Below are 114,260 nucleotides of genomic sequence, written 5' to 3'. Positions count from 1 at the left end.
GGTGCGATCGGGGATGTCCGCAGTGGTCGGGTCGGCGTACGTCGAGGCCTACGATCTGACCAGTCATCATCTCGACGTCGACCTCGGCGACGGACCGACATTCCACTACCAGGTGTATCCCACCCGGCATCCCACCCCGGTGTTCGGCCGGACCCCGGAAAGTCGCGACAAGTTCTTCCGGCTCGAGGTGTTCACCGCTCAGGGCAGCGAGGGCTTCGACGTGTACGGCCTGACCAAGGCCCAGATCAGTTCGAACGTGCTCGATCACTACGAACGACACCACCACTACATCGAAGGCGTTAACAGCGCGTCGGCGACGGTCTCCAACGAACAGACAGTCGACTGGTCGGCCGACTTCACCGAAGAGATGCTCGAGCCGGAACAGACCGAACTCGGCGAACCGGACCGACAATCAGCAAGCGGACAGACCAAGGAGGTCAAGTGAACGCACAGACCCTGTTCATCGACGGTCGGTGGGAGGCCGCGGCCGATGGCGAGACTCGCGAGATCCGCTGTCCGGCGGACGGATCGCTGGTCGGAACGGTCAGCGAAGCCGGGTCGGCGGAGACGATCAGGGCGATCGAGGCCGCCCGGCGGTCATTCGACGATCGACGGTGGGCCTCGGTGTCGGCCGGAGAGCGCGGTAAGCTGCTCGCCCGCCTGGCCGCCGGGATCCGGGAGCGACGGGAGGAGTTCGCACGCGCGGAGTCGTTGGACACCGGCAAGCGGATCGTCGAATCCCGGATCGACATGGACGACATCGCGAACTGCTTCGACTACTTCGCAGAACTCGCGTCGAAGGACGCCGGACGGCTCGTCGACGCCGGATCGGAGAGTGTGGTCAGTCGGATCCAGTACGAACCGGTGGGTGTGTGCGGGCTGATCACTCCGTGGAACTACCCGCTGCTGCAGGCCGCGTGGAAGATCGGGCCCGCATTGGCCGCCGGGTGTTCGTTCGTCCTCAAACCCGCGGAACTGACACCGCACACGGCGATCCTGACGATGCGTCTGCTCGACGAGCTGGGACTGCCCGCAGGCGTGGCGAACCTGGTGACGGGTGCAGGCGCGACGGCGGGTCCACCCCTGTCCGGTCACCCCGACGTCGACCTCGTGTCGTTCACCGGCGGCCTCGTGACCGGTCGGGTGATCGCGGCGTCGGCGGCCGCGACGGTCAAGAAGGTGGCGCTCGAACTCGGCGGCAAGAACCCCAACGTCGTATTCGCCGACGCCGACTTCGACGCGGCCGTCGACAACGCTCTCAACGCCGCATTCGTCCACTCCGGGCAGGTCTGCTCGGCGGGCGCGCGCCTCGTCGTCGAGGAGTCGATCGCCGAGAGGTTCGTCGACGCGTTGGTCGAGCGTGCAGGTCAGATCACACTCGGCGGACCGTTCGACGACGCCGCGGAAACCGGTCCGCTCATCTCCTCGGCGCACCGAGAGAAGGTGCACGCCTATGTTCAGGCGGGCGTCGCCGAAGGGGCTCGTGTCCGGTGCGGCGGTGACTACGCGACGGGAACCTCGGGGACGAGCGACCTCGACGCGGGCTTCTACTACCGGATGACGGTGCTCGACCAGTGCACGCGGGGCATGTCGGTGGTGACCGACGAAGCGTTCGGCCCCGTCGTCACCGTGGAGACGTTCACCGACGAGGACGACGCCGTCGCCATCGCCAACGACACGGTCTACGGCCTTGCCGGCGCCGTGTGGACACAGGATGCGGGTAAGGCGCAGCGCATCGCGAACCGCCTTCGGCACGGAACCATCTGGATCAACGACTTCCACCCGTACCTGCCGCAAGCAGAGTGGGGCGGGTTCGGGCAGTCCGGCGTCGGGCGAGAACTCGGCCCCACCGGGCTGGACGAGTACCGCGAGGCCAAACACGTGTACCAGAACATCGCACCCGAGGTCACCGGCTGGTTCGCTGACCGACGACACGAGGAGGACTGATGAGCGCGGATTCATTCGACTACGTCGTGGTCGGCGGCGGCTCCGCCGGCTGCGCGGCCGCTGCACGACTGTCTGACGACCCGTCGGTGCGAGTCGCACTGATCGAGGCTGGCCCCGACGATCGAGGTGTCGACGAGGTGCTTCGGCTGAACCGATGGATGGAACTGCTCGAATCCGGCTACGACTGGGACTACCCGGTCGAACCGCAGGCGTCGGGCAACTCGTTCCTGCGCCACGCGCGCGCCAAGGTGCTCGGCGGCTGCTCGTCGCACAACTCGTGCATCGCGTTCTGGCCACCGCGTGAGGACCTGGACGAGTGGGCGACGACGTTCGGCGCCACGGGGTGGAACGCCGACGCCATGTGGCCGATCCTCGCGCGCCTCGAGACCAATGAGGACGCGGGGCCGGACGCTCCGCACCACGGCGACAGCGGTCCAGTCCACCTGATGAACGTGCCGCCGAACGATCCGTGCGGGGTCGCGCTGCTCGAAGCGGCGGCGCAGGCAGGGATCCCGACCACCCGCTTCAACACGGGAACCACCGTCACCCGCGGTGCGAACTTCTTCCAGATCAACCGGCGCGCCGACGGCACCCGCTCGTCGTCGTCGGTGTCGTACATCCATCCGATCGCGGACCGGCCGAACTTCACCCTTCTGACCGGGCTGCGGGCCACGCGTCTGATGTTCGACGGCACCCGGTGCGTCGGGGTTCAAGTGGTCGACAACCAATTCGGGCGTGCTCGAACGATCACCGCAGAGCGGGAGCTCATCCTGTCGGCCGGTGCCATCGACACCCCGAAGCTGCTCATGCTTTCCGGCATCGGACCTGCGGCGCACGTGGCCGAGCACGGGATCGACGTCCTCGTCGACTCACCCGGGGTCGGGCTGAACCTGCAGGACCATCCCGAGGGAGTCATCTCCTGGGTCGCGAAGCAGCCGATGCCCGTCGACTCCACCCAGTGGTGGGAGATCGGCGTGTTCGACATGGTCGACGACGGCCTGGATCGGCCGGATCTGATGATGCACTACGGCAGCGTGCCGTTCGACATGCACACGGTCCGGCAGGGCTACCCGACCGCCGACAACGTGTTCTGTCTGACGCCGAACGTGACGCACGCTCGATCGCGTGGGACCGTCCGACTTCGGTCGTGCGACTTCCGCGACAAGCCGCTCGTCGATCCGCGCTACTTCAGCGACCCGGAGGGATACGACATCCGAATCATGACCGCGGGCATCCGTCGGGCTCGCGAGATCGTCGCCCAACCGGCGATGGCGAAGTGGGTGGGCGACGAACTGTTCCCCGGTCCGGGTGTGGTCGACGACGCCGATCTCGCAACGTACATCCGCGCCACCCACAACACCGTCTATCACCCGGTCGGGACGGCGGCGATGGGATCCGCGGACGAGGCGCCCGTCGATGCCCGACTACGGGTCAAGGGCGTCGACGGGCTCCGCGTCGCGGACGCGTCGGTGTTCCCCGAGCACACGTCGGTGAACCCGAACATCACGGTGATGATGATCGGTGAACACTGCGCCGATCTCGTCGCGGCGGACCGCTGACGGCGGTGCGGCTACTGCGCCAGCAGCTTGTTCACTCCGCGGTTGAGGACGTTCGGGATGAACTTGGCCGCGTTGCCGAGGAGTGTGGTCTGCACTCCCACGGAGTAGCTGGTGCGTGACAGGAGACGGTCGACGGTCGACGGATGCACCGACTCCCACACCTTCGCGGCGACGTCCTCGGCGGTCAGCCGGACACCGAGGGTGCGGGTGCTCTTCGCATCCGTGTCCTCGGCGAGCGCGGTCTGCGCCCAGAGCGGCCAGATGGAGACCACCCGGATGTCGTCCTGCTGCCATTCGAGTTCGAGGGCTTCGGTGAGGCCCGCGACGAAGAACTTCGTCGCGCTGTACGTCGCGATGCCCGGCTGTCCGTAGATGGCCGAGGCCGACGCGATGTTGACCAGGTGGCTGTCCGGCGTCGCCTTGAGATACTTGTGCGCTGCGCGGGCGCCGAGTGTGACGCCGAGGGCGTCGATGTCGATCTGCGCTTTGATCGCCTCCGGGCTGATGTCGGCGAGATTGCCCGACAGCAGAATGCCCGCGTTGTTGTCGAGGACGTCGAGCTGTCCGTCGGTGTGCGAGGTGAAGTCGGCGAGGGCTGCGTCCCACTGGTCGGGGTCGCGGACGTCGAGGACTCCGGTGATCAACTCGGGGTCGTCGGCGGCGGCCGCTGCGAGTGCGGTCTTGTCCACGTCGTAGATGCCGACAGTCCAGCCGTGAGAGCGGAACAGTTTGGCGGTGGCGAGACCGATTCCGGCGGCTCCACCGGTGATGACGATCGACGGCATGACGTTCTCCCTCTGTGTGCTGACCTGCATCTCTGTCCCATGAACCCTACTTACTCGCGGGTAGGGAAACTAGGGGTCTATGAAGCTCATCACACGCGTGTTATCGTGACAACAAATATTGTCACATCGATTGATGGGAGTTCGAGATGACCATTCTCGAGAACGCCTCGATGAGCACACCTGACCGTGGGGTGGACGAAGTGTCGCAGCGACTGGTGGAGTCCGCCGCGCGACTCTCGCGAAACGCGATGACGGAGATCGACTGGTCCGAACCGATGGACCCGGCGCACTACGGCTGCAGCCCGGAGTGGTCCACGCTGTACGGGACCGACTACTGGAACGAGCTGACCGTCGAGCAGCAGGTGACACTGACTCGGCATGAGTTCGCGTCGATCATGAACGTCGGCATCTGGTTCGAGATGATCCTGCAGGAATTGGTGCTGCGCGATCAGTACCTCGGCCGATACCACGAGCCGGAGTTTCAGTTCGCGCTCACCGAGATCGCCGACGAATGCCGCCACTCGATCATGTTCGCGAAGGCGTCGTCGAAGATGGTCGGTACGTCGTATCACCCGCCGCGTCGCATCGGTCGTCTCGGAAAGATCTTCCAGCACACGGCACGCGGAGCGGTCTCGTACGCCGGCATTCTGGTCGCCGAAGAGATCCTCGACGTGTTCCAGCGCGGCTGCATGCGCGACGAACGAGTGCTCCCGTTCATCCGCACGATCAACGAGATCCATGTGCTCGAAGAGTCTCGGCACATGAAGTTCGCCCGCGAGCAGGTCCGCGAGTCGATGGCAGGCATGAGTCCGCTCAAGCGGCGATTCTGTGCGCTCTACACCTCCCTCGGTGCGCTGTACATCGTGTCGAACCTGGTCCAGCCGCAGGTGTACGCGAACGCTGGACTCGACGTGGACCGTGCGCTCGCCGAACGTCGCACCAACAAGCACTTCCACGCGATGGTCCGCAGCAACTGCACGCATCTGATGGAGTTCCTCGACGACGTGGGGCTGCTGACGCGGGCCGCGCGGCGCAACTACCGCCGCGTCCACATGATCTGATGGCCCACGTCATCACGCAGTCGTGCTGCAGCGACGCCGCGTGCGTCTCCGTGTGCCCGGTGAACTGCATTCACCCGACTCCGGAGGAACGAGGATTCGGGTCGTCGGACATCCTCCACATCGATCCGGTCGCGTGCATCGACTGCGGGGCGTGCGCAGACGCGTGCCCGGTCGACGCGATCTACCCGGCCGATCGCCTCGGCGAGCGGGACAAGGTGTTCATCGAGGTCAACGCCGCCTTCTACCGCGACAACCCGGACATCTCATCGGGATGGTCGGACATCGTGTACCCGGTGATCCCTCGTCTGCCGGACGGACTCCGAGTGGCAGTGGTCGGCACCGGCCCGTCGGGCGGGTACGCCGTCCGCACGTTGATCGGACGTACCGACGCCGATGTCACGGTGATCGACAGGCTGCCGACGCCCGGAGGTCTCGTCCGCGCAGGCGTCGCACCCGATCACCCTGGCACCAAAGGCGTCCTCCGGACCTTCGACCTGCTTTATCGCGACCGGCGTGTCCATCTGCTCGGCGGTGTCGAGATCGGCGACGGCCCATCCGCCGTCACCCCGGCGGAACTGGCCGACCACTTCGACGCCGTCTTCTACGCGGTCGGCGCACCCGACTCCAGAGCGCTCGGAGTGCCGGGTGAAGACCTGCCCGGTTCGACGGCCGCCACCGATCTGGTCGCCTGGTACAACGCATATCCAGGTGCGGAAGGGCCGCCGATTCCCGAAGACGGAGTGGGACGCGCCGTGATCGTGGGAACCGGCAACGTGGCTCTCGACGTCGCGCGAATCCTGGTGTCGTCGCCGGACGCGCTGGCCGCCACCGACATCGCCGACCGGGCACTGGCCCTCCTGGAGAGACAGGACATCCGGGAAGTCGTGCTGCTCGGTCGACGAGGTCAGGCCGACGCCGCGTACACGGCAGCCGAGTTCCGGGCACTGCAAGAACTTCCGGGGGTCGACGTGATCGTCGCCGACAACCCCGACGGGCTGGGACTCGACGGTCCGCCCGTGCCCGAACGGCGACGAATCGTCCTGCTGTTCCACAGCGCCGTCGAACAGATCTCCGCGGGTGATCGAGGACAGGTCAGAGCCGTCAGTGTGACGACAGGCGACCTGACACACGACATCACCACCGACGTCGTCGTCCGTTCCATCGGGTACCGCGGGGTGCGCCTCGACGGTCTGCCCTTCGACGACGCACGCGGCGTCATCCCCAACGCCGACGGCAGAGTGATCAGCGAGACAGGCGAAGCGATCCCCGGCGTGTACGCCCTCGGGTGGGCGGCGCGCGGGGCCGTCGGAGGGATCGGTGCCAACAAGGCGCACGCGATCGCCACCGTGGACGCATTCATCGACGACGCCGCGGCAGGGCGTCTGCCCAGGACTGCGCACGGTCCGGACGACTTCCGCACGCTCGTGCAGAACAGGTCGCCCAACCTCGTCCGATACCGCGGCGTGCGGTCCATCGATCGCGCCGAGCGGGCGAGGGGACAGGCTGTCGGACGCCCGCGGATCAAGTTCACCGACGTGTCGGACATGCTCGCGGTGGCCCGCAGGCGACGGTGACCCGCGTGTTTCTCAGCAGGATCTGAAGTAGAGACGATAAGACTGTAGGCATGCGCATACTCGTGGTCGACGACGATCGGGCCGTCCGAGAGTCCCTTCGTCGGTCCCTGTCCTTCAACGGCTACACCGTCGACACGGCGGGCGACGGCCTCGAAGCACTCGAGAAGGTGATCGCCGATCGCCCCGACATGCTGGTGCTCGATGTGATGATGCCGCGCCTGGACGGTCTGGAGGTGTGCCGCCGACTCCGGTCCGCGGGCGACGACCTGCCGATCCTGGTGCTCACCGCACGCGACTCGGTGTCCGAGAGGGTGGCCGGACTCGACGCGGGCGCCGACGACTACCTGCCCAAGCCGTTCGCCTTGGAAGAACTCCTCGCTCGAGTCCGGTCGCTGCTGCGGCGCACGGCGCGGGAGGACGAGGAGGGATCGGAAGCGGTCAGCTTCACCGACCTCACCCTCGACCCGGTGACTCGTGAGGTGACACGAGGCGAACGTCAGATCAGCCTGACACGAACCGAGTTCGCGCTCATGGAGATGCTGATGGCGAACCCCAAGCGGGTCTTGACGCGCAGTCGGATCCTGGAAGAGGTGTGGGGCTACGATTTCCCGACCTCGGGCAACGCTCTCGAGGTGTACATCGGCTACCTGCGGCGCAAGACCGAGGCAGACGGCGAACCGCGACTCATCCACACGGTGCGCGGCGTCGGCTACGTGCTCCGTGAGAGCTCCGCACCCTAGATGAGTTTCCTGACGAGCCGAGCACATCGACCGATGCGTGCGCCGAACGCACTGACCCGATCGGTGTCGCTCCGGAACCGCGTCGCGCTGCTCGCCGCCGCGGTCGTCCTCCTGTCGGCGACCCTCATGGCGGGCGCGGCGTACTTCGTCGTCTCCCGATCGCTGTACCGCGACGTCGACACGCAGCTGATCACCCGCGCCGACGGGATGACCGTGCTGTCGAAGCTGGGGCGCCTCAGCAACGGTCCGGAGGATCTCCTTGCCGGAACAGTGTTCTCGACGTCGATCTCGATCGCGCTCGTCGAACCGACAGGGCACACGCTGATGCTGGGCGAAGTGCCGTACGGCGACACCGAACGACAGATCATCGGATCGGTGAACCCGCCCGGAAAGCTGAACCAGAGTCTGCGGACCACGTCGAACCACCGGGTGCTCGCCCGCAAACTGTCGAACGGCAGCACCCTGATGCTCGCCGAGTCGCTCGACCGCACCGACGCCATCCTGAAACGGCTCGCATCTGTGCTGTTCGTCGCGGGCGGCGTGGGAGTGGCGTTCGCGGCCCTCGCCGGAACAGCGGTGGCGCGGGGCGGTCTGCGTCCGGTGGGTCGCCTTACCGAAGCCGTCGAGCGCGTCGCGAAGACCCAGGACCTGAGACCGATACCGGTGACCGGGACCGATGAGTTGGCCCGCCTCACCGAGAGCTTCAACACGATGCTCGGCGCGCTCGCCGAATCCCGTGACCAGCAGGCGCGGCTCGTCGCCGACGCAGGTCACGAGTTGAAGACGCCGCTCACGTCCCTGCGGACCAACTTGGAACTGCTCATCGCCTCGTCAGCGCCCGGTGCGCCACCGATCCCCGCCTCAGACATGGTGGAACTGCGGTCGGATGTGATGGCCCAGATAGAGGAACTGTCGACTCTGGTCGGCGACCTCGTCGACCTCGCTCGCGACGACTCACTCGACACCGTCCACGAAGAGGTCGCACTCGAGTCGGTCATCGACGATGCGCTGCTCCGGGTCCGACGCCGTCGTGCCGACATCGAGTTCGATGTCCAGACGGCGCCGTGGTTCGTCTTCGGTGAGGAACACGGCCTGGCACGTGCCGTGCTCAACGTGCTCGACAACGCCGCCAAGTGGAGCCCGCCGGGACGCACTGTCCATGTGCGTCTTCATCAAGTGGGGCTGCAGACGGCTGAACTGTCCGTCGCGGACGCCGGGCCGGGTATCCCGCCGGAAGACCGTGAGCGCGTGTTCGAGCGCTTCTACCGTGCCGACGCCACTCGGTCGATGCCCGGATCGGGTCTCGGGCTTGCGATCGTCCGGCAGGTGGTGGTGCGCCTCGGCGGTTCCGTCGTCGCGGAATCTTCGTCGGAAGGCGGCGCCCTGATCCGCATGCGCCTGCCGGGGTCGGCGCTGCACACCGAACCCGACCCTGTTGTCGTCCGTCGATGAAAAGCAGGCGGCGTCGGTCATGGGACGGATTCCCAGGATCCTTTGACCGACTTCACAGTCTCCTGGCCTAGGCTGACAATCATGACTGACGGCGGATACCGCGACCCCTCGGATCGACAAGACGACTTCACGGCGCAGAACAATCCCGCGCCGACTCCGTACTCGAAGCTCCCGCCGCTTCCTGGGAGTGATGCCGGTGCCGCTTCGAGCCCGTTCGACGCCCCGACCGGCGTCACCTCGACCGGTGGATTCGCCGCCCAACAGCCGACGACCGTGACCCCCGCGTATCAGGCGCCCCAATATCAGGCGCCTCAGCATCAGTCCGGGGCTTACGGGGCCGCAGCTCCGACGGCACCGTACGGCGCGCCGTCCACCACGCCCTACCAGCAGCCGTACGGCACCGGTCAGTTCGCCGCCGCGTCGCCGAGCGGACCGCCGACGGGATCGCTTCCGCCGATCGGCTCGGATCCGGCTCCGGGTGGCGGCTCGGGTCGCGGCGGGTCGGGTAAGAAGCTCCTCGTGGGCGCCGCCGTCGTCGCGGTGCTCGCGGGCGGCGTCGGCGGCGGAGTCGGGTACCTGGTCTCCGACCGCAACGGCACGTCGTCGAACGCCGACACCTCGATCGCGACCGGCCCGACGCAGACCGCGCAGCCGCCCGCCGCTCCCGGATCGGTCCAGGAGACTGCGGCGCGTGTGCTGCCGTCCGTGGTGTCGATCACCGTCTCGAACGGACGTGAGGTCGGCTCCGGCTCAGGTGTCGTGCTGTCGGACGACGGCACCATCCTGACCAACAACCATGTGGTCGGCGGACCGAACATGCAGGTCCTGGTCAGCTTCAGCGACGGGTCGCGTGCCAGGGCTCGTGTGCTCGGCGCCGATCCGGTGTCGGACGTCGCCGTGATCAAGGCGGACAAGATCGGCCTCACTCCCATCACGATCGGCAAGTCCGACAACCTGACCGTCGGTCAGAACGTGATCGCGATCGGTTCGCCGCTCGGCCTGGAGGGCACTGTCACCACAGGAATCATCTCCGCACTGAATCGTCCGGTGTCGACGTCCGGCGCGGACGGCCAGGACTCGGTGATCGATGCGATCCAGACCGATGCGGCGATCAATCCCGGCAACTCAGGTGGCGCGCTGATCAACTCGGCGGGGGCCCTCATCGGCATCAACACGGCGATCGCCACGCTCGGCGCGAGCACGGGTTCGGAGTCGGGCAGCATCGGTCTCGGGTTCGCGATCCCCGTCGACCAGGCGATGCGAGTCGCCAACCAGTTGCGCACCTCCGGCAAGGCGACCCAGGCGAACATCGGTGTGTCTGTGCGACCGGCTGCGGATCTGGAGAAGCCCGGAGCAGTCGTCGCGAACGTCGTCCGCGGCGGACCCGCGGAACGCGCTGGGATCCCGGTCGGTGCACTCATCACCGCCGTCAACGACCGTCACATCACGTCGGCGGATTCTCTCGTCGCCGCCGTACGTTCCAACGCTCCGGCGGATACGGTGAAGGTGACGTACACGGTGAACGGAGACAGCAAGACCGTCGACGTCACCCTCGGCACGCTATGACATCCAGAGAGGCAGACATGACTGACATCCTCGACGACCCCGATGCGCAGGCCGCGGACGCGGCCGCCCGGTCGACAAGCCCGGGACTCGCAGCCACTGCGCCCGGAGATGGATTCGCTCGCTCCCTGGTGGTGGTCGTCGACGATCGAGTCGCGCACGGCGAGGGCCCCAGTTCACTCGGTCCGCTCGTGGGCGAACTGCTCGAAGAGGCTGGATTCCACGTCGACGCCACCGTCACCGTTCCCGGCGACGAGATCGAGATCCGGAACACCCTGAACACCGCGGTCATCGGTGGTGTCGACCTCGTGGTGTCGGTCGGCGGCGTCGGCGTCGCAGCTCGCGACGTGACCCCGGAAGCCACCGAACCTCTCCTCGACCGTCGTCTGCAGGGTGTCGAGGAGGCCATTCGCAGTTCCGGCCTGTCCGCGGGCGCCACCGACGGTGGACTCTCACGTGGCCTCGCCGGCATCTCCGGCCAGACAGTGGTGGTCAACATCGCCGACTCGCGCGCCGCCGTCCGCGACGGCATGGCGACACTGTTGCCGCTGGCCCGGCACGTGATCGGGCACATCAGTGACATCTGACGAAGCCGACTGGGAACGCCGACGCCGCCTTGACGCGGTGTTCGGCGACGACCTGCCGGAGCAGATCACGGAGCCTGGTGAGCGTCGGCACAGCGGCCGCGGCCGCGAGTGGTACGACGAGAACCGTCCACCACATCACGGATGAAACACTCAAAGGACGGCCTCTCGGATTCGAGACGCCGTCCTTTGAGTGTGGCCGGATTCAGCTCGGGAACAGCTGGCTGAGTTCGGCGAACAGTGCCTGGTTGAGACGGAAAGCGACCTTGACCTCGTCGACGAGACGGGCGCGTTCGTCCGCGGTCAGCGTCTCGCCGATCTCGTCGAGCTGATCGCGGTAGGCGTCCTTGTACGGTTTGACCTTGCCGACCTCGTCGAACGCGTAGAACGCGATGCCCGCGCCGTCGAGTTCGAAATTGCGGTCGAGGATGCGGCCGATCGCCTGTCCGCCCGACAGATCGCCGAGGTACCGGGTGTAGTGGTGCGCGACAAAAGCGCCGGGCCATTCTGCGGAGGCGTTGACACGGGCCGTGTATTCAGCGGCGGCAGGCGAATCGAGGACGTCGTCGGTGCTCTCCGGCGCCCAGTGGGCGAGGTCGGCGTCGATGGTGGCGAGCCGGTTCAATGCGGGATCGACGACTTTGGATGCGATCGGATCGTCCGCGAGTGCAGCCGCTGTCGACTCCAGCGCAGCGTAGATCGGGCGGAGTCGCCGCAGGTAAGCGACGTACCCGGCGGCAGGCATGCGTCCGTCGAGGAGCGCCGACATGAACGTCGATCCTTCGGCCTGCTCGTGCTCGACGGCAGAGCCCTTTTTCATCGCTGCGGACAACGTGTCCTCAGTAGCGACGATCGTGGGTGCGTCGACGGTCATGCGGGGCCTCCATGGATAAGGACGGTCAATCGTGGAGGTAAACCTAACATCGGTGGGACGAGAACACGAAGAAGGCTCCGTTCCGGCACAAAACGGAGCCTTCTTCGATGTCGATCCCGGTGTCAGCGCGAGTGGCGCGGCCCATCGTTCGGGAACTGTCCCTGCGGGAACTGGCCACCCTCGGGCGGCGGCGGGTACTGGCCCGGCGCGTACTGACCCGGAGGAAGGTTTCCGGGCGGCGGGTACTGGCCCGGTGCCGGATTGGGTGTCGGGAAGCCTCCGCTGGGCGGACCCGCTGGAGCCTGCGGCTGGCCGTACGGCTGTTGGGCCTGCGGGGGAGCGGTGAACTGCTGTGTGACGCCGGGCTGGCCGTAGTTGGGCTGCTGCGGCTGCTCCGGGAACGGGGAGCTGGGCTGTTCGGCGGAGTCGAAACGTGCCGCGTCCTCGCGGGCGCGCAGCTCGTCGCGCAACCGTGTCTCCTCGGCTTCGGCGGCAGCCTTCGCGGCGGCGGTCTCTGCGGCCTTGCGCTCCTTGGCGGTCGGGTCGAGCAGGTCGCGGATCTCGGTGAGCAGCGAGACCTCGTCCTCCTCGACCTCGGCGTCGCCGAGCTTACGAAGCTCGGACAGCTTGTTGTAGGGCATGACGATCAGGAAGTAGACGACCGCGGCGACGATCACGAAGTTGATCAGTGCGGTGATCACCGCGCCGAAATCGACGAAGGTCTCGGGCATGCCGTCGCGCAGGCGGATACCGAGGCCGGCGTAGTCGGTGCTGATCGGAATCGATGCGATCAGCGGGTTGACGATCTTCTCGGTGAATGCGGTGACGATGGCGGTGAATGCTGCGCCGATGATGACCGCGGTGGCCAATTCGACGACGTTCCCCCGCATCAGGAAGTCTTTGAATCCTTTGAGCACGAGGCTCCCCCTAAAGTTATTCGTTGTGCCGTGACGTCGCTGAGTCTAATGCAGCATCGCTGTCATTTCGCGGCAACATTCGGCGCGTTATCGAATTTCAATGCAATACAAAAGTGATCTGTTCACGAAGTCCGGCCGATGCGACCCGGTGAGCAGCCGCCGCGGGCAGCGCGACGAGAACCGGCCCGGGGCGGCCCGAACCGTCGGACTGTGGGGAGAGCGCGACCGTCGCATCGCGTGCGAGAACGTCACCGTTCTCGGTGAGGAGATCGACGGTGTCGCCCGGCCGGATGAAGGCCGTCGACGACTCGTCCGCGGGCCGCACCGGTACGAGCCGGGCCTGGTCGTCGCCGGTCATCTCGGCGGGCAGACGGGGATCCAGAAGGCGATGACGTGTGATGATCTCCCCCGCGTGGATGGGTCCGGTGACGTGACGGCCGGCTATCGCATTGACGTCGGGAGGGTCGTCGGGCATCAAATCGTGAGGCACCGGTGCCGCCCGGACGTCGTCCGCGGTGACGATTTCGCCCGGCTTCAAGTCTCGCGCGGCGACGAGGGCGGTCGGAGAGGTCGGGGTTCGGTTGTCGATGACCGTCTGGACTCCGGCGCCGACCAAGAGGAGCGCCGCGACACAACGACGGAATGCGACGGACCTCACCCAGGTGGGGGCGGTGAGTTCTCGGACTCGGTCGATCGGCGTCGGATTGAGGGTGTGTGCACGGCGGTCATCACTCATGTCGGAAATGTACGTCGGGGCGGTATTGTCGAACGGCCCGAGAATCGAGTTGTGGACGAGTGTGTCGAGTTGTTGCCGTCATCCACAGGGGCGGCGTCTGAGAAGGTGGACGTATGGAACAGACGCCTGCGAAAACTGGATCGATTGATCGTTTGAGGGCGTGGGTAGGTGCGGACACCACGGGCGGGGCCCTGTTGATGGCCGCCGCTGTACTAGCTCTCGTGTGGGCCAATTCGCCGTGGCGCGACGCTTATCACGACCTCCTCGCCGTGACAGTCGGACCCGAATCGATTCACCTCGATCTGACGCTTGCCCAGTGGGCCTCGGACGGTCTGCTCGCGATCTTCTTCTTCGTCGTCGGCGTCGAACTGAAGCAGGAGTTCGTCGCGGGCAGTCTGCGCAATCCGCGGAGTGCGGGGGTGCCGATCGCGGCCGCAGTGGGCGGGATGATCGCCCCGGTTCTGGTCTACGTGGCGATCGTCGGGTCGTTCGAACCGGAGGCGCTGCGCGGCTGGGCGACGCCGACAGCCACCGATATCGCATTTGCGCTCGCGGTCCTCGCTGTCTTCGGCCGAGGCCTTCCGGTCGCCCTGCGGGTGTTCCTGATGACGCTCGCCGTCGTCGACGATCTCCTCGGGATCGCGGTGATCGCCACGGTGTACACCGACTCGATCGATTTTGTGATGCTGGCGGCGGGCCTCGCCTGCGTCGTCGTGTTCGGAGTCGCCGCGAGAATGGCACGGATCCGCGTCTGGGTTCTGATCCCGCTCGCGATCGCCGCCTGGGGCTTCGTGCATTCGTCCGGTGTTCACGCGACCGTGGCGGGCGTGCTGCTGGGCTTCACCGTGCCGGCGATCGCCAGGGAGGGGGAGGGTCATCCGCGGACCGAGTCGATCGGCGAGCGGGTGACCCCATACTCCACCGCGATAGCCCTGCCGCTGTTCGCATTCGCATCTGCGGGCGTGACCGTTGTCGGGCTCGGACACATCGTGCAACCGGTGAGTGTGGGCATCTTCGCCGGCCTCGTCGTCGGAAAGGTGATCGGTGTGATGGCGACGGTCGCGATCGTCACCCGGATCACGCCGCTCCGTCTGCCGGACGCCATCGGCCTCCGTGATCTCCTGCCTGTCGGGCTGCTCACCGGCATCGGCTTCACGGTTGCGCTGCTCATCGCTGAGCTGTCGTTCTCCCCGGAGTCGGGCCTGTCTGCCGACCATCAGCCTGCAGCGAAGGTCGGCATTCTCCTCGGGTCGCTCGTCGCCGCGGTTCTCGGTGCGATCCTCCTGCGCTGGGATGCCTCACGGGCACGCTCCGACGACGAGAACCGCGACGGAGTGCCCGACATCGACAAACGAGTCATCTGACTCTTCCGGAAACGCTGTCTCTCACCGTTGGCGGCGTTTTCCGGTCCCACGACGGGAATCTCCGCCAATTCTGCAGGGCAGACAACGGCAGCCCCTCGACCGGTGTCGAGAGGCTGCCGTCAGAGGAACCGGGGGAGTGAGGTCAGACGTCGACCTTCTCCTTCTTCAAAGTCGGCGGAACGTAGGTCTCCCAGAAGGTCGCACCGATGATGCCGAGCTTCTGCGGGTCGAAGACCGGGTCGGCCCCCATCTTCTTCTGCTGTTCGTAGTCGCGGAGCGCCTTGTACGCCGGAGCCTGCAGGATCAGGATGCCGATGATGTTGAGCCACGCCATCGTGCCGACGCCGATGTCGCCCAGCGCCCAGGCGTCCTCCGCGGATGCGATCGCACCCGCCAGAACCGACAGGCAGATCACGAGTTGCAGCAGGCGAGTGACGTTTCCGCCGACGGTGTCGGCGAGGAAGCGGAACGGCTTCGTCGCGGCGTTGCCCAGCATGTACCGGAGGTTGGTCTCGGCCATGTAGTAATAGGCGACGATAGTGGTGAAGCAGAAGAACGCCAACGAGATCGCGACGAACGACGCGCCCGCGCCGTCCCACAGGGTGTCCATGCCCGCCTGCACATACGACGCGCCGGGGCCGTCGCCTGCCACGACGCCGGACTGGTCCAGCACTGCCGACGGGCGCATGATGTCGCCGTCGGCGGACTCGCCCGAGTAGACGCGGTAGGCGCCGGTCGACAAGATCAGGAAGCCGGTGGCCGAGCAGACGAAGAGCGTGTCGATGTAGACGGCGAAAGCCTGGACGAGTCCCTGCTTGGCGGGATGGCTGACCTCGGCTGCCGCCGCCGAGTGCGGTCCGGTGCCCTGGCCCGCCTCGTTCGAGTAGATGCCGCGCTTGACGCCCCACATGATCGCCGAGCCGAGGATCGCACCGAACGCCGCGTCGGCGCCGAAGGCGCTGGAGAAGATCAGGCGCAGGACTTCGGGGATCTCAGAGGCGTTGGCGATGACGACGATGATCGCGATGAGGATGTAGACGATGGCCATGAACGGGACGACGATGCCCGCGAACGTTGCGATGCGCTTCACGCCGCCGATGACGACGAAGGCCAGCAGCAGCATCGTGATGGCGCCTACCAGCCACTTCTCGGTGCCCCAGGCGTTGGCCGCGCCCTCGGCGATGGAGTTCGACTGGATGTTCGGCATCAGGACACCACACGCGATGATCGTGACCGCGGCGAACACCATGCCGTAGATCTTGAACGGCGTCGATGCCTTGGTGTGGGCCAGTGCGCGGCTCAGGTAGTAGGCGGGACCGCCTCGGTACTCGCCGGTCAGCGGATCCTTGACCTTGTAGATCTGGCCGAGGGTGCATTCGACGAACGAGGTCGATGCACCGAGGAAGGCGACAGCCCACATCCAGAACAGCGCGCCCGGTCCGCCGAACGCGATCGCCGTTGCGACGCCGACGATGTTGCCTGCGCCGACACGTCCGGCCAGCGACATCGCGAGGGCCTGGAACGACGAGACGCCCGACTCCGACTTCTCGCCGACGAACATCAGCTTGATCATGTGGCCGAAGTGCCTGACCTGCAGGAAGCGGCTGCGGATCGAGAAGTAGACGCCTGCGCCGAGACACAGGAAGATCAGGCCTCTACTCCATATCCATTCGTTTGCGGTGGCGAGCAGTTCGCTCATCAAGGCTCCATGTTCGGTGGTGTTCGTAGGTGTGGACGACCACCAGAATGGCATGACGTGGGTCACAATTCCCAAATCTCCGGGATACTGCCGCCTGTCGGGCTGGCACTCGGAATGACGGAGTGCCAGGACCGGTTACACTGAGTGTTCTGACCGACCGGAGGTTTCCCGTGCCCACCTACAGCTATGCGTGCACCGTGTGCGACAACAAATTCGACATCGTGCAGTCGTTCTCGGACGATTCGCTGACAGTCTGCCCCGAATGCGGTGGCAAACTGCGGAAGCTGTTCAACTCGGTCGGCGTCGTCTTCAAGGGAAGCGGTTTCTACCGCACCGACTCCCGCTCGGGATCGGGCTCGCTGCCCGCCGCGTCGTCGACGTCGGACTCGAGCAGCAGCTCCACATCCTCCGACTCCGGCGCCGCGAGCGCCTGACTCAGCTCACGGGTGCGGCGTGCGGAGGAACCCGCCGCCCGGCGTGAGGACCCAGTCGACGGGGACGTCGTTCGGTTCCTGCGGGATCGAGTCGAGCAGTTCGTCGTCGTACACGACGGCGATGATCGGCGCGTGCGTCGCGGCCAGCGTCCTGTCGTAGTAGCCCGCACCGCGCCCGAGTCGCCCTCCCGCACGGTCTGCACCGATCGCCGGTACCAGGATCGCCCGCGCATCGGCCACCGCCTCGACTCCGAGAGCGTCGGCGGGTTCGAGGAGATCCCACCGTCCGCGGACGAGAGCATCCTCGCCGCGGAACTCACCCCAGTGCAGCGCGGTCGGCTCGCCGCGTGGGACAACGGGGAGCAGTACACGCAGGCCGCGGTCGACGAGTGCCTCGAGCATCGCGGTCCCGCCGGGTTCGTCACCGACTGCGACGTAGGCGGCGACGGTGTCGCCCGGGGCCACCGGGACCGGCAGCGCGTACATCCACTCCGCCAATTCGGCGTTCACTTGCGCGATCACGAACGGGGACATCCGTCCGCGTGCGGCGAGCAGGTCGGCCCTTCGGTCCTTCTTCATCGCAGTCACGATGTCGGTGCCCTCTCAGCGAACGTCCAGTGGTGCGTGGCCGATCCTGCCAGAACCAGCCTTTAGAATCGGAACCATGTCCAATCCCGTCTCGTCCTCGTCCGGTGCGATCGGTCAACCTCGCATCCCGCACACCGCAGTGGTGCCCGCGGCCGGCCTTGGGACCCGATTCCTGCCCGCCACCAAGACGGTTCCCAAAGAACTGCTTCCCGTGGTCGACACTCCCGGCATCGAACTCGTCGCCGAGGAGGCCAAGTCGGCAGGCGCCGAACGGCTCCTCGTGGTGACCTCACCCGGCAAGGACGGCGTCGTCGCGCACTTCGTCGAAGACCTCGTTCTCGAGCACACGCTGGCCTCGCGCGGCAAGGAAGCGATGCTCGCCAAGGTGCGGAACGCGCCGTCCCTGCTCGAAGTGGCGTCTGTGATCCAAGACCAGCCGCTCGGCCTGGGACACGCAGTCGGCTGCGTGGAACCTCAGCTCGCCGACGACGAGGACGCCGTCGCCGTGCTCCTTCCCGACGACCTCGTCCTGCCCGGGGGCGTGCTCGGCCGCATGGCGCAGACACGAGCGCGCTACGGCGGCAGCGTGTTGTGCGCGATCGAGGTTCCCGACGAGAAGATCAGTGCATACGGCGTCTTCGACGTCGAGGACGCCGATCCAGTGTCGCCCGACGTCAAGCGGGTTCGCGGAATGGTCGAGAAGCCACCGGCAGACCAGGCACCGTCGAATCTCGCAGCCGCAGGCCGCTACATTCTCGACCGCAAGATCTTCGACGCGCTGCGCGAAATCACGCCGGGTGCCGGCGGCGAACTGCAGCTCACGGACGCCATCGCTCTGCTCATCGAGAAGGGCGAGCCGGTTCACGTGGTGGTGCACCGCGGCACCCGTCACGACCTCGGCAATCCCGGCGGGTACTTGAAGGCTGCCGTCGACTTCGCGCTAGACCGCGACGACTACGGTCCGGAACTGCGTGCGTGGCTGCAGGACCGGCTCGCCCAGGGCTGAACTCCGCGCGCCTGCACCGGTCCCACGGTTGTGGGCATTACCCTGGCGGGGCCAGGACACGACAGGAGAGACGATGCGATCGGTCGAGGACCATTTGAGCCTCGTGACTGCGTCAGTGGTGGCACCGCGGCCGATCCAGGTCGCGATCTCCGAAGCGCAGGGACTGCTGTGCGCGGAGGAAGTGGTCACCACTGATCCGCTGCCGGGGTTCGACCAGGCCGCCATCGACGGTTACGCGGTGCGTGCGGTCGACGTGGCGTTGGCAGGCGCCGATGAACCCGACGACACCGCTGACCTCGACGACGAACCCGTCGATGTCAGTGTGCTCGAGGGATCGGGTCGACTCGTGGTCCGTCTGCCGGTCGTCGGCGACGTCGAACCCGGGTCGCGCACGCCCACCAGGCTGCAGCCTGGCCAGGCGGTTCGGGTGGAGACAGGCGCTCCGTTGCCGACTCTCGCCGACGCCGTGGTGCCGCACCGATGGACCGACGGCGATGATGATCGGGTGATGATCGGCCACTCCGTGGAGAGCGGCGACTACGTGCGGCGTGTCGGTGACGACGTTCAGCCAGGAGACGTCGCGGTCCGGACCGGTACGGTCATCGGGGCTGCTCAAGTCGGCCTGCTCGCAGCTGTCGGCCGCGCACGGGTGCTTGTCCATCCGCGTCCGCGAGTGGCGGTCATCGCGGTCGGCAGTGAACTCGTCGACATCGACCGTGATCCGGGTCCCGGTCAGGTGTTCGACGTCAACAGTTATGCACTCGCCGCGGCCGCCCGTGATGCGGGTGCAGAGGTTCATCGTGTCGGGATCGCCGACCGCGATCCGGACCGACTCCGCGAAGTGGTGGAGGCGCAGACCATCCGCGCCGAGATCGTGGTGATCTGCGGTGCCGTCGGCGGCGCCGCGTCGCGCATGGTGACCGAGACGCTCGCCGGGCTCGGTGATCTCGAAGTGGGTCGTGTGGGCATGCATCCCGGCTCTGTTCAGGGGTTCGGGCGCCTCGGCCGTGACGAGATCCCGACCTTCCTCCTGCCGTCGAACCCGGTGAGCGCGCTCGTCACGTTCGAGGTGATGGTCCGACCGCTGATCCGCATCGCGCTCGGCAAGAGGCAACCGATGCGTCGGACGGTCACCGCACGCTCGATCGGACCGATCGCGTCCGTCGAAGGCCGACGCGGCTTCCTGCGAGGTCAGCTGATGCGCGACGAGCGGTCCGGCGAATACCTGGTCCAGGTGATCGGGGAGTCGGAGTCGGGCACGTCGCATCTGCTCGCCGAGTTGGCCGAGGCGAACTGCCTGATCGTGATCCCGGAGGACGTCGAAGACGTGAACACCGGTGACCGTGTCGAGGTGTCGTTCCTGGCCGAGCGCGGCTGACCGCGAACCCGGACGAATAGACTCACAGACGTGTTCTCTTGGCTGGTCGACTCTGCGAAGCATCCCGGCTGGCCGTCAACGCTCGGGCCGGTGCGCCTGCACGCGGGTCTGCTGACCCTCCGGCCGGTGAGGATGCGCGACGGCAACACCTGGAGTCGACTCCGCATCAGCAATCAGAACGAACTCCTCCCATGGGAGCCGACCGGCGTCGGCCAGTGGGAGCGTCGCCATCAGGCATCCGCGTGGGCGCCCCTTCATTCCGTCCTCAAGAGCGAAGCGCGACGCGGAGTGATGCTTCCGTACGTCATCGAACTGGACGGTCGGTACGTCGGCCAGCTCACCGTCGGCAACATTCAACGGGGTGCGGTCCTGAGCGCGTGGATCGGCTACTGGGTGGATCGAGAACACACCGGACGCGGAATCGCGCAAGCGGCCGTCGCGCTCGGCGTCGACCACTGCTTCGGGCCGGTCGGACTGCATCGCCTCGACGCGACGGTCCAGCCGGACAACGTCGCATCGCAGGCGGTGCTGAAAGCGATCGGCTTCCGTGAAGAGGGTCTGCTGAAGCGGTACATGGACGTGAATTCACGTTGGCGCGACCACCTGCTGTTCGCGATGACGTCGGACGAGGTGGTCGGCAGTGCCGTCGACGGTCTCGTCCGATCGGGGCGCGCGCTGGGTCGAGTCTGACCTCACCGCACCCGTTGTGGCTGATGTGACTACTGTGAATCCAGTGATTTCACTGGTGTTGCGGCGCGCCGCCGGGACTGAAAGCCCAAGCGTCCCTAGGGTGTCCAGTGGAGACTCGTCACTCGACTCGAAGAAGGAGGTCGCCCGACATGCCTAACTCCTCCGTGCTGTGGGTGTTCCTGATCGTGGTCTGGCTGTTCGTGCTGGTGCCGATGGTGCTGCGCGGCAGGCCGGAGGCTCGCAAATCGACTGCTACGGCCGCGCAGACCCGTGTGGTGCACCGTGGCGGCAGTCGTGGGGCCGCCGCGCGTCGTCGCGCCACGCAGGCGCGATCGACTCGCGCCGAGGGCGCAGCGAAGCGCCTGGCCGAACGGAAAGCGGCCGCCGAAGCCGCGTCCGAGTCGACTGACGACGCCGTCGACGAGACCCTTGACGACCTCGTGACAGACGCCGACGCCGAAGTGCTGGACGCCGAGATCGTTGATGGCGAGACCGTTGACGACGCGACCGACGCGGAGGCCGACGTCGATTCCGACGTACTCGATGCCGAGATCGACGAGACGGGGACCGACGACGCGGCGGTCGACGAGACCGATCTCGACGAAGCCGCCGACGCGAAGCCCGTCACCCTGCGCGCCGAAGCCGAGAGTCCGCTCGAGGTGACCGACGTGTTCGAGCCGGTGGACGTCGACGTGGTCGACATCGACCGGGCCCAGGCTGCACGTGCCGACGTGGTGACACCGCACGACGAGGACGATGATCTCGACGACTCCGATGCCGCGTTCGACATCCTCGACGACGAGGAGGACGTCGAATCGGCGGAGGCGGAGGCCGACGACAACGATCATGTCGCTCCCACGCCGCGCGCGATGCGGGGCACCGGCGGCTACGGACCGGGACGAGCGCAGGACTATGACGAGGCCTCGTACCGCGAGCGGCGCCGAGTGCTGGCGACGTTGACCGTGCTGACGACCGCTGCCATCGTGTCGGCGTTCTTCATCCAGCCGCTCGGCTACGTCGCGGCGGGTGTGATGGTCGCAGTCTTCGCCATGTATCTCGTGTTCCTCCGTCGCGCTGTTCGGGCCGACCAGATCCGTCATGCGCAGCGCATGGCGCGGCAGCGTCGTCGGCGAGCCGAGGACGAGCGTGTAGAGCGTGTCCACGCCGAACCGGGTTACGTCGCGCCGCCTGCCCGCTTGCGTCGTCCCGGCGGGGCGATCGTCCTCGAGATCGACGACGGGGATCCGGCGTTCGAGCACCTCCCGACGTACGACTTCGCCTACCGCGAGGACTACGACACCGACTACGACGACGTCGCTCACCGCACTGCCGTCTGACCCTGCTCGACGGGCGCGTGACAAGCGCGCACACGGGCTCGGTGCTCTACGCTGGACGCATGGCTGAGGACACGCAGTGGTACTACCAGATCTCGACTGGCGCGGTCACCCAGGGCAAGGTCGGAGACGTCTTCGATCGCATGGGGCCGTACCCCGACGAGGCGTCGGCGCGTCGTGCGCTCGAGATCGCAGCGGCGCGTAACGCGGCTGCCGACGCACAGGACTCGGACGACGACTGATGGCGTTGACTGACGCCCGACTGGTTGCTGTTCTCGACCGGACGGTTGCGTCGATCGATCAGATCCTCGACGTCCTGGCGACCGCTGACGTCTTCGACTTGAAGCGGCGATCCTGCGTCCTCTCGGCCGTCGATTGGCCCGGCACCAGGGGCTGGAACGAGCTCTCTATGAACGAGCGCGCGGACTGGTGGGTCACTAGAGTCGGTGCGGTGACCACGACGGCGGTGGCGTTTCCCGGCATGTTCGGTGTCTGGGCTCGCTGGCTGCCGATCGGCGGGTATCTCGGCGTCGCAGGCCAAGCGTTGGTGCTGAGGGCGGTGTCGCGCGAGTACGGCGTCGACACGCGTGAGGCGGGCGTGGTGATGCTCGGTGAGATCCTCTTCAAGCGCGACCTCTCGCCGGTGGTCGCCGGGCTCGATGACGGGGGCGATCCGATCGTCGCCCCGGATGCGGACAGCGTGGTCGAGGTGACGGTCGGTATCGGCCGGACCCTCTACGATCTGTCATCGGCGTTGGGAGCGCGACCGGGGCCTCCCGCTGTGGCTCGTTGGGCATCGATGGTGCCGCTGATTGGCGGTCCGATCACGTACATCGGCGAGCGGATTGCTCTTCGGCACGCTGTTGACGCGGGCCGGAGATGGATCGTCGAGCATCCGACGACGGTGAAGGCGCCTGCGGTCGGTCACTGACCATCGGGAGCGAGGCTGTCGAAGCGACGTTCTACGACGCGGTACTGCCCCGACTCGTTCCGTTGATAGGCGATCCGACCTGTGCTGGTGGTGTGGCTGGAGACGGTGGTCCAGATGGTTTCCGTGGTCATGCCAACCACGATGATGAAATGAGTCAGATCAGATCAACCATTACACCTTCAGGCGTGCCCTGGATCGGTGGCGGCTGACGGCGTCGGTGTTGCCGCATCGTGCACTGCAGTATGTGCGCCTGCCGTTTCGGCTGGTGTCCACGAAGACCCGATCGCAGTCCGAGCGCGCGCAGGCGCCGAGTCGTCGTCCGCCTGCCTCGACGGTGAAGACGGCGAGTCCGCCGGAGGTCACGGCCATCACGCGGCTCACCACGTCGCTGTCGTCGGGCGCGAAATGCAGGTGGGGGCCGAAATGCCCGTGGGTGGTCAGGTACACCTGACCGGCGCCGTCGACGAGCAAGGCATTGATCGCGTCGCAGGTGGCGTCCTCGTCGACCGCTTCGAACACGGTACGCAGGCGCACGGCCCATCGTCGTAGTTCGGCGAGCCCGCCGTCGTCGAAGTCCGGCCGTCGGATCGTGTGTTCGGCGAAGACCGCTCCGACACTCTGGGCCGACCACCCTTCGCCGATGAGGTTGACCAAGTCCGCCGATAGCAGCGGACCGGTCATGTTGTCATGGTCGAAGCTCACTGGACCATTTCACCATGCCGCAGGGTCGACGGCGGTCAGCCTCGGCGCAGGCTGCGAGTGAGCCACGCGGACAGCGGCGGTTCGAGATGCCGGAGATCGGTGACGTCGGGGTCGTCGAGGGCGTCGGATGCGAGCTGGCGGAGCGCGTAGACCATCGCGAGGAACACGCTGGTCGGAAGATCCGGGTCGAGCGACGGATCGAGTTCGGCGAGGCGGCGATGCTCGTCTCGTAGAACGGTGGCGATGAACCCGAGTGCGTCGCGTCGTCGTCGACGGGATGCCGGCCCCGCGGCGTCGAATTCGAGTTGGAAGGTGCGGGCGACGACGAGGTCGAACTGGAGCGCTTCGAGGTACGACAGGATGACCGTCGGAACCTCGTGGCTCACGTCGGTCGCGCGGAGTCGTTCGGTCATCGTGCTGACGAGCACGGTGATGAACCGCTGGTAGGCGGCGTCCGCGCAATCGTCGAGATTGTCGAAGCACTCGTAGAAGGCGGTGCGCGACATGCTGCTGCGTGCGACCACGTCGCGGACCCCGACTGCGTGATACCCCCGGGCCGCCACCAACTCCGTGTACGCGATCATGAGCCGCTCGCGTTGGATGGTCTGCACTTCGTCTCGTGTCAGCCCGTGGGGGCCGCGGGGCAGCCGTTGGGGCGTGGTGAAGAAGGCCCCCTCGGTGATCCGCGGGATGTCGGGATTTTGTGGACTGGCACTCATCTGAAAGGCTCCGTGTATAAAGTAACGCTGCGTACTTTACTCGTTGGTCGTCATAGGGAAGGGGAACGTCGGTGTTCTCAAAGGTAGTCGGGCGGGGCAAGACTCTCGCCGCGATGGTCACCGTTGTCGCGGTGGTCGGAGGGGGAGTCCTCGCACCGGAGGCGTCGGCGTCGCCCACAGCGCCGCTCACCGCGACATCGATGATGTCGACGGTACGCGACCTCGTGGACATGGGGCCGCGTACAACGGGGTCGCCCGCGGGGCGTCGTGCGTCCGACTACGTCGCGCAGCGGTTTCGCGACGCAGGACTGACCGACGTGCATTTCGAGGAGGTCACGTCGTACGACTGGAAGCCCTCGAACGCAGGTCTGCGTGTCGGCGCCACTGCGGTCGACGCCTTCCCCGTATCGCACTCCTTCATTCCCGCCGACGCCGGACCGGGCGTTCGGTCGACCGGAGCGAACGGACTCACCGCACCGGTGGTCGACATCGGCCGCGGCAAGATCGACGGCCGAGACGTACGCGGCAAGATCGTGATGTTCGACCTCGCGTTCATGCTGCCGACCGCGGGACTGCTTCCGTTGGCCGAGTACATCAACGACCCGGACGGCACCACGTTCGACCCGGACGTCATGCTGAGCGCGAACCCGTACCTCACGTCCCTCGAGTCGACCATTCGTGCCGCCCAGAACGGTGGCGCCGTCGGCTTCGTCGGTGTCCTCAGCGACTACTTCAACTCGAACCGCTATCACAACGAGTACTACCGCAAACTGGCCATGCGGATCCCCGGCATGTGGGTCACGCGATCGGCGGGTGCACGGATGCGCGGTCTGCTCGCAAAGAACCGGAACCGAGCACGGATCGATCTGACCGTCACCCGCAGCGCCGTCACCGGTAGGACGGTCATCGGCATGCTGCCAGGCGCCACGAGGGACACGGTGATGGTGCAGTCGCACCACGACTCCGTGACAGCGGGTGCTGTCGAGGACGCCACCGGCACCGCCGAGGTGATCGCCCTCGCCGAACACTACGGCCGCCTCGCACGCACTCCGGGCAAGCGCCCGCGGCGCAAGAGCATGATGTTCGCGACGTTCGACACGCATTTCACCGGGTACCAGTCGCATCAGGCGTTCGTCGACAAGTACATCGTGCGTAAGCAGTCCAAGTGGAACATCGTCGCCAACACCACGATCGAGCATGTGGGGCGCCGCGCCAAGCGCGCGTCGAACGGGCGGCTCGTCACCACTGATCAGCCGGAGACCAAGGGGCTGTTCGAGAACGTCAACCTCGCGCTCAAGGCCGACCTCGCGTCGTCGTTGACGCGGAACAACGTGCGGTCGACGACGATGCTGAACGCCGCTCCTTTCCAGCTCATCCAGATGGGCATCCCGACCGATGCGTCGTTCCTGCTGGTCGCCGGGGTGCCGGTGGTGAGCTTCATCTCAGGCCCGCTGTACATGTACGACGACGCCGACACCATCGACAAGGTCGACGTCGGGCAGATGGCGCCCGTCGCGCGCTTCTTCCGCGACACCCTCGACCGTCTCGATCGCGAGCCGGGCGGTGCCATCGGATTGATTCCGGGTTCACGATGATCCGCGCAGCGGCGGGCGTGCTGACGGCGGCCCTTGTGGTGTCTCTTGTCGGGACCGGACCGGCGGATGCATCACCGGCCGTCCTCTCCACGAGAGTTGTGACCGATCCCGTCGTCGCGTTGCCTGCCGCTGCGTCGACCACTGTGATCCGATACCGATCGACATCGGTGCGAGGGCGTCCGACCACGATGTCGGCCACCCTCCTGCTGCCGCGCTCGAAGCCTCCGACAGCGGGGTGGCCGCTGGCGGTGTGGAGTCACATGACTGTCGGTGGCGCCGACAGATGTGCACCGTCGGTCGCGCGGCGGGGTGATCCGGAGCTGCCGCACATGACGTCGGGCGACCAGATCGTCGGAAGACTGCTGCGTGCAGGCTTCGCCGTGGTCAGGCCCGACTTCGAGGGCATCGGAAGCCCCGGTCCGCATCCGTATCTGATCGGGTCGTCGTTGGCCACATCGGTGATCGACGCTGCGGCGGCGGTTGTCGCATTCGATCGGCGGATCGGGCACGAGGTTGTTGTCGCAGGCCATTCCGAGGGAGCGGTGGCGTCCCTGTTCGCGGCGGCACAACCGGCGTCGCGGTGGGGGAGTCTGCGGCTCAAGGCGGTTGCTGCGGTGACCCCGCCGACTCAGATGGGGGCGATCGTCGACTCCGTTGCCCAGTCGCCGGTCGGCGGCGGTCTCATCGCCGACCTGACCGGGCTCGCTGCGCTGCTGGTGTCGGGGGCGTCGGCTGCCGACCCCGCTTTTGAGCAGTTGGCGCGCGACGGTGGGCTGAGTAGGCGTGCGCTCACGCTGATGCGCCACATCGACGACCGGTGTTACGGCGGACTGACGGCGGACGACTCGTTCGGCGGCATGGCGCCGTCGGCGATGCTCGGTCCGCGAGGTGCACGCCTGAAGTCTGAACTCGTCCGCATAGTCGAGGCCAACGACGTGGCAGGGCTGCGGCTTCCGGTTGGCCTGCCTGTCCGGATCGATGCAGGCTACGTCGACGGAGTAGCGCCGTACCCGCTTGTCGCGGGGCTGGTCGACACCTACCGCTCACGTGGATCGCAGGTCGCGTTCGTCGGCCATCCGGCAGGGCACACGCCCGTTCCGACCTCACAAGGGGCTGCGGAATCGATTGCGGCGTGGTTGGTTCGGCGCGGTCGATGACCTGGCGGACTCTGCCCGCCAAGGCATCGTGGGCCTTCTCGCGGATCTGGGGATAGTCGAACTCTCGACCTACGTGCGGGCGTTCTTTGAACTCCGCAAACACGCCGCGGCGGCAGACCATGCGACCGCTCAACTGGAAGGCGTCAGGTGATTGGAGCACTACTTCATTGAAACATTGGTGGCTGGCGGCTGCCCATTGCAAATGGGTGATTTCATTTGCTTGGCCTTCCAAGTTTCAAAGCTTGGTGACGTGATCTTATCATTAGTCTTTGTTCCGTCGACTGCGTACACATATGCCTGAACTGGCTCGCAAAAGAATACCGCTGCCACAATAAAGGAGTTGCTGACAGCTTCTTCGCCTAGCTCGGAGGATTTCTCGAGCACGATGTCTGTCACAGAGTTCGTGGAGAACGATGTTACTTTCACGCCGTGGTCGAATCCCCAGAAGTTGCGTTCGAGTTCACCGACGGACTTGCCTTCCAGAGATGAACCTTTGAGAACGTTCTGTGTTGATGGCGGCGGCGTGTCCGGAGGTGTTTGCTGTGTGTCGGAACACCCGCTGATTAGAGTGGCGCTGATGGTCAGTGCGGCGGATATAGATGAGATCTTTCTCACTTGGAAACTCCGTTTGTTTGGCGCAGGGCACGTTGACCCTGAGCAAGGACTGAACAGTCCTGGTCCGGTCGAAGATCTTGATTAGGCCACCTCGGGTGTCGAGGCGAGGTCCTGACGGTAATGCTTCTCGTGCTCGGTCGGCGAGGTGTACCCGATCGACGATCTCCGCAGTCGGCGGTCGACCTCCGCCGCTGCGAAAAACGCTGACGCCGTCCTCAAAATCTCGTTGGCTCTTCGCAATTCAGCATTCTCCCTCCGGAGAGCCTCCAGCTCCGCCGAGACATTCGAGCCCGATTCTGCATCGCCTGGGACGCCGGCTGCTTCCCAGCCGATGGGCCTCATCCTGGTCGACCGGTCGACGATGCCGGTGTTCCTGTCACTCGCCTCGTCGACATCGTGGATTGGTGTCGGTCTCTGGTTGGCCTGACCCCAGCACGACAACACCCCCCGGCTTCCGTATCACGCGGAAGTCGGGGGCTCTTGTCGTCACCGAAGCAGCCAGCGCCAACTGGAGATGCTCAGGTTCGAAACGATCGATGCAGGTCCCAAATTCCGGGCTCTACGATCATTTCAGCATCGGTCCCTATCGGGAAGGTGTTGACGAGACAATTGCTGGCCGCTCAGTTCTCTGAACCAGCTCCAAGGATCTTTCCCGCGGTATCCCACAGTTCATCCTGGTCGATTGACCCCCGCGGATACCCGATCTGGATGAATGCTCGATCTGAGTCGAGTGACCAGACTTCAGTTTCGTCGTCCTTACGAGTGGTGAATGCGAACTCGCCTAGCCTTTCGCGATCCCGTTCCGGCACTCGAGCCACAGTAAACATCGGTGCTCGATAGATCTCATTCTGATTGTTGAAGTCCGCAGCGGTGACTGGGCGCGTCCGCTGAACTGCCCGAATCCAGGCGGACTGTCCCGACAGCTCGCCAGCCCCGTGCATATTGACGCATATTAGAGTTGTCGAGTCTATGTCCTCTTCTTTGCACTGGCGAAGATATGGTGAGAGACGTTCGATGCCCGCAGGGACTACCGTCCTTACTTCTTCGTTTGTCCATGGAGTGCCTGAGCTTGCACGTACTGAGGACATCGATGCTCCATTCTCGGGTTTCTGGTGTTCGTCCGACGTTGACGAACAGGACGATGCAGCCACCGCGACGGTAGAAACTGTTGCGACTATTGCAAGACTACGTTTCATGATTATCATTCTAACCTTTGCAATGCGGAGCGCCGCTTGAGGGGAATGCGGTAATGATGTCGCCATTCCGGTCCGAGACGAGAACATTTGACCAGAACGAGTACCCCGTGAGCTCGCCAGTGCGCTTGTCGTAGAGGTGGATTCGACGCGAATAGCAAAGTGTCGCGCTGTGACCCTCCTTCTTTGGATCCTGCCTTTCGGTCACTTCGGGATTGAGGAGGGTCTCCCTGATGGACATATGCATCAAGTCCATCCACTTGTCCCCGGACATGTTCGCCATCGCCTCCCAGTCGCCCATGTGTCGACCCTTGATATGCTCGAATGAGTAGCCGCTGTTTCCGCAGCGCATGAATGCCCTGCCGCCGCCCTTGACTTCGTAGTCTTGTATCTCCTTTCTTTCGTCGGAAGAGCCGCATGCCGCGAAAGGCGGAAGCCCTGAGCTTGGGGCCCAATCCCTCGCCAGAATTCGGCCAGGAACCTGAAGGTCCTTCCTCTGACTAGTGCCGGTTCGGGTCGGTTTGGGATGTCCGGTCTGGGCTTCACCGATTGGCCTCTGGCCCAATCCCGGGTGCTCGATCTCGCGGCGCGTGGTGGGTGCGTTCAGCGCCGGTCTCGGACCGTCGCTTGGCGCAGTGGTTTCCGGCACCTCCGTCTTCGTAGACTCCTCCGGCGCGGTGGTCGTTGGCTGCACCGTGGGTGGTGGTCCGTCGTTGTTGCCGCCGCACTTGTATGGCACGGGTGGTTTAGGTGCATCGCTGGGTTTCTTTCCTGGGTGTGAGGCGGCCCAGGAGTTCTTCCATGCGTTGTTGTAGGCGGTGGTCTCGCGTTTGCAGCGCTCGGCTGGGGTTTCGGCGGAGGCCGGTGCGGGTGAGATCGCGAGCAGGACTGCTGCTGCGAGTGCAGTGAGCGCGATCAGCCCGGCTAGGAGTGTTCCCCAGTCGTGCCGCCGGCGGCTGCGGGGGTGAGTTGTTGTCACGGTGTGTCGTCTTCCGGGTCAGATGCGGCTGGTGGGGCCGTGGTCGTAGTAGACGTAGACGCCGGTGTCGGTGGTGACGCTGATTTTGGCGTAGGGGCGGACGCTGATGGGTCCGAGGGCGTTGGTGATGTTGAGTTCGATGCCGGACAGGACGATGTCGGCGGTCGGTTGGGTCAGTGCGATCTCGGCGAGGGTGACGGTGGTGATCTTGCCGGCGCCGACTTCGAATTCGAGGTCTGCAGACGGGATCACGGTCGCTTCAGCGCCGAGTTCAGCGCCGAGTTCGGCGCCGATCTCGCCGATGGAGCCTCCGCCGCCGCTGCCGGAGATGGTGACGTTGGGGGCGAGTTTGGCGTTGAGGCCGCCGGTCAGTTTCAGTTCGGGGGTGTGGGCGGTGACTTTCACGCCGTTCGGCGCGACGGAGACGGGGTACCCGATCTGGTAGCCCACCTCCACCGTGGCCCGAACGGTCTTGTCGTCGATGTTGCGGACGGCCGCGTGCACGTCCGAGGAGAGCAGTGCTTCGCCGGAGAACGGTGAGGAGTCCAGCGCGGGGATTTTCTTCGCACGGAGCTTGGATGCGGTGAGGGTGATGTCGACACCTTCACGCGTGTGATGTGTCCGGGCATCAGCGGGCCCGGCAAGCAAACTTGAGGCCAACGCGAATGTGGCGATGACGGCAAGGGCGAGTGGTGTCGCGATACGACGCAACATAGGTGACCCCCAAAGTCAGAACAGGCCAATCAGCCTGTGTAACAACCGCTCCCGAATCTGCGATACTCACTACAGATCCGGTGTGCGGTGGAAGCGTTGTGCTCCCGCAGGTGATTCCACGCCTCAGGCAACCCGCTGGCAAACTCCGGCCGGAAATGCTCGGCAAACGGCCAGTTCAGGCAGTGTTTCGATTTGTCCGGTCCGGACACGGACTGCGGTCCGTTTGGTTCATGGCGGTCTATTTCCGACATTCAGACGGGACGTTGTGTCGTAATGCGTAACGCGTGCGCCTGGCGGGGAATGCCGTCACCGCATGGCCACTGACCCTGACGACGACTGGACCTACACCCACGACGCGCTCGCCGAGACTGGACACGAGGACGACCCGAAAGCGTGGGCCGCGATCGAGCGCGTGCGGGCAGACCTCGCTGAGTACGGGCGACAGCTCGGGGTGCGGAAAGCCTGACTACCCGAGCACCTTGCCGATCGCCGCCGCCGCATCGTCGTAACTCGACCGGTCCAGATGCCCGTACACGTTCGACGTCGTCCCGATGTCCTCGTGGCCCAGGTGTCGCGACACCACCACTAGCGGCACGCCGGCACCGATCATCCAGGACGCACACGTGTGCCGCAGGTCGTGCACTCTCGGCGCCCGCGGCGCGAGCACCTTCCGTGCCTCCAGCCAGGCCCGGTTGTAGAACTCCTGCGTCGTCGCCGCCGTCCCCGCGGAGTTGCAGAAGAGGACCTCGTCGACAGTCGGGTCCGCGATACGCCGCTTCACAACCTCCACCGCCTGCGTCGGCAGGCTGATCGTCCTCACCGACCGCTTCGACTTCGGCGGCCCGATCGTCCGCTTCCGGCCCGTGTCGTGCTTCCATGCGCGCGTGATCCGGCACTCCGCACGGTCCAGATCAATGTCTTCGGCCCGCAATGCCGTCGCCTCCCCGAACCGCATGCCGGTCGACACCAGCCACAGAGCGAGGTCTGCCCACCGCTCCTGCGTGATCCGGCCGTGCACCTTGTCGAACTCGGCCCGCGACAGGAACACCATCTCCTGCCGCAGCGTCTTCGGCAGGCGTCGTCCCTCGCATGGGTTTCTGTCGATCTTCCCCTCGCGCACCGCCGCCTTCAGCACGCCGGACAGGAAAGCGTGCTTGTCCTGGATCGTCTTGCCGGACGACTCCGCAGCCTCTTGTCGCTGCACCCACCCGCCGATCGCGGCCTCGGTGACGGCGGCCAGGGGGAGGTCGCGTAGCTCAGGGAAGGCCTTCTCTGCGAACCGCTCGTATTTGTCGCGGGTCGCGCCCTGGAGACCCGTGCGGCCTGCGACGTGATCGTCCATCCACTGGCCGAGGGTGAGCGCCGGCGCGTCAGAGTCGACGATGTCGAGGATTGCGAGAGCTTCGCGGGGGCCATGGGCTTCGACGTTGCGCTTGAAGCGCATCGCGGATTGGAGGTCAACGAAGGTAAGGGAGCGTTGCTTGCCGTCCTGTCGCCACATCACGCGGTGAGTGGTCGCGCCGTCGGAGGTCCGGGTGCGAGTGGAGATCGACGCCAAGATGTTGCCTTCCCGGAGTGGGGGCAATACGCGCTGACCTGCGGGGCGTCCGGCGAGTGTTGCCTAGGGATGTTGCCCAAGCGTCATTCTCGCACACTTACCGCTGTGACCAGCGGTTATCGGTGGAGCTAGGGAGAATCGAACTCCCGACCTACTCGATGCGAACGAGTCGCGCTACCAACTGCGCCATAGCCCCGGGTGTCACCTGAGTGAACCGAAGCCCACTATAACAGTGACGTCGACGGCAGACGGCATCCAGGTTCCCTGGAGGAGGAGGCCTGGATGCCGTCGGCCGTCGAGGCGACGACTACTTGCCGAAGCCGAAGGTGAACGAGAGCGACAGCAGGTCGCCGCCGAAGATGGTGAGGTCGTTGAAGAACTGGGTCAGTGCCGGGAAGGTCACGATGATTCCTTTCGTGGGGGATGCGATCGTTTGTCGCACCGGAATCGTTACACGGAATGGCCCGTTCGGCACGCTTGCAAACGTGAATCACACCACGTGCCTTGTGTGGTGTGCATCTCTCTCGAATCCGACAGGTCTCTGACCTGCACTTAGGTTACCCTAAGTGGGTTCTCGGGTAGTGGATTCGCGATGACAGATCGAAGGATCGTGGCGATTTCAGGTCGGCCGCCGCGGACGAAATCTCAAGGGGCACTTGAGGTCAGCAGGATGCGAGGACTCGACGCATCGCGTCGCGTTCAGCGGATGTCACCCACAAGCGGTAGCGAGCTTTCACTTCGATCTGACGGGTGACGTACGTGCACCGGTAGGCCTTGTTCGGTGGCAACCAGCTCGCGGCGTCGGACGCGCTCTTCTTCTGATTCGTCGGCCCGTCGACGGCCTGGAGGTTCAGCGGGTCGTTGGCGAGATCGGTGCGCTCCTCCGAGGTGAGTTGCTGCGCGCCTTTCTGCCACGCGTCGGCGAGCGCGACCACATGATCGATCTGCACCTTCGATGACGTGCTCTGGCCGCGGGTGAAGGCGATGGTGGTTCGCGTGTACGGGTCGTTCAGGGTGCCGGTGAGCACCACGCAGTCTCGGGTGCGGGGTTTGAACGTGATGTCGGTCAGGTCGCGGCTCAGGATGTCGTTGCGGGTGTCGCAGCCATTGTGTCCGCCGTCGACGTTCACATCGTCCGACCACGACTGCCCGAACAGATCGCGGGCGTAGCCGGTCTTCGGCGCGCGGCCTTTCACCGGAAGAGAGTCGAGGGTCGCCAGAGCGCTCGACGTCGACGGCGCTGCCGGTGTGCTGCTCGTCGAGACGGGGGCTTCTGGGGAGTCCTCGGCGTATGTGGACTCCTGCGTTGTCGTCGATGTCCACTGAACGTCCGTGCGGTCCGCGGTCACGGGTGCGCACCCGGCAGTTCCGACGGTCACCGCGCCGAGCAGAACGACGGCGAGGGCACGGGTGACGGGGGAGAGCTCCATGCCGACCATTGTGCCGAGACCCTCTGACATTTCCGTCATCCGACCAGACGGAGAACACCGCCGATCGTGTCTTTGAGCCCGTCGACGACACCGTCGAACACCTCATCGGCGATGATGATCGGCGCGAGTTCAGGCCTCTCCAGGATGCGTGGCATGTCGGGGGCGCGTTCGACGTACGGGGCCGGCTCCTGTCCGGCGATCACTTTCGCAAGTGCGTTGAACGCATCCGAGTCGAAGTCGTTGAGATAGTCGGTGTGCGACGACGTTCCCTGGAGCAGACGGCGACCTCCGCTGTCGTCAGGGGACAGGTACCCGGAGTCGAGGCGGGTGACGCCCGGCGCGACATCCGGATCGCCGCCGTGCAGAGGTGCACCGAACTTCTGCGCGAGGTGGATCGGGTCGCCCGGCGGCGTGATCGAGTACCGCTTGACGTCCGATTCGGGGTTGCTCCATCCGCGGTCCGGGTCGACGCCGGTGCCTGCCGCCGAGGCGTACACCACGCGGTCGGCGCGCATGCCCAACTGCTCGGCCGTACCGACAATCGATCCGCCGTACGAGTGCCCGATGACAGTCGTCTTCGCATCGGGCGCGACGGCACCCAGCTCGGCGTCCAACGCTCGCGTGAACTCGACGAGCCTGGGGGCGTTCACTGCGGCAAGCGTGGGATCGACAGCCATTTCAATGGACTTCGTCGTCCTCGGATCGGCGACGATGTGCTGCGGGAAGGGGCCGTCGGCCCACACGATGACGGGTGCATTCGACTTCTCACTCAGCTTCAACGCCTTCTTCCGGAGCGAGTCGATGTCGTCGAGTCCTGTGCCGGTGCCGGGGACGAAGACGCCGACGTTGGTGGTCGTCGGAGTCAGCTCACCGACGATCTCGATGAACTCACCCGTGTCCGGGTCGAAAGCCAAGAAGGTCCGATCGTCGGCGAGCATCGACCTCAACCGGTCCGCACGATCGGCGTCGACATTGCCCGTCCACCCGCCGCCGAGCGCTTCGCGGAGCTCGGCTCGGATCGTCACCTCGTTCGCCACGGCGCGGTCGGCGAACGGAATCCCGTCCAGGTTGCCGATCACGGTGGACTTGTCCTTGATGATCTCGTTTCGTTCGGACTCGGAGAACGACGCCCATGCTCGACGACGCATCTCGGGATCGGTCATCGCAGAGAGCAGGCCTGCCGCACGTGCCGGCGTGACGACCGCTCCGGACGGCATGACGACGGCGTTCGGGTCGGACCCCGTCAGTTGGGCTGCGAACGAGTCGAGTGCGGCGCTGTGTGTTCGATCCAGGCGTGTGGCTTGCCCGAGCAGAGCCTGGATCTGCTCGGTGGCATCCAACGCGGCGGCACGATGCTCCGCGTCCGGATGTGTCACGGTCCCGTCGGCGGCCACCAGGTATCGGTCGGCGCGCAGCGTGTCCACGGCGCTGCGCAGTACAGTCTGGAGGTCGGCGAGCTCGGAGTGCGCGGTCCGCACGGATTCGGCCGCGTCGTCGACGGTGTGAGCGGTTCGGATGAGCGACGCGGTGACGGTGCCGATGCGGGTGCGCGCGGCGACTTCGGTGACGCCCTGCCACGCCCGATCTTTCAACGCGCTGCGCTCGCATGTGCGCCCGGTGTCGATGAGCCGGCCGGTGAGAGTGGTCAGTGACGATGCGGCCGCCGGCAGTCCACTCAAGTCCCAGCCGAGCACATCGTCGACAGCGACGGTCATCGTGGGCCGCCGCGAGACGCCGTGTCGAGGGCCGCTGCGGACGCGCGGTCGGACTCCTCGGTGAGCGCATCGAACCGCGCCAAGGCGTCGCCGAGAGCTGTCAGGCGGTGTGCATCGGCTGTTGTCGTCTTCGACGCCGCCGAACAGAACTCCGCACATGCGGCGACGAGGCGGCTGGTGCCCGATCCAGTGGGAGGCACCAGCCGTTCCTCTGACAGCGTTTCGCCACCGACGCGCCAATCGGCCGCGATCTGAGCGATCTGGCCGGGTGTGATCCCGAACTTCGACATGCCGTTCCCCGTCCCGAGCCCCGCGCCGGGTCTCTACTACTTAGACGCACGGGACGGCAGGAATGGTTCTGTCGAATTCCACAGCCTCTCGGAGTCGAGAGGAAGGTGTCGAGAAGAAGGTCAGGCGTGGACGCCTGCCTCGATGTCGGCGAGGAGATTGGCGACGGTCTCGCCGGAGTCGGTCTTGTTGGTGCCGATGAATCCGGACGGGCCACGTTTGATCCAGCCGGTCACATACACGCCCGGCGTGTCCACGACGCGACCGGCGACGTTGGCGACGGTGCCGGTCGCGTCGTCGAACGGGAGGCCGGGGACCGGGACACCGCGGTAGCCGATCGAGGTGAGGACCAGCCCGGCGTCCACCACAGTCTCGGTGTCGCTTCCGGTCTGCGTGAAGCGGACTCGCGTGGCCCGGGAATCGCCCTCGATCGCGACAGGCGTCTGTCCGAACGCGAGCCGGATGAACGGCTCCGAAGGCCTCTCGTTCTGCGAAAGCTCCTGCAGGAGGGACACCTTCGCGGCGATCGTCGGATCGTCGATGCCGTCGACGGATGCACCGTCGATGTCGGCCGGGTCGACCCACACACGTGCCTTGCCGTCGGCCAAGCCGATCAGCTCGGGCAGGGTGAACGCTGCGTGCTCGGGGCCACGTCGTGCTGCGACGACCACTTCCCTGACCTGCGACTTCCGCAGGACGGCGAGTGCCGCAGGCGAGATGTCGGTCGCCGCGAGATCCTCGACGTCCGCGGTCAGGATGCGGGCGACGTCGAGAGCCACGTTGCCGTTGCCGATCACCACGACATGCTCGGTCGACAGGTCGGGTACGGCGGAAGCGAAATCAGGATGACCGTTGTACCACCCGACCAGCGCAGTCGCGCTCTGAACGCCGGGCAGATCGGCGCCGGGCACGGGCAGCGGCTTGTCGGTCGGCGCTCCGCCAGCCCACAACACCGCGTGGTGCTTGGACCGCAGTTCGTCGAGCGTCACATCGCGTCCCACTTCGGTGTTCAGCAGGATCGTGATGTTCGGATGGCGAGCGACCTCGTCGAAGAGGTCCATCACCAGACGAGTCGACTTGTGGTCGGGTGCGACGCCGAACCGGGACAGGCCGAACGGCAGATTCAGTCGCTCGTACACGGTGACACGCACACGCGGCTGTTTGAGCAGTTCATCGGCGGCGTACATCGCCGACGGCCCGGATCCGACGATCGCGACGTCGACGACGGCGGGTCCGCCGCGAAGAGCCTTCGGCTTCTCGATCGGTGCGAGCGGCAGGCGCCAGTCCTGCTGAACCGGGAAACGGACCGAATCCTGCTGCGTGTAGCCGTAGTGCGCGGCGTTCACGTCGACGAATCGGGCGGCCTTCTCCTCAAGACGATGGCCGGGGACGATCGCGCCGACCGGGCATGCGGACACGCATGCGCCGCAGTCGACGCATGTCGACGGATCGATGTACAGCATCTCGGCGATGCCGAAATCCGGCTCGTCGGGAGTGGGATGGATGCAGTTGACTGGGCATGCGTAGACGCACGAAGCGTCGCCGCAGCACGCCTGGGTTACAACGTGGGGCACCGGCGGGTCAGCTCGCGTTGTAGGCGGGTTCGCTGCGGAATCGCGACTCGCGGCCGTCGATCTTCATCGCGCGCCACACCTGGCGGGAGACCGGGTTCATCAGGCCGCACTGCTCTGACAGCATGCGGACGTCGCCGAAGACGCCGGAGAGGAACACGCGCGACTTCTCGGACTCCCAGAAGATGTCCTTCATCACCTCGCGCGGGACGTTGAACTCCTTGCGGAACTCGCTCGGCGGGATGACGATCGCGTCGCACAAGATGCGCATGACGATCGGCATGAACACCGACAGTGCGAACTTGGTGAGGCGGCCCTTGCCGGGGATGGTCGCACGCAGGTGATTGTGCGCGAACGAGATGTGACGCGCTTCTTCGGCGACGTGCAGTTCCATGACCGCCGACATCGCGGGGTGCATGTTCGACTTCGGGCTGCGCAGGAAGTCCTTCTGGATGTGGTCGATGGGCTCTTCGCCCGCGAGCACGCCGAAGTAGAAGATCGTCGGTGTGATCGTCGAGAACAGCGGGATGATCGGCGAGATCGCGCGCAGCCAGGTGCGCATGCCCGGAGTCTTCATGCCGATGCGGTTCACCAGCTCCTGGAACATGAGGGTGTGGTTGCACTCCTCCTTGGCCTCATGAGTGGTGTAGCGGAATCGCTTGTCGCCGTTGGGGAGACGGTCCGCGTACTGCATCAGACCGCGGATGAGGATCGACTCGAACTGGAGGCCGACCTTCGCGACGTTCGCCTGGCGCCACATGCCGATGCGGATCTGCTCAGACTCGGGGAGGGCCTGGTACCACGGGTGGCGGCCGATCGGGTCGACCTCGTAGTTGAGGATCCACCGCGGATCGTTCTCGAAGATCTCGAGCTCGGGTGAGTCCCACGCGATGTCGAGGTAAGGGTCGAAGTTTCGGTGCACCGACGCCGACGACAGGTCGTCGAGGACCTGCTCGTAGTTCAGTTCGGCTGCCTGCTTGGCCGGCGGCTGGTACGCGGTGGGCCGGGGCTGCGTCGACGTCATTGTCGTGTCCTCTCGCTGTCTCGACGGGATGTCCGTCGTAGCAACTTCTCACTGACTACCGTGACACTCTTCATTGATCTTGTCAATGGGCAATGGCACGATCCCCGGCGATGAATGATTGGTGACCCGCGTCACCTGGAGGTGGAGGAACGGCACCGCCTGATGCGGGAGGATATGCGTATGGAAGCAGTGCTGATAGTCGTTCTCTGCGTGCTTGCGATCGCGGCCGCGAACCAGCTCGCGCCGCGTCTGCGGCTGGCCGCCCCGCTGTTGCTTGTGCTGGCGGGAGTTGTCGTCAGCTACCTTCCGAACGTTCCCGAGATCGACGTCGACCCCGAGATCATCCTGATCGGCGTGCTGCCTCCGCTCCTGTACGCGGCCGCCGTCGCGATGCCGACGATGGAGTTCAAGCGGGACCTCCGAGCCATCAGCGGTCTTGCCGTGGTGCTGGTTGTGATCAGCTCACTCGGGCTCGGGCTCGTGTTCATGTGGATCCTGCCCGACGCGGACTTCGCGACCGGCGTCGCGCTCGGCGCCATCCTCAGTCCGACCGATGCCGTCGCGACGACGACGGTCAAACGTGTCGGCGCACCCAACCGGCTCATCACGGTGTTGTCGGGGGAGAGCCTGTTCAACGACGCCAGTGCTCTTGTGCTGCTGCGGGCGGCGATCGCCGCGATGGCGGCCAGCGTCTCGCTGTGGGGTGTCGCAGTGTCGTTCCTGTGGGCCGTGGTCGCGGCGGTCGGTGTCGGCGCGGCAGTCGGGTGGATCGTCGTTCGCGTTCGCGCGATGATCTCGAACACCGCTGTCGCGACCGCCGTCTCGTTCGTCACGCCGTACCTGGCATACGTTCCGGCCGAGCTCCTCGAAGGCTCGGGTCTTGTCGCTGCGGTGGCAGCCGGACTGGTGACCGGTCGTGTCGGCGTCCGACGGCTGACCGCCGCCCATCGCCTGTCCGACGTTCAGAACTGGCGGATGATCGAGCTGCTGCTTGAAGGCGGTGTGTTCCTGTTGATGGGGCTGGAGCTCAAAGCGCTGGTCTCCGAGGTGAGCGAATCGAACGAATCGGTGTGGCATGCGGCCTGGCCCGCGGCGCTCGCGTTTGTCCTCCTCATCGTGTTCCGGTTCATCGTCGTGATGCCGCTCGTCGCGTGGATCGAGCGTCGAGCGCAACGAGTGATCTCCCATGAGGACAAACTGGCCCGGATTCAGGAGACGTTGGCGGGTCCCGACTTGCCGGAGCGTTTCACCGAGCGGCGCACCGAGATGGTGCGCACTCGCATCGACCGCCGGCTCGCCGACATCGCCTACTACCGTGCGGAGTCGATCGGCGCTCGGGAGGGATTCGTCCTGGTGTGGGCGGGCATGCGGGGAGTCGTCACGCTTGCCGCCGCCCAGACGCTGCCGACCGACACGCCATACCGAGCCATGCTCGTCCTCCTGGCGTTCTTCGTCGCAGTCGGATCACTGGTGATTCAGGGGACCACGCTCGGGGCGTTCGTCCGGTGGATGAAGCTCCCCGATCACGGCGCTCAGGTGGAGTCGGAACGAAGGGAGCTCGGCCGGGAGATGGCGGCGTTGACGGCGCAAGTGATGTCCGACCCGAAGGTCGGCGGCGCCGATCCCGAGATCGCGCTGCGGATCAGGACGCTTCGTGAGCTGGAGGCCACGGCAAGCGATGCCGACCTCGGTGAAGACGCCGACACAGCGCCCGACGTCCTTGATCGCCGGATCGCCACAGCCGACCGAATGCGTGTGATCCGCCGCCACGTCATCGATGAACAACGACGGCATCTCCTTGACCTGAGCCAGCGTGCCGCCTACAGCTCCGAAGTCCTCACCGCTGTCCTCGACAAGCTCGACGCCGAAGAGATCAGCCTCGACGCGCAGACGCCGGCTGTCGACGACCGTCCTTGAACGAAAATTGCAGAATGCCAGAAATATCACGCCCTGGCCGCGGGTGAACGCGGGCAGGGCGTGACTTCTGCGGCTAGGCGTGCGGACAGGCGTCAGGAGACGAGGGCGGGAACCGCGCCGAAGACCCAGACGACGGTGGTGGCGAGGAGGAGGATCGACGCGCCCTGCCAGATCTGCCATCCGCTGTTCGCACGCCACGCGAGAAGCGTCCGACCCATGGCGGCGACGGCGCCGAGCCCGACGGCGACCGGGCCGGCGATGATGAATGCGGTGTGGACGCCTCCGCTCGTGTTGAGCGCTATGACAAGCAACACGAAGCCGATCGCGTACGTCGCGCAGACGTGCAGGGCCGCGCTCTTGCGCTGGTCAGTGCTCACCGGGGGTTCCGCCTTTCAAGGCTCTGGAGAATATGCGGCTTTCGCCTCCATCGTACCGAGGGACGTTCGGCCCACCGGTGTCGATGCATTTCGAGAGTGATTGGGACAGAATGAAAGTGAGGCGCAAGACGAGGACCGAACTGCGGTCCCCGAGCCGGTCCGTGAAGGAGTGCATGAGCGATGAGCTTGATTCTGGTCGGTGTGGACGGATCCGAGGCGTCGACGGACGCGGTGAAGTGGGCGGCCCGGACCGCACAGGCCGAACACTTGCCGCTGAAGATCGTCGCGGCGTACACATCCACCACCAGCGACTACGCGCCCGGACTCGTGATCCCGCAGGACGTGATCGACGCGATCCGCAGTGAAGCGACCAAGGCTGTCCAGTCGGCCGCCGACACCGCCCGCGACGAGGTCCCCGGCATCGAGCTGAGCGGATCGATCGTCGAAGGCGACGCGGCACGCGTGATGCTCGAGCTCGGCGCACAGGCACAGACCATCGTCCTCGGGACGCGTGGGCTCGGCAGTGTGAAGGGTCTGTTCCTCGGATCCGTCAGCACCAACGTCGCGGCGCATGCGAAGGGCCGAGTCGTCATCGTTCCCCACGGCGCCCTCGGCGGCGACGGGCCGGTTGTGGTCGGCGTCGACGACTCCGCCATCAGTGATCCCGCTGTCGCCGAGGCCTACCGTCAGGCCGATCTGCGGTCTCGTCCGCTCGTCGCCGTCCACACATGGACGCCGCTCGACGCGGACGCGCTGCACGGGTTCGGGCTCGACGAGACCGAGATCGATGAGATGTCGAAGCAGGCAGTCGAGGCAGTCGCAGAGCGGATGGCGGGCTACTCGCAGGACTACCCGGACGTCGACGTGCAGCGTGTCGTGATCCCCGAGGAGCCTGCGAAGGCGATTCTCGACGCAGCAGGCGACTCGGCGTCGCTCATCGTGATGGGAAGCCGCGGGCGCGGCGGATTCACCGGACTGCTCCTCGGGTCACGTAGCCAGAAGGTTCTGCACCACGCCAAAGTGCCGGTGATGATCGTCCGTAAGTGACCTCTCGACCCCTCGACGCGCAAGGCGGCAGCGCAGGGTTGCCTCGTGGACTGTGGGTGTTGTTGGCGGCGAACGTCGTCATCGCACTCGGTTTTGGACTGATCGCTCCTGCGCTGCCGATCTTCGCAAGTGAGTTCGGCGTCGGGGTGACTGCCGCGACGGCAGTCGTCTCGGCGTTCGCGGTGATGAGGTTGGCGTTCGCGCCGACCACCGGGCGGCTGGTCACCAGACTCGGCGAACGCCGCATCTACCTGACCGGACTGCTGATCGTCGCGTTGTCGACGTTGGCATGCGCATTCGCGCAGGACTACTGGCAGCTCCTGGCCTTCCGCGCGGCCGGTGGCATCGGGTCCACGATGTTCTCCGTGTCCGCGATGGCCCTGCTCATCCGACTGGCGCCGCCGGAGATGCGCGGACGTTCGTCGGGATACTTCTCGGCGGGCTTCCTCATCGGCAGTCTCGCTGGGCCGCTGATCGGCGCCGCGCTCGTCGACTTCGGGCTGCGTCTGCCGTTCATCGTCTATGCGATCGCACTGCTCATCGCCGCGGCCGTGGTCGCGGCGAACATGCCCGCGGCACCGCTTGCGGCGAGTTCGGCCGATACGGACAGCACCAAGGCTCCCGCCGCGGGATTCCTCGAGGCGCTTCGGTGGCCCGAGTACCGTGCGATCCTGGCGTCGAACTTCGCGCAGGGCTGGGCGTCGATGGGCGTGCGCATAGCGGTGGTCCCACTGTTCGTCGGTCAAGGTCTCGGAAGATCTGCAGGCTGGGCGGGCGTGGTGCTCGCGTGTTATGCGGCAGGCAACATCATCGCGATCCTGGCGTCCGGGCGGCTCTCCGACAAGTTCGGCCGACGGCCGGTGATGATCCCGGGATTGATGATCGCGGCGGCGTCGACCGCGGTACTCGGCTTCTCGCCGAACATCGGCACGCTCCTGGTGCTGACGGCGATCGGCGGGATCGGGTCGGGGCTGTTCGCGCCGACTCATCAGGCGGCACTCGGCGATCTCCTCGCCGACCGTCAGCGCGGGGGATCGGCGCTCGCCGCGTACGGGATGTCGTCCGACTTCGGTGCGGTGAGCGGGCCGTTGATCGCGGGTGTGATCGCGGACCGGTGGGGCTACGGACCCGCGTTTGTGGTTACCGGCGGAGTGGTCGCCATCGCGCTGCTGCTCTGGCTCGTCGCCGGAGATCCCGCACGCCGATCCGGCACTACGACCAACTCGGAAGCCACATCTGTCGACCCCACTCCACATCCGAGATCGGAGCTCCAGTGAGGATCGGCCACAGCCAGACGAAGTTGGCGATCACCAGCGCCGCATAGAAGGCGACGACGAGCACCGAGATCGTCTGGCGGTCCGATCGTCGTCGTTGCGCTCCGGCCGACAGGATGTCGCCGCAGACCAGCGCCAGGCCCATCACGAGGAACGGCGCCATCGGGGTGGCGTAGAAGAAGTACATCTGACGGTCGAGCTGGGTGAACCACGGCAGGATCGCGGCGCCGTACGCGACCAGGACTGCGGCGTATCGCCAGTCGCGACGCGATGCGATGCGCCACAGCGCCCATGCGATCATCGGGAACGCCAGCCACCACAGTGCCGGAGTGCCGATCAACATCTGACCGCGGACACAGTCCGAACCGCCGCACTGGTCGGGGCCGTAGTCGATGGCGTACAGCATCGGACGGAGACTCATCGGCCACGTCCACGGCTTCGACTCCCACGGGTGATGATTGCCCGCCGAATTCGTGAGACCCGAATGGAACTCCAGTATCCCCGACTCGTAGTACCAGAGCGACCGAAGCGCCGCGGGCACCCACGAGAAGGCTCCCCCGGTTCCGACTTCGGTGCCCACCACGTAGCGGTACACCGACGTCTCCGACGAGAACCACGCGGCGAACGTGCCGAGGTAGATCGCCACGGGCATCGCGGCGAGAGAGAATCCGGACGGGACGACGTCGCGTCGAAGGACACCCATCCACGGTCGTTGGACGTGGTACGCGCGGCGCGCGGCGACGTCGAAGGCGAGGGACAGCAGGGTGAAGAACACCACGAAGTAGAGGCCCGACCATTTGGTGCCGCACGCCAGACCGAGCATGACGCCCGCGGTGAACCGGTACCAACGGAAGCCCAGACGCGGCCCGAACGGCGAGTCGTCGATGCGTCCCTCGACGAACACCTGGTGCAGGCGGGCCCGCATCTGATCGCGGTCGGAGATCAGTGCTGCGAACGCCAACACCACGAACAGCACCTGGAAGATGTCGAGCATGCCCATCCGCGACTGGACGAACAGCACGCCGTCGCAGATGGCGAACAGCGCGGCCAGTGCGCCTACCAGCGTCGACCGCGCCATCCGTCGCGCTGTCAGGTACACGGCGAGCACAATGATCACGCCCGACACCGCCGACATGAAACGCCAGCCCATCGGCCCGTACCCGAACAGGGCTTCGCCGAACGCGAGCATCCACTTGCCGACCGGCGGATGCACGACCAGCCCGTAGGCCGGATTGTCCTCGATCCAATTGCCGCCGGTCAGGAGCTGCCAGCCCTGCGGGACGTAGTGCTTCTCGTCGAAGACGGGCGTGCCGTCGTCGGTCGGGTGAGTGAGGTCCCAGAACCTGGTGACCACCGCGAGCAACGTGACGACGACGCCGACGATGAGTCCCCGTCGGCGGTCGACGGCGCCGAACACCGGGTCGGGGATCACCGGCCCGGGCCGGGAGCCGAGATCCTCGGTCTGCGGTCGCGGCGCGTACCGCACGCGGTCGTCAGTCGGGGCGTCAGGGGTCACCCGACCAACTGTAGTGCCACCCTCGCCACGGCGGCTCCACCGTCGACCGCGATTGCCCCATGATGTCGGAGGTGAGCGGACAATCACGGGTCCTGTGCCAGAAACAAGGCGCGTTGTTGATATTTGCGGGGTGTGGTGACTACCGTCACGGTTGAGTCGATCGACCGATCGTCCTGGTGCGGAACGAGGTTCACCTGATGGCACGGCTGTCCCTGGAGCAGCGACGGCAAGCGGCGATCACCGCGACACTGCGCGTGATCGGCACCGATGGTGTGGAGGCCGCGACGACGCGTCGTATCGCAGCCGAAGCGAAGATGGGTCAATCGAGCATCTTCTACGCTTTTGCATCCCGAGACGAGTTGCTTGCGGCGGTCGTCGAGTACGGCATCGCCGAGGAACTGGCGGCGATGGACGGATGGCTGCAGTTGCTTGCCGAGTTCCCCGCGAACGATGCGCCGATCGAGGACCTCATGCGGGGCGCGTTGCAGTCGTTCGCCGAGAATGCGATCAACGACTCCGCCCGTCAACACGCACTCATCGGTCTGGCGCTGTACGCCCGCCGGACCGAAGGACTCGAGTACCTCGCGGAACGTCTGTACGACGGCTACTACGCGGTCGCCGAGCGCCTGCTCGACGAGGCCGCCCGCATCTCGGGTGTCCGCTTCGCCAAGTCGACGCACGAACTCGCGCCGTCCGTCATCGCGATCACCGACGGGCTCACCCTGTGCTGGCTGGGCACCGCGTCGCGCGAGCAGGTGGACCGTGTCATCGAGACCGGCGTCTCCCTGTTCATCGGTTTTGTCGACACGTCCGACGAGTGACGGTCTGACCAGGTGAAGTGCCTGCGGGCCGCGTGGTCGTAGGCTGAGTGGCGTGACTGGGACCCTCATTCTGGCCGGAACTCCGATGGGACAGCCGGGCGACGCGTCGACCCGGCTCCGTGAGGCGTTGGCGACCGCGGATGTGGTCGCCGCGGAGGACACCCGTCGGACGAAGTCCCTCGCGGCGTCGTTGAACGTCGAGATCACCGGCCGAATCGTCTCCTACTACGACCAGGTGGAGGCGGCGCGCGCCCCGAAACTGGTGGAAGCGGTCGCGTCCGGGGAGACGGTGCTTCTGGTGACTGATGCGGGGATGCCGTCGGTCAGCGATCCCGGATACCGCCTGGTCGTGGCCTGTGCGGATGCAGGGTTGCCGATCACCTGTCTGCCGGGGCCGTCGGCGGTCACCACGGCTCTCGCATTGTCGGCCATGCCGTCGGAGCGGTTCGCGTTCGACGGTTTTGCTCCGCGGAAGTCCGGTGCCAGGAACGACTGGTTGACCAGCCTGGTGCACGAGCAGCGGACCGTGGTGTTCTTCGAGTCTCCGCACCGTCTCGCTCAGACGCTCTCCGACGCCGCCGACGTACTGGGCGCGGATCGTCGTGCGGCCGTCTGTCGGGAGCTGACCAAGACGTATGAAGAGGTCAAGCGCGGCGACCTCGGAGACCTTGCCGCCTGGGCCGCGGACGGCGTGAAAGGCGAGATCACCGTCGTGATCGCGGGTGCGGCCAAGATCGACGTGTCGGTGACTCTCGACGACCTCGTCGAACAGGTGCATGAGCTCGCCGAGTCGGGAGTCCGGCTGAAGGACGCGTCTGCTCAGGTCGTCGCAGGCACGAAGTTCTCCCGGCGCGACGTGTACGAGGCGGTCCTCGCCGCGCGCGACGCCGACTGAGTCGAGCGGAGCCGCGGTCAGCGGGAGACGATCGAGGAGGCCTTGTCGAGGCACTCCTGCCATTCCGCGTCTGGGTCGGAGTCGATGGTGATGCCGCCCCCGACGCCGAGCGTGAGCTCACCTGACGTGGTGACGGCGACGGTGCGGATCGCGACCGACAGGTCGAGAAGGCCGTTCGGTCCGGCGATCCCGATCGCCCCGCAGTAGACGCCGCGTTCGGCGTGCTCCCAGTCGGCGAGCAACTCTGCGGCCCGGATCTTCGGAGTGCCGGTGACCGACGCGGGCGGAAACGTCGCGGTGAGCAGCTCCGTGTTTCCGATCTCGGGGCGCAATGTCGCCTGGACCGTCGACACGAGATGCCACACACCGGGTGCGGGCGCCACAGACAGCAGATCCGGGACCGTCACCGATCCCGTTCGGGCGACACGACCGAGATCGTTGCGCACCAGATCGACGATCATCACGTTCTCGGCGACGTCCTTCGTCGACGACGTCAGCGAGGCCGGGTCGGCGTGTGCGGGGACCGTGCCTTTGATCGGCGACGACGTCACCGTGTCTGCCCGCCGGTTCAGGAACGATTCGGGGCTGAAGCTGGCGATCGAGCCGAACACGCCGGTCAGCCATGCGGCTTTCGCCGGGCGGGTGGCGGCGGCGACGTCACAGAAGAAGTCGAGCGCAGATCCCTCGAGCGTTCCGGTGAATCGGGTGCAGACGCACGCCTGGTACACCTCTCCCGCGGCGATCGCGTCGAGGCACTGATCGATCGCGCGAACGTGTGGCGCCTTGTCGGGCGGCGTCCACTGCGTCTCCCACTCGCCCCGTTCGGCGTGCTGAAGGGGATGAAGGCACTCGTGAACCCATGCGGGGCAGGGTGATCCGTCAACAGAGCGCCATTCCCACGCACCGTCGCGCAGTAGGAGGACACCGTCGGTGAAGCCGCCCACCACTCGTCCCGGCGTTCCAGGCCGACTGAAATCGAGTGCTCCCAACCAGTAGCGGTCGGGACGATCGGGTACCTCGACACCGTCCCGGATGGTGATGGACGGTGCGATCACCGCGTCGGCGTCGGCCCAATCGCCGACCAGCGCGGCAGGTGGCGGAAGGCCGTCGCGAACAGTCCGCGCGGTCAGCGTTCGGACGACGTCCAGTGCAGTCGCGCCGCCCGCGGCGCTCATGCCTCGTGGCGGGGGAACACCGGCTTGGGAGTCGGGAGCACGGTGCCGGGGACGATCCTGGTTGTCACGTCCGCGAACGTCCGGGCGTCAGGGGCCACGGACAGCAGGTCGAGCAGCGTCGAGGTCGACGACGGCATCACCGGCTGAGCCAGCAGCGTGACGATGCGGACCACTTCGGCGCACACGAACAGAACGGTGCCTGTTCGTTTCAGGTCGGTCTTGGCGAGCTTCCACGGTTCTTGCGCCGAGATGTATCGGTTGGCGTCGGCCAGCACAGTCCACAGCGCTTCCAGGCCGAGGTGGATGGCTTGGACGTCGAAGTGTCCGCGGACCCGTTCGAGCAGGGCGTCGGCCGAGTCGAGGAGTGCGCGGTCGTCGTCGGTGAGGTCGCCGGGTGTGGGGACGACGGAGTCGAAGTACTTCCCGATCATCGACAGGCTGCGCTGCGCGAGGTTGCCGTATTCGTTGGCGAGATCGGAGTTCTTGCGGGAGACGATCGCCTCGGCCGAGTACGACCCGTCCTGCCCGTACGACACCTCGCGGAGGAAGAAGTAGCGGACCGGGTCGAGGCCGAACTCGGAGATGAGGTCGTCCGGGTCGACGACGTTGCCGACCGACTTGCTCATCTTCTCGCCCTTGTTGAACAGGAACCCGTGTGCGAACACGCGCTTGGGCGTCGGGATCCCGGCGGACATTAGGAACGCAGGCCAGTACACGCAGTGGAAGCGGATGATGTCCTTGCCGATGACATGCAGATCGGCAGGCCAGTACCGTTCGAGCATGGCGGAGTCGTCGGGGAAGCCGACGCCGGTCAGGTAATTGGTCAGGGCGTCGACCCACACGTACATGACGTGACCGTCGGCGCCGGGGACCTTGACTCCCCAGTCGAACGTGGTGCGCGAGATCGACAGGTCCTTCAGACCGCCCTCGACGAACTTGGTGACCTCGTTGCGCCGAGAATCGGGTCCCATGAAGGTGGGGTTGTCGCGGTAGAACTCGAGCAGCGGCTCGGTGTACTTGGACAGGCGGAAGAAGTACGTCTGCTCCTCGGTCCATGTCAGGACGTGACCGTTCTCGGTCGCGACGCGCTCCCCGGCATCGTTCACGCTGGTCTCGTCCTCGGTGAAGAACGCCTCGTCGCGGACGTCGTACCAGCCGGCGTAAGAGTCGAGGTAGATGTCGCCGGCCGCTTCCATCCGCTTCCAGATCTCCTCCGACGCACGATGGTGATCGGCGTCGGTGGTCCGGATGAAGCGGCTCAGATCGGTGCCGAGCGCGGTGTGCAGCGACTCGAATCGGTCGGAGTTGGTCTTGGCCAACTCCGCCGTCGAGATGCCTTCCTTCTCGGCTGTCTGCTGCATCTTCTGGCCGTGCTCGTCCGTGCCCGACTGGAAGCGCACGTCGAAACCGTCGAGCGCCTTGAAGCGAGCGAGGGTGTCCGCGGAGATGAACTCGTAGGCGTGCCCGATGTGCGGTGCGCCGTTCGGGTACGCGATGGCGGTGGTGATGTAGTACGGCGTCGACGCGCCAAAGGACTCGCTCGGCATAATGCTCACGATTGTACTGGTCAGCTATGGCGCGGAATTCGCGCCATGGCCGGAAAGTCACGCGGCGGTGCGGTACGTACCCGCCCCCGGCGTGACTTTCACGGCACAAGGGGTCAGAGGGAGCGGCGGTAGGGCTCGCAACCGGGCGGGGCGGACGGCGCTTGTTGGGGCGTCGGAGCCGGGATGCTCCGTCGGACGGGGACGTCGCCGAGGACGAACGTCTCGCCGTGATGCGCGAGTTCGATCGTCGGCCCGGACAGCAGCCGGTACGTCGCCGACTCGGCGTCGATGGCGACGACGATTCGCGACTCCCGGACCACCATGCGGAAGCTCATGTAGGTGAGCTGCCGAGGGAGTTGCGGCGCGAAGGTGATCGAGCCGCCGAAGTCGCGCATGCCGCCGAAGCCTGCGACGCAGTCGGTCCACGCGCCTGCGAGCGCGGCGATGTGCAGACCCGACGACACGTTGCTGTGCAGGTCGTGCAGGTCGGTGAACACCGACTCGCTCATCAGGTCGTACGCGAGGTCGAGGTAACCGACCTCGGCGGCGGTCACGGCCTCGCAGCACGCGGACAGCGACGAGTCGCGCACGGTGATCGGGTAGTAGTAGTCGAAGTTCTTGAGCTTCTGCTCGGGCGTGAACCGGTCGCCGAACAGGTACATCGCGAACACGAGGTCGGCCTGCTTCACGACCTGCTTGCGATAGAGATCGTAGTACGGGTAGTTCAGCAGCAGCGGGTACCGGCCGCGGGACCGTTCGAAGTCCCACGGCGCCAGCAGCGTGAAGGCCTCCGACTGCTGGTGGACGCCCAGGGCGTCGTCGTACGGCATGGTCATGTCGTCGGCGCACGATGTCCACAGGGCGGTCTCGGCGGCAGTGACTCCGAGGTCGCGGGCGACTGCGGGTTGGCGTCCGACGGATGTCACCGCGTCGCGCAGCGCCTGCTGGGCGGCGAGGTTGGTGAACATGTTGTTGTTCACGATCGCCGTGTACTCGTCGGGGCCGGTGATGCCGTCGATGCGGAACTGCCCGTTCGCGTCGTGATGGCCGAGGCCTGCGAAGAAGCGGGCGATCTCAACGAGGAGTTCCACGCCGCACTCGACTTCGAACGCCTCGTCGCCGGTGGCGCGGATGTACTTGGCGGTGGCGTTGGCGATGTCGGCCGAGACGTGGACGCCCGCCGTTCCCGCAGGCCAGTAGCCGGAGCATTCGTCACCGTTGATCGATCGCCACGGGAACATCGCGCCCGACTCGCCGAGCTCGGTGGCACGGGCCTTCGCCTTGTCCATCGTGCCGTGTCGCCAGCGGAGTTCCTCGCCGGCGGCCGCGGGCACGGTGTAGGTGAGCATCGGCATGATGAACGTCTCGGTGTCCCAGAAGGTGTGGCCGTCGTACCCGGGGCCGGTGAGCCCCTTTGCGGGGATCGCGCGCGACTGCCCGCGAGCGCCGGCCTGCAGCACATGGAACAGGGAGAACCGAACGGCTTGCTGCATCTCGGCGTCGCCGTCGAGTTCGATGTCGGCGTCGCGCCAGAAGTCGGCGAGGTACGCGGCCTGCTCTTCCTTCAAAGCGTCCCATCCGGTCTCGCGGGCCATGGCGATCGCGGCGTCCACCTGTGCGCGGAGGGCGGGGACGCTGCGTCGGGCCGACCATCCGTATCCGAGGAACTTCGTCAGCACGATCTTGGTGCCCTGCGGAACGGTGGCGGCGACGGTGAGGCGGGCGAGGTCGCCGTCGGCGCGGATCGAGGTATCACCGCTTCCGGGGAGCTCAAGTTCGTGGTCCATGGCCGCTGCGACGGTCAACCCCGACTGGCGGGTGTGGTGGACGAGGACCGCGGAGTAGTCTTCGCTGTCGGCCAGGTCGGCGACGAGCGGGGCGTCCAGGGCCGCGGCCAGCCGCGGGTCGTCCGCTGCCGATTTGCCGCCGGCGCCCGCCAGGGGTTCGTTGGCGAGGAGGTCGGACTGCAGCACCAGCTTCATGTCTTCGCCGATCGGCTCCACCTCGTAGCGGATGGCGGCGACGGTCCGCTTCGTGAACGAGACGAGGCGCTCGGACGTGATCCGGACGGTGCGGCCGGTGGGCGAGGTCCACATCGTCTCGCGACGCAGGGTGCCGGTCCGGAAGTCGAGGACCCGTTCGTGTTCGACGGTGCTGCCGTACCGGAGGTCCATCGGCTCGTCCTCGACGAGGAGGCGGATGATCTTGCCGTCGGTCACGTTGACGACGGTCTGGCCCGACTCGGGGTAGCCGTAGCCGCTCTCGGCGTACGGCAGGTCCCGCAACTCGTAGAAGCCGTTGAGGTAGGTGCCCGGAACGTCGACCGGCTCGCCCTCCTCGAACGTGCCGCGCAGGCCGATGTGCCCGTTCGACAGGGCGAACAGGGCCTCGGTCCGGCCGATGGTGTCGATGTCGAATCCACGCCACCGCAGTTCCCACGGGTGGACGTCGAACCCGTGGTCCGGACGGGTGCCGTGTGTGGGGATGTGCAGCGTGTCGGGATGACTGGAGGTGTCGCCGTGGGTGGTGTGCGCGAGCCCGGCTGTGTTCGATTCGATCACGGGAGTCCCTTCAGTTCGTGAGGAGATCGTCGAGGTCGGCGACGACGACGGAGGCGCCCGCGGCGCGCATGGATTCGGCCTGGGGCGACGACGCCGACGCGTCGCCGACCCTGTCGATGCCTACGACGTATCCGAACGATCCGGCGTGACCTGCGGCGACGCCGGAAATGGCGTCCTCGAAGACGGCCGCCTGCGAAGGTGCGACACCCATCAACTCTGCGCCCCGCAGGTACGAGTCGGGTGCGGGTTTGCCGTTCAGCCCCTCGTCGACGATCGTGTTGCCGTCCACGCGGTGCTCGACGTAGTCGGACAGGCCCGCGGCGTCGAGGACCTTCGCGCCGTTCTTCGACGACGTGACGACGGCGATCCGAAGGCCAGCGGCGCGTGCCGCGTCGAGGTACCGGACCGATCCCGGGTACGGGGTGACGCCGCCGGCGTCGATCGCGGCGAGGAACTCGGTGTTCTTCGCGTCGGCGATCGCGGTGACCGTCGACTCGTCGGCGGTGATGGACCGCGAGGCGAGGAACGCGCGCACACCGTCGAGCCGCGGTCGGCCGTCCACGTACTTCAGATAATCGTCGGCGGTGAACGGCCCGGACGGGTCGCCCTGCGCGAGCAGGAACTCGTCGAAGGCGTTCTTCCACGCCGACTCGTGCAAGGCGGCGGTGGTGGTCAGCACACCGTCGAGATCGAAGAGTGCAACGGTCACGTCATCGGGGAGGCCCAACATTGCCGCAACGCTACCCGGCAGAGCACTACGGTGCCGGGTGACTCGTGGGGTCTGGAGCCGACAGTGCGGTGTGCCACACGTCGGTGAGCACTTCGACGGCGAGTTCTCGTGACCCGTCGATGGTTCCGAGGGTGTCCCAGCGTTGGAAGAACCGCTCGAGCTGGGTCACGAGCAACTCGATGCGCAGCCGCGCCTCGTCGCGTCTGTCGTCCGGCCATCGTGCGAGGTATCGGGTCATCGAGTCGGGGAGTGCTGCGATACCCGCGCGGGCGATCTCGCGGAACTCCGGTTCCAGCGCCGTTGCTTCGTCCCACGCCCGGAACAGTTCGTCGTTCGTGGCGAACCAGTCGAGCGCCCGGCTGACCCATCCGGCGAAATCGTCGCGGGAGTCGCCGTCGAGAACGTGATCGAGGTCTTCGTAGAACGACAACCACGACGGTGTGTCTCCTGATTGCGCAAGGGCGAGGAGGATGTCCAGCTTTCCGGGAAAGTGCAGGTAGAACGTCGCACGGCTGCAGCCGACGTCGGCTGCCACATCGTCGATGGTGACGGCGGCGTACCCGCGCTCGGCGAACAGGGCGCGCGCCGAGGCCATCAGCTTGGCGCGGGTCTGCCGCTTCTGCTCTTCGCGGAGGTTTCCGCGTCCGGCTCTGGTCACGGTCTGAAGTGTATCTGAGTAGATGCTCCGACATTCACTTGACACTATGTCAGTGAATGGGCAGTATGGCCTGCATCACGTTTCCTCCCTCCCAAGGAGCCCTGTTGAAGTCATCCACCCTTCCGACGGTCTGCGTCATCGGCGCAGGCCCGTCGGGCATCACCACGGCCAAACGCCTGAAGGACCACGGCATTCCGTTCGACTGCTTCGAGACGTCCGACGAAGTGGGCGGCAACTGGTACTTCAAGAACCCGAACGGGATGTCGGCCTGCTACCAGAGCCTGCACATCGACACGTCCAAGTGGCGGCTCGCGTTCGAGGACTTCCCGGTGCCCGCGGACTGGCCCGACTTTCCGCACCACTCGCAGCTCTTCGACTACTTCAAGGACTACGTCGATCATTTCGGACTCCGCGAGTCCATCACGTTCAACACATCGGTCCTCCATGCCGCGAGGGGTGCCGACGGACAGTGGACGGTCGAGTTGTCGGACGGTCGGGTGCGGACGTACGACGCGCTGATCGTCTGCAACGGCCACCACTGGGATCCGAACCTTCCGGACTACCCCGGCGAGTTCGACGGTGTGCTCATGCACTCGCATTCCTACAACGATCCGTTCGACCCGATCGACATGCGCGGCAAGAAGATCGTTGTCGTGGGAATGGGGAATTCCGGCCTGGACATCGCATCCGAGCTCGCACAGCGGTACCTCGCCGAGAAGCTCACAGTGTCTGCACGACGCGGCGTGTGGGTGCTGCCGAAGTATCTCGGCGGGAAGGCGGGCGACAAGATGTCGGCGCTCGCGTGGATGCCGCGCTGGATGTCCCTCGGTCTGAGCCGACGGTTCCTCCGCAAGAACCTCGGGACCATGGAGGGCTACGGCCTGCCTGCGCCGGACCACCAGCCGTTCGAAGCGCATCCGTCCGCCAGCGGCGAGTTCCTGGGACGCGCCGGTTCGGGCGACATCGCCTTCAAACCCGCGATCACTGCACTCGACGGCCCCAACGTCCACTTCGCCGACGGCACCGTCGAAGAGGTCGACGTGATCATCTGCGCGACCGGCTACAAGATCAGCTTTCCGTTCTTCGACGATCCCGACCTGCTGCCTGATGCAGGCAACCGCTTCCCGCTGTTCAAGCGGATGATCAAACCTGGGATCGACAATCTCTTCTTCATGGGTCTCGCTCAGCCGATGCCGACCCTGGTGAACTTCGCGGAGCAGCAGAGCAAGCTCGTCGCCGCATACCTCGACGGGTCGTATGCGCCGCCATCGGAATCGGAGATGCACGCCGTGCTCGCCGCCGATGAGAAGTACTACCTCGGTCCGTACTACGAGTCGCCACGCCACACGATTCAGTGCGAGTTCGACCCGTACGTGCGCAATCTCGTCAAGGAGATCGCTGCGGGTCGCAAGCGTGCACGTTCGTTGCAGGCCGCTCGATGACCACGATGCACGGAATGTGCGACCCGTGGTTCGACGCCCTGCGCGACGAGTTCGCCGCGCGCCTCGACTCCGGCGAGGAACTCGGCGCGTCGATCTGCGTGATGCTCGACGGCGAACCCGTCGTCGACCTGTGGGGCGGACACGTCGACTCAGACCGCACCGAACCGTGGCGACGGGACACGATCGTCAACGTCTTCTCCATCACCAAGACGATGACCGCCCTCTGTGCGTTGGTCTTGGTCGACCGGAACCTGCTCGACCTCGACCGACCGGTCGCCCACTACTGGCCCGAGTTCGCCGCAGAAGGCAAGGACGGTGTGCTGGTCCGGCATCTCCTGTCGCACACATCGGGGGTCTCCGCGTGGGAGCGGCCCGTCGAACTCGAGGACATCTACAGCACAGACGAAGCCGCAGCCCGGCTTGCGGGGCAACCGCCGTGGTGGGAGCCAGGCACCGCGTCCGGCTATCACGCGCTCAATTTCGGTCACCTGATCGGCGAACTGATCCGCCGGATCGACGGCCGTTCGCTCGGCGACTTCTTCGACGACGAGATCGCTCGGCCGCTCGGTGCGGACTTCCACATCGGGACCGGACCCGAACACCACGGCCGCATCGCGCCGATCGTCCCGCCGCCTCCCCTCGAATTCGACCTCGGCTCACTCGATCAAGACAGCGTGCTGGTGAAGACTCTCACCTGCCCGCTGCTCGACATGAACGAGGTGAACAGCGCCTCGTGGCGGCAGGCGCAGATCGGCGCGGCCAACGGACACGGGAACGCTCGCTCGATCGCCCGCATCCAGTCGCTGGTGTCGTGCGGAGGTGAGGTCGACGGCGTTTGTCTCCTGTCGCCGTCGACTGTCGAGAGGATCTTCGACGAACAGATCGACGGTGTGGATCTGGGCATCGCGACTCCGCTCCGCTTCGGAATCGGGTACGGTCTGCCGCACCCTGTGACGGTGCCCACAGTCCGCGGCGGGAAGGTCGCCTGGTGGGCGGGATTCGGCGGATCAATGCTGGTCAACGATGCAGACAATCGGATGACGTTTGCGTACGCGATGAATGCGATGGCCCCCGGGCTCATCGGATCTGACCGGAGCGAGGCGTATTTGAGTGCCACGAACGAGGCTCTGGCCGGCACGGACAAGGAGGTGATCGGATGAGAGCGCTGCAACTGACCGACCCCGGCGTGGTCGAGATCAGAGACGTCCCGGTGCCCGACGTCGGCCCATCCGATCTGTTGATCGAAGTGGGTGCGGCGGGCATCTGTCACTCCGACCTGCACCTCCTCGACTTCCCGTTCAAGATGCGCGAGGAACCCCTGACCCTCGGACATGAGATCGCGGGCACCGTCGCAGCAGTCGGCGCAGACGTCGACTCGGCGCGGATCGGGGAGCGGGGAATCGTCTACCTCTGCTGGTCGTGTGGTCACTGCAGTGAGTGTGCGAGCGGCAACGAGAACGTGTGCCTCGCGGCGGGCCGTACCGCGATGCCGCCCTGCCCCGGGCTCGGCCCCGACGGCGGCATGGCCGATTACGTCCGTGTCCCGGCGCGCTCGTTCGTCCCGATCGGCGACCTCGACTTCTGCCAGGCCGCACCGATGGCCGATGCGGCCCTCACGAGCATGCACGCGATCCGCGGCGCCCAGGACCAGCTGACCCCGGGGTCCACCGCGGTGGTCATCGGCGTGGGTGGACTCGGGCACGTCGCCGTTCAGATTCTCCGGGCGGTCAGCGCCACGAGGGTGATCGCCGTCGATGTCGGTGATCGGCAGCTCGAACTCGCAAAGCGCTGCGGCGCCGACGTGGTCCTCGAATCGGGCTCGGAAACCGCACAGCAGATCCTCGAACTCACCGGCGGTCGCGGAGCGGCCGCGGTCTTCGACTTCGTCGGCGTCGACACCACCGCGCAGACGTCGGTCGAGGCCGTCGCGCCCAACGGTGCGTATCGCATGGTCGGACTCGGCGGAGGCGCCCCCGCGATCACGGCGGATCCCTCGGGCGGTCCCGGCTGGCCGTGGGGCGCATCGGTCCGGAAGTCGTACGGAGGCACCCGCCGTGACTTGATCGAGTCGATCGCGCTCGCACAGGCAGGACGTCTCACTGTCGAGTTCGATCGATTCACCCTCGACGATGCGCACGACGCCTTCGCCAAGCTGCGTGCAGGTGACGTCAACGGCCGAGCGGTCCTCGTCCCGTGACCACTGCTGCCGCACCCGATTCCGAACCACCACCGAAGGAACTCACCATGACCGACACCGTTGATCCCCAGGCCTACATCGCCTCCGTCATGGCCGGGCTTCTCGGACCGGGCGGGCGGTTCGAGATGGTCCCCGAGGACGTTCTCGGCGTGACGATGCCGGTGATGCGACACCGCGACCGTGCGCTCGCCGATCTGCTCACGGCGTCGGAGGCCTACGGCGACCGGGACTACATCGTCACCGAGGACCGTCGGATGTCGTACGCCGAGCACGCCGCCGCGGTCGCGGCCTTCGCGACCGCACTCCGAGACGACTACGGCGTCGGCAAGGGCGACCGTGTCGGCATCCTCGGCGCCAACAGCCCCGAGTGGCTCGTCGCGTTCTGGGCGGCGCAGACTCTCGGCGCCGTCGCGATCGGCTTCAACTCCTGGTGGGCGCCGCAAGAGATCGCGTACGGCCTGACGCACACCGAGCCGACTGTCGTCGTCGCCGACGCCAAGCGCGCGGCGATCATCGAATCTCTCGGAAGCGGCACCCGCGTTCTCGGCATGGAGTCGGACGTGCCGCGTCTGATCGCCGACCACAACGGGGCCCCGGCGCCGATCACGGACGTCGACGAAGACGATCCGGCTGTCATTCTCTTCACCAGCGGAACGAGCGGACGGCCGAAGGGGGCGGTGCACTCCCACCGCAACGTGCTCGCCACTGTCGACTACCACCGTTTCAGCGACGCGCTGCTCGCGGCGTTCACCGGTGGCGACCCGAACTCCACCGCTCCGAGCGATCGCCGCTACATGGTGACCTCTCCTTTGTTTCACATCGCCAGCCTGCACAACCTCGCCATCCCGCGACTCGCGACTGGCGGCGCGATCGTCCTGCACCAGGGGGCGTTCGACGTCGATCACGTGCTCCGCCTGATCGAACGGGAACGAGTCACCAACTGGGCCGTGGTCCCGACGATGGCCAGTCGCATGCTCGAACACGGGGACCTGTCGCGATACGACCTGTCGTCGATGACGGCATTCGCCCTGGCGTCTGCGCCGTCCTCACCCGCACTGCAGGAACGCCTCCGACAGCAGGTCGACTTCGCCCGCGACTCCCTCGTGGACAGCTACGGGCAGACCGAGTCGAGCACTGCTGTCGCCGTCGCCACCCCGCAGGAGCTGCAGGCGTTCCCCGGCACTCTCGGCCGTCCGATCATCGGCGTCGCACTGGAGATCCGCGACGCCGACGGCGTGGCGCTGCCGGAGGGCGTCGAAGGAGAGGTGTGCGTCCGCAGTCCTTACGTGATGCTCGGGTACTGGAACGATCCGCAGGCCACGGCGTCTGCGATCACCGCCGACCGCTGGTTGCGGACCGGCGACTTCGGTCGGATCGACGACGGGCGACTGAGCCTGACCGGCCGACGGTCGGACCTGATCCTGCGCGGCGGTGAGAACGTCTACCCGGTCGAGGTGGAACAGTGCCTCGACGAGCATCCCGCCGTCCTCGAGAGCGCCGTCCTCGGCGTCGACCATCCGGACCTCGGGCAGGAGGTGGGCGCTGTTGTGGTCACCCGACCCGACTCCGAAGTGACCGAAGCAGACCTCGCAGGGTTCGCCGCGGAACGGATCGCCTATTTCAAGATCCCGACCCGGTGGCGGATCACCACCGACCCCCTCCCGCGCAACGCGACCGGAAAGACCATCCGGCGTGACGTCGCAGCCTTCTAGAGTCTCTGAACGGACCACTCCCATGACTTACGACGTCATCATCAAGAACGGCGCCTGGTTCGACGGCGCCGGATCACCCTCTCAGCAGCGTCACCTCGGCATCACGGACGGGGTCGTGTCTGCGGTCTCGGCTGATCCCCTCGACGAGACCGGCTGCCAGGAGGTGATCGACGCCGCAGGCAAGTGGGTGATGCCGGGCATGGTCGACATCCACACCCACTACGACGTCGAGGTGCTGGTGAGCCCGGGCCTGGCGGAGTCGGTGCGGCACGGTGTCACGTCGATCCTCGTCGGGTCGTGCTCGCTGTCGACGATCCACGCGAGCCCGTCGGACGCGGGCGACCTGTTCGGACGGGTCGAGGCGATCCCGCGACGTCATGTCGTCGACTCGTTGGAACGACTGCAGACGTGGACGTCGGCCGCCGAGTACGCGGCTGCACTGGAGGCGCTTCCGCTGGGTCCGAACGTCGCGGCGTTCATCGGGCACTCCGACATTCGAGCAGCTCAGCTGGGTCTGGAACGTGCCACCAGTTCCAACGTTCGGCCGAGTGAGCAGGAACTCGCATCGATGGAGGCGGCGCTGCGAGAAGCGCTGGACGCGGGCTTCGTCGGCATGTCGTCGCAGCAGCTGCTGTTCGACAAACTCGACGGTGAGGTGTGCCGATCGAGGACGCTGCCGTCCACGTACGCGAGGGGCAAGGAGCGTCGTCGTCTGAACCGCATCCTCCGGCGCAGAGGCCGAGCACTTCAGGGCGGGCCCGACGTCGGACGGCCGCAGTCGATGGTGTCGATGGCGTTCAGCAGTGTCGGCATCGGTCGGAACCCGCTGAAAGTGAGCCTGCTGTCGGCGGCCGACGTGAAGGCGATCCCGTTCGTCGCGAAGGTGTTCCCGGCGCTCGCCAAGGTCGTCAATTCGCTGGGCGGCGACTTCCGGTGGCAACACCTCCCGGTCCCGTTCGAGGTGTACTCCGACGGCATCGACCTGCCGGTCTTCGAGGAGTTCGGGTCGGGCGCAGCGGCGCTCGACCTGTCGAATCGACTGGAGGAACGCCACGCGCTGCTCCAGGACGAGGCCTACCGTCGTCGCTTTCGGAAGGACTATGACAAGAAGTACGGTCCGCGGGTCTGGCACCGTGACTTCTTCGACGCAGAGATCGTCGAATGTCCCGACGACTCGGTCATCGGCAAGACGTTCGGTCAGGTGGGCGTCGACCGCGGGGGAGCGCACCCGGTGGATGCGTTCCTCGACCTCGTCGTTGAGCACGGAACCAAGGTGCGGTGGCGCACCACGATCTCCAATCATCGGCCCGACGTGCTGAACACGTTCGCCTCCGACCCCGGCATCCAACTCGGATTCTCCGACGCGGGTGCCCACCTGCGGAACATGGCGTTCTACAACTTCGGTCTCCGACTTCTCCGTCGCGTGCGGGACGCGGAGCTCGCGGGTTCGCCGTTCATGACGATCGAGCACGCCGTCCATCGCCTGACCGGGGAGCTGGCCGACTGGTACGGCCTCGACGTCGGACACCTACGTGTCGGCGATCGCGCCGATGTGCTCGTCGTCGATCCCGAACGACTCGACGAGACGTTGGAGGATTACGCGGAGAATCCCGTCCCCGAGTACGACGGCCTCTCGCGGATGGTGAACCGCAACGACGCGACGGTCACCGCAGTACTGGTCGGCGGCGACTGCGTGGTCCGCGACGGAGTCCCGCTCCCGCATCTGGGCGTCCGACGGACGGGCTCGTTCCTCCGCGCCCGCTGAGCCGTCCCGTCCCCGGGCTCTTCCGGGCGCGGTCTTTCTTGGTTCTTCGAGCGCAGTCGAGAAGCGGCACAATGAGCGGATGACTCCACGCACGAGACCGTTCGCTCAGGTGGACGTCTTCACCGACGCTCCGACGCTCGGCAACCCGGTAGCCGTCGTCTTCGACGCCGACGACCTGTCCAACGCTCAGATGGCGGCATTCGCGCGCTGGACGAATCTGTCGGAGACGACGTTCGTGTTGCGGCCGACGGATCCTGCTGCGGATTATCGCCTTCGCATCTTCACCACAACCGGCGAACTGCCGTTCGCCGGTCATCCGACGCTCGGGTCGGCTCACGCCTGGCGTGCGCGCGGCGGAGTGTCGCGCGGCGAGCACATCGTGCAGGAATGCGGCATCGGTCTCGTCGACATCAAGGAGGAGTCCGGCAGGCTCGCGTTCGCCGCACCGCCGCTGACCCGATCCGGGCCGGCGGAACCGGAGGTGTTCGCGACGATCTGTCGGGGTCTGCGGATCACTCCCGGCGAGGTCGTCGCCGCCGAGTGGATCGTCAACGGCCCGCAGTGGATCGGCGTGGTGCTGCACGACGGCGACGCGGTGCTGAGCATCGACCCCGACATGCGCGCGCTCGGAGACCTGGACGTCGGGGTGATCGGCGCCTGGCCTGCGGAACTGGCACGCGAGAAGGGCGCCGACGTCGAAGTGCGAGCATTCGTTCCAGGCGACGGCGTGCCGGAGGACCCGGTGACCGGCAGTCTCAACGCCGGTTTTGCGGTCTGGCTGCGCAGGACAGGCAGCCTTCCGGAGTCGTACGTCGCGTCCCAGGGGACCGTGCTCAGGCGGTCGGGGCGCGTGCACGTCGTCGACGACGGGACGCACATCTGGGTGGGCGGCGACAGCGTCACCGTCGTGTCGGGCACAGTAGTGCTGTGAGTTCCAGCAAGAAGGACAAGCGTCGTCTGCCCCCGCCCGACCCGGAGCTGTTGCCCGGCTTGATAGACGCGCACACACATCTGGCGGCGTGCGGCGGTCGGACACCGGAGGCGGTGAAGGAGATCCTCGACCACGCGGAGGCGGTGGGCGTCTCCCACGTCGTGACCGTCGCCGACGACATGGTCGACGCACGATGGGCGGTGCAGGCCGCGAAGTGGGATTCCCGGGCGTTCGCGGCAGTGGGACTCCACCCCACACACGCAGCCGACCTGAACGATCAGACGCGCGCCGAACTCGAGGAGATGCTCAGCGACGAGCGGGTGGTCGCGGTCGGGGAGACCGGCCTGGACTACTACTGGACCACCCGTTCGCAGGACTGCGCTGATCCGGCGACACAACGTGACGTGTTCGCATGGCACATCGACCTCGCCAAGCGCACCGGCAAGGCGCTGATGATCCACAACCGGGACGCCGACCGGGACCTTCTCGACGTGCTGAAAGCCGAAGGCAGCCCGGACACGGTGGTGATGCACTGCTTCTCGGGAGATCGTCACATCGCGGCCGAATGCGTCGAGCGCAACTACTACTTGAGCTTCTCAGGCACTGTGACCTTCACCAATGCCGACGAGTTACGTGCCGCGGCGCACATCACGCCTGCTGAACTCATGCTGGTGGAGACGGACGCACCGTTCCTGACGCCGCATCCGTACCGTGGCCAGCCCAATCAGTCGTACTGCGTGCCCTACACGGCGCGTGCCCTGGCGGCGGTGAAGGGGCTCGACGACCGTGAGATGGCGACGATTCTCGGGGCGAATGCACGCCGTGCGTATTCCCTGCCGTTGCGGTAACAGCAGTCTGTTCGTTACCGTATCGTGATCGAAGAATCACCCGTCAGGATGAATTAGCTTGTCTGCTTTCACGAGAATCAACCAGTCCACGTCGATGCGCGCCCGCCTCGCGGTCGCCGCCGTCACCACCACCGTCGCTGCGGGCGCGGTGACCGGTGCAGTGATGCACAAGGAAGTGACCCTCGCCGTCGACGGTGAGAAGACCACCGTCAGCACCATGGCGTTCTCCGTCGAGGACGTCCTGCGTGACAACGGTGTCGACCCGGCAGCAGGCGACCTCGTCAGCGTCTCCCTGTCGAGTGCACCCGAGGACGACCAGACCATCGTCGTCGACCGCCTCAAGAAGGTCGAGCTGATGATCGACGGCAAGCGTGAGGTCGTCACGACCAACGCGTCCACCGTGCGCGGCGTCCTCGCCGAGAAGGGCCTCGAGTCCAGCGCGGTCGACGGCAGCCTCGACGCACGACTGCCCGTCGACGGCGGTGACGTCGATGTGACGCTGCCCAAGCGGGTCGTCCTCACCGACGGAACCGACACGACTCGCCCGACGATCGCCGCCAAGACCGTCGGCGACCTGCTCGCCCGCGCGGGCAACCCGCTCGAGCCGACCGACACCGTCTTTCCCGCCGCAGGCACCCCGGTCAGCAAGGACATGGTCATCAAGGTGACCCGTGTTCGCACCGAAGACGTGACCCTCGACGAGGACGTCGCGTCGCCGCAGGTGAAGAAGAAGGATCCGACCCTGATCTCGGGCCGCACGGTTGTGCTGAAGAAGGGCACGCCCGGCAAGGCCAAGGTCAAGTACTCGGTCACCACCCGAAACGGCAAGGTGATCAAGAAGGTCAAGCTCGACGAGCAGGTGCTGGTGGCCGCCACCCCGACGACGGTTCGGGTCGGCACCAAGCCGGGTGCGCCGTACGTGCCGTACGGCGTCTGGGACCGCCTCGCGCAATGCGAGTCGACAGGCAACTGGGCCATCAACAACGGCAACGGCTTCTACGGCGGCATCCAGTTCGACCAGAACACCTGGGACCGCTGGGGCGGCCAGGAGTACGCGCCGCGTGCCGACCTCGCGACCCGCGAAGAGCAGATCGCGATCGCCAAGAAGACGCAGGCCGCGCAGGGCTGGGGCGCATGGCCGTCGTGCACCTCTCAGCTGGGCATCCGCTGACGCCTATCCTTGGGGGTATGCAGAGCACACCCCGACTCCTCGGTCCCGCCGAGATCCGCGCCTTGGCGGCGGAACTGGACGTCCGACCGACGAAGACGCTCGGGCAGAACTTCGTGCACGACGCCAACACGGTCCGCCGGATCGTCACGACGTCGGGCGTGGGACCTGACGACGTGGTCCTCGAAGTCGGACCGGGTCTGGGATCCCTGACCTTGGCGCTGCTGGGTGTCGCAGGCCGTGTCGTCGCCGTGGAGATCGACCCGAAATTGGCGGGGCGCCTCCCGCAGACGATTGGCGAGTTCGCGCCGGACGCCGCGTCGAACTTCGACGTCGTGACCGCCGACGCCCTCACCGTGACACCCGACGACCTGCCGGTGACCCCGACAGCGCTGGTCGCGAATCTGCCGTACAACGTCGCGGTGCCTGTCCTGCTGCATCTGATGGCCGAGTTCCCCACGCTGCGCACGGCGCTCGTGATGGTCCAGGCCGAGGTCGCGGACCGTCTCGCCGCGACGCCGGGTGGACGCATCTACGGTGTGCCGAGTGTCAAAGCGCGTTACTACGGCGACGTGACACGCGCCGGCGCCATCGGAAAGCACGTCTTCTGGCCGGCGCCGAAGATCGAGTCCGGGCTCGTCCGGATCGAGCGAACCGACCCCTACGGTCACGACGCGGACCATCGCCTGCGGACGTTCGCCGCCATCGACGCCGCGTTCTCCCAGCGCCGGAAGACGATGCGATCGGCCCTCGCGACCTGGGCGGGCAGTCCCGCGCGCGCCGAAGAGCTGCTCCGCAGTGCGGACATCGACCCGAGCATCCGTGGGGAACGACTCGAAGTGGACGACTTCGTGCGTCTGGCCCAAGCAGCTGAGACAGCGGAGACCGGCCGGTGATCGGCGGGGCGACCGCGCGGGTCCCCGCCAAGATCAACTTGCATCTCGGTGTCGGACCGCTGCGCGACGACGGCTTCCACGAACTCGCGACGCTCTTCTGCGCGTTGTCCATGTACGACGACGTCACGATCCGGCCGTCAGACGAGCTCACTCTGACGGTCACCGGCGAGAACCGTCGCGCGGTGCCTGCCGACGCCACCAATCTCGCTGCCCGCGCGGTCATCGCACTCGCCGAACGGACCGGGCACGATCCGTCCGTCGCGATCACCATCGACAAGCACATCCCCGTCGCAGGCGGGATGGCCGGCGGATCCGCCGACGCCGCAGGTGCACTCCTGGCCGCCGCACGACTGTGGCGCTCCGATCTGCCGCGCACCGAACTCCTCGAGATCGCTGCCGAACTGGGCTCCGACGTGCCGTTCTCCCTGACCGGCGGTGCGGCGCTCGGCACGGGCCGCGGCGAGAAGCTGCTCCCCGTTCTTCATCGCGGCGAGTTCCACTGGGTTCTCGCCGTCTCCGGAACGGGACTGTCGACGCCCGCGGTCTACCGCGAACTCGATCGTCTGCGCGCCGACGGCGAGCGCACCACCGACGCCGGGACACGGCGACCCGACGAGCTGATGGTCGCGATCGCCTCCGGCGACGTCCACGCCGTCGCGCCGCTGCTCCACAACGATCTGCAGCCCGCAGCATTGTCGTTGCAGCCGATGCTGCGGCGCACGCTCCGCGCCGGCACCGAGGCGGGCGCCCTCGCCGGGATCGTCTCCGGTTCGGGCCCCACCTGCGCCTTCCTGTGCGCGGACGCCGACTCGGCCGTCAGCGTGGCGGCGGAGCTGTCCGGCTCCGGCGTCGCGAAGGCGGTGCGGACCGCATCCGGCCCCGTCGCAGGCGCCAGGCTGATTCCGCAGTCCTGACGGTACTTCCGGTCAGAAGGCCATCTTCATGACGAACTTGATCACCGGTCGGGCGAACACTGCGGTCCATCGGAGAGGCAGAAATCCGATGAATCGCGGCTGAACGGCCAGCGTGTACGTCACTCTGCTCGAGGACTCGTTGACAGGCGCGACGGTGAAACGTTCCGCGAACGATTTCACGACGACCGGAATCGAGATTGCTGATCCGACGGTTGTGACCGAGGATCGGTTCGATTGGTCGACCACGTCCGCGGTCGCGGCGACGATCCCGTGGTATGTCCGTGTGACGCCGACGACTGTGGGTCCATTGATCGCCGGTCCGAGAGCCACGATCGGTCCGTCCAGCAGCTGCTGCCAGACGACATCTACGGACCGCCGGACTTCAAACTCGACGGTTGCCGCCCATGCAGCATCTCTGTCGATGAAACGTCCGGTGTCGACTGGTGCTGACAAGGCAAAACGACGCGGGCCATTCTCTCCCGCGGACAGTGCCGCGAGCGCCAGCACGCTGATCAGTGCGGCGGCGACGGCGGTGCCGACGATGATCACGATGGTCGATGTAGTCATGAGCGTCCTATCCGTATGTGTGTGCTGCCGGCTGGCTGTCGGCTTTCCGGTCGGCACCGGAGTGCTGACGGACCCAGTCGACATTAATGGAACTGATGTATCATGTCATCAATATTCGCGGTACTGCGGGGGAGTAGACAGGTGACACAGGTTCGGCAGAGTGACGCGGTAGTTGAAGGTTTGGAGTCGACGTATCGCATCGATCTGCCCGGGCAGGTTCGAGCGGCAACTCTCGTGCGGCGAATGGATCAAATGGTGGCGGGCTCGTCGATCGATGCGGCGTCGAGGAGTTCGCGCACGGTTGCATCGATCGAGGACTGCGGTGCGACGTTGGTATGCGACCAGCGTTTTGTAGCGCATCGTGGTCGACTGCGCACGGTGTCGTGCGTGGTGTCTGCGTATTGCGCAGACCAGCTGGTCCGACAGGGGGGCGTGCGCGAGATCGGACCGTGGCCAACAGGTCGGCGGACTGCGTTGGGTCGGAGTCTGCTCGGGGTCATGCACGGTTTCGCCATCGCGGACGAGTTTGATCTGAATTGTCCGTCTAGGATTGCGGGCCCTCGTATCGATCTCGCACAGCGATCGCCTTCAGTCGTGTCGGTCTGCACGCCGACACGGCGGTTCATTGCAGGTGCGGTGCGTGACGTCGTATCGATCGAGATGCGTCGCAGCGAGACACTCGGCGGATTCTCGAGGGTTCGTTCTCGCCGTCCGTACGCGGTGTTGTATGTGGATCGTGCGGCTGTGCTTCACGGAGTGGGTCCGAGGGTGGTGGCGGCTAGCTTTTCGATCAGTGGCGTCGACGCCGGTGCGAAAGGCTATCTTGAACTCGACAATTGCGTGTGATCTCCATTGATCAATGGTCAGAGCATGCGGTGGCTCAAGGGGTGAGAGTCGTGGTTGCAGGATCTAACGGGCGTGGTGCGCGCATTCGACGAGGCGGGCAGTTGGGGGGCGTGGCTGCCCGCCATGCCGTGCGAGTGGCCGCCGGCGCGGCGGCTGCGAGGTTCCGTACGGGTGAAGAGATCGATTCAGCGCGGGACCGCGCTGCCCTGAATCTTGCGGACGACATCGTTTCGGTCGTGGGAGGGATGCGCGGTGCCGCACACAAACTAGGCCAGGTGATGGCGGTAATCGATGTCGGGATCACCTCGCGTGGTGTGCGCGAGGAGTTCGCCCGGCGCCTTGAGCCACTGTTCGCGGCCACGCCTCCGTGGAATGAGCGGACTATGATGCGAGTCTTGTCTGACTCTCTCGGCAGCCGTCGCGCCGACATCGTTGACATCTCCGGTCCGATCGCGGCGGCCTCGATCGGGCAGGTCTACCGAGGTAGGCTGCGCGACGGACGCGACGTCGCGGTCAAGGTGAAGTATCCGGACGTCGACATGATGGTCAGGGCGGACTTCAAGAATCTCGCGTTGTTCAGCCGGATGCTCGCAAAGTACGTTCCCGCCGACAATGTCGAGAAGCTTGTCGACGAGGTTCGGCGACAGATTCTGACCGAACTCGACTTCCACGCAGAATGTGCTTCGCAGCGCGAGTTCGCGGCGCGGTTCGCGGGTCACCCCGCATTCTGGGTGCCCGACGCTGTGTCGGAATTGTGTACGAACGGTGTGTTGGTGACCGAGTTCGTCGACGGGATGACGTTCGATGAAGCATGTTCGCTGGATCGAGCCTCGCGAGATCGGATCGGAGAGGCGGTGTATCGCTTCTACTGCGCGGAGATGTTCGCGAGCGGTAGATTCTCCGCCGATCCCCATCCTGGCAACATGATCGTGGTGCCCGATGGGCGAGTAGCGTTCCTAGACTTCGGTTTGACGGTGGAGTTGTCCGCGAGCGAACTCGACGTCGAGAGGTCGGTGTTGGCTGCGATCCTTGATGGGGATTTCGACGAGATGCATCGCGCGATCGTCGAGTCAGGGTTCATCACGGATCCGCAAGCCCTCACTCAGCAACAGTTGGTCGACTATGTGTTGGCGGCGGTCGGTTGGCATGTGGTGGACGGGCACCGGACGATCACTGCGACGGTCGCGAGGCGGGCGGCGACCGCTGCGCTGTCGCCGGCGGGTGGTCACATCGGAAACATGGGTCGCCAGTCAATGGTGGAAGGTCATGGGTTCGGGCGGCGGAACGAACTGGCCACGGTGGCGCTGCTCGGACGGTTGAACGCGACTGGGCCGTGGTCGGACATAGCCCGCGAAGCTCTTGGCCTTGCAGGCCCGGCAACTCCAATGGGTACCTCGATCGAGGAATGGAGACGCACTCAGTCCTGAGCGCCATGCCGGGTGCGATCGACGAGTCGCGCGAAAGCCTGGACAATTAGTCGAATGGTGTGTCAGTCTACTAATTGACGAAGATTTCGTGAAGGGGAGAAGAGATGAGCAGTGGGCCGGCGAAGGGCGATCCGACAGTGTGGACGTACCCGGGGCGGAGTGCGGGCGCGCGACTTGCCGCCGCGGCCGCACGGATTTTTGTGCGTCCTGTGATCGGGCTGTGGGCGAGGGCTCCATTCGTGCCGTGGCCGTACTCTCTACTCGAGCTCTTGGCGGCACTGCTGCGCCCAGTGAGCGGCGTCCGTCGTACACGCGTCGACCTTCCGCACTGTGTCGCTGAGCGGACGACTCCGGATGCCGGAGCGCGGGAAGAGTCCGCGATCCTGTACCTCCATGGCGGCGCCTTCCTGGTTGGCGGCGTCAAGAGTCACCGGAGGCTCGTGTCCCGGATCGTGCGCAACACCGGCGTCTCGGCGTTGGCCGTCGCCTATCGGCAGTTGTCCGACGGCGCTTCGGTCAGTACATCGATCAGTGACTGCATGGATGGGCTCCGAGCGCTTCTCGCCAGCGGTGTCCCGATCGACCGGATCGTTGTCGTCGGTGATTCGGCCGGCGGATACCTGGCGTTCAATGTGGCGCTCGAAGCGCGTCGGTCGGGACTTGGTCTCGTAGGCGGTATCGGAGCGATGTCGCCAATCGTCGACCTCGACCCGGCGACCAAACTGACCAGCGCCGACCGCGACCGCGATGCCTTGTTCCCGCCGGGGGCCTTGACTGCTATGTGGGAGTCGATTCAGCGTGCCGAGGACGGACCGGACGCTTGTGTCAAACTGCGGGACCTCATCGGGCTCACCTCGACAGAACTCGCAGCCCTGCCGCCGTTGCTGATCCAGGTCGGATCCGACGAGATCCTCCTGCCCGATGCGAAAGCACTCGTCGCATACTCTGCGGCAGCAGGCGGCGACGCCCGCCTCGAGATCTATCCGGGTCAGGTACACGTCTTTCAAGCAGCGGCGGATGTCATTCCCGAAGGGAAGGTGGCGATTAACCGCATGTCGGCGCACATCGCCGACGTGCTGGACCGATCGAGAAGTGTCGCTGCGTGACCTCGCTCGGAGTCCGATTGTTCGATCGGGCCGACGAGTACGTCCAGAAGACGGTGGTCGATTCGCTCGCGACGTTTGGTCGCAGCGTTCAACTCGCTGTCGCGGTCGGAGTGTCAGGCGTCGCAGATGCCGTTCGCGGACGATTTCCGTGGCGTGACTTCGCGTCGTTGACCTGGTTCATCATCACAGTCACCGCCACACCGACGATCCTCGTATCAATCCCGTTCGGCGTGATCGTATCGATTCAGGTGGGCAGCCTCACTCAGCAGGTCGGGGCGACGTCGGTGTCGGGTGCAGCGGGTGGTCTGGGCGTTATTCAGCAGGGGTCGCCTATGGTTGCAGCGCTGCTTCTCGGTGGTGCCGCTGGTGCCGCGGTGGCGTCGGACCTCGGTGCCAGAGTGATGAGGGAAGAGCTCGACGCTCTTCGGACGATGGGCATCGACCCAGTGCGCCGACTCGTTGCTCCCCGGGTCGCCGCGATGCTGGTCGTTGCGCCGCTCATCTGTTTCCTCACGATCGTCATGGGCTTGTCGACCGGATATCTCGTCGCCGTGACAATGCAAGGTGTCGCGCCCGGCTCGTTTCTGACGTCGTTCGCGTCGTTTGCTTCCTTCACCGACATCGCGATCGCAGTCGCCAAGTCAGTGGTGTTCGCCTTCGTGGTCGCGATCGTCGCCTGCCAACGGGGCTTGGAGACAGGTCATGGTGCAAAAGCGGTGGCCGACTCAGTCAATGCGAGCGTGGTGATCGGCGTTGTCGCCTCGTTCGCCCTGAATCTCGCGATCACTCAGGTAACCACGATGTTCTTTCCCCCGAGGGTGTTGTGATGGCGTCCCGATACTCGCCGCCGGGCCTCGGCGCGGTGGCCCGCGTGTCCCGAACCGTGACTGATGTGCCCCTCAACGGACTTGCACTCATCGGCCATCAGGCGTATTTCGTGCTTCAGGTCTTCCGGTCGCTCCCGAGTGCTCTGACGAGGTATCGCAAACAAGTCCTCGTGCACATCGGTGCAATCACGTTCGGTAATGGATCGGTGATAGTCGGGGGTGGAATGCTGGGTGTTCTGCTATTCCTCGGAATGGCAGTCGGAGGCACCGTCGGTATTCAGGGGTTCGCGTTGCTCGACATGGTGAACATGGGGCCGTTGACGGGTTTCGTGTCTGGTTATGCGACCACGCGTGAACTCGGGCCCCTGATCGCCGCTGTAGGCTTTGCGGCTCAGGTCGGCTGTAGGATCACCGCCGAGGTGGGAGCCATGCGAATGTCGGAGGAGATCGACGCGCTCGAGGCGTCGGCGATCCGGCCGATTCCGTTTGTCGTCTCCTCCCGTGTCGTCGCGGGCGTCCTGACGATCATTCCTCTCTACTTGATGACATTGATGGCTGCATACATCGCATGTGAGGTACTCGTCTCGGTGCTGCATCAGCAATCCGGGGGCACGTACGGCCACTATTTCGAATCGTTCGTTCAGCCGGCCGATGTCGCATACTCGATCATCAAGGTCGTCGTTTTTGCGATCGCTATCGTGCTTATTCACAGCTATCAGGGCTATTACGCGATGGGCGGTCCGGAAGGTGTAGGTATTGCGGCTGGGCGTGCGATCCGAGCGAGCTTGATCGTGGTTGTGGCGCTTGACATGATTCTGACCATTCTGCTCTGGGGCTTCGACTCCAGCGTCCGGGTCTCGGGGTGATTCGATGCCACTGTGGATTGATCCGGCCGGCCGCGAGCCTAGCGTGCCCGCCCTACGAATGATCGGACTGGGGATGACGGTGGTCCTCATCGCGGTCGGAGTGCTGCTCGGAGTCTCGTCGACCGATGGTTTCGCCGACAAATCCCACCTGACATTGGTCACCGACCGAGTGGGTGACGGGTTGGCCGTCGGAGCCGACGTCAAGTATCGCGGCTATCGGATCGGGACTGTCGATTCGATTGACGTGGAGAGCGACGGCGGACAACGAGTCGACCTCGCGATTGATCCCGGACAGTTCGGAGGTGTCACCGTGGATGTGGTCCCGGCATACTTCGCGCCGAACATGTTCGCGGGGACCGGCGTCGAACTGGTCCCGACCGGACACGACCCTCGGCCGGTTTACGACGGCCAGGAGATCAGGGTGGACGGCGGCAGTACGTCGTTGGGCACTCTGACGAGTGTGCTCGGCCGGGCCGGTCGACTTACCGCGACACTCGGTGACCCCGAAGTGTACAGAGCCGTGGACACACTGCTGCGATACTCGGCTCCTGGAATCCACGCGATAGGCGATGTGATGCCGTTGCTCCGGCAGATCATGGCGGACCAGCGGATGACGATAACTGAGGCGATGTCGGATCTAACGGCCAAGCTCGACGCGATCGGTCCGGCGGTGTTGCCTGCCTTACGAGTGGTCGACGGAGCCCTAGACCACACCGAGTACCTCGATCAGCCGAACGGTCTGCGTGACGTTCGAGATGCAGTCGACGGGCTGAGCAAGCGTCTCGTGGTGCCGCTTGGGAACATTCTGGGACGGAACCAGAAACCGTTGCTCGCTCTGATCAATCTTGGCCTGGATCTCGGTGTTCCAGTTGTCATGTCGCTCGGCACCATCCCTCAGGCCTACGCAAAGCTCACATCGTTGATTCGAGCGACCGGCGACGCGTTCGTCGTTCAGGACGACTCAAAGGTGCGATTGCTGGTGGACGTGTTGTTGGAAAAGGCGCCGCAGATCGCCACACCACTCTTGTCAACGACACCACGAGGGGGACGACGATGAAGTCAGCACGAAGGGCGACGTTGCTCGTGATGGCGTTTGTCATGCTCGTCGGCGCCGCGATGTTCGTGGTGGTGAGGGTAATGGTGGAGCCGGTTCCCGGAGACAAAGACCGCTACACCGCGATGTTCACCGACGTGTCCGGCTTGTTCGACGGCGACGCGGTACGACTCGCCGGTGTCGCGGTCGGAAAGATCGAGTCAATCGATTTGGACGGCGCGGCGGCCCGTGTCGTGTTCACTGTCGTGCGTGAGCATCGCCTTGATGACAACTCCGTGATCGCCGTGCGCTACCAGAACCTCCTGGGCCAGCATTACCTTGAGGTGATCCGTCGGCCGAGGCCGGGCGGTCCTCAGGACTCGGCGCACACGATCCCCGCCACTCGGACAGTGCCCTCCTTCGATGTCACCGATCTGTTCAACAACGTTCTGCCGCTGATCAACGACGTGGATCCGAAGATTCTGAACACATTCGCCGAGAACATCGGACTGCTCCTTCAAGGAGACGGTCGAGGGCTCGCGCCCGCAGCGAATGCCGTCAAATCGATCCTGAGCACAGTCAACCGGCGAGATGTGGTGATCATCGCGATGGTCGACAATCTGAACCGTCTGGCCGACCAGATCGGCGGGCGATCCGGCGACGTCGGAAAGCTGGTTGAACAACTCAATGCGTCGATCAGCAGGTTCACCACAAACGTCGAGGTCGTCAAGGAGTCGCTTTCGTACGGCGATCGAGTCCTCGTTCCATTCGTCGATCTGCTCGAGACTATGCAGGGAAGCTATGACGACAACTTCGGCCCGCTCGACGCCTTTTTTCGACGTGTAGTGCCGTTCACGCCTCAGACACTCGACGCGCTCGCATCGATTCCAGGCCTGCTGTCCTCGATCGCAGGAACCGATGCACAGGCGGCCTCGGCAACGTTCAGCTGCCGGAACGGTCGGTTGGACCTACCGGTGATCACCCGCGTGTTGATCGGTGGTCGAGATGTGGTGGTGTGCCGATGAAGGATCGGACTGCAGCAGAATTCGTCCGCGACATCATCGGGCTCGGTCGTCCCAGAGACGACGCTGAGGCGCGGCGCAATCAGATCGGGCTCGGACTCGCTGCCGTAGCCGTCGTGTCGATCATGTCGTTGGTACTCGGCTACTTGTATCTCCGACCTGTCGGCTACCGCCAGTACACGGCATGGTTCGTCAATTCGTCCGGAGTTCGGAGCGGCGATCAGGTCAGGGTCGCCGGCATCACCGTAGGCAGGGTGGACTCACTCGACATCGACGGAGACCACGTCCGAGTTGGATTCAGTGTGAAGCGAGATGTCGCGCTCGGATCTGAGACATCGATCGCAGTGAAGTTGTTGACCCCGGTTGGCGGGAGATTCTTACAGATAGCTCCGAAAGGGGACCGCCCGCTCGGCGGCGCAGTGATTCCGTCGGAGCGAGTCACCGGAACCTACGACCTTTCGACCGTGCTCGAACACGCGACCCCGAAGGCCGCGGCGATACAAGGCAAGAAGCTGCGGGAGATGATCGTGAGCATCCGCGAGGGGATGGATGCTCAGCCGATGCTCGGTCGCGATCTCTTGGACACCACCGACGACCTGACCACCAAGCTGGCTGCTCGATCGGATCGGCTGCACAACGCTCTGGCAGTGTCCGACGAGTACGTCCGTGCGACAGCGGGCGATCGCGAGATCCTATTCACACTTGTAGCGAGCCTTGGCCGGATCGGTACTGAACTCGGAGTGCGGCACGCGCAAGTTCGACGAGTGTTCAATCTGCTGAAGCGATTGTTCCTCTTTCTGGAGAGGCCGATTGTCGCGTACTCACAAGCGATAGAGCCGGTCGTCAACGATCTCGAAGCCATCCTTCACCGGGTGGAGCCGAGCGTTGCGAGGGTGGAGGCCAGCGTGGCGAGCGTGGAGGGAGCGCTCGCCACGGTCGATCGTCTCGTCAGTGGAGGCGGCGTGCACATCGACCAGGGTGAAGCCGTTGTCACAGGGATAAACCTGTGCGTGCCCACCGCGGAACGGGGTTGCTGAGATGACAACTGTCAACGAGGTGGACGTGGCGTCGGTTCGGCGTAGGCGACACGTTCTTGCATACGTCGGGATCTGCTTGGTCGGAGCGATTATCGCTGCAGTTGCAGTCGTCGTGTTGTGGAAGCCGGTGAGCAAACAACTCGTGACGCGACACATGTGCGCCGACTTCACCGACTCAGTCGGTCTTTATGTGGGTAACCAAGTGGCGCTGATAGGCCTGTCAGTCGGGCGGGTCGAGTCGATCGAGCCGCGCGACGGGGGTGTTCGGGTAAGGATGGCCGTTGAACGTGATCTGGAGCTGCCTGCCGATGTCGGAGCAGTTGTCATCGACAGCTCGATCGTTGCGGACCGTCGAGTGGAGTTCTCGGCTCCCTATCGGTCTGGTCCGCTGTTCGACGGTGGTCAGTGCATCCCGGTCGGTCGAACAAAAACACCCAGGGGAGTCAGCGAAGGGTTCGCTGCCGCGGACCGACTGCTCACGGATGTGCTCGGGCCCGACGCGAGCCTGCCGAGCTTGGGACGTACGGACGACCTCGCTCAGGTGATGAAGGGCGTGGATCGAAACTTCGGCGGAACTGAGAACGAGGTGGTCCGCATCTTGCAGAGAATGGTGGCTGCTCAGGGGGACCCGCAGCAAACCGACGCTCAGATCCGACGCCTGCTCGACAACAGCGAGACCTTGATGGCCGAGGCGAGCAGTCGTTGGCCCGATCTGGCACGGGTCATTGCGACGATCGACGACTCAGGCAGAGCGCTGACTGGCTTCTCAGAGGAGTTCGCCGGTGCCCTCGCCTCCGCGGTTCGTTTCGTCCCGGTCCTGGGTCGAAACCTGGACAGGTACGGCGACAGAGTTCTGTCGCTTCTAGACCTGGCCACGCCGTGGGTCCGGCTCCTGGCCCCGTTCGCGACTCGACTCGCGCAAGCCGTGGCCCAGTTGCCGGGACTCGCCACGGCGACGGATTCGCTGTTCGACGCGGAGACAGGGGCATTGCGTGTGCGGTGGACGCCGCCGGTCGTCTCGCTTCCGCGCGATGCGGCGCCGGGGGTGTGCGCGGTCCTCAGCAAGAGGCCGGACTGCGTGTCGAAGGCCCGAGCCGGCGAAGGTCTTATCTCAATGATTCTGGGGGCGGCATGAGGGCATTTCGATGGATCACGACGACTACGCTGATAGCGGCGATGCTGACGACTGTCGGGTGCGGAGCCATCACCGGCGGAGCGGACCGCTCGTCCTCCTACCGGATCTCCATCGAGTTCAGCAATGTCCTCAATATTCCTTCGGGTGCCCGCGTTCTGGTCGACGGCGTGCGGTCGGGGACGCTCGCCGACGTGACCCTGCGCGGTGACCTGGCTGTAGCGGACGTCGACATCGACCGGAACGTCCGACTGTCGACGAGTACACGGGCCGAGCTGCGTCAGGAGACTCTGCTCGGAGATCTGTACATCGCACTCACTACCCAGGGTGACCCGGCGGCCGAGACGGCGCTTGCGGACGGAGGCCGAATACCGCTCGACCAGACGTCACCGCCGGACAATGTCGAGACGGTGATGCTCAGCCTGTCGCAGTTTCTGAACGGGGGCCTGCTCGGCCGGATGCAGATGACTCTCGCCGATGTGAACGCCGCACTGCCGTCAGACAAGGGTGAACTGTCGGCCCTCACCAAGAACGCGGCGAAACAGCTGATCGAGGTCGGTCAGAACGCCGACCGACTCGATCAGGTGATTGTTCGCGGCTCTGGCATCGTTCAAACTCTCGCGGACAAGCGTGAGACGATCGAGAAGGCGTTCACAGTTGGACCCCGGCGGTTCGGGAAGATGCAGGAGATGTTCCTGTCACTTGTCGGTCTGATCTCTGACCTGCGCATCCTGACGAAGCCTGGCACCGCACTGCTCGCCGAACCGACCTATTCCGATGTGAAAGCGATGCTGTCGACCGTCGACCCGTGGCTCATGGAGATCGCGAATTCGGACCGGTCCTTCGGTGTGAACGCCGTAGCCGTACGTGACCTGATCACGCGGCGGATCGTCCCTTTCCTCTCTGGTGGAGGCGAGATCGACTTCACCCGGACCACCGACCTCCAAGGGCGCGCGACCGCGCTTACCGATGTGCTGCGCGGAATCGGGGTGGTGTGAGTGAACACGGGAAAGGGTTTGCTGGGCTGTGGTGTGTTGATCGGGGTGCTACTCGTCGCAGCGTCGTACATAGCGGTCGGGGTCCTGGGCCTTGATCCGCGAGAACGAACCTACTCGGTGACCGTGACGATGAACCAGACGTCAGGGCTGATGGCGACCTCGTCGGTCGCTATGCACGGTATGGAGATCGGCGACGTCGACTCGATTTCTACCGGCACGACGGGGGTCGCGGTGAAGCTTCGCATCAATGAGCGGTACCGGGTTCCTGCGGCGAGCCGCGCGATCGTTCAGAACTTGTCCGCCGCAGGCGAGCAGTACCTGGACTTCCGGCCGGACAGGTCTATCGGGCCATACCTGTCCGACGGCGCTGTGGTCCCGGCGTCGCAGGTCGACGACACGCCGACGATCGGTTCAGTGTTGTCAAAGGTGGACCGACTGGCCGAGCTCATCGACCCTGACGTGGTCATTCGGCTGGGTGTGATGCTCAAAGCAGTCACGGCCGACGAGTCGGTGTTGGCAGACGCCGCATCGACGGTTGAGCTGATGCGGGCGACTGTGCGTGACAAGACGCCGATCCTCGGCAGCATGTTCCGTCTGGGGCAGGAGTTCGACAGTCGAATCATGGCAATCGACGGTCCGGCCCGATTGGCCCCCCTGGGTGGGACTCTTGAACGACTTGGACCGGCTTTGAACTCGGTGTTGTCCAAACTCGGAGTTTTTGGCGCCATGAGTGCGAGGACAGATGCGTGGAACGGTCAGATCGGTCCGTTCATGGACGGACTGCTGACGAGGCTGTCGGTGCTGGTGCCGGAGTTTGGCGATATCGCGGCAGCGCTCTTGCCGGTGACCGGACAACTCCGAGGGATTCGAGTCGACGCAAATGCGTTCACCGAACTTTGGGGTCGTGCGTTTCCGCCGGGTGGCCCGATGCGCGTGGAAGTGACAGTCCGATGAGTGATGAGGAAGGCGTCGTGATGGTTGAAGATGTACAGGTGGCGGCGATCGAAGACAAAGTGGCGACCGAGAGCGTGCCCGTCCCGGACAAAAGGCGGTCGAAGAAGTCCCGACTCCGCGAGGAAGCGGCGCAGGCGCGCGCGGAGGTCCGCCGATGGCGACGCGTGTCGATCGGTGTGAGTGCCCTGGCGGCCATCCTGCTTGTCGCACTGGCCGCCGTCACCTGGAACCGGATGTCGACGGCGCAGGAGTTGGCCGACACTCGTGCTTCGGCGCAGTCCGGACGGGACGATCTGACCGCGGCCGCTGGCGCGGCGAACGCCTACGCGAAGAAGTCGTTGACGATCGACTCCACACGCGCTCGTGAATACGTGAAGGGGCTCGCGGAGGGGACGACCTCATCGTTCGGAAAGACGTTCGACCTTTCTGTGCAAGGTGCCGGGACGCTCACCCTCGAATTGATCCAGCAACTCAAGATGCAGTCGACCGGGGAGATCGCGTACACGCATTTCGACGGTGATGTGGAAGCACTGCCCGGTGACGGTCAGCCGTGGAACTTCGTGGTCACCGCCAAGCAGGCCGCGACGACCGTGCAGCAGCCTGAGCGCACCACGTCGGCGGTGATCCTGCGGGTGGTCGTCGTGCGCATTGACGGTCAGTGGTTGGTGTCGAGCTTTGCTCCCGACCCGAAGATTCAGGTGGATCAGGGAGTGGTCGTCCCCGGTCCGAAGTAGGCGACCAGGCCCGCTGTCGCACGTCATCGACGGGGCTCTTGAATTAATAGAACTGATATGTCAGTCTCAGTACGTTGAACACGTTTTCCCACGAGTCGGATCAATCGAATGGAAGAGCCATGGCAACACCGAATCGCCACCTCGTCGCCGTCATCGGTGCGGGCCCAGGAGGCATCTGCGCGTCGGTCCTGTTGAAGAAGCGCGGGATCGATGACTTCGTCATCATCGACCAAGGCGACGACTTCGGCGGGAGCTGGCGGGACAATCACTACCCGGGACTCGGCGTCGACGTTCCCGGATTCACCTACCAATACTCCTTCGCCCGGAACCCGGACTGGACCCGGATGTTCCCTACTGGGCCCGAAGTGCACCGCTACCACTGCGATGTCGCACAACGGTTCGGCCTGAACGCCCACGCCCGGTGGGGACGCAGGGTGGTGCGGGAGGAATGGGACGACGCCGCGCAGACGTGGGTCCTGCACCTGGACACCGGCGAGACCGTCCACGCGAAGTACGTCATCTCGGCGATCGGCGCCTACCTGCGCGCCAAGGACGATCCGGGGATCCCCGGCTACAGCGACTTCGCCGGTCACGTCCTCCGCCCGAATGCGTGGGACCACGACTACTCGTTGGACGGCAAGCGCGTCGGCGTGATCGGCACCGGCGCCAGCTCCGTGCAGATCACGCCGGCGATCGCACCGTTGGTCGATCACCTGGACGTGTACCAGCGGACACCGGTGTGGGCACTCCCGAAGCCGGACTTCGCGATGAACTGGTTCCTGCGAACCGGGATGGCGCTTCCCGGCGTCGGCCCTCTGCTGAGCGCGATCGCCAACATCGTCGTCGAGATCGGTCTGCGGATCGTGTACCAGACGCCGCGCCCGATCTTCAGATTCGGGGCGCCGATCTTCGATCGGGTGGCCCGCGCGGTGTACCGACGCTACCTACGGGCCACGGTCCACAGCGACGCGGCCCGAACCGCACTCATGCCTGACTACGGCCTGCTCGGCAAGAGGCCGACGCTGTCGAATCGGTTCCTACAGGCGTTCAACAGATCGAACGTCGGCCTGATCGACACGCCCATCGACAAGATCGTGGCCAACGGAGTCGTGACGGCCGACGGCACGCTCCGTGAGTACGACGCCCTCGTGATGGCCACCGGCTATCACCTGTTCTCTGATCCCGAAAGTTACGTCGAAGGAGCCGTCGTTGGACGCGACGGCTTCGACCTGGGGGTCTTCTACAACACCGAACGCCTGCAGGCGTACCAGTCGGTGGCCGTCCCGAAGCTCCCGAACCGGTGGATGCTCGTCGGGCCCTACTCCTGGATCGGCACCGGCTGGCACGAGCTGGTCGAGATCTCGTCGACCCACGCGGTGAACGTGATCGCCGCGACCGAGGCGCAGGGTGGCCAGTCGGTCGAGGTGACGGCAGAGGCGCACGACGACTACCACCGGATGATCCGGCGCAACGACGAGAACATCGACTACTACTTCACGACGGTGAACGCCGGGCTCCGGACGTACTACGTCAACTCGGCCGGTGACATGCCGTACATCAGGCCGACCAGTCTGTTCGGCGCACGCCGGCAGAGCCGCAACGTCGATATGTCCGCGTACCGAATCACGCGCAGCGACCGGTCATCGGCGGCCGCGGTCGACAGCGTCGATCGCGACAACACGGAGGTGTCGGCATGAAGTTCACGCCATTCACCGTGGACGGGGCCGTCGCGGTGGTGACCGGGGGCGCCAGAGGAATCGGTCTGGCGATCGCCCAACGCCTGGCGCGCGAGGGTGCGCGGGTTGTGATCGTCGACCTCGACGGAGCGGCCGCCGACGTCGCGGCGCGGGGAATCGTGGACGGCGACGCCGTCGGGATGAGCGTGGACGTGGGCGATCGGGCGGCGTTCGCCGCGCTCATCGACGAGATCGAGACGTCGATCGGACCGATCGACGTACTGGTCAACAACGCCGGGATCATGCCGGTCGGCGCCCTCATCGACGAGGAGGTCGGTGTCGCCGAGGCCGCGATGCGCGTCAACTTCTGGGCGCACTACAACTCGTACCGAACCTTGGCTCCGCGGATGATCGCCCGCGGTCGCGGCCACTTCATCAACGTGACGTCGGCGGCCGGCGGGATCCACTCGCCGGGCCTCGCGACATATGTCGCGACCAAGCACGCGGCGACCGGATTCGCGCGGAGCGCGCGCGAAGAACTCCTCGGCACCGGCGTCACCATCAGCGTCGTGATGCCGTCGGCGGTCAAGACCGAACTCGTGGACGGAATCCGATTCAGCTGGTGGGAGCGACTGGGGATCATCTCGCCAGATCTTGTCGCGCGACGAGCAGTCGCCACGCTCCGGCGTCGACCAGCCGTGATCGGTGCGCCCGCAGGCACCGTCCCGCTTCTGCGGCTGCATCCCTTCGTCCCCGAACCGCTCTGGCTCCTCGGCCGGAAGGCGGTCGGCGCCGATCGGACGCTCGAACCGATCGATCGGGTCGCGCGTGCGGCCTACGACGGACGCATCGAACAACAGATCACACACGAGTGAGGGAGTGACACCGATGGTGAGAAAGAAGAAGAGGACCGCCGCGCCGGATCGAGGTCCACGACCCGATCACGAGGTGATCGTGATCGGTGCGGGCTTCGGTGGGCTCGGCATGGCGATCGCGCTCGCACAGGCCGGTATCGACGACTTCGTCGTCCTCGACCGTGCGGACGGGGTCGGCGGCACGTGGTACGCCAACACCTATCCTGATGTGGCGGTCGACGTCCCCGGCATCGTCTATCAGTTCTCCTTCGCGAAGAACCCCGACTGGACTCGAACGTTTCCGAAGGGCGCCGAGGTCAGGCAGTACATCGACGACTTGGTGGTCGAATACCGGTTGGCCGCCCACCTTCGTCTCCGCCACGATGTGATCCTGCGCGAGTGGGACGAGTCGAAGCAGCTCTGGCAGGTCGGACTCGCCGACGGTCGAACCCTCACCGCGCGATTCGTGGTCAGTGCGATCGGTGCATTCGTCGAACCGCGGCTGCCCGACATCCCGGGACTCGACGACTTCGAGGGTCATGTGATCCAAACCCAGCGGTGGGACCACGAGTACGACTTCGACGGCAAACGTGCCGCGGTGATCGGGACCGGTGCGACGTCGGTACAGCTCGTACCCGCCCTCGCCGATCGGGTCGAGCATCTTGATGTCTATCAACGACGTGCAATCTGGGTGTTCGCGAAACCGGACTTCACGATCCCGCAGTTCATCCGAACCGCCTTCCGGATCGCCCCGTTCCTTCAGAGCCTTGTCCGCGGCGTGGTCGCGGCGGCAGTGGAGGTCGGCTTGGTCGGCATCACCGTCTACGGCAAGCAGGTCGCACCGCTGACACTGATCCCGAACTGGGCCTGCCGGGCCTTCCTGTTCACTCAGGTCCGCGACCGGAGTCTGCGTAAGCGACTGACTCCGACGTACGGATTCGGCTGCAAGCGGCCGAGTGTGTCGAACGTCTACTACAAGACATTCACCCGCCCACACGTCGATCTGGTCACCGACCCGATCGAGCGGATCACGCCGACGGGGATCCGGACCAGGTCGGGGGTCGAACGCCCGATCGACGTCCTCGTGCTGGCCACGGGGTTCGAGATGTCACAGAGTCCGGCACCGTATCGCCGGCGTCCAGTGCGTGGGCGGAACGGCTTCGACCTCGCCGACTTCTACGAGAACAGCCGGTCGAAGGCGTTCGAGGGCGTCTGCATGCCAGACCTGCCCAATCACTTCATGGTGTTCGGCCCGTTCGCGTGGAGTGGGAGCAGTTGGCACGTGATGGTCGAGAACGCCATGCGCATCACCACCAGGCTGATCACCGAATGCCGATCGCGCGGTGCGAGTTCGGTGGCGGTCACCGACGAGGCGAACGACGCCTTCTTCGACTTCATCTCCGAACGTGGAAAGGAGACGCTCATGCACGGACGTGCCTGCGTCGACGCCAACTCCTACTACATCGACAAGCACGGTGACTTCGGCTTCCTGCGGCCAACCACGGCGTACCAGTCCACGCGTGCGAGTAGGCGGCTCGATATGGGGGATTTCGCCTTCCAGTACGGGCCAGAGCGTCAGTCGCCGACTGAGGAGACCGGCCGACAAGAGGTGGTGAACCGATGACACGGTCCGGCGCTGCGGCGACGAGGAAAGTAATGCGGAAGAAGGTCGCGGACGCAGGACTGCGATCTGCAGGGGTGCTCATCGCCGCGTCTGGCGTGGCGCACTTCGTCGTTCCGTCCGTGTTCGTGTTCATCTCGCGCTGGTTGTTTCCGAAGGACACCAAGACAATGGTGCAGATCAACGGTGCCGCTGAGACTGCCATCGGTGTGGCCATCGTCAACCGCCGCACGAGGGTCTGGGGAATCCTTGGTCTGCTGGGGTACGCAGCGTACCTAGGGGATAGAGTGGTGCGCGATGTCATCAGACGAATCGGGGTCTCCCGTCGATAGTCGGCCCGCCCGCCGAGGCCGACCAAAATCGGTAGGTCTGGGCGAGCGACGTCGTGCCGAACTCACAGAGGCCGCGTATGAAGTCTTCTCCGAGTTCGGCTACGACGAGGCGTCGGTCAGCGACATCGCCAAACGTGCAGGAATGGGCCAGGGGACCCTCTACCGATACGTTGAGGGGAAAAGGGAGCTCCTGGATCTTGTTGTAGATCTGTGCATCGATCGGCTGATGGGCGCGATTGCGGTCGACGAGCTCTACGACGCTGTTCGAGGGTCTGATCCGGCGGTCGCAGGTCGGATCTTTCGAGATGTCGGTGACCGCCTGTACCGATTGGTTGACGATGATCCGCGGCTGCTGAAGATACTGACAGCTCAGGTCAGTGCTGTTGATCGGGAGTTCAGATATCGAGTAACAGGTTTGTACAACACGATCGATGGCGCGATCACACGATTGATCGGCGACGTCAGCGAGCGCGGATGGCTGACGATTGGCGAGGACAAGGCACCGGTGCTCGCAAGGATCGTTCCGTCGATGGGCACGCCGGGACTGCTGCTTGTTCTCACAGGCGACCGGGATACGCCGGCACGGCGTGCGTCCTATCTCGACACGGCCGTCCGAATTGAGCGACAAGGGTTACTCAAGCGGCCCGCAGGACCGGAGCCGCGGACATGACGGCGATGCGCACGCGCTCGGACGAACTGCTCGACGCGGCGTTGTCAGAGTTCGTCGCCGTCGGCTACGCGACGACCGGCGTCAAGGAGATCACGGCAAGCGCAGGCGTCAGCCACGGGACGTTCTACAACTACTTCGAGAACCGCCGCCAGATGCTGACAATCCTGGTGGAGCGTGAGTTCGCGGACTTCTTCACACTGCTCGACGACGTGGTGGCAGGCCTTCCGCGGCCGCTCACCGAGGAGTCGCTTCGGGACACGATGACCACCGCGACACGCGGAGTCCTCGACCTCGTGGCACGCAGTACCGACTCGTTGCGGTTTATTCTCATCGACGTCCCCGGAGTGGACCAAGACGCCCTGGACGGCCACCTCGACCTGTTTCGGCGGATGTCTGCCCGTTTCGAGGCGATCGTGACGGCCGGTGTCGAGGACGGGATCGTCGAGCCGACGTTGGACATGGAATACGCGGGCCAAGCGTGGACGTCGTGCGTGCTGGGTGCGATAGCGCCGATCGTGGTCGACGATCGCGAGACAGCGGACGCTGCGACCACGTCCGCTGTCATCGCCGATTTCTTGTTGTACGGATCGCCGACCGGAATCGAGGCACTCCGCGGGTGATCGGCGGTCGCGCTGTGCCTGCATGCAGGTCAGCGGTCGACGCCGCCGATCATGGTGGAGCGGACACCTTCGAGGCCGGTGCCGTGCTCTCGTCGAATGCCGCGGAGGCCGAACCGGAACACCTGTTGCATGATCGGCGTGAGCCATCGCTGTGGAAGCCAGCCGAGGAATCGCACCCGGACTCCCATCGTCCAGCGCAGGCGAGAGCCGCCGCCGGGGATCGGCTCCACCCGGTACTGCTCGCACCACGTTCCGAAGAACGGGAGGGTGGCGTCGGTCGCAGTGTAGACGAGGCGCTCGCCGGGCTCCCAGATCAGGATCTGTTCCCGCTGAGCATAGATGAGCCAGTGGTGGGCGAACATCTGGAAGTCGCGTATCACCCCCGGTTCCACCGCGTCGGGGTCCGGGTAACGGCACCCCCACACCGTGGGGAGCCACGACCACATGCGGTCCGACGAGACCACCGACCACAGGTCGGACGGTTCGATGTCGGGGAAGTCGTAGTCGACGTGAGTGCGGAACGGCGCCGTCTGAAGGAAGTCCGGGGCCGTCTCGGCGGTCACCGGCGCCGTGGCCGCGAAGCGGAGGCGGGCGAAGGGCTGCATCACTGTGTCACCTCGTCGCGGGTGTCGGCGAACGTGTAGTCGTCGCGGTCGAAGCAGACGCTGCGCTTGCGTGACTGGTAGATCGTCCACGGGCGGACATAGACCGCCTCGCCGTGCGAATTGACGAAGTACGTGTTCGAGCCGGCGCAGTGGACACCGAAGTAGTGCGCGAGGTTGGCGCCGCGTTCGACCATGTCGGTGTGGAATCGCTGCTGTGCATGCGGTGTCACTTCCACGCGAGTCGCGCCGCGCGTGCGCGCTTCGTCGAGTACCGCGGTGATATGGCGTACCGCGTTCTCGAGGATGTAGTGGAAGGCGGTGCCCGTCCACGAGTACGGGCCGACGAGCAGCCACCGATTGGGCACCCCGGCGACCGAGGTGCTGTGGTAGGCGCGCAGCCCGACGGTGTTGTAGTACTCGCCGAGGTCGAATCCGTCCGTACCGATCACCGCTCCCGCCCGATACGACTCTGGATCGGAGAACATCTCGTATCCCGTGGCGAGGATCAGCGCGTCGATCTGGTGCCGCACTCCGTCGGCGGTGACGACGGCGTCGGCTTCTATGTGATCGATCGACGTGGTGTGCAGCGACACGTTGGGTCGGTTGAAGATGGAGAGATATCCGCCGCCGAGGGTTCCCCGGGTGCATCCGGGCCCGTATCGGGGTCGGAGCTTGTCGCGGACCTCCGGATCTTTCACGCATAGTCGCAGCCAGAGGTCGTAGAGCGCGAGGCCGACGCGGTCGAAGACGGTCGCTCCGACTCGGAACAGCGGGGCAGGAGTGTAGATCACCGTGCGGAGGCCGATCTCGAGCAGGGCGAGGATCGCCTCGTGCAGCACACTGGACAGTCGCGGCACGCGCAGGGCGGCCTTCATCCATCGCGGTGTGCGGAAGTCGGGTTTGGGGAAGTACCACTGCGGAGTGCGTTGGTACACGTCGAGGTGGGCCGCCTGTTCGGCGATCGCCGGGGCGATCTGAACCGAACTCGATCCGACGCCGATCACGGCGACCCGCTTGTCGGCGAAGTCGTAGTCATGATTCCAGGCGGCCGGGATCATCGTGGTCCCGGCGAAGTCGCCGAGACCGGGGATGTCGGGCTTGTCCTTCGGATTCAGGTAGGCGCCGACAGCGCTCAACACGAACCGCGCGGTGATCGTCTGGCCGTCGGCCGCGTGCAGCACCCAGCGGTTCGCCGCCTCGTCCCACTGCTCCCGGACGATCTCGACGCCGAAGACGGTCTTCTTGTCCAGGCCGGCGTCGACGGCGAGGCCGACGTGGTAGTCCTGGATCTCGTCGCCCTTGGCGAAGAAGTTCGTCCAGTCGTGCTTGGGTGCGAACGAGAACTGGTAGGCGAGAAACGGCAGGTCTGCACCAACATTGGGGTACGTGTTGGCACGCCAGGTGCCACCCATGCCGTCGCTGCGTTCGATCAGCAGGATGTCGCTGATCCCCATCTCCTGAAGTTTGATGCCTGCGCATATGCCGCCGGCTCCGGCTCCGATGATGGCGACTTCGCAAGTGGTGTCATGCATCGCACTCAGTTCCTCTCAACTCTCGTACCTCTGACAACCAGCAAGCTATCATAGAACTGATGTATCAGTTCAACTAAATATGTCGAACCTGGAGGATTCATTGAGACGGAACGGATTCACGCGGGTGACGTCACCGGTATCGGCGGCTCGCCGGCGGTGTCGGACGCTACGCGCTAGCGGTGGCCGGTCGTGCGGTCGGAATTGGACGGATCGAGTTCATGGCAGTACCGGAATCGGTCGCCGTACGTGGGACGGATCAGCAATCGGCGTCGTCCCGCGGCGGGCGCTCCGAGGACGCGTGCGCCCGCCCGATACACTGGACGTCTGATCCGCAGGTCGTGTAAAGGCCGACCCTCCAGCGGAGTCCCGTCGGCGATCGATGACGCACGACGGTGCCAGACGAGACGAAGGACCGCCCCTGATGGCAGCCAATCCAGGCACCAACACGTCACTGATCACCGCCGAGAAGATCAGCAAGAGTCTCGGCATCCGTGCCCTGCTCGACGACGTCAGCGTCGGTGTGCACGAGGGGGAGCGGATCGGCGTCGTCGGCCTCAACGGCGGCGGCAAGACGACTCTGCTCGAGATTCTCGCCGGAATCACCGAGCCGGATTCCGGCCGCGTGTCCCGGGTCGGCGGAGCGGTCGTCGCGACCGTCACCCAGCGAGGCGAGATGCCCGAGGACCACACCGTCTCCGACGTGGTCGTGGGCGTCGGTGTGGCCGAGCACGAATGGGCGTCCGACGCCCGGATCCGCGGCATCTTGACCGGAATCGGCATCGACGGGCTGCTCGACCGCAAGGTGACCGAGCTGTCGGGCGGACAGCGGCGGCGCACCGCGCTGGCGGCGGCGCTCGTCACCGACGCAGATCTGCTGATCCTCGACGAGCCGACGAACCATCTCGACATCGAAGGCGTCTACTGGCTCGCCGAGCATCTCGTCAACCGACGCAGCGCGCTGCTCGTCGTGACTCACGACCGCTGGTTCCTCGACACTATCGCCACGCGGACCTGGGAGGTCCACTCGGGTCGGGTCGACGAGTACGAGGGCGGCTACAACGACTGGGTGTTCGCGCGCGCCGAGCGGAACCGGCAGGCCGATGCCGCGGAGGAGCGTCGTCGCAACCTCGCGCGCAAGGAGCTGGCGTGGTTGCGCCGCGGAGCGCCTGCCCGCACGTCGAAGCCGAAGTACCGCATCGAGGCCGCCGAGAAGCTGATCTCCGACGTCCCTCCGCCCCGCGACAGTGTCGCCCTGTCGGCGTTCGCTAAGCGCCGACTCGGCAGGGTCGCGATCGAACTCGAAGACGCGCGGCTGACCACGCCGTCGTCCGACGGCGAACCCGGACGAGTGCTGCTCGACGACACCACCTGGCGTCTCGCGCCCGGTGAGCGGATCGGCCTGGTCGGAGTCAACGGCTCCGGCAAGACCACACTTCTGCGAGCCCTCGCAGGCGACGTGCCGGTCGCGCCCGGCCGACGCATCGAAGGCAAGACCGTCTCGATCGGCTGGCTGCGGCAGGAACTCGACGACCTCGACGAGTCGCTGCGGCTGATCGAGGTGGTCGAGGCCGTCGCCGGTCACATCATGCTCGGCGACAAGGAGATCTCGGCGAGCCAGCTCTGCGAACGTCTCGGCTTCTCGCCCGCCCGCCAGCGGACGCCGGTCGGCGACCTCTCCGGAGGCGAGCGGCGTCGTCTCCAGTTCACGGCCGTCCTGATGAGCGAGCCGAACGTGCTGCTGCTCGACGAGCCGACCAACGACCTCGACATCGACACCCTGCAGCAAGTTGAGGACCTGCTCGACTCGTGGGCCGGAACGCTCGTCGTCATCAGTCACGACCGGTACCTCATCGAGCGGATCTGCGACTCGACGTGGGCATTGTTCGGCGACGGCAAGCTGACCAACCTGCCACGTGGAGTGGACCAGTATCTGGAACGACGAGCCGAGGACTCTCGCCCGGCTGCTCCGTCGAAGCCTGCCGCGACCGCGACGGCCCCGGCGACGAGCGCCGCCGAGCACCAGGCCGCGCGCAAGGAGTTCAACGCAGTCGAACGCAAGATGGAGAAGCTGAACACTCAGATCGCGAAACTGCACGAGAAGATGGCCGCTCACGACCAGAGCGACTACACCGGGCTCGGTGACCTCACCGCCGAACTCCACGCCGCACAGGCCGAAGTCGACGAACTCGAAGAACGCTGGCTGGAACTGTCCGAGCTAGTCGGCTGACCAAGTCGGGGGCGTGGCGCAGAACACGCCGGGATTTACTTGGACGCCCAACCATCGAGGGAGGGCCTGCGATAACGTGGCGGTCATGTCGTACATCCGCACCACCGTCGCGAACGGTGTCGGGGAGATCGTCCTCGACCGCCCGAAAGCCCTGAACGCTCTCGATCAGACGATGATCGACGACCTGCATGACGTCCTCGAACGCTGGGCCGACGACGACGCGGTCGAGACCGTGCTCGTCACGTCGGCAAGCGAGCGAGCCTTCTGCGCGGGCGGCGACATCCGCGCGATCCGAGACAACGCGATCGCGGGCGACGCCGCGGCCGTCACCAAGTATTTCGCGAGCGAGTACCGCGTCAATCAGATGATCGCCGAGTACCCGAAGCCGTACGTCGCACTGATCGACGGCGCCGCGATGGGCGGTGGGCTCGGCATCAGCGTCCACGGTGAGATCCGCGTCGTCACCGAGAAGGCGCTCATCGCGATGCCCGAGACGGCGATCGGGTTCTTCCCCGACGTGGGCTCCACCTACTTCCTGCCGCGACTGCCGCGTGGAGTCGGCATGTGGCTCGGCCTCACCGGCGCACGTCTGCGAGGCGCGGACGCCGTCGCCGTCGGGCTTGCGACGCACTATGTCCCGTCGGCCGAACTCGGGGCCGTGGCCGACGCCATTCGCTCGGGCGAGGGCCTCGCCGCAGCGCTGGCGGATCACCGTGATCCCGTTGAACCCACGCTTCCGCTGACAAAGATCGCGGACTACTTCGGTGACACGAGTGTCGACGCGATCATCGGCGGCCTCCGAGGTGCGGTCGGCGACGAGTGGGCGACCGAGATGTTGACGCTTCTCGGATCGGCGTCACCGACCAGCCTGTTCGTCACCGCGAAGCTCATCGAGCTCGGCACGACGTCGTCGTTGGCGGAGTGCCTCGAACGTGAGCTGTCGACCGCCGAGCGGATCACGGCGCATCCCGACTTCGCGGAAGGGGTTCGCGCGGTGCTGGTGGACAAGGACCGCAACCCGTCGTTCACTCCTCGCACCATCGAGGAGATCGACCCCGCCTCCATCAGCGAGATCGTCTAGCGTGCTAAGGGGCGATTCGGTGTCACCAGATGACACCGAATCGCCCCTTAGACGTCAGTAGACGTCGACGTCAGTAGACGTCGAAACGCCCGGACAGGACGGCCGTGGCGGGCGGGGGAGAGGCCGGCGGGTCGTCGAAGGAGACGTCGTCGGACGGGTCGAACGGGTTCGCCGTCTGAGCGAGAGCCTGCGGGCACGCGAACCGCCCGGCCGCGCGACGGGAGTTGCTCACCGTCAACGTCAATGCGCAGGTCGGCGACGTGTAGTAGACGCCGTCGATCGACACACCGACCGTCGCGTTGATCGGATGGTCGAGCCGCCCGAGCGGACGAGTGTCGGGGAGTTTGCCGCCCGCCAGGTCGACGGCGCGGAACTCCACCTGGGTGCCGTCGCCGCGCCCACCGGAGAAGTAGTACAGCAGCGAGTCCGGCGGAACGTCGATGTTCGCGTTGCCCCATTTGGCGAACTGGACGCATCGCTCGCCGCGGCCGTCTCGGATCTTGATGCGGACGGCGCCGCGCGTGAACCGGAGGTCGTAGCCGAGTCTGTCGATCTTCCCGGTCGGCGTGGGCTCATCGCACTTCTCGGAGGCCAGCGCCTTCGCGGGCCGCGGAGCAGGCGGTTCGTCGACGGCCGCGTTCGTCGAGCAGCCGGTCAGCAGGAGTGCCGCAGCGACGACCGCAGCGAGACGTCGCACGTCAGTCGGCCGCGGCGACGAGCGGCTCGAGGTGGAGGTCCTTGTGCTCCTTCTCGATGTACTGCAGGCGCCACTTGTCGCTGAACAGTGCGAGGATCGCACCGTCGCTCCGCGTGAACACCTCGACGCCGCGCTGACGATTCAACTCGGCGACACTGGCCTCGTCGGTGCGGCGGGCGAGTGCGTATCCCAGCGGCTCGATGATGGTGTCGACGTTGAACTCGGCCTTCATGCGCGCCGTGACGACCTCGAACTGCATGGGTCCGACAGCGGCGAGCACCGGCGAGGCGTCGCCGCGGATGTCGTTGCGCAGCACCTGGACCACACCTTCGGCATCGAGCTGGTCGATGGCCTTGCGGAACTGCTTGTACTTGTCGGCGGTGGTGACGCGCAGCGACGAGAAATGCTCCGGCGCGAACGACGGGATCGGCGGGTACTGGACCTTCGGGTCGAGATACAGCGTGTCGCCGGGGGCGAGGGTCATGGCGTTGACCAGACCGACGACGTCCCCGGGGTATGCGGTGTCGACGGTGGCGCGGTCTCGGCCGAAGACGGCCTGCGCGTACTTGGTCGCGAACGGCTTGCCGGTCTGGGCGTGGTTGACGACCATGCCGCGCTCGAACTCGCCCGACACGATGCGCATGTATGCGAGCCGGTCGCGGTGCGACGAGTCCATGCCAGCCTGGACCTTGAACACGACGGCGCTGAACGGGTCGGTGACCTCGCGCGCGACGCCGTCGATCGACTCGCGTCCGCGGGGCGGCGGAGCGAACTCGACAAGCGTCTCCAGCAGCTGGCGGACGCCGAAGTTCAGCATCGCCGAGGTGAAGATCATCGGCGACGTCTGACCTGCCAGGAACATCTCCTGGTCGTGGTCCTGGCCGAGTTCGGACAGGAGTTCGCTCTCCTCGGCGGCAGCGGTCCACGCGTCGCCCTCGGCCTGGGCTGCCGCATCCGCGTCGAGCAGTTCCTCGGGCGCGATCTTGGCGCCGCCCGCGGTGCGCGTGAACTTCACATAGTCACCGGTGCGACGGTCGAGCAGTCCGCGGAAGTCGCCTGCGATGCCGACGGGCAGGAACATCGGGGTCGGGATCAGACCGATGCGTTCGCTGATCTCGTCGATCAATTCCAGCGGCGTCTGACCGGGACGGTCCCACTTGTTGATCACGGTGATCACTGGGATGCCGCGGTGGCGACACACCTGGAACAGCTTCAGCGTCTGCGGCTCGAGGCCCTTCGCGGCGTCGATCAGCATGACCGCGGCGTCGACGGCGGTCAGCACGCGGTAGGTGTCCTCGGAGAAGTCCGAGTGGCCCGGAGTGTCGACCAGGTTGATGACGTGCGGGAAGTCCTTGTCGTCGCCGGTCGCCTCGCACGCGTACTTGAACTGGAGCGCCGTCGAACTGACTGAGATGCCTCGGGCCTTCTCCATCTCCATCCAGTCGGAGACGGTGGAGCGTCGTCCGCCTTTGCCGTGGACGGCGCCCGCCTCGCTGATCATGCGGGCGTGCAGCGCCAGCGCCTCCGTCATCGTCGACTTGCCCGCGTCGGGATGGGAGATGATGGCGAACGTACGACGGCGCTTGACTTCGCGCCCGATGACCTCGGAACTCACCCGTCTACGCTATCGGTCCGCAGGCAGTGGCAGCAAAATGCTATTCGAAGGGAATCGGGGGCATCGTGACGACCTGGGCGGCGTAACTGAGGCCTGCGCCGTAGCCGAGCAACAGCGCGGTGTCGCCAGGCTTGGCCTGCCCGGTCGACAGCATCTGCTCCATGGCCAACGGAATGGACGCCGCCGACGTGTTGCCGGTGTTCTCGATGTCGTTGGCGACGCGGGTGGTCTCCGGGAACTTCAGGCTGCGAGCGAGCAGATCGTTGATGCGCGTGTTCGCCTGATGGGGGACGAACACGTCGATCTCGCTGGCGTCGACCTTCGCCACGTCGAGCGCGCGTTGCGCGGCCTTGCCCATCTCGAACGCCGCCCACCGGAACACCGCGGTTCCCTCGAGACGCAGGTAGGGGCGTGCCGAGTGATCGTCCTGATCCATGTACGAGATCCAGTCGATGTCCTGGCGGATCGCGTTGAACTGCGTGCCGTCGCTGCCCCACACGACCGGTCCGAGACCCTGCTTCTCGCTCGGACCCACGACCACGGCACCTGCACCGTCGCCGAAGATGAAGCAGTTGGTGCGGTCGGTCATGTCCATCGTCACCGACAACTGTTCGGCGCCGACGACAAGAACGTTGGTCGCGCTGCCGCCGCGGACCATGTCGGAGGCCAGTGAGAGGGCGTACCCGAAGCCTGCGCAGCCGACCGTCACGTCGAAGGCCGGCACACCGTTGGCGCCGAGCTCGGTCGCGATCTTCACCGCGCCGGCAGGCGTCAGTAGGAGGTGCGTGTTCGTCGCGAGGATCACTGCGTCGATGTCCGCAGGCGACAGCAGGGCGTTCGCGATCGCGGTGCGTCCGGCGTTGACGCCCATCTCGACGACCGTCTCGTCGCGCCGAGCGAAGCGACGCGACTTGATTCCGGTGCGGGTGAAGATCCACTCGTCGGACGAGTCGATGTTCGCGCAGATCTCGTCGTTGGTGACGACGCGTTCGGGCCGGTAGGCGCCGATGCCGAGCATGGAGATGTTCTTGATGCCGACTGCTTCGTGAAGGTCCACCATGGGACGACTCCTTCGATCACGGGTGCTTCATCTGTGGGCACAGCTCTTTCCACAGTCTCATGTGACCCCGGTTACCCGAAAGTATCGAATGGAATTGTCGGTGCCTTCGGGTAGACACAGAGGACAACCTTCACCCATGACAGCGAGAGGCGTCACATGATCCATGCCAGAGGTCTGGTCCAGACCTTCACGACAGGCAGAGGGAAACAGGCGAAGGAGGTGCGGGCAGTCGACGGCGTCGATCTCGACATCGCCGAGGGAGAAGTCGTCGGATTCCTCGGGCCGAACGGCGCAGGCAAGACGACGACCCTGCGAATGCTGACCACACTGCTGCGGCCCACCGCAGGCACCGCGACGGTGAACGGATACGACGTGCTCACGCAGTCGGTGGACGTCCGCCGCAGCATCGGGTACGTCTCGCAAGCCGGATCGACGTTCTCCCAGGCGCTCGCGGGCGACGAGGTGAGCGACCACGGACAGCTGTACGGCATGAGCAGGCGAGACGCCGTCGCCCGCGGCAAGCGGCTCTTCGAGGAGCTGCAACTCGACGGACTCTGGGATCGCATGCCCAAGAACATGTCCGGTGGACAGAAACGTCGCCTCGACATCGTGATGGGACTGATCCACGACCCGACGCTCGTCTTCCTCGACGAACCGACCACCGGCCTCGATCCGCAGGCGCGAGCCAACTTGTGGGAGCACATCTCGAAACTCCGGACCGACCGGGGTGCGACGGTCTTCCTCACCACGCACTACCTCGACGAGGCGGACGCGCTGTCCGACCGGATCCTCATCATCGACAACGGGCGCATCGTCGCCGCAGACACTCCCGACAACCTGAAATCGCAGGTGTCGGGCGACCTCGTCCGACTCGAGTTCGACGACACCGCACACGTGCCGGGTGTCGCTCAACTGCTCGACGGCGTCGGCTCGGACGTCATGGTGGACGGCGGCGCAGTCAGCGCTCGCGTCCGCGGATCGGCGCGGATCGTGCCGGGACTGCTCCGCGACCTCGAATCGCGGGGCGCGACGCTCGACTCGATCGAGATCGTCAAACCCACCCTCGACGACGTGTTCCTCACCCTTACCGGACGGTCGTTGCGCGACGAGACGTCCACGCCCGACGCCGCAGACCAGGAGACCGCACAATGAGCTTCTTCACCGAGTCGTACATCGTCTTCCGTCGTCAGTTGCGAATGAACTTGCGCAACCCGGCGTGGGTCCTGATCGGCATCATGCAGCCGGTGATGTATCTGGTCTTGTTCGGACCGCTTCTGAAACCGTTGGTGGCTCAGTTCCCGGGTGCAGGCGACAACGCGTACACGTTCTTCGTCCCGGGCCTGCTGGTGCAGCTCGGGATCTTCGGTGCGATGTTCGCCGGTTTCAGCCTCATCGGCGAGTGGCGTGAAGGCGTCATCGAGGCCGAACGGGTGACTCCGGCCAGCCGTACGGCGCTGCTGTTCGGCCGAATTCTGCGTGACCTCCTGCAACTGCTGGTGCAGGCGTTGATCCTCGTGGGTCTCGGTTACGCGATGGGAATGCGTGGTCCGGTCGGCGGAGTGATCGTCGGACTGGTCATCACCCTCCTCGTCGGCGGAGCGTGCGCCGCCGCGTCGAACGCTCTCGCGCTGACCACGAAGAGCGAAGACGTGATGGCGCCCGTGATCAACATGGTGATGATGCCGATCCTGTTGCTCTCGGGCATCCTGCTCCCGATGACGATCGGCCCCGATTGGCTCAAGCGAGTCAGCGACTTCATTCCGTTCCGCTGGATCACCGACGCCGTGCGCAGTTCGTTCCTCGGCGATGTGCTGACGACGCAGGTTCTCTGGGGACTCCTTGCGTCCGTCGTCCTCAGCGCTCTCGCCGGCTGGTGGGGGACGTCAGTGTTCCGCAAGGAGAACGCCTGAAGTCGAAAGGTCCGATCAGCTGATGCGGAGGTGCTTTGCGAGGGGGCCGGGGACGGCGTCGTCGAGGCCGTCGAAGCTGGTCACCTTCGGTGCCGGGGGCATCGTGACGACGCCGCCCGCGTAGGAGAGGCCTGCGCCGAATCCGAGGATCAGGGCGGTCTGGCCGCCCTGAGCCTTTCCAGTCGCGAGCATCTCCTCCATGGCGAGCGGGATCGACGCGGCCGACGTGTTGCCGGTGTTCTCGATGTCATTGGCCATCGGCAGATCGTCCGGGAATCCGAGGTTCTTCTTCATCAGCTCGTTGATGCGTGCGTTCGCCTGATGGGGGATGAAGACCTCGATGTCGTCGACACCCGCGCCCGACTCGGTGAGCATCGTGGTCAAAGCCTTGGGGAGAGTGATCGCGGCCCAGCGGAACACGCGGGGACCCTCCATGCTGATCACCAGACGTCCGACGGGGTCGGTCTCGGGATCCTTGCCCTGGTACTCCACGGCACGAGCCATGTACTCGACGGTGTCGCGGTTCTGGCTGATCGCCTCCGCGTTGTCGCCGTCGCTTCCGGACACCATCGGGGAGATGCCGTTCACGTCACTCGGGCCGACGACCACCGCGCCCGCACCGTCACCGAAGATGAAGCCGGTGCCGCGATCGGTCACGTCGAGGCCGACGGACATCGTCTCCGCGCCGATGACGACCACATAGTTCGCGCTGCCTGCGCGGATGGCGTCGGCGGCGACGCCGAGTGCGTATCCGAAGCCGCCGCATCCGGCGGAGACGTCGAACGCGGAGATGCCGTTGATGCCGATGTCGGAGGCGATGATCGGCGCGCCGTGGGGCACGTTGTAGGGCCAGCTGCTTGCCGCGAGGATCAGCATGTCGATCTTCTCGCGGTCGACTCCGGAGTTGGTGATCGCGCGCTCGGCTGCGGCGGCCGACATCGACCGCATCGTCTCGTCGCCGCTGATCCATCGGCGGTTGTGGATGCCGCTGCGCTCGAAGATCCACTGGTCCGACGAGTCGAGCACGGTGCACAGTTCGTCGTTGGTCACGAGCCGCTTGGGTCGGTACGCGCCGATGCCGAGCATCGCCACATTCGGATGTCCCGAGGGTGTCACCAGGGTCGCCACGTGCATCGTCCTTCTGTAGAGCGCAGGGTTGTCGTCTGTCCGGTCGAACGCCGACCGTCAGGTGGAACTGATTCTAGTGACTGCCGGAACCTTGCGGGCACCCAGAGTCACCAGAGCGCCGACGATCGACAACACGAAGCCCATGAAGAACACCAACCAGAAGCCGCCGACGAGCGACACCAGGCCGGCACCGAGCACCGGTCCGACGAGTTGGCCGAGCGCTGCGGTGGTGTTGACGATGCCGAGATCACGACCGTGGTCGTCTTCGTGGGGCAGCAGGTCGGTGGCGTACGCGAGACCGGCTGTCGAGAACGCGCCGTAGCCGACGCCCATGAATGCGGCGCCGATCATCGTCGCCGTGAACGTCGGGCTGATCACGATGATCAGACCCGACAGCGACTGGATGAGAGCCGACACGATCGTCAGGCCACGACGATCCCATCCGCGGTCGGCGAGCGAACCGGAGGCGATCGACGCGATCACCACGAACACCGTGTACACCACGACGAGGAGGATCAGGTTTCCCTCGGCCGTGTCTTTGTCCTGGTCTAGCCCGTACAGGAGGAAGAACAGGAACAGGGACGTGCCGAGCGCGTTGCCGACGTTGGCGATGAAACGCCCGGCCAGCATCCACGAGAAGTCCTTGTCTCGCAACGAATCCCATCGGCCGCGATCGGGGTCGAGCGAGTTCTGCGCGGCGAGGTGGTCGACGGGCGGGTCGGGCAGCCGCAAGGTGGCCCACGTTCCGACGACAGCGATGAGGACGGCGAGGATCAGGTACCCCGCCCACGGGTCGAGACCGAGGCTGCCGATCACGCCCACGCCGACAACGATGCCCAGGGCCTGCGATGCGCCGACCGCGGCGGATGCGGAGCCGCGCTGGTCGTCGGGCAGTTGGTCGGCGATCAGGGCGGTGAACGACGCCGACGCCACGCCGACACCGATGCACACGCCGATCCAGGCGCCGCCGATGACCCAGGTGGAGTGCGTGATGCCGACGAGCACGAGGAACACTGCCATCAGCCAGGTGCCGATCAGCGACCACACGCGTCGTCGTCCGCCGAGCCACTCAGGCAGACGAGAACTGTCGGTGCGGTCCGACCACGCTCCCGCGAGCGGACCTGCGATGACGCCTGCGAGGCCACCCGCGCCGAGGATCAGGCCCGAGATGACCACGGTGTGGATCCACTCGTCGCCGCCCTGCGAGTTCTCCTGGTCGAGCTGAAGGGGCAGCAGCAGTTGCAGCGGCGTCAGCTGAACCATCCAGATGACGAGCCAGGCGACCGTGAACAGGGTCAGCCAACGGCGGCTGCCCGCCTTCATTGCAGTGCTCACTTGCGATTCTCCGCGATCACTCGGCGATACCAGTCGTACGACGCCTTGGGCGTGCGCTTCGCGGTCTCGAAATCGACGTGGGTGAGACCGAAACGCTGGGTGTAGCCGTCGGCCCATTCGAAATTGTCCAGCAGCGACCAGACGGTGTACTCCTCGATGTCCACCCCGGCGCTCATCGCTTCGCCCACGGCACGGATATGACCGTCGATGTACGCGATGCGGTCGACATCGTCGATTCCCCCGTCCGCTGTGTCCGGTTCAGGGAATGACGCCCCGTTCTCACTGATCACGATGGGCGGCAAGTTCGGGTAGCGGCCGGCGAGGTCGATCAGCAGGTCGCGCAGCGAGTCGGGTTTGATTCCCCAATCGGCGCCGAAACCGGTGGTCGGGACGCCGGGTGTCGGCACGATCTCGAATGGGATGGGGATGTCCGGCGCGGTCGCGACAACGGTGGTCGGGTTGTAGTAGTTGACGGCGTAGAAGTCGGGTCGGGTGGCGATGATCTCCATGTCGCCGTCGCGGATCGGCAGGTCCACGTCGCCGTATGCCGACATGTCCGGGTACTCGCCGGTCAACACGGGATCGGCGAAGAGTCGGTTGTGCAGTGCGTCGTATGCGACCGCGGCCGCCCGGTCGGCATCGGAGTCGGTGAGCGGATAGACGTGTGTGTGATTGTTCGCGACGCCCACGGCGGTGGCGCCGTGTTCGCGGAACACACGCGTCGCGTGACCGTGTGCCAGCAACTGGTGATGGGCGGTGGGGATGGCGTCGAACAGGAGGAATTCGCCGGGCGCGAGTTCTCCGACCGCGTATCCCTGCAGTGTTGTCATTGCGGGCTCGTTGACGGTGTACCAGTTCGTCACGCGGTCGCCGAGGCGTTCGGCGACGATGCCTGCGTAGTCGGTGAACCGTTCGACCACGTCGCGACCTGTCCAGCCCCCCGCGTCGTGCAGGGGAACGGGCAGGTCCCAGTGATACAGGGTGGGGAACGGAGTGACGCCCGCTTCGAGCAGGTCGTCGACCAGCCGTGAGTAGTAGTCGAGGCCCGCGCTGTTGGCCGCCCCGGTTCCGTCCGGCTGGATGCGCGTCCACGAGATGGAGAAGCGGTAGCGATCGAGTCCGAGCCCCTTGGCCAGCGCGACGTCTTCGGTCCAGCGGTGGTAACTGTCGGCGCCCGGCTCGGCGGTGGAGCCGTCCTTCACCTTGCCGGGGGTGTCGACCCAGGTGTCCCAGACGGAGCGTCCGCGGTCGCCTTCGGTGCGGGCGCCTTCGATCTGGAAGGCTGCGGTGGCGGACGACCAACGGATGCGTCCGGGCAGCGTGGGCAGGTCGGGTGGGGTGGCGCTCGACATGGGTGGCTGTCTCCTGAGTCCTCAGTCACTAGTGGATCATTCGATCCAGTTCGTGAATGCTAGCCCAGATGGGTCCCTCGTGACGAGCGTCACGAGATTCATGCCGGTGAGGCGCGGACGACTATCACCGTGAAACGACTTCGGCACCCGAACCGCGGCCGGCCGCCGGGTTCGGGTGCCGACGAGTAATCAGTGGGCGGTCACCATGCGTGGACGGTGTTCTGTGCCCCTTCGAGTCCGTTCTGGACGAGCAGTTCGGCTGCGTCCACGCCGTTCGCGATGAGGAGTTCCACGTCGCTCTTCGCGGCCGACGGAAACGGCTTGAGCACGAAATCCGCGGGGTCCTGGCGGCCGGGTGGACGGCCGATGCCGAGACGGACGCGGAGGTAGTCACGCGTGCCGACGGCTGAGGTGATGGACCGGAGTCCGTTGTGGCCGCCTTCTCCGCCGCCCTGTTTGAGTCGGACCTGACCGAAGTCGATGTCCAACTCGTCGTGCAAGACGATGAGGTCGGCGGGGGCCACCGAATAGTAGGCGGCGAGCGGGCCGATCTGGCGGCCCGTCACGTTCATGTACGCCCGTGCTTTCGCGACGAGGACGGGCTCTCCGCCGATGCGGACGGTCGCCGTCTCGGCGCCGGAGCGCTTGTGAACGGAGAACTTCTCTCCATACGAGAAGACCAGGCTGTCGGCGACCATTGCGCCGATGTTGTGCCTGGTCTTCTCGTAGGAGGGACCGGGGTTACCCAGTCCGACAATCAGTTTCACTGATGAAGCGGCAGAATTACTCTGCGGCCGCTTCTGCGTCGTCGCCCTCGGCTTCTGCGTCGTCCGAGCTGGAGCCCTTGGGCTCGTTGACGGCGACGATCAGGGTGCCCGGGTCCGAGACCAGGGTGCTGCCCTCGGGCAGAACGAGATCGGCTGCGGTGATGGACGAACCCGCACCGAGGCCCTCGACCGAGACGACGATCTGCTCGGGGATGTGCAGAGCCTCTGCCTCGATCTCGACGACGCTGGCGTCCTGGACGACCAGGGTGCCGGAGACGGCGTCGCCTTCGACGGCGATGGAGACCTCGACGGTGACCTTCTCGCCGCGCTTCACGACGACGAGGTCGACGTGCTCGATGTAGTTGCGCAGTGCGTGGACGTCGACCTGCTTGGTGAGTGCGAGCTGGCTCGCACCCTCGATGTCCAGATCGATGATGGCGTTGAGGCCGTTGTTACGCAGGATGGCAGCGAGGTCGCGTGCCGGCAGAAGGAGGTGCTGCGGGGTGGTGCCGTGGCCGTAGAGCACGGCGGGGACCTGGCCCTCGCGGCGAGCGCGGCGGGCGTCGCCCTTGCCCTTGCCGGTACGGATGGAAGCAGACAGCTTCGAGGTGTTGGACATGGTGTCCTCCAATCGGTTTCGAGAATCGGTGGCGCCGCGACTAGCGGCCTCGACACGCGATCTCATCCGCACAAGGCAGTGGAGGTCTGCGCAATCGCGCCGATAACGGTGATCAGATCACCCTCGCCGTGACAACGGGAGACACAATACCATGGGGGAATGACCTCACAGAATCCTGCTGACCTGGTCCGACACTTTCTCACGGCGCTCGCCCGCGGCGACGTCGACGCCGCGCTCACCGACGTCCACGACGACATCGTCTACACGAACGTCTCCCTGCCCACCGTCCGCGGGATGCGGCGGTTCGCGCCGGTCATGCGGAAGCTGAACTCACCTGGAGTCGGATTCGACGTCGAATTCCTGTCCGTCGCGGCCGACGGCGCCGTTGTCCTCACCGAGCGGTTGGACGAACTGCGAGCGGGACCGTTGAAGATCCGGTTCTGGGTGTGCGGCCGTTTCGAGGTCCGCGACGGTCAGATCGTCGTCTGGCGCGACTACTTCGACTTCTTCGACTGCACCAAGGGCTTCGCCCGCGCCGTCGTCGGCGTCGTCGTTCCGGGCCTCAACCGCTCCTTCCACGGCGTCGGCTGACTGAAATCGTCCCCCAGTGCACTGTCCGAGGGCGATTCGCCCTCGGACCACTCTCACGGGGACGATTTCAGTCATTGGGCATCAGAGGATGTCGTCGACGTCCTGGATCGGGCGGGCGAGGCGGGTGCCCTTGTCGGTGACGACGAAGGGGCGCTCCACCAGAACCGGGTTGGCGACCATCGCGTCGAGAATCTGATCGTCGGACGAGTTGGCGAGGTCGAGTTCGGTGTAGAGCGACTCCCGCTTGCGGACGGCCTGGCTCGCGGTGAGTCCGGCGTCGCTGAAGAGCTTTTGCAGCTGCTCTCGGGTCCAGCCCTCGGTGAGGTACTTGACGACGGTCACCTCGACGCCGGCTTCGGTGAGCTTGTCCAGCGTCTTCCGCGACGTCGAGCAGCGGGGATTGTGATAGATCGTTGCGTCCACCAGACCAGCCTAGTGCCGCGAGGTTTCGCGCTACGGTCGGATCATGAGGGGACTGTGGAGAATCGCACTTGTCATCGGGCTGGTGGCGACCACGCTGGGAGCTTCATGGGCCACGGCGGGGAAGGCGTGTGCCTGCAGTTGTGCGCCGATGACCGCCGAAGAGACAGTCGCGAGGGCGGACGCGATCGTCTCCGGGCGGGCCGTGTCGGCGTCGGAATCGGCCGACGGCATGGACCGCACGTACGTCTTCCAGGTCGACTACTCGTACAAGACCGTCGTACCCGCGTACATCGAAGTCTCGACCGCGTCGCAAGGGCCGGCATGCGGGGTGGAACTCACGATCGGTGCGACCGACACCGTTGTCCTCGGCGGGCACCGTGGGGCGTGGAGTGCCGTCTCTTGCAGCAATTACGGGTTGCCCACCGTCATCCCGCCATCGGCGGGACCGCGATTGGAGCCGACCCACGCCGATGTGCCCGATGCAACTCATTCGGATGCGAGCGTCGGCACTGCGCTGGTCCGGCCCGGGTGGATGGTGGCGCTGTGGGCGTTCGGTGCCCTCGTGCTGCTGGTGGGTGGAGTCGTGGTGGCGGCGCGTCTACGCAAATAGCTCCCCGCCAGGCGGATCGATCGGACGGGGAGTCCGGAATGCGAGCCTGACGGGGAGCGATTGACGAACGGGACGTTACGCGACGCCGTTGAACAGGCTGGTGACCGAGCCGTTCTCGAAGACCTCTCGGATGGTCTGGGCCAGTAGCGGCGCGATCGAGAGGACCGTGAGGTTGTCGAACTGCTTGTCCTCGGGGATCGGCAGGGTGTCGGTGGCGATCACTTCGCGTGCGCCGCAGTTGGCGAGGCGCTCGGCGGCCGGGTGCGAGAACACGCCGTGCGTGGTGGCGATGATGACGTCGCCCGCACCGGCCTCCTTGAGGACGTTGACGGCGCCTGCGATGGTGCCGCCGGTGTCGATCATGTCGTCGATCAGAACGCAGGTCTTGCCCGACACGTCGCCGACCACGCGGTTCGACTTGATCTGGTTCGGCACATCGGGGTCACGCGTCTTGTGTACGAACGCCATCGGCGCGCCGTCGAGGGAGTCGGCCCACTTCTCGCCGACCTTCACGCGGCCGGCGTCAGGCGACACGACGCAGATGTTCTCGGTGCCGTACTTGTTGCGCACGTACTCGGCGAGCTGGCCCTGAGCGTGCATGTGATCGACCGGGCCGTCGAAGAAGCCCTGGATCTGGTCGGTGTGCAGGTCGACCGTGATGATCCGGTCGGCGCCCGCAGTCTTGAACAGGTCGGCGATGAGGCGGGCCGAGATCGGCTCGCGCCCGCGGTGCTTCTTGTCCTGGCGGGCGTACGGGTAGAACGGCAGGATGGCGGTGATGCGCTTGGCCGACCCGCGCTTGAGCGCGTCGATCATGATGAGCGTCTCCATGATCCACTGGTTCATGGGGTACGGGCAGCTCTGCAGGACGAAGGCGTCGCTGCCGCGGACCGAGTCCTCGAAGCGGACGAAGATCTCGCCGTTGGCGAAGTCGCGCGCCGTCTGCGGAGTGACGGGGACGCCGAGGGCGTCGGAGACCGCCTGAGCCAGCTCGGGGTGCGCCCGACCGGCGAACAGCATCAGATTCTTCTGGTTGTCGGTGGTCCAAGATGTCATCGGCTAGCTCTTATTCTCCTGATCGAGGTCGTTCTTGGCGCGGACGGCCGCGTCTGCAGCCGCCGTTCCGGGGCGCTTGGTCGGCACCCAGTCTTCAATGATGCGCTGTGATCCAGCTGACACCGCGAGTGCACCCGCAGGGACATCCCCTCGGAGCACGGTACCCGCACCCGTGTACACACCGTCACCGATCGTGAGCGGTGCCACGAACATGTTGTCCGAGCCGGTCCGGCAATGGGAGCCGACGATCGTCTTGTGCTTGTTCACGCCGTCGTAGTTCACGAAGACGCTCGATGCGCCGATGTTCGTGAATTCGCCGATCTCGGCGTCGCCGACGTAGGTGAGATGCGGGATCTTGGTCCCGGTGCCGATCTGGGCGTTCTTGGTCTCGACGAACGCGCCGATCTTCCCCGAGTCGCCGAGGTCGGTGCCGGGCCGAAGGTAGGCGAACGGGCCGATGTCGGCGCCCGCGCCGATGATCGCGCCGGTTCCGTGCGTGCGGATCACCGACGCTCCCTGTCCGACGACGACGTCGGTGAGGGTGGTGTCCGGCCCGATGACGGCGTCGTCCGCGATCACGCATCGTCCGCGGAGCTGGGTGCCCGGGTCGATGTGCACATCCTGGCCGAGGACCACGTCGACATCGATCCACGTGGTCGCCGGATCGACGACTGTGACGCCTGCGAGCATGTGGCGGCGGACGGTGCGTCGATTGAGTTCGGCGCCGAGGTCCGCGAGTTGTGCGCGGTCGTTGCAGCCTGCGACGACGGACGGGTCGTCGACGACGTGTGCGCGGACCACTCGGCCTGAGTCGCGGGCGATCTGGACGACGTCGGTCAGGTAGAACTCGCCCTGCGCGTTGTCGGTCGACAGTCCGGCGAGCGCCGTTCGGAGGACGTCGGCGTCGAACGCGTAGATGCCCGCGTTGACCTCGGTGATCGCCAGCTCGGCGTGGGATGCGTCCTTGTGCTCGACGATCGCGGTCACCGCGCTGTCGCCATCGCGGACGATCCGCCCGTACCCGGTGGGATCGGCGACGACGAAGCTGGTGAGCGTGACGGCGGCGCCGTCTCCCGCCGTGTGCGTGTCGACGAGAGCTCCGAGCGTTGTCGCGTCGAGGAGAGGGGCGTCGGCGACCGTGACGAGGACGGTGCCGTGGAAGTCGGGCAGTGCGGTCAGTCCGACGCGGGCAGCGTCACCGGTGCCACGCGGCAGGTCCTGTTCGGCGATCAGCACGTCTCGGCCGAGTTCGCCTGCGACGGAGTCGATCTCTGCGATCACGCGGGCGCGCTCATGGCTGACGACACCTACGAGGGCATGCGGCGAGATCCCGTTGGCACCGTGCAGAGCGTGTCCGACGAGGGACCGTCCGCCGATGCGGTGCAGAATCTTGGGGGTCTTCGACTTCATCCGGGTGCCGGCTCCGGCGGCCAGGACGACGACCGCGATTCCCGTTGTCGCGGGCAGACTGCTCATCGGTGATCCTTCGCTTCAGACGTTGTCCACTGCGGTGACGAATCCTACGCACTCGGGGAGTCAGGCCAGAATCCGACAGATTCGAGATGCTCCACCAGCCGGTCGCGAGCGTTGCCGAACTGGGTTCGGATCTCGTCGGCGATGCCGGCCTTGTCGCGGTCTGCCAGCAGGTTGATCAGGCGGCGGTGACTTGCGACGGCGCTCTCGCCCCAGGCGCGGTCGTGCACGTACACGTCGTACGGGCTGTACCGGCTGGCAGCAGTCAGAAACCACGCGACCTTCTTGCTGTCGGCCATGATGTTGATGGTCCGGTGAAAGGCGAACTCTCCGGCGATCACGTCGTCGGGTTCGCCTGCCTTGACCGCGGTCTCGATGGTGTCGACGATCGCAGTCAACTCAGTGAGACGGTCGGGGATGTCGTCGGAGTCGGCTGCCTGCGTCGCCAGACGCGCCGACAGTTCCGCCTGAATCCAGAAGATGTCCGCGACGTCTCGCTTCGTCAGCGCCTCGACGATGAAGCCTCGATGACGTGAGGACCGGACGAGGCCCTCCCCGCGCAGGGTCACCAGTGCCTCGCGGACCGGAGTGACGCTGCACCCGTACGCGATCGCGGTCTCGTCGAGCCGGACGAAGTCGCCGGACCGGAGCCGACCGGTCATGATCTGGATCCGCAGGTCGTCGGCGACGACCTCCGTTATCTGTCGTCGACGCGCACTGGGAACGGGCATGGGTCCATTCTCACTGCCGGAAGCGGCGAATGTCCCGCTATCCGAGGAGGAGGATCGCCCTCACTGCTCAGCGGCGGGTCGTGTAGCGAGTCCAGAGCACATCGCCGGACAGGACCGACGCGAACTCCAACGCGAACGATGTGGTCCCTGCTAGTCGGAGTCTTCCCACAGTCCCTGCTTCTCGAGCATGGCGATGACGTAGTCGGCACTGTTGATGATGTGTCGTTCAGTCACCTCACGCGCGCGAGTCGAGTCCCGCGCTTTCAACGCCTCGAATAGTTCGTGGTGTTCTGGTGCGACGGCCCGAACGTGCGACTCGATCGATGCGTAGAAGGAGTTCGGCAAGTGTTTGACGATTGAAGCAAGGAGACGGGCGAGTCGATCGGAGTCGGCGGCGAGGTTGATCAATCGGTGGAACTGATGTCCCATGACGCCGATCGCCTCGGTGTCACCGGACTCGATCGCGTCATCGCAGCGTTCCATGACTTCCTCGAGCTGCCGGAGCTGCTCGTCAGAAATTCGCTCAGCGGCGCGAGCGGCGAGTTCGCCGGACAGGCTCGACTGTGCCCAGAACAGGTCGCGGACGTCCTGCCGAGTGAACGTGGCGACCATGAATCCGCGGCGCGGGACAGCCGTCACGAATCCTTCACTCGACAAACGCAGCAGGCCCTCGCGCACGGGAGTGATAGACACGCCGACCATCTCGGCGATCGGTTCCATCCGCAGGAACTCGCCTGGCTTCATCTGCCCGGACATGATCTTCTCGCGTACGAAGCCGGCGACCGCGTCGGGCAATTGCATATGCCGTCCGCGGGCGGAGGGGAGTGGTGTGCTCACGATGACCTGCCGTTGGAGTGATGGGACGCGTTCAGATATATCGTCGATTCTATGCGGTTGAGCGTGGGTTGAGCGGCACCGTGGCGTTCGCGGTGCCGACGTCTTCTCAGTTGGTGGCTACCGTCCCGGCCGGCCGTCGACGGGGTTGGGCTCGGGCCGACGTGGAGGTCACACTCGCGTTCATACTCTTTATAGATGAGGGCGTTCTATATCGATGTACAACGCGCAGACGTGGGTTGTACCAGGCGGTCGCGTCCGTGTCGGACGACTGTGGCAAACTCAATCGGGCAGCATTCCGCCGTGGTGTAATCGGCAACACTCCTGATTTTGGTTCAGGCATTTCAGGTTCGAGTCCTGGCGGCGGAGCAGTTTCGTGGAATGCGTTCTGACCTCGGCATCATGACGTTCACACCAGAACGTCATGGTGCCGGCATATTTCAGCTGGTGACTACCGTCCCGGCCAGCCTTCGACAGCGTCGACGGATCCGTCTTCGACAGCCTTCGCCAGTTGAGCGTGGTCTCGATCGTTCTGGTCGGCGTAGGCGAACGCGAAACGTCCGAACGCGTCGGCGGCCTTGTCCGAGTTCCCGAGGTAGTCGTGAATCGCCTGGACGTCACCGCTGCGTGCGTGGGCGCGGGCGAGGACGTGGCCGCACGCGGTGGCGAACTGGGACAGGCGCGGCGCGATCATCTCGCCCTTCGGAATCACCTTGCCGTCGCGGAACTGACGGACGTAGAAGTCCATGCGCTGGTCGGTGTCGTCGCCGATCGACGTCCATCCGACGAACATGTCGGTCGCGCTCTGGATCATGCGCTGCCCGTGGATCACCCTGGAGCCGTGATTGTCATACGGGCTCTCGCCGAGGAACTGCTCGTACACCGACGGTGCGGCCTGCTTGACCTGTAGGAACATCGGGTCGCCGGTGCGGCGCTCCTCGCTCAGGGTCAGGAACACGCGCATGCCGACGCTGCCGACGCCGACCACCTGCTGTACCGCGTCGACGAGGTCGAAACGCGACCACAAGGAGGAGATGTGGTCGGGCACCGACTCCTGGTACTGGGTGATGATCGATTCGAGCTCACCCACGTGATCCCGGAGGGCGTGTGTTCGGTACGGAGGGTCTTCGGTGATGCGTTGGACGCCGTCGACGACGTCGGTCAGCTTGCGGAACGCGCCTCGGCTCGAACGCTTCTCGGCGCGCTTCTCGATCAGCTTGTCCAGTTTGTGATCGTCGTCGTCGGTCGCATAGTCGAGGAGTTGCTCGGTGCTGACGCTGTCGTACCAGATGTCGATCTCCGGCCACGTCGAGTAGCGCGCGATCCAGTCCCGGTAGCCGGCGAAGCCTGCGGCGACGGCCGCCTTCGCGTGCTTCTCGACGCCGTTCGACCTGGCGAGGATCACCAGGCTGGCGAGGAAGCGCTTGACGTCCCATTCGAACGGGCCGGGGAGCGTCTCGTCGAAGTCACGCAGGTCGAATGCGAGGTTCCGTTCGGGGGTCTTCCAGAGACCGAAATTGAGGACATGCGCGTCACCGCAGAGTTGAACAGTGATGCCGGTGTTCGGCGACGACGCGAGGTCGGCGGCCATCACAGCCGCGGCGCCGCGGTAATAGGTCCACGGGGTCGCCGCCATTCGGCCGTGGCGAAGCGGTAAGAGCCGCTGATCACGAATCGTGTTCTGCGCCAGGATCGTTGCGAGCGCGTCGTGCCCACGCGCTTCGGGCTTCCAGTCGCCGAGCGACTTGCGTCCGACCACCTTGCGCTGTGCTGCGCCGTCGATGCTGACGATCTTGTTGGGACGCGATGTGAATGCCTGCTCGCCCTGCCAGAGGTTCATCCGCACATCTTGCCTCACGAGCCGCGCCGATCGAAGCGTTCGGCGACCAAGTCGGCCAGGATGCGCAGTCCGCGGTCGGCGTCGTCGTGGTCGGCGTGGCTGAAGTTCAAGCGCATGGTCCCCAGCATGGGCGGACCCGCGTAGAACTCCTCGCCGGGCATGAATGCGACGCCGCGGCCGACGGCCTCGTCGAGAAGGCGGCGGGTGTCGATGGGCTCGAGCAGTCGGAGCCAGAAGAACAGTCCACCCGGCGGGCTGGTCCAGTCGGCCAGGTCGGCGAAGTGCGTGCGGAGCAGCTCGTCGAACCCGTCCCGTCGATCGCGATAGAAGTCCACAAGGGAGTCGAGACGATCCTGCCAACCGGATCCGGTGATCGCGTCGAGGACTATCTGCTGGGACAGGCGTGAACTGTGCAGGTCGACGGCCTGCTTGAGCATGACCAGACGGTCGAACAGGTCGGGTGACGCCGTCATGAAGCCGAGCCGGAGGCCAGGGGCGAAGGTCTTGGAGAACGATCCCTGGTAGATCCAGGAGGCGCCGTGCATTCGCGCGACTATCGGGGTCCGGTCGACGTCGGCGTATGCCAGCTCGCGGTAGGGGTCGTCTTCGAACAGGACGGTTCCGTTCTCGCGACATGTGTCGGCGATGCGGTCGCGCTCGGGGCCCGATGCGCATGCTCCGGTCGGGTTGGCGAAGGTGGGGACGACGTACGCCAGCGACGCGTCGGCGAGTCCCGTGTCGTCCAGTCCGGTGAAGTCCGCGCCGTACAGGCGAAAGACCTGCAGTGCAGCGAGATATGTCGGGTCGTCGACGGCGGTGATCGTTCCCGCGTCGATCATCAGTTTTGCGACGAGGTCGATTCCCTGCTGGCTGCCGCTGAGGATGATCACCCGATCGGCGGTGGTGTCGACCCCGAGGGCACGGAGGTGGTCGGCGACTGCGCGTCGCAACGCGGGCTCGCCTTCGCTGGCTCCGTACTGCAGCGTCTCGGGGCCGACACTGCCGGACCAGGCGGGAAGTGCAGCAGCGGCAGGCAGGCCGCCCGCGAAGGACACCATTCCGGGGCGGTCGACAACACTCAGGACGGTTCGGATGGGTGACGGGCGGAGGCCGTCGATACGATCGGAGAACGTCGGCATGGTCATCCTCTTTCGCCAATAGGTCAATTAGGTTGCCGTGATTCTGCGCGGTTCCGGGAGGTACGTCAAGATGTTTGACCAAAATCGTGAGGCGGTGCTCCGCCAGGCGATCGAAGACCTGTACTTCGGCTATCGCGCGTTCACCGCTCTTCCGGACGAGATCCTGGCGGCGAGCGGACTGGGCCGCACGCATCATCGAGTCCTCTACTTCGTATGCCGCCGTCCCGGCATGTCCATCGGGGAACTGGTGGCACTCCTCGACGTCACCAAACAGGCTCTCCATCGGCCGATCAAGGACCTCGAGGTACGTGGCCTCGTGGTCAATGCCTCGGATCCGGGTGATCGACGGGTGCGGCGGCTCACTGCGACGGACGCGGGCTCCGACCTCGAGCGACGTCTCACGCACACGCAGATGGTGATGCTCGACGAGGTCTTCGCCGACGGGGACGGGGACTGGTACTCCGTGACGGGCAGAATGGCGAACCTCGCGCGTGAGAAAGGCTGACCTGCGCGCTTGCCGGATAGCCTGGGTGCATGCATTTCACCGAGTACCACACTCGCCTGGCGTCGTACGTACTTCTCACCGACCGCGGACAGATCCTGCTGTCGCGGTTTCGGGGAACGGCGACGCAGGCTCCGTGCTGGACGATGCCCGGCGGTGGGGTCGAATTCGACGAGTCGCTGCACGATGCCGCGGTTCGGGAGGTTTACGAAGAGACCGGATACCTCATCGAACTGGGCGCGATGCTCGATTCCGACCACTCCGCGGTTCCGGCCTCGGCGACGAGAGGGCCGGTCCGACTGCAGCGGTTCGTGTTCGCGGGAACGATCACCGGCGGTGTCCTGGGCACCACCGAGATCGACGGAACCACAGAACGCGCAGTCTGGATGCCGATCGCCGATGTGCGGGCGCTTGACGCATCAGACCGTGCGGACGTCGTCGACCTCGCGCTCACGCACGTGGAGCCTCACTGACGCGGGCCGAGGGCTTGCGGTAGGAACTCGGTGAGGACGGCTCGCGTCAGCGATCGATCGCGGGTGACGACCTGCTGCAGCATGAGTCCTTCGTGAAGCGCGACGATGAATGTCGGAAGGAGTGCAGCCCGCGCCGCGTCGGCGCCTGATCGCTCGAGGATCGGCGCCAGAGCGGTCTCTAGACGCGCGGCCAATGCGTCCTCGAAAGTGGTGAGCCGTTCGGCCAATGCCGGATCGCGTGCGGCGGCGAGCGTGAACTCGGTCGACACCATCGCCCATCGGCGCGACTCCTCGCTGTTGGCGAAAAGGGACTCGAGGGTCGACAGCAATGCGGCGTCCACGTCGCCTGCGGAACTGGTGATGGCGCTCTCGATCCGCGCCACCTCCCGCTCCGCGTGTTGTTCGAACAAGGCGAGGAACAGGGCTTCCTTGTTCTTGAAGTGCAGGTAGAACGTGCCTCGTGACAGCGCCGCCGCCGAGCAGATCTGGTCGATCGACGTAGCGTGAAACCCCTTGTTCGCGAACAGATCCCAGCCTGCGCTCATGATCGACGCGACAGTGCGGGTGCGGGTCGGTGCGCCCTTGGCCAAGTCGGCCACGTCCTTCCATTGACTTCGACATCGGTCGATGGCATTCTATCGCTCCATAGATACACATCATGTCTATTTATGGTGGCATCGGGGCCGCCCATGATGGTGTCGATGGGGAGGATCTTCAGATGGTGAGAACACTGACTCGGTGGCTCGTGCCGACCGCGGTCGCAGCGCTGGCGCTCGCGGTCGCTCCGGTGACGGGAACGCCACAGTCGTCGGCAGCTCCGCATCAGCCGACGACTGGATTCTTCGCGGTCCCGGCCGGCGTCGCCGATCTGAAACCGGGAACCGTCATCCGGTCTCGGCGTGTTGCGGTGAAGAGCCTGCAGGCGCTCCCGCTCAACGCCGATTCGTGGCAGCTGCTGTATCGGACGACGGATATGAACGGCGCACCCGACGTCACGACCACCACGGTCATTGTTCCGAGAGGCAAGCGGCCGTCGAAGCTCCTCTCCTACCAAGCGGCGACCGACGCTGTCGACTCGACCTGTGCACCGTCGTACCAGCTCACCAAGGGCGCGCCCATCGACCTGACAACGCCGAAGGGGCCGGTCACACTGAACAATCCGGCGGCCGAGATGCTGCTGGCGTCGGCGGGTCTCGCCAAGGGCTGGGCGGTCGCGATTCCCGATCACGGTGGATCCCGCAACACGTTCCTCACCCCGCATCAGCCCGGATACGCGGTGCTCGACGGTGTCCGCGCCGCGCAGTCGTTCGCGAAGTCCGGACTGTCGACGTCGAGCCCCACCGCGCTCTGGGGATACTCCGGCGGAGCGATCGCCAGTAGTTGGGCCGTCGAGGAACAGCCGACCTACGCGCCCGAACTGAACATCGTCGGCGCAGCTTTCGGCGCGCCCGAGCGTGATCTCGCTGCGTCGTTGAAGTCGGTCAACTTCACCCCGCTCGCCGGACTGATCCCGATTGCGCTCGGCGCGCTCGGCAAGGACTCGTCGGAGTTCACGAAGGCGCTGAACAAGTACCTGACACCTGCGGGCAAGGCCAAGATCAAGCGCACCCTGAGCCGGTGCGTCGTCGAGAACATCGTCGAGAACCTGTGGTTCGACTACCGGAACTTCCTGACCAAGCCTGTGAACGTGGTCCTGCGGGACCCGGTGATCAAGAAGACCATCGCGGCGCGCGGAGTCACCGGGCGTGGAAGCACAGTGCCCCTCTACATCTACAACGGAATCACCGAAGAGGTCGCGCCGATCACGGGTACTGACAAGCTCGTCCGCTCGTACTGCCGGGCGGGCAGCCGAGTGACGTACCGACGGGAACAGCTGCCGCCGAATCCGATTCCCCAGATCAGTTCGACTCACGGGATCGAACTGATCCTCGGCGGGCCAGCCGCACTGTCTTGGCTCGATCGTCGGATGGCGGGTGTGCCTGTCGCGTCCGGGTGCGACGTCAAGACCACCCCGAGCACATTCGTCACCGCAGGCGCACTGCGTGAACTCGGACCGTCGTTCATCGTCAACCCGCTCGCGACGATGCTGGGAGTCCCGGTCGGGAAGTGACCGCCGTTTCGGCCCCGCGCTCGTCATCGAGTGCGGGGCCGAGTCGTCTGTCCGATCCTACTTGTAGTGCGGATTGTTGCCACCGGGCAGCTCGATGCTGATCGGCATGCGCAACTCCGCCATGTACAACAGCACGAACTGGCGGAGCATCTCGTCGAACGTCCAGTACGCCTCCTTCGGCATACCGGCCTGAAGCACGCCCTCGCGGACCAAGATGAACGGCCCCCATGCGGCGTTCAAGAGCGGATCCCACACGGGTTCGCGCGGAATACGCAGGTCGTTCGCGATCTTGTCGCCGAGCATGAAACGGGTGAGTGACCCGAGCACGCCGCGGCTGAGGAGTGTCAGATCGAGCTGCATGCCGAGATCGCGCAGCATGTCGGCGATCTCGATTCCCTCGGGCGTCGCCTTCAGCACGGGGTCGAGAACCTGCTTCGCCTGAGTCTCAGCGGTGGCCCACGTCGCAGGGATGTACTGGTCCTCGATGCCGAGCATGTGGCCGGCCACCTGCCATGAATGCAGGAAGCCCTCCGACTCGGCGTGTTTGAGCGGTACCTGCCACCGGTTCAGCATGCGCATGACAGTGGTCGGCAGACTGTGCCACGTGACCATCATGTCGGCCTGTGTGATCGGCACCGTTTGACCCGACACGCTCGACCAGTGTGCTGACTGGGGGAGGAGGTGCCGGACGGCCGAATGAATGAGGCGGGTCTTCACGCAGGTCACCGACATCTCCCCGGATGGCGCATATGCGTTCAGCGAGCCGATGTCGTAGCCGAGTTTCGCCGTCTTGGAGATTCGGTCCTTCATCTGTGCGCCGCCTCGCGAGTAGTAGACGGCCCTGGCCTCATGCGGGATGACGGCGCTCATCATGCCGCTGGCGAAGCCGTACAGGGCGCCGAGATACGTACCGCGCTTCTGGTTGAACGTCACTGCGTCGGCGAGCTTGTCGCGATCGGCCCAGGCCGGGAGGCGTCGAGAACGTTCGACGAAGTCGCGCAGATCACCCGACAAGCCCGCGGGGAGCGGCTGCTCGTTCTTCGTCCACGCCCGCAGCGCGCGGTTGACCTTTCCGACGTCGCCGCGTTTGTAGACGTCGGCGATCAGTTCGTCTGGTTCGGGGTCCCAAGCCTTCTTGGGATCGGCTCCGGTACCGGTTCCCGGAACCGACCCGGCGGGCGACCAGGTCCACGGTGTCGCCGACCCTGCCGCCAGTAGTGCCCCTGCTCCGGCCGTCGCCTTCAACACGTTGCGTCGTGTCACATGCTCCATGCTCATACCCTCCGTACGCATCCCCGACAGATGCCGATGTAACAAATCATCTCGATCTGTAACATGGATAGCACCTCGTGATGACGATCACAAGGAGTTGGTCGGAAAGGGTAGGGTCGACGCGATGACGGCAGACGAGAACGGGGCTCCGCGATCGTTGATCGAGCGCGCGACACGACGTGCGATAGACGGGGTGGGCCCACGTCCAGTCGACGCGACACGCGACAAGCTCGTCGACGCAGCGTTTCATCAGTTCTGCATCGACGGCATCGCGCGAACGTCCATGGAAGACGTGGCAAAACGCGCAGGCACCTCGAGGATCACCATCTACCGCAAGTTCGAGAGCAAAGACGCACTCGTCGACGAAGTCATCGGCCGCGAACTCGAGGCGTACTTCCGCTACTTCACGCAGGCGATGGCGGAGTCGGAATCGCTGGCCGACCGCGTCGTGACGGGTTTCGTCACGTCGGTGCAGAGGATCTGGTCGAACCCGTTGATCAAACGCCTCATCGACGACGACCCCGCACTGGTCCCCGGGCTCGTCGGCGGTGGCGACGGGCGCAACATGTACGTGGTCAGCGCCTTCGTCGCACAAGCCTTGCGGAGCGAACAACGGGCGGGCAATCTCGACGCAGGCGTCGACCCCGACATGGCCGCCGAGATGATCGCCCGCATCGCCGGGTCGTTCGTCACGACACCCGGCGGGTTGGTCGACCTCGATGACGCCGACCAGCTCGCGGCCGTGGCTCGCGACTACCTGCTGCCGATGCTCCGTGTGTCGACCCACTCCATGTAGCCCGAACCGGCCACCGGGGCGCCCCGGAAGACGCCGTCGTACGAGTAGGCGGAGACGTACCCCCGGCCATGACCGAACCGGAGTGGACTGTCGACTGTCGCGTCGATCCGGAACACCACGGAGGCCCCGTCTCGAACCGTCCAGCGCATCGTCTGCGGAACGCGCATGGTCCGGCCCCACCGGTCGGTCTGCGGCCGATCCCAGGCGGTCACCTCGAACGTGACGTCCTCATAGACCGACGTCTCCTCGCCGAGGACACGTACATGAAGGAGACGGCACGCCGTGCGGCCGCGAGCCTGGACGTCGGTGAGAAGGAGCTGAGTCCGTTCGTCGAGCTCGATCACCTGGTACGTGAACAGATCGACGGGGAGTTTCAAAGCGCTCGGGAGAGCCTTCGACACCGCCGCCTGGTGTCCCATCGCCCTGGCGTACTCAAAAGTCCCCAGACCCGAAACCGCGGTGGACCCCGTCGAATCGCGGATCGTTCCCGTATACGGAGCGAGCAGGCTCAGGTGTTGGTAGATGGGAGTGCGTACGAAGTACGACACCTGGTCGGTCAGTTGAAGATCCAGATCGACCTCGAACGTCTCGTACCGTCCAGCCACACGAACGTGCTCGCCGTCGATGGTGAGCGTCAGGTCATCGCCCCACCGCAGGATCGAGCCGTCCGCGGCGAAGTCGCAGTCCGTGCGGGAGTCGTAGCCGGCGTAGTGATGCAGATCGTTCGACGCGGTGGACGACAGCACTGTGGCGAGTCCACGAACGTCGGAGGTCGCGAGTTCGTCGTTGTCGAACGCTTCGGTACCCGTCGGGCCGATGAACGTCATCGTGTTCACGTAGCGATAGGGATCGGGAAGGCGCGGAACGAACACTCCGTAGTGAACGACCGACCAGAGCCGAGACGACGGATAAGGCCGGAACGGCTCACCGCCGTCGAACGGCCGGCTCGATGCGGCGATCCGCGAATCGACCAAGGGACGCGCGGCGTCGAGAAACAGTCGCGACGCGAGGCCTGAAAGCACCTGGTTCATGGAGCCATCGTTGCAAGAATCCGCGAGCGCCGCCCGGCTACCTTCCTGACCTGCAGATTTGACGTTCAGTTCCACGATGCGTAACTTATGTCGAGTCCGAGCGGCCAGGCCGCGAAGGGCAAACTCCCTTCAACTTCTTCACCGGGTCGCGAGATTCTGGTGGTGGTGTTGGTGGGTCCGGTTGCCGCCGATACGCCGATTTGCACTGCAGAGCGGGGTGAGGCTAGACTGGAAAAGTTCGCCCGAAACGGCGGCAAATATT

109 protein-coding genes, 2 tRNA genes and 2 pseudogenes (1 of these 113 running past the window's edge) are annotated in these 114,260 nt (G+C 65.6%); 63 read left to right on the top strand and 50 right to left on the bottom strand.

Features of this window, described 5'->3' with window-relative positions; genetic code table 11:
* The 3 genes in view from betT to WFK36_RS17425 are tightly spaced (each overlapping or abutting the next) and all read left to right on the top strand, a layout consistent with a single transcriptional unit that may run on beyond the window.
* On the top strand, positions 1–445 hold the end of the coding sequence (betT, locus tag WFK36_RS17435) for a choline BCCT transporter BetT (protein WP_336793205.1). Its footprint begins 1,727 nt before the window's first position; the window shows 445 of its 2,172 coding nt (coding positions 1,728–2,172); its start codon lies off the left edge, out of view; it ends in the stop codon at positions 443–445.
* Entirely contained in the window at positions 442–1,947 is a 1,506-nt protein-coding gene (locus WFK36_RS17430) for an aldehyde dehydrogenase family protein (RefSeq protein WP_336793204.1), read from the top strand. The genes betT and WFK36_RS17430 overlap by 4 nt, the downstream gene beginning before the upstream one ends.
* Entirely contained in the window at positions 1,947–3,506 is a 1,560-nt protein-coding gene (locus WFK36_RS17425; protein WP_336793203.1) for a GMC family oxidoreductase, read from the top strand. The genes WFK36_RS17430 and WFK36_RS17425 overlap by 1 nt, the downstream gene beginning before the upstream one ends.
* Before the next feature lie 11 nt (positions 3,507–3,517).
* Here the strand turns inward: WFK36_RS17425 and WFK36_RS17420 are convergent, their stop codons facing one another.
* Positions 3,518–4,291 carry an SDR family oxidoreductase gene (locus tag WFK36_RS17420; RefSeq protein ID WP_040519965.1) on the bottom strand — a complete coding sequence of 258 codons (774 nt, stop codon included), beginning with the start codon at positions 4,289–4,291 and terminating at the stop codon, positions 3,518–3,520.
* Between the two features lie 146 nt (positions 4,292–4,437).
* On the opposite strand from WFK36_RS17420, the gene WFK36_RS17415 reads away from it, so the two are divergent.
* The 6 genes from WFK36_RS17415 to WFK36_RS17390 all read left to right on the top strand — a co-directional run bounded on the left by WFK36_RS17415 (position 4,438) and on the right by WFK36_RS17390 (position 11,268).
* Complete coding sequence (locus WFK36_RS17415) at positions 4,438–5,352, top strand: AurF N-oxygenase family protein (protein WP_008379004.1); 915 nt, start codon at positions 4,438–4,440, stop codon at positions 5,350–5,352.
* Positions 5,352–6,926 (top strand): 4Fe-4S binding protein, encoded by a 1,575-nt coding sequence (locus WFK36_RS17410; protein WP_336793200.1) that lies wholly within the window; start codon positions 5,352–5,354, stop codon positions 6,924–6,926. The genes WFK36_RS17415 and WFK36_RS17410 overlap by 1 nt, the downstream gene beginning before the upstream one ends.
* Before the next feature lie 50 nt (positions 6,927–6,976).
* Entirely contained in the window at positions 6,977–7,666 is a 690-nt protein-coding gene (locus tag WFK36_RS17405; protein WP_008379000.1) for a response regulator transcription factor, read from the top strand.
* 33 nt (positions 7,667–7,699) lie between these two features.
* Positions 7,700–9,118, top strand: coding sequence for a sensor histidine kinase (locus WFK36_RS17400; RefSeq protein WP_336793198.1), 1,419 nt, complete (start codon positions 7,700–7,702; stop codon positions 9,116–9,118).
* Between the two features lie 81 nt (positions 9,119–9,199).
* Positions 9,200–10,684, top strand: coding sequence for a S1C family serine protease (locus WFK36_RS17395; RefSeq protein ID WP_336793197.1), 1,485 nt, complete (start codon positions 9,200–9,202; stop codon positions 10,682–10,684).
* A 17-nt stretch (positions 10,685–10,701) separates the two neighbouring features.
* The gene (locus WFK36_RS17390; RefSeq protein ID WP_008378995.1) at positions 10,702–11,268 is read left to right on the top strand and encodes a MogA/MoaB family molybdenum cofactor biosynthesis protein; all 567 of its coding nucleotides are present in this window, start codon (positions 10,702–10,704) and stop codon (positions 11,266–11,268) included.
* Here the strand turns inward: WFK36_RS17390 and WFK36_RS17385 are convergent.
* From WFK36_RS17385 to WFK36_RS17370, 4 genes are all read right to left on the bottom strand, one after another.
* Positions 11,255–11,422, bottom strand: coding sequence for a hypothetical protein (locus WFK36_RS17385; RefSeq protein ID WP_336793194.1), 168 nt, complete (start codon positions 11,420–11,422; stop codon positions 11,255–11,257). The two genes, WFK36_RS17390 and WFK36_RS17385, sit on opposite strands and share 14 nt — an antisense overlap.
* A 48-nt stretch (positions 11,423–11,470) precedes the next feature.
* A complete protein-coding gene (locus tag WFK36_RS17380) occupies positions 11,471–12,139 on the bottom strand; it encodes a biliverdin-producing heme oxygenase (protein ID WP_336793193.1) in 669 nt (222 codons plus the stop codon).
* Positions 12,140–12,261: 122 nt separating this feature from the next.
* Complete coding sequence (gene mscL / locus WFK36_RS17375; protein WP_008378991.1) at positions 12,262–13,056, bottom strand: large-conductance mechanosensitive channel protein MscL; 795 nt, start codon at positions 13,054–13,056, stop codon at positions 12,262–12,264.
* Positions 13,057–13,153: 97 nt separating this feature from the next.
* Positions 13,154–13,792, bottom strand: a complete 639-nt coding sequence (locus WFK36_RS17370) for an SAF domain-containing protein (RefSeq protein WP_336793190.1) — start codon at positions 13,790–13,792, stop codon at positions 13,154–13,156.
* Between the two features lie 113 nt (positions 13,793–13,905).
* Here WFK36_RS17370 and nhaA point away from each other — a divergent pair, with 113 nt between their 5' ends.
* The gene (gene nhaA / locus WFK36_RS17365) at positions 13,906–15,156 is read left to right on the top strand and encodes a Na+/H+ antiporter NhaA (RefSeq protein WP_336793189.1); all 1,251 of its coding nucleotides are present in this window, start codon (positions 13,906–13,908) and stop codon (positions 15,154–15,156) included.
* A 142-nt stretch (positions 15,157–15,298) separates the two neighbouring features.
* On the opposite strand, the gene WFK36_RS17360 is transcribed toward nhaA, so the two are convergent.
* Positions 15,299–16,855, bottom strand: a complete 1,557-nt coding sequence (locus tag WFK36_RS17360; RefSeq protein ID WP_008378985.1) for an alanine/glycine:cation symporter family protein — start codon at positions 16,853–16,855, stop codon at positions 15,299–15,301.
* 170 nt (positions 16,856–17,025) lie between these two features.
* On the opposite strand from WFK36_RS17360, the gene WFK36_RS17355 reads away from it, so the two are divergent.
* Entirely contained in the window at positions 17,026–17,289 is a 264-nt protein-coding gene (locus tag WFK36_RS17355) for an FmdB family zinc ribbon protein (RefSeq protein ID WP_008378983.1), read from the top strand.
* Between the two features lie 6 nt (positions 17,290–17,295).
* Here WFK36_RS17355 and WFK36_RS17350 read toward each other — a convergent pair whose 3' ends face one another.
* Entirely contained in the window at positions 17,296–17,877 is a 582-nt protein-coding gene (locus tag WFK36_RS17350; protein WP_419717507.1) for a 5-formyltetrahydrofolate cyclo-ligase, read from the bottom strand.
* 76 nt (positions 17,878–17,953) lie between these two features.
* Here WFK36_RS17350 and WFK36_RS17345 point away from each other — a divergent pair, with 76 nt between their 5' ends.
* The 6 genes from WFK36_RS17345 to WFK36_RS17320 all read left to right on the top strand — a co-directional run bounded on the left by WFK36_RS17345 (position 17,954) and on the right by WFK36_RS17320 (position 23,216).
* The gene (locus WFK36_RS17345; protein WP_336793184.1) at positions 17,954–18,883 is read left to right on the top strand and encodes a UTP--glucose-1-phosphate uridylyltransferase; all 930 of its coding nucleotides are present in this window, start codon (positions 17,954–17,956) and stop codon (positions 18,881–18,883) included.
* A gap of 73 nt (positions 18,884–18,956) precedes the next feature.
* Positions 18,957–20,261, top strand: a complete 1,305-nt coding sequence (glp, locus tag WFK36_RS17340; RefSeq protein WP_008378976.1) for a molybdotransferase-like divisome protein Glp — start codon at positions 18,957–18,959, stop codon at positions 20,259–20,261.
* A 30-nt stretch (positions 20,262–20,291) separates the two neighbouring features.
* Positions 20,292–20,951: a GNAT family N-acetyltransferase gene (locus WFK36_RS17335; RefSeq protein ID WP_008378974.1), complete on the top strand. Its 660-nt coding sequence runs from the start codon at positions 20,292–20,294 to the stop codon at positions 20,949–20,951.
* Between the two features lie 149 nt (positions 20,952–21,100).
* Entirely contained in the window at positions 21,101–22,288 is a 1,188-nt protein-coding gene (sepX, locus tag WFK36_RS17330; protein WP_336793182.1) for a divisome protein SepX/GlpR, read from the top strand.
* Positions 22,289–22,347: 59 nt separating this feature from the next.
* The gene (locus WFK36_RS17325) at positions 22,348–22,527 is read left to right on the top strand and encodes a hypothetical protein (protein ID WP_040519957.1); all 180 of its coding nucleotides are present in this window, start codon (positions 22,348–22,350) and stop codon (positions 22,525–22,527) included.
* Positions 22,527–23,216, top strand: a complete 690-nt coding sequence (locus WFK36_RS17320; protein WP_336793181.1) for a hypothetical protein — start codon at positions 22,527–22,529, stop codon at positions 23,214–23,216. Before WFK36_RS17325 ends, WFK36_RS17320 begins: the two co-directional genes overlap by 1 nt.
* On the opposite strand, the gene WFK36_RS17315 is transcribed toward WFK36_RS17320, so the two are convergent.
* The 3 genes from WFK36_RS17315 to WFK36_RS17305 are packed head-to-tail and all read right to left on the bottom strand — an operon-like array spanning position 23,210 to position 24,637.
* On the bottom strand, positions 23,210–23,347 hold the full coding sequence (locus WFK36_RS17315; RefSeq protein WP_157435967.1) for a hypothetical protein: 138 nt from the start codon (positions 23,345–23,347) through the stop codon (positions 23,210–23,212). The two genes, WFK36_RS17320 and WFK36_RS17315, sit on opposite strands and share 7 nt — an antisense overlap.
* Before the next feature lie 40 nt (positions 23,348–23,387).
* Complete coding sequence (locus WFK36_RS17310; protein ID WP_336793179.1) at positions 23,388–23,897, bottom strand: CGNR zinc finger domain-containing protein; 510 nt, start codon at positions 23,895–23,897, stop codon at positions 23,388–23,390.
* A 56-nt stretch (positions 23,898–23,953) separates the two neighbouring features.
* Positions 23,954–24,637, bottom strand: a complete 684-nt coding sequence (locus tag WFK36_RS17305; RefSeq protein WP_008378964.1) for a TetR/AcrR family transcriptional regulator — start codon at positions 24,635–24,637, stop codon at positions 23,954–23,956.
* A 71-nt stretch (positions 24,638–24,708) separates the two neighbouring features.
* On the opposite strand from WFK36_RS17305, the gene WFK36_RS17300 reads away from it, so the two are divergent.
* Positions 24,709–26,232, top strand: a complete 1,524-nt coding sequence (locus WFK36_RS17300) for a M28 family peptidase (protein WP_336793177.1) — start codon at positions 24,709–24,711, stop codon at positions 26,230–26,232.
* The gene (locus tag WFK36_RS17295; protein ID WP_336793176.1) at positions 26,229–27,389 is read left to right on the top strand and encodes a lipase family protein; all 1,161 of its coding nucleotides are present in this window, start codon (positions 26,229–26,231) and stop codon (positions 27,387–27,389) included. The genes WFK36_RS17300 and WFK36_RS17295 overlap by 4 nt, the downstream gene beginning before the upstream one ends.
* Positions 27,390–27,548: 159 nt before the next feature.
* Here WFK36_RS17295 and WFK36_RS17290 read toward each other — a convergent pair whose 3' ends face one another.
* The 5 genes and pseudogenes from WFK36_RS17290 to WFK36_RS17270 all read right to left on the bottom strand — a co-directional run bounded on the left by WFK36_RS17290 (position 27,549) and on the right by WFK36_RS17270 (position 30,890).
* On the bottom strand, positions 27,549–28,004 hold the full coding sequence (locus tag WFK36_RS17290) for a hypothetical protein (RefSeq protein ID WP_008378958.1): 456 nt from the start codon (positions 28,002–28,004) through the stop codon (positions 27,549–27,551).
* 148 nt (positions 28,005–28,152) lie between these two features.
* Positions 28,153–28,280 (bottom strand): annotated as a pseudogene (locus tag WFK36_RS17285) (IS3 family transposase); the annotation flags it as partial.
* A gap of 344 nt (positions 28,281–28,624) precedes the next feature.
* Complete coding sequence (locus WFK36_RS17280; protein ID WP_336793174.1) at positions 28,625–29,200, bottom strand: hypothetical protein; 576 nt, start codon at positions 29,198–29,200, stop codon at positions 28,625–28,627.
* A 10-nt stretch (positions 29,201–29,210) separates the two neighbouring features.
* Positions 29,211–30,176 carry a hypothetical protein gene (locus tag WFK36_RS17275; RefSeq protein WP_336793173.1) on the bottom strand — a complete coding sequence of 322 codons (966 nt, stop codon included), beginning with the start codon at positions 30,174–30,176 and terminating at the stop codon, positions 29,211–29,213.
* An 18-nt stretch (positions 30,177–30,194) separates the two neighbouring features.
* Positions 30,195–30,890 (bottom strand): MspA family porin, encoded by a 696-nt coding sequence (locus tag WFK36_RS17270; protein ID WP_336793172.1) that lies wholly within the window; start codon positions 30,888–30,890, stop codon positions 30,195–30,197.
* Positions 30,891–31,203: 313 nt separating this feature from the next.
* Between WFK36_RS17270 and WFK36_RS17265 the strand changes: the two genes are divergently transcribed.
* Entirely contained in the window at positions 31,204–31,356 is a 153-nt protein-coding gene (locus WFK36_RS17265; protein ID WP_336793170.1) for a hypothetical protein, read from the top strand.
* On the opposite strand, the gene WFK36_RS17260 is transcribed toward WFK36_RS17265, so the two are convergent.
* The 7 genes and pseudogenes from WFK36_RS17260 to WFK36_RS17230 form a co-directional block, all read right to left on the bottom strand.
* A complete protein-coding gene (locus tag WFK36_RS17260; RefSeq protein ID WP_336793168.1) occupies positions 31,357–32,448 on the bottom strand; it encodes a tyrosine-type recombinase/integrase in 1,092 nt (363 codons plus the stop codon).
* A 123-nt stretch (positions 32,449–32,571) separates the two neighbouring features.
* Positions 32,572–32,644 (bottom strand) — tRNA-Ala (locus WFK36_RS17255).
* 469 nt (positions 32,645–33,113) lie between these two features.
* Positions 33,114–33,887: pseudogene (locus tag WFK36_RS17250) on the bottom strand (HNH endonuclease family protein); the annotation flags it as partial.
* A 26-nt stretch (positions 33,888–33,913) separates the two neighbouring features.
* Positions 33,914–35,593, bottom strand: coding sequence for an alpha/beta hydrolase (locus WFK36_RS17245; RefSeq protein WP_008380617.1), 1,680 nt, complete (start codon positions 35,591–35,593; stop codon positions 33,914–33,916).
* Positions 35,590–35,883: a hypothetical protein gene (locus tag WFK36_RS17240; protein WP_336683041.1), complete on the bottom strand. Its 294-nt coding sequence runs from the start codon at positions 35,881–35,883 to the stop codon at positions 35,590–35,592. Before WFK36_RS17240 ends, WFK36_RS17245 begins: the two co-directional genes overlap by 4 nt.
* A 120-nt stretch (positions 35,884–36,003) precedes the next feature.
* Positions 36,004–37,455 (bottom strand): FAD-dependent oxidoreductase, encoded by a 1,452-nt coding sequence (locus WFK36_RS17235; protein ID WP_336793167.1) that lies wholly within the window; start codon positions 37,453–37,455, stop codon positions 36,004–36,006.
* A gap of 7 nt (positions 37,456–37,462) precedes the next feature.
* Positions 37,463–38,476 carry an AurF N-oxygenase family protein gene (locus WFK36_RS17230; RefSeq protein ID WP_008380622.1) on the bottom strand — a complete coding sequence of 338 codons (1,014 nt, stop codon included), beginning with the start codon at positions 38,474–38,476 and terminating at the stop codon, positions 37,463–37,465.
* Positions 38,477–38,656: 180 nt separating this feature from the next.
* On the opposite strand from WFK36_RS17230, the gene WFK36_RS17225 reads away from it, so the two are divergent.
* The gene (locus WFK36_RS17225; protein ID WP_336793166.1) at positions 38,657–40,393 is read left to right on the top strand and encodes a cation:proton antiporter; all 1,737 of its coding nucleotides are present in this window, start codon (positions 38,657–38,659) and stop codon (positions 40,391–40,393) included.
* Positions 40,394–40,485: 92 nt separating this feature from the next.
* On the opposite strand, the gene WFK36_RS17220 is transcribed toward WFK36_RS17225, so the two are convergent.
* Complete coding sequence (locus WFK36_RS17220) at positions 40,486–40,770, bottom strand: hypothetical protein (protein ID WP_336793165.1); 285 nt, start codon at positions 40,768–40,770, stop codon at positions 40,486–40,488.
* 180 nt (positions 40,771–40,950) lie between these two features.
* On the opposite strand from WFK36_RS17220, the gene WFK36_RS17215 reads away from it, so the two are divergent.
* Both WFK36_RS17215 and WFK36_RS17210 read left to right on the top strand, forming a co-directional pair.
* Positions 40,951–41,817, top strand: a complete 867-nt coding sequence (locus WFK36_RS17215; RefSeq protein ID WP_336793164.1) for a universal stress protein — start codon at positions 40,951–40,953, stop codon at positions 41,815–41,817.
* Positions 41,814–43,094 (top strand): MFS transporter, encoded by a 1,281-nt coding sequence (locus tag WFK36_RS17210; protein ID WP_336793163.1) that lies wholly within the window; start codon positions 41,814–41,816, stop codon positions 43,092–43,094. The genes WFK36_RS17215 and WFK36_RS17210 overlap by 4 nt, the downstream gene beginning before the upstream one ends.
* Here WFK36_RS17210 and WFK36_RS17205 read toward each other — a convergent pair.
* Positions 43,030–44,577 carry a dolichyl-phosphate-mannose--protein mannosyltransferase gene (locus tag WFK36_RS17205; RefSeq protein WP_336793481.1) on the bottom strand — a complete coding sequence of 516 codons (1,548 nt, stop codon included), beginning with the start codon at positions 44,575–44,577 and terminating at the stop codon, positions 43,030–43,032. The two genes, WFK36_RS17210 and WFK36_RS17205, sit on opposite strands and share 65 nt — an antisense overlap.
* A gap of 227 nt (positions 44,578–44,804) precedes the next feature.
* Here WFK36_RS17205 and WFK36_RS17200 point away from each other — a divergent pair, with 227 nt between their 5' ends.
* Together WFK36_RS17200 and rsmI are read left to right on the top strand one after the other, a co-directional pair.
* Positions 44,805–45,428 carry a TetR/AcrR family transcriptional regulator gene (locus WFK36_RS17200; protein ID WP_336793161.1) on the top strand — a complete coding sequence of 208 codons (624 nt, stop codon included), beginning with the start codon at positions 44,805–44,807 and terminating at the stop codon, positions 45,426–45,428.
* Between the two features lie 52 nt (positions 45,429–45,480).
* The gene (rsmI, locus tag WFK36_RS17195; protein WP_336793160.1) at positions 45,481–46,323 is read left to right on the top strand and encodes a 16S rRNA (cytidine(1402)-2'-O)-methyltransferase; all 843 of its coding nucleotides are present in this window, start codon (positions 45,481–45,483) and stop codon (positions 46,321–46,323) included.
* 17 nt (positions 46,324–46,340) lie between these two features.
* Here the strand turns inward: rsmI and WFK36_RS17190 are convergent, their stop codons facing one another.
* From WFK36_RS17190 to WFK36_RS17170, 5 genes are all read right to left on the bottom strand, one after another.
* Complete coding sequence (locus WFK36_RS17190) at positions 46,341–47,498, bottom strand: aminodeoxychorismate synthase component I (protein ID WP_336793158.1); 1,158 nt, start codon at positions 47,496–47,498, stop codon at positions 46,341–46,343.
* Positions 47,495–49,045, bottom strand: coding sequence for a methionine--tRNA ligase (metG, locus tag WFK36_RS17185; RefSeq protein WP_336793157.1), 1,551 nt, complete (start codon positions 49,043–49,045; stop codon positions 47,495–47,497). Before metG ends, WFK36_RS17190 begins: the two co-directional genes overlap by 4 nt.
* A gap of 113 nt (positions 49,046–49,158) precedes the next feature.
* Positions 49,159–51,531, bottom strand: coding sequence for a glycoside hydrolase family 65 protein (locus tag WFK36_RS17180; RefSeq protein WP_040520468.1), 2,373 nt, complete (start codon positions 51,529–51,531; stop codon positions 49,159–49,161).
* An 85-nt stretch (positions 51,532–51,616) separates the two neighbouring features.
* The gene (locus WFK36_RS17175) at positions 51,617–52,336 is read right to left on the bottom strand and encodes an HAD family hydrolase (protein ID WP_336793153.1); all 720 of its coding nucleotides are present in this window, start codon (positions 52,334–52,336) and stop codon (positions 51,617–51,619) included.
* Between the two features lie 25 nt (positions 52,337–52,361).
* Positions 52,362–52,994 carry a TetR/AcrR family transcriptional regulator gene (locus WFK36_RS17170; protein WP_336793152.1) on the bottom strand — a complete coding sequence of 211 codons (633 nt, stop codon included), beginning with the start codon at positions 52,992–52,994 and terminating at the stop codon, positions 52,362–52,364.
* Positions 52,995–53,059: 65 nt separating this feature from the next.
* Between WFK36_RS17170 and WFK36_RS17165 the strand changes: the two genes are divergently transcribed.
* The 10 genes from WFK36_RS17165 (at position 53,060) to WFK36_RS17120 (ending at position 64,867) form a co-directional block, all read left to right on the top strand.
* Positions 53,060–54,436: a flavin-containing monooxygenase gene (locus tag WFK36_RS17165; protein ID WP_419717511.1), complete on the top strand. Its 1,377-nt coding sequence runs from the start codon at positions 53,060–53,062 to the stop codon at positions 54,434–54,436.
* The gene (locus WFK36_RS17160; RefSeq protein WP_336793150.1) at positions 54,433–55,596 is read left to right on the top strand and encodes a serine hydrolase domain-containing protein; all 1,164 of its coding nucleotides are present in this window, start codon (positions 54,433–54,435) and stop codon (positions 55,594–55,596) included. The genes WFK36_RS17165 and WFK36_RS17160 overlap by 4 nt, the downstream gene beginning before the upstream one ends.
* Positions 55,593–56,633: an NAD(P)-dependent alcohol dehydrogenase gene (locus tag WFK36_RS17155; protein WP_336793149.1), complete on the top strand. Its 1,041-nt coding sequence runs from the start codon at positions 55,593–55,595 to the stop codon at positions 56,631–56,633. Before WFK36_RS17160 ends, WFK36_RS17155 begins: the two co-directional genes overlap by 4 nt.
* Before the next feature lie 47 nt (positions 56,634–56,680).
* Positions 56,681–58,345: a steroid-24-oyl-CoA synthetase gene (gene casG, locus WFK36_RS17150; RefSeq protein WP_336793147.1), complete on the top strand. Its 1,665-nt coding sequence runs from the start codon at positions 56,681–56,683 to the stop codon at positions 58,343–58,345.
* A gap of 22 nt (positions 58,346–58,367) precedes the next feature.
* Complete coding sequence (locus WFK36_RS17145) at positions 58,368–60,110, top strand: N-acyl-D-amino-acid deacylase family protein (protein WP_336793146.1); 1,743 nt, start codon at positions 58,368–58,370, stop codon at positions 60,108–60,110.
* A gap of 79 nt (positions 60,111–60,189) precedes the next feature.
* Positions 60,190–61,041, top strand: coding sequence for a PhzF family phenazine biosynthesis protein (locus WFK36_RS17140; protein ID WP_336793145.1), 852 nt, complete (start codon positions 60,190–60,192; stop codon positions 61,039–61,041).
* Positions 61,038–61,889: a TatD family hydrolase gene (locus WFK36_RS17135; protein ID WP_336793143.1), complete on the top strand. Its 852-nt coding sequence runs from the start codon at positions 61,038–61,040 to the stop codon at positions 61,887–61,889. Before WFK36_RS17140 ends, WFK36_RS17135 begins: the two co-directional genes overlap by 4 nt.
* A 58-nt stretch (positions 61,890–61,947) precedes the next feature.
* Entirely contained in the window at positions 61,948–63,060 is a 1,113-nt protein-coding gene (locus WFK36_RS17130) for a transglycosylase family protein (protein ID WP_336793142.1), read from the top strand.
* Positions 63,024–63,953 carry a 16S rRNA (adenine(1518)-N(6)/adenine(1519)-N(6))-dimethyltransferase RsmA gene (gene rsmA, locus WFK36_RS17125; RefSeq protein ID WP_419717506.1) on the top strand — a complete coding sequence of 310 codons (930 nt, stop codon included), beginning with the start codon at positions 63,024–63,026 and terminating at the stop codon, positions 63,951–63,953. Before WFK36_RS17130 ends, rsmA begins: the two co-directional genes overlap by 37 nt.
* Positions 63,950–64,867 (top strand): 4-(cytidine 5'-diphospho)-2-C-methyl-D-erythritol kinase, encoded by a 918-nt coding sequence (locus tag WFK36_RS17120; protein WP_336793139.1) that lies wholly within the window; start codon positions 63,950–63,952, stop codon positions 64,865–64,867. The genes rsmA and WFK36_RS17120 overlap by 4 nt, the downstream gene beginning before the upstream one ends.
* A gap of 12 nt (positions 64,868–64,879) precedes the next feature.
* On the opposite strand, the gene WFK36_RS17115 is transcribed toward WFK36_RS17120, so the two are convergent.
* Entirely contained in the window at positions 64,880–65,434 is a 555-nt protein-coding gene (locus WFK36_RS17115) for an SRPBCC family protein (protein WP_336793138.1), read from the bottom strand.
* A 1,091-nt stretch (positions 65,435–66,525) separates the two neighbouring features.
* Here WFK36_RS17115 and WFK36_RS17110 point away from each other — a divergent pair.
* From WFK36_RS17110 to WFK36_RS17030, 17 genes are all read left to right on the top strand, one after another.
* Positions 66,526–67,707, top strand: a complete 1,182-nt coding sequence (locus WFK36_RS17110) for an ABC1 kinase family protein (RefSeq protein ID WP_473828764.1) — start codon at positions 66,526–66,528, stop codon at positions 67,705–67,707.
* A gap of 104 nt (positions 67,708–67,811) precedes the next feature.
* A complete protein-coding gene (locus WFK36_RS17105; RefSeq protein ID WP_336793136.1) occupies positions 67,812–68,813 on the top strand; it encodes an alpha/beta hydrolase fold domain-containing protein in 1,002 nt (333 codons plus the stop codon).
* The gene (locus WFK36_RS17100) at positions 68,810–69,640 is read left to right on the top strand and encodes an MlaE family ABC transporter permease (protein WP_336793134.1); all 831 of its coding nucleotides are present in this window, start codon (positions 68,810–68,812) and stop codon (positions 69,638–69,640) included. Before WFK36_RS17105 ends, WFK36_RS17100 begins: the two co-directional genes overlap by 4 nt.
* Entirely contained in the window at positions 69,640–70,506 is an 867-nt protein-coding gene (locus tag WFK36_RS17095; protein WP_336793133.1) for an MlaE family ABC transporter permease, read from the top strand. The genes WFK36_RS17100 and WFK36_RS17095 overlap by 1 nt, the downstream gene beginning before the upstream one ends.
* Before the next feature lie 58 nt (positions 70,507–70,564).
* The gene (locus tag WFK36_RS17090) at positions 70,565–71,563 is read left to right on the top strand and encodes an MlaD family protein (RefSeq protein WP_336793132.1); all 999 of its coding nucleotides are present in this window, start codon (positions 70,565–70,567) and stop codon (positions 71,561–71,563) included.
* Positions 71,560–72,564 (top strand): MCE family protein, encoded by a 1,005-nt coding sequence (locus WFK36_RS17085; RefSeq protein ID WP_336793131.1) that lies wholly within the window; start codon positions 71,560–71,562, stop codon positions 72,562–72,564. Before WFK36_RS17090 ends, WFK36_RS17085 begins: the two co-directional genes overlap by 4 nt.
* On the top strand, positions 72,561–73,598 hold the full coding sequence (locus WFK36_RS17080) for an MlaD family protein (RefSeq protein ID WP_336793130.1): 1,038 nt from the start codon (positions 72,561–72,563) through the stop codon (positions 73,596–73,598). Before WFK36_RS17085 ends, WFK36_RS17080 begins: the two co-directional genes overlap by 4 nt.
* A 1-nt stretch (position 73,599) precedes the next feature.
* Positions 73,600–74,733: an MlaD family protein gene (locus WFK36_RS17075; RefSeq protein ID WP_336793129.1), complete on the top strand. Its 1,134-nt coding sequence runs from the start codon at positions 73,600–73,602 to the stop codon at positions 74,731–74,733.
* 41 nt (positions 74,734–74,774) lie between these two features.
* A complete protein-coding gene (locus WFK36_RS17070; RefSeq protein WP_336793127.1) occupies positions 74,775–75,728 on the top strand; it encodes an MlaD family protein in 954 nt (317 codons plus the stop codon).
* Positions 75,729–75,845: 117 nt separating this feature from the next.
* A complete protein-coding gene (locus WFK36_RS17065; RefSeq protein ID WP_336793125.1) occupies positions 75,846–76,682 on the top strand; it encodes an MlaD family protein in 837 nt (278 codons plus the stop codon).
* A 20-nt stretch (positions 76,683–76,702) separates the two neighbouring features.
* On the top strand, positions 76,703–77,416 hold the full coding sequence (locus WFK36_RS17060; RefSeq protein WP_336793124.1) for a hypothetical protein: 714 nt from the start codon (positions 76,703–76,705) through the stop codon (positions 77,414–77,416).
* A 119-nt stretch (positions 77,417–77,535) separates the two neighbouring features.
* Entirely contained in the window at positions 77,536–79,113 is a 1,578-nt protein-coding gene (locus tag WFK36_RS17055) for a flavin-containing monooxygenase (protein WP_336793123.1), read from the top strand.
* Positions 79,110–79,967, top strand: a complete 858-nt coding sequence (locus WFK36_RS17050) for an SDR family NAD(P)-dependent oxidoreductase (RefSeq protein ID WP_336793121.1) — start codon at positions 79,110–79,112, stop codon at positions 79,965–79,967. Before WFK36_RS17055 ends, WFK36_RS17050 begins: the two co-directional genes overlap by 4 nt.
* Positions 79,968–79,980: 13 nt before the next feature.
* The gene (locus WFK36_RS17045) at positions 79,981–81,570 is read left to right on the top strand and encodes a flavin-containing monooxygenase (RefSeq protein ID WP_336793120.1); all 1,590 of its coding nucleotides are present in this window, start codon (positions 79,981–79,983) and stop codon (positions 81,568–81,570) included.
* A gap of 32 nt (positions 81,571–81,602) precedes the next feature.
* Complete coding sequence (locus tag WFK36_RS17040) at positions 81,603–81,899, top strand: hypothetical protein (protein ID WP_336793118.1); 297 nt, start codon at positions 81,603–81,605, stop codon at positions 81,897–81,899.
* Positions 81,865–82,569: a TetR/AcrR family transcriptional regulator gene (locus tag WFK36_RS17035; protein WP_336793117.1), complete on the top strand. Its 705-nt coding sequence runs from the start codon at positions 81,865–81,867 to the stop codon at positions 82,567–82,569. Before WFK36_RS17040 ends, WFK36_RS17035 begins: the two co-directional genes overlap by 35 nt.
* Positions 82,566–83,189: a TetR/AcrR family transcriptional regulator gene (locus WFK36_RS17030; protein ID WP_336793116.1), complete on the top strand. Its 624-nt coding sequence runs from the start codon at positions 82,566–82,568 to the stop codon at positions 83,187–83,189. The genes WFK36_RS17035 and WFK36_RS17030 overlap by 4 nt, the downstream gene beginning before the upstream one ends.
* A 29-nt stretch (positions 83,190–83,218) precedes the next feature.
* Here WFK36_RS17030 and WFK36_RS17025 read toward each other — a convergent pair whose 3' ends face one another.
* Together WFK36_RS17025 and WFK36_RS17020 are read right to left on the bottom strand one after the other, a co-directional pair.
* Positions 83,219–83,794: an SRPBCC family protein gene (locus WFK36_RS17025; protein WP_336793479.1), complete on the bottom strand. Its 576-nt coding sequence runs from the start codon at positions 83,792–83,794 to the stop codon at positions 83,219–83,221.
* Positions 83,794–85,326, bottom strand: coding sequence for a flavin-containing monooxygenase (locus WFK36_RS17020; protein WP_336793115.1), 1,533 nt, complete (start codon positions 85,324–85,326; stop codon positions 83,794–83,796). The genes WFK36_RS17025 and WFK36_RS17020 overlap by 1 nt, the downstream gene beginning before the upstream one ends.
* 421 nt (positions 85,327–85,747) lie before the next feature.
* Here WFK36_RS17020 and WFK36_RS17015 point away from each other — a divergent pair, with 421 nt between their 5' ends.
* Positions 85,748–87,553, top strand: a complete 1,806-nt coding sequence (locus WFK36_RS17015; protein WP_336793114.1) for an ABC-F family ATP-binding cassette domain-containing protein — start codon at positions 85,748–85,750, stop codon at positions 87,551–87,553.
* Positions 87,554–87,638: 85 nt separating this feature from the next.
* A complete protein-coding gene (locus WFK36_RS17010) occupies positions 87,639–88,634 on the top strand; it encodes an enoyl-CoA hydratase/isomerase family protein (protein WP_336793113.1) in 996 nt (331 codons plus the stop codon).
* A 70-nt stretch (positions 88,635–88,704) separates the two neighbouring features.
* Here WFK36_RS17010 and WFK36_RS17005 read toward each other — a convergent pair whose 3' ends face one another.
* The 3 genes from WFK36_RS17005 to WFK36_RS16995 are packed head-to-tail and all read right to left on the bottom strand — an operon-like array spanning position 88,705 to position 92,006.
* Entirely contained in the window at positions 88,705–89,331 is a 627-nt protein-coding gene (locus WFK36_RS17005; protein ID WP_336793112.1) for a hypothetical protein, read from the bottom strand.
* Position 89,332: 1 nt separating this feature from the next.
* Positions 89,333–90,946, bottom strand: a complete 1,614-nt coding sequence (locus WFK36_RS17000) for a peptide chain release factor 3 (protein WP_336793111.1) — start codon at positions 90,944–90,946, stop codon at positions 89,333–89,335.
* A gap of 40 nt (positions 90,947–90,986) precedes the next feature.
* Entirely contained in the window at positions 90,987–92,006 is a 1,020-nt protein-coding gene (locus tag WFK36_RS16995) for a beta-ketoacyl-ACP synthase III (RefSeq protein WP_008380668.1), read from the bottom strand.
* Between the two features lie 156 nt (positions 92,007–92,162).
* Here WFK36_RS16995 and WFK36_RS16990 point away from each other — a divergent pair, with 156 nt between their 5' ends.
* Entirely contained in the window at positions 92,163–93,158 is a 996-nt protein-coding gene (locus tag WFK36_RS16990) for an ATP-binding cassette domain-containing protein (RefSeq protein WP_336793110.1), read from the top strand.
* The gene (locus WFK36_RS16985; RefSeq protein WP_008380671.1) at positions 93,155–93,916 is read left to right on the top strand and encodes an ABC transporter permease; all 762 of its coding nucleotides are present in this window, start codon (positions 93,155–93,157) and stop codon (positions 93,914–93,916) included. The genes WFK36_RS16990 and WFK36_RS16985 overlap by 4 nt, the downstream gene beginning before the upstream one ends.
* Before the next feature lie 15 nt (positions 93,917–93,931).
* On the opposite strand, the gene WFK36_RS16980 is transcribed toward WFK36_RS16985, so the two are convergent.
* The 5 genes from WFK36_RS16980 to WFK36_RS16960 all read right to left on the bottom strand — a co-directional run bounded on the left by WFK36_RS16980 (position 93,932) and on the right by WFK36_RS16960 (position 99,117).
* Positions 93,932–95,050, bottom strand: coding sequence for a beta-ketoacyl-ACP synthase 3 (locus tag WFK36_RS16980; RefSeq protein ID WP_336793109.1), 1,119 nt, complete (start codon positions 95,048–95,050; stop codon positions 93,932–93,934).
* Positions 95,051–95,101: 51 nt separating this feature from the next.
* Positions 95,102–96,379 (bottom strand): MFS transporter, encoded by a 1,278-nt coding sequence (locus tag WFK36_RS16975; RefSeq protein WP_336793108.1) that lies wholly within the window; start codon positions 96,377–96,379, stop codon positions 95,102–95,104.
* On the bottom strand, positions 96,376–97,731 hold the full coding sequence (locus WFK36_RS16970; protein WP_336793107.1) for a GH1 family beta-glucosidase: 1,356 nt from the start codon (positions 97,729–97,731) through the stop codon (positions 96,376–96,378). The genes WFK36_RS16975 and WFK36_RS16970 overlap by 4 nt, the downstream gene beginning before the upstream one ends.
* Positions 97,732–97,931: 200 nt before the next feature.
* Positions 97,932–98,498 carry an aminoacyl-tRNA hydrolase gene (gene pth / locus WFK36_RS16965; RefSeq protein WP_008380677.1) on the bottom strand — a complete coding sequence of 189 codons (567 nt, stop codon included), beginning with the start codon at positions 98,496–98,498 and terminating at the stop codon, positions 97,932–97,934.
* 16 nt (positions 98,499–98,514) lie between these two features.
* Complete coding sequence (locus tag WFK36_RS16960) at positions 98,515–99,117, bottom strand: 50S ribosomal protein L25/general stress protein Ctc (protein WP_336793106.1); 603 nt, start codon at positions 99,115–99,117, stop codon at positions 98,515–98,517.
* Positions 99,118–99,276: 159 nt separating this feature from the next.
* Here WFK36_RS16960 and WFK36_RS16955 point away from each other — a divergent pair, with 159 nt between their 5' ends.
* Positions 99,277–99,708: a limonene-1,2-epoxide hydrolase family protein gene (locus WFK36_RS16955; protein WP_336793105.1), complete on the top strand. Its 432-nt coding sequence runs from the start codon at positions 99,277–99,279 to the stop codon at positions 99,706–99,708.
* 81 nt (positions 99,709–99,789) lie between these two features.
* Here WFK36_RS16955 and arsC read toward each other — a convergent pair whose 3' ends face one another.
* Positions 99,790–100,131, bottom strand: coding sequence for an arsenate reductase (glutaredoxin) (arsC, locus tag WFK36_RS16950; RefSeq protein WP_336793104.1), 342 nt, complete (start codon positions 100,129–100,131; stop codon positions 99,790–99,792).
* 43 nt (positions 100,132–100,174) lie between these two features.
* Here arsC and WFK36_RS16945 point away from each other — a divergent pair, with 43 nt between their 5' ends.
* On the top strand, positions 100,175–100,741 hold the full coding sequence (locus WFK36_RS16945) for a hypothetical protein (RefSeq protein WP_336793103.1): 567 nt from the start codon (positions 100,175–100,177) through the stop codon (positions 100,739–100,741).
* Between the two features lie 75 nt (positions 100,742–100,816).
* Here WFK36_RS16945 and WFK36_RS16940 read toward each other — a convergent pair whose 3' ends face one another.
* The 4 genes from WFK36_RS16940 to WFK36_RS16925 form a co-directional block, all read right to left on the bottom strand.
* On the bottom strand, positions 100,817–101,797 hold the full coding sequence (locus tag WFK36_RS16940; protein ID WP_336793102.1) for a ribose-phosphate diphosphokinase: 981 nt from the start codon (positions 101,795–101,797) through the stop codon (positions 100,817–100,819).
* Positions 101,798–101,800: 3 nt separating this feature from the next.
* Positions 101,801–103,273, bottom strand: coding sequence for a bifunctional UDP-N-acetylglucosamine diphosphorylase/glucosamine-1-phosphate N-acetyltransferase GlmU (gene glmU, locus WFK36_RS16935; protein ID WP_336793101.1), 1,473 nt, complete (start codon positions 103,271–103,273; stop codon positions 101,801–101,803).
* A gap of 44 nt (positions 103,274–103,317) precedes the next feature.
* A complete protein-coding gene (locus WFK36_RS16930; protein ID WP_336793100.1) occupies positions 103,318–104,001 on the bottom strand; it encodes a GntR family transcriptional regulator in 684 nt (227 codons plus the stop codon).
* Positions 104,002–104,151: 150 nt separating this feature from the next.
* Complete coding sequence (locus WFK36_RS16925) at positions 104,152–104,802, bottom strand: GntR family transcriptional regulator (RefSeq protein ID WP_336793478.1); 651 nt, start codon at positions 104,800–104,802, stop codon at positions 104,152–104,154.
* Positions 104,803–105,132: 330 nt separating this feature from the next.
* Between WFK36_RS16925 and WFK36_RS16920 the strand changes: the two genes are divergently transcribed.
* A tRNA-Gln gene (locus WFK36_RS16920) sits at positions 105,133–105,204 on the top strand.
* Positions 105,205–105,286: 82 nt separating this feature from the next.
* Here WFK36_RS16920 and WFK36_RS16915 read toward each other — a convergent pair.
* Together WFK36_RS16915 and WFK36_RS16910 are read right to left on the bottom strand one after the other, a co-directional pair.
* The gene (locus WFK36_RS16915) at positions 105,287–106,675 is read right to left on the bottom strand and encodes a DUF2252 domain-containing protein (protein WP_336793099.1); all 1,389 of its coding nucleotides are present in this window, start codon (positions 106,673–106,675) and stop codon (positions 105,287–105,289) included.
* 14 nt (positions 106,676–106,689) lie between these two features.
* A complete protein-coding gene (locus WFK36_RS16910) occupies positions 106,690–107,814 on the bottom strand; it encodes an aminotransferase-like domain-containing protein (RefSeq protein WP_336793098.1) in 1,125 nt (374 codons plus the stop codon).
* Positions 107,815–107,884: 70 nt separating this feature from the next.
* Here WFK36_RS16910 and WFK36_RS16905 point away from each other — a divergent pair, with 70 nt between their 5' ends.
* Positions 107,885–108,319 carry a MarR family winged helix-turn-helix transcriptional regulator gene (locus tag WFK36_RS16905; protein WP_040520477.1) on the top strand — a complete coding sequence of 145 codons (435 nt, stop codon included), beginning with the start codon at positions 107,885–107,887 and terminating at the stop codon, positions 108,317–108,319.
* 29 nt (positions 108,320–108,348) lie between these two features.
* The gene (locus WFK36_RS16900; protein ID WP_336793097.1) at positions 108,349–108,789 is read left to right on the top strand and encodes an NUDIX hydrolase; all 441 of its coding nucleotides are present in this window, start codon (positions 108,349–108,351) and stop codon (positions 108,787–108,789) included.
* On the opposite strand, the gene WFK36_RS16895 is transcribed toward WFK36_RS16900, so the two are convergent.
* Positions 108,783–109,388, bottom strand: coding sequence for a TetR/AcrR family transcriptional regulator (locus WFK36_RS16895; RefSeq protein ID WP_336793096.1), 606 nt, complete (start codon positions 109,386–109,388; stop codon positions 108,783–108,785). The genes WFK36_RS16900 and WFK36_RS16895 overlap by 7 nt on opposite strands.
* 119 nt (positions 109,389–109,507) lie before the next feature.
* Here WFK36_RS16895 and WFK36_RS16890 point away from each other — a divergent pair, with 119 nt between their 5' ends.
* The gene (locus WFK36_RS16890) at positions 109,508–110,899 is read left to right on the top strand and encodes a lipase family protein (protein WP_336793095.1); all 1,392 of its coding nucleotides are present in this window, start codon (positions 109,508–109,510) and stop codon (positions 110,897–110,899) included.
* Between the two features lie 57 nt (positions 110,900–110,956).
* Here the strand turns inward: WFK36_RS16890 and WFK36_RS16885 are convergent, their stop codons facing one another.
* The gene (locus tag WFK36_RS16885; RefSeq protein ID WP_336793093.1) at positions 110,957–112,171 is read right to left on the bottom strand and encodes an oxygenase MpaB family protein; all 1,215 of its coding nucleotides are present in this window, start codon (positions 112,169–112,171) and stop codon (positions 110,957–110,959) included.
* Positions 112,172–112,295: 124 nt separating this feature from the next.
* Here WFK36_RS16885 and WFK36_RS16880 point away from each other — a divergent pair, with 124 nt between their 5' ends.
* Positions 112,296–112,967 carry a TetR/AcrR family transcriptional regulator gene (locus tag WFK36_RS16880; RefSeq protein WP_336793092.1) on the top strand — a complete coding sequence of 224 codons (672 nt, stop codon included), beginning with the start codon at positions 112,296–112,298 and terminating at the stop codon, positions 112,965–112,967.
* Here WFK36_RS16880 and WFK36_RS16875 read toward each other — a convergent pair.
* Positions 112,925–113,998: a DUF6670 family protein gene (locus tag WFK36_RS16875; protein ID WP_336793091.1), complete on the bottom strand. Its 1,074-nt coding sequence runs from the start codon at positions 113,996–113,998 to the stop codon at positions 112,925–112,927. The genes WFK36_RS16880 and WFK36_RS16875 overlap by 43 nt on opposite strands.
* Positions 113,999–114,260: the final 262 nt, after the last annotated feature.

The sequence above is a fragment of the Gordonia malaquae genome, from assembly GCF_037148075.1.
GTDB classification, from domain to species: Bacteria; Actinomycetota; Actinomycetes; order Mycobacteriales; family Mycobacteriaceae; genus Gordonia; species Gordonia malaquae.
Note: the sequence above shows the minus strand (reverse complement) of the source record. Positions and strands in the feature narration are given on the sequence as shown.

Excerpts from the sequence above, each read along its gene's own strand:
- WFK36_RS17425 (WP_336793203.1), top strand. The coding sequence starts at position 1,947 with ATGAGCGCGGATTCATTCGACTACGTCGTGGTCGGCGGCGGCTCCGCC.
- WFK36_RS17420 (WP_040519965.1), bottom strand. The coding sequence starts at position 4,291 with ATGCCGTCGATCGTCATCACCGGTGGAGCCGCCGGAATCGGTCTCGCC.
- WFK36_RS17415 (WP_008379004.1), top strand. The coding sequence starts at position 4,438 with ATGACCATTCTCGAGAACGCCTCGATGAGCACACCTGACCGTGGGGTG.
- WFK36_RS17410 (WP_336793200.1), top strand. The coding sequence starts at position 5,352 with ATGGCCCACGTCATCACGCAGTCGTGCTGCAGCGACGCCGCGTGCGTC.
- WFK36_RS17405 (WP_008379000.1), top strand. The coding sequence starts at position 6,977 with ATGCGCATACTCGTGGTCGACGACGATCGGGCCGTCCGAGAGTCCCTT.
- WFK36_RS17400 (WP_336793198.1), top strand. The coding sequence starts at position 7,700 with ATGCGTGCGCCGAACGCACTGACCCGATCGGTGTCGCTCCGGAACCGC.
- WFK36_RS17395 (WP_336793197.1), top strand. The coding sequence starts at position 9,200 with ATGACTGACGGCGGATACCGCGACCCCTCGGATCGACAAGACGACTTC.
- WFK36_RS17390 (WP_008378995.1), top strand. The coding sequence starts at position 10,702 with ATGACTGACATCCTCGACGACCCCGATGCGCAGGCCGCGGACGCGGCC.
- WFK36_RS17380 (WP_336793193.1), bottom strand. The coding sequence starts at position 12,139 with ATGACCGTCGACGCACCCACGATCGTCGCTACTGAGGACACGTTGTCC.
- WFK36_RS17370 (WP_336793190.1), bottom strand. The coding sequence starts at position 13,792 with ATGAGTGATGACCGCCGTGCACACACCCTCAATCCGACGCCGATCGAC.
- nhaA (WP_336793189.1), top strand. The coding sequence starts at position 13,906 with ATGGAACAGACGCCTGCGAAAACTGGATCGATTGATCGTTTGAGGGCG.
- WFK36_RS17360 (WP_008378985.1), bottom strand. The coding sequence starts at position 16,855 with ATGAGCGAACTGCTCGCCACCGCAAACGAATGGATATGGAGTAGAGGC.
- WFK36_RS17345 (WP_336793184.1), top strand. The coding sequence starts at position 17,954 with ATGTCCAATCCCGTCTCGTCCTCGTCCGGTGCGATCGGTCAACCTCGC.
- glp (WP_008378976.1), top strand. The coding sequence starts at position 18,957 with ATGCGATCGGTCGAGGACCATTTGAGCCTCGTGACTGCGTCAGTGGTG.
- sepX (WP_336793182.1), top strand. The coding sequence starts at position 21,101 with ATGCCTAACTCCTCCGTGCTGTGGGTGTTCCTGATCGTGGTCTGGCTG.
- WFK36_RS17325 (WP_040519957.1), top strand. The coding sequence starts at position 22,348 with ATGGCTGAGGACACGCAGTGGTACTACCAGATCTCGACTGGCGCGGTC.
- WFK36_RS17320 (WP_336793181.1), top strand. The coding sequence starts at position 22,527 with ATGGCGTTGACTGACGCCCGACTGGTTGCTGTTCTCGACCGGACGGTT.
- WFK36_RS17315 (WP_157435967.1), bottom strand. The coding sequence starts at position 23,347 with ATGACCACGGAAACCATCTGGACCACCGTCTCCAGCCACACCACCAGC.
- WFK36_RS17310 (WP_336793179.1), bottom strand. The coding sequence starts at position 23,897 with ATGACCGGTCCGCTGCTATCGGCGGACTTGGTCAACCTCATCGGCGAA.
- WFK36_RS17305 (WP_008378964.1), bottom strand. The coding sequence starts at position 24,637 with ATGAGTGCCAGTCCACAAAATCCCGACATCCCGCGGATCACCGAGGGG.
- WFK36_RS17295 (WP_336793176.1), top strand. The coding sequence starts at position 26,229 with ATGATCCGCGCAGCGGCGGGCGTGCTGACGGCGGCCCTTGTGGTGTCT.
- WFK36_RS17280 (WP_336793174.1), bottom strand. The coding sequence starts at position 29,200 with ATGAAACGTAGTCTTGCAATAGTCGCAACAGTTTCTACCGTCGCGGTG.
- WFK36_RS17270 (WP_336793172.1), bottom strand. The coding sequence starts at position 30,890 with ATGTTGCGTCGTATCGCGACACCACTCGCCCTTGCCGTCATCGCCACA.
- WFK36_RS17265 (WP_336793170.1), top strand. The coding sequence starts at position 31,204 with ATGGCCACTGACCCTGACGACGACTGGACCTACACCCACGACGCGCTC.
- WFK36_RS17245 (WP_008380617.1), bottom strand. The coding sequence starts at position 35,593 with ATGACCGTCGCTGTCGACGATGTGCTCGGCTGGGACTTGAGTGGACTG.
- WFK36_RS17240 (WP_336683041.1), bottom strand. The coding sequence starts at position 35,883 with ATGTCGAAGTTCGGGATCACACCCGGCCAGATCGCTCAGATCGCGGCC.
- WFK36_RS17230 (WP_008380622.1), bottom strand. The coding sequence starts at position 38,476 with ATGACGTCGACGCAGCCCCGGCCCACCGCGTACCAGCCGCCGGCCAAG.
- WFK36_RS17225 (WP_336793166.1), top strand. The coding sequence starts at position 38,657 with ATGGAAGCAGTGCTGATAGTCGTTCTCTGCGTGCTTGCGATCGCGGCC.
- WFK36_RS17215 (WP_336793164.1), top strand. The coding sequence starts at position 40,951 with ATGAGCTTGATTCTGGTCGGTGTGGACGGATCCGAGGCGTCGACGGAC.
- WFK36_RS17200 (WP_336793161.1), top strand. The coding sequence starts at position 44,805 with ATGGCACGGCTGTCCCTGGAGCAGCGACGGCAAGCGGCGATCACCGCG.
- WFK36_RS17190 (WP_336793158.1), bottom strand. The coding sequence starts at position 47,498 with ATGAGCGCCGCGGGCGGCGCGACTGCACTGGACGTCGTCCGAACGCTG.
- metG (WP_336793157.1), bottom strand. The coding sequence starts at position 49,045 with ATGCCGAGCGAGTCCTTTGGCGCGTCGACGCCGTACTACATCACCACC.
- WFK36_RS17175 (WP_336793153.1), bottom strand. The coding sequence starts at position 52,336 with ATGTTGGGCCTCCCCGATGACGTGACCGTTGCACTCTTCGATCTCGAC.
- WFK36_RS17165 (WP_419717511.1), top strand. The coding sequence starts at position 53,060 with ATGGCCTGCATCACGTTTCCTCCCTCCCAAGGAGCCCTGTTGAAGTCA.
- WFK36_RS17160 (WP_336793150.1), top strand. The coding sequence starts at position 54,433 with ATGACCACGATGCACGGAATGTGCGACCCGTGGTTCGACGCCCTGCGC.
- WFK36_RS17155 (WP_336793149.1), top strand. The coding sequence starts at position 55,593 with ATGAGAGCGCTGCAACTGACCGACCCCGGCGTGGTCGAGATCAGAGAC.
- casG (WP_336793147.1), top strand. The coding sequence starts at position 56,681 with ATGACCGACACCGTTGATCCCCAGGCCTACATCGCCTCCGTCATGGCC.
- WFK36_RS17145 (WP_336793146.1), top strand. The coding sequence starts at position 58,368 with ATGACTTACGACGTCATCATCAAGAACGGCGCCTGGTTCGACGGCGCC.
- WFK36_RS17140 (WP_336793145.1), top strand. The coding sequence starts at position 60,190 with ATGACTCCACGCACGAGACCGTTCGCTCAGGTGGACGTCTTCACCGAC.
- rsmA (WP_419717506.1), top strand. The coding sequence starts at position 63,024 with ATGGCCGTCGTGCACCTCTCAGCTGGGCATCCGCTGACGCCTATCCTT.
- WFK36_RS17115 (WP_336793138.1), bottom strand. The coding sequence starts at position 65,434 with ATGACTACATCGACCATCGTGATCATCGTCGGCACCGCCGTCGCCGCC.
- WFK36_RS17110 (WP_473828764.1), top strand. The coding sequence starts at position 66,526 with ATGCGCGGTGCCGCACACAAACTAGGCCAGGTGATGGCGGTAATCGAT.
- WFK36_RS17105 (WP_336793136.1), top strand. The coding sequence starts at position 67,812 with ATGAGCAGTGGGCCGGCGAAGGGCGATCCGACAGTGTGGACGTACCCG.
- WFK36_RS17095 (WP_336793133.1), top strand. The coding sequence starts at position 69,640 with ATGGCGTCCCGATACTCGCCGCCGGGCCTCGGCGCGGTGGCCCGCGTG.
- WFK36_RS17090 (WP_336793132.1), top strand. The coding sequence starts at position 70,565 with ATGATCGGACTGGGGATGACGGTGGTCCTCATCGCGGTCGGAGTGCTG.
- WFK36_RS17085 (WP_336793131.1), top strand. The coding sequence starts at position 71,560 with ATGAAGTCAGCACGAAGGGCGACGTTGCTCGTGATGGCGTTTGTCATG.
- WFK36_RS17080 (WP_336793130.1), top strand. The coding sequence starts at position 72,561 with ATGAAGGATCGGACTGCAGCAGAATTCGTCCGCGACATCATCGGGCTC.
- WFK36_RS17075 (WP_336793129.1), top strand. The coding sequence starts at position 73,600 with ATGACAACTGTCAACGAGGTGGACGTGGCGTCGGTTCGGCGTAGGCGA.
- WFK36_RS17070 (WP_336793127.1), top strand. The coding sequence starts at position 74,775 with ATGCTGACGACTGTCGGGTGCGGAGCCATCACCGGCGGAGCGGACCGC.
- WFK36_RS17060 (WP_336793124.1), top strand. The coding sequence starts at position 76,703 with ATGGTTGAAGATGTACAGGTGGCGGCGATCGAAGACAAAGTGGCGACC.
- WFK36_RS17055 (WP_336793123.1), top strand. The coding sequence starts at position 77,536 with ATGGCAACACCGAATCGCCACCTCGTCGCCGTCATCGGTGCGGGCCCA.
- WFK36_RS17050 (WP_336793121.1), top strand. The coding sequence starts at position 79,110 with ATGAAGTTCACGCCATTCACCGTGGACGGGGCCGTCGCGGTGGTGACC.
- WFK36_RS17045 (WP_336793120.1), top strand. The coding sequence starts at position 79,981 with ATGGTGAGAAAGAAGAAGAGGACCGCCGCGCCGGATCGAGGTCCACGA.
- WFK36_RS17040 (WP_336793118.1), top strand. The coding sequence starts at position 81,603 with ATGCGGAAGAAGGTCGCGGACGCAGGACTGCGATCTGCAGGGGTGCTC.
- WFK36_RS17035 (WP_336793117.1), top strand. The coding sequence starts at position 81,865 with ATGTCATCAGACGAATCGGGGTCTCCCGTCGATAGTCGGCCCGCCCGC.
- WFK36_RS17030 (WP_336793116.1), top strand. The coding sequence starts at position 82,566 with ATGACGGCGATGCGCACGCGCTCGGACGAACTGCTCGACGCGGCGTTG.
- WFK36_RS17025 (WP_336793479.1), bottom strand. The coding sequence starts at position 83,794 with ATGCAGCCCTTCGCCCGCCTCCGCTTCGCGGCCACGGCGCCGGTGACC.
- WFK36_RS17020 (WP_336793115.1), bottom strand. The coding sequence starts at position 85,326 with ATGCATGACACCACTTGCGAAGTCGCCATCATCGGAGCCGGAGCCGGC.
- WFK36_RS17015 (WP_336793114.1), top strand. The coding sequence starts at position 85,748 with ATGGCAGCCAATCCAGGCACCAACACGTCACTGATCACCGCCGAGAAG.
- WFK36_RS17010 (WP_336793113.1), top strand. The coding sequence starts at position 87,639 with ATGTCGTACATCCGCACCACCGTCGCGAACGGTGTCGGGGAGATCGTC.
- WFK36_RS16995 (WP_008380668.1), bottom strand. The coding sequence starts at position 92,006 with ATGGTGGACCTTCACGAAGCAGTCGGCATCAAGAACATCTCCATGCTC.
- WFK36_RS16990 (WP_336793110.1), top strand. The coding sequence starts at position 92,163 with ATGATCCATGCCAGAGGTCTGGTCCAGACCTTCACGACAGGCAGAGGG.
- WFK36_RS16985 (WP_008380671.1), top strand. The coding sequence starts at position 93,155 with ATGAGCTTCTTCACCGAGTCGTACATCGTCTTCCGTCGTCAGTTGCGA.
- WFK36_RS16980 (WP_336793109.1), bottom strand. The coding sequence starts at position 95,050 with ATGCACGTGGCGACCCTGGTGACACCCTCGGGACATCCGAATGTGGCG.
- WFK36_RS16970 (WP_336793107.1), bottom strand. The coding sequence starts at position 97,731 with ATGTCGAGCGCCACCCCACCCGACCTGCCCACGCTGCCCGGACGCATC.
- WFK36_RS16960 (WP_336793106.1), bottom strand. The coding sequence starts at position 99,117 with ATGTCCAACACCTCGAAGCTGTCTGCTTCCATCCGTACCGGCAAGGGC.
- WFK36_RS16955 (WP_336793105.1), top strand. The coding sequence starts at position 99,277 with ATGACCTCACAGAATCCTGCTGACCTGGTCCGACACTTTCTCACGGCG.
- WFK36_RS16945 (WP_336793103.1), top strand. The coding sequence starts at position 100,175 with ATGAGGGGACTGTGGAGAATCGCACTTGTCATCGGGCTGGTGGCGACC.
- WFK36_RS16940 (WP_336793102.1), bottom strand. The coding sequence starts at position 101,797 with ATGACATCTTGGACCACCGACAACCAGAAGAATCTGATGCTGTTCGCC.
- glmU (WP_336793101.1), bottom strand. The coding sequence starts at position 103,273 with ATGAGCAGTCTGCCCGCGACAACGGGAATCGCGGTCGTCGTCCTGGCC.
- WFK36_RS16930 (WP_336793100.1), bottom strand. The coding sequence starts at position 104,001 with ATGCCCGTTCCCAGTGCGCGTCGACGACAGATAACGGAGGTCGTCGCC.
- WFK36_RS16925 (WP_336793478.1), bottom strand. The coding sequence starts at position 104,802 with ATGCAATTGCCCGACGCGGTCGCCGGCTTCGTACGCGAGAAGATCATG.
- WFK36_RS16915 (WP_336793099.1), bottom strand. The coding sequence starts at position 106,675 with ATGAACCTCTGGCAGGGCGAGCAGGCATTCACATCGCGTCCCAACAAG.
- WFK36_RS16910 (WP_336793098.1), bottom strand. The coding sequence starts at position 107,814 with ATGCCGACGTTCTCCGATCGTATCGACGGCCTCCGCCCGTCACCCATC.
- WFK36_RS16905 (WP_040520477.1), top strand. The coding sequence starts at position 107,885 with ATGTTTGACCAAAATCGTGAGGCGGTGCTCCGCCAGGCGATCGAAGAC.
- WFK36_RS16900 (WP_336793097.1), top strand. The coding sequence starts at position 108,349 with ATGCATTTCACCGAGTACCACACTCGCCTGGCGTCGTACGTACTTCTC.
- WFK36_RS16890 (WP_336793095.1), top strand. The coding sequence starts at position 109,508 with ATGGTGAGAACACTGACTCGGTGGCTCGTGCCGACCGCGGTCGCAGCG.
- WFK36_RS16885 (WP_336793093.1), bottom strand. The coding sequence starts at position 112,171 with ATGGAGCATGTGACACGACGCAACGTGTTGAAGGCGACGGCCGGAGCA.
- WFK36_RS16880 (WP_336793092.1), top strand. The coding sequence starts at position 112,296 with ATGACGGCAGACGAGAACGGGGCTCCGCGATCGTTGATCGAGCGCGCG.
- WFK36_RS16875 (WP_336793091.1), bottom strand. The coding sequence starts at position 113,998 with ATGAACCAGGTGCTTTCAGGCCTCGCGTCGCGACTGTTTCTCGACGCC.